Consider the following 113,329-nt stretch of genomic DNA (forward strand, 5'->3'; position numbering starts at 1 on the left):
TTGCGCCGATGATAGTGGACGGACGTCTGTGAAAGTAGGTCATCGTCAAGCTTTTATTCCGCAGAACCCCACAGGTAACCCCTGTGGGGTTTTGTCTTTGTGGCGCCGTCTTTGTGTTGCCATCTGCGTGTTGCCCCCTTTGTGTTGCGCCCTTTGTGTTGCGCGCCTTGCGCCGCGTTCTTTGTGACGCCGCGGTAAAGAAAAATCCCTCGCCGGAAGAGCCTGCGAGGGATTTTTGTTTGGGGCTTCTGCTGGAAAAGCTATTGCTGCGTGTATTGCTGCCGGTCTATGCCGTGGCGCTGCAGCTTGTCGTAAAAAGTCTTGCGTGGGATGCCAAGGGATTCCAGCGTGGCCTTGATGTCGCCCTGGTGTTCCTGGAGCGCGTCGCGGATGAGCTGCGCTTCGAAGCGTTCCATCCGCTCCGGCAGGCTCTCTGAGATGTCCGGCATGGCGGGAGTGGGCGGAGCTGGCAAGTTCAGCACGCCCAGCACGACGCGCTCGGCAAAGTGCGCAAGCTCGCGCACATTGCCGGGCCAATCGTGGGTCATGACATGCTGCTTGATGGACGCGGGCATTTCCGGAATCTCGCGTTGGAAACGGCGCGATGCATGCCCGAGATAGTGGGCAAAGAGCAGCGGAATGTCTTCCCGCCGTTCGCGCAAGGGCGGGATCCGGATGGTTACGACATTCAAGCGGTAGAACAGGTCCTCGCGGAATTTGTCGCGTATGGCCGGACTGCCCAGGTCTTCCTTGGTCGCGGCCACCACGCGCAAGTCCAGATTGCGCACTTCGTTGCTGCCCAGGGGGGTGATCTGACGCGACTCCAGTACGCGCAATAGCTTGACCTGGACGGCCAGGGGCATGCTTTCGATTTCGTCCAGGAACAAGGTGCCGCCGCTGGCATGCTCGATGCGGCCGATGCGTTTTTTCTGGGCGCCGGTGAACGCGCCAGGTTCGTGGCCGAAGAGTTCGCTCTCGATAACGCTTTCGGGCAGGGCGCCGCAATTGATCGCTACCAGCGCGCGATGCCGACGACGGCTAAGACGATGCAGAGCGGTAGCCACGACTTCCTTGCCGGTGCCTGTTTCGCCTTCGACCAGAACGTCTACGTCGGCGTCGGCGATGTGGCGCAGCGTTTGTTTGATCCGCTGCATGGCGGGGGTGGTGCCGATGAAGGGCACCTCGTCGGCTTCGACCGCAAAGGCGGCTTCACGCAGGCGGCGATTTTCCAGGATCAGATGGCGCTTTTCCGCGGCGTGCCTGATCGCCGTGATGAGCCTGTCCGCGGCATAGGGCTTGGCCAGGAAATCGTAGGCGCCGTCTTGCATGCACTGCACGGCGGTTGCGATGTCGCCATGCCCAGTGATGAGGATCACAGGAATGTCGGGATCGATATCGCGCATGCGTCGGAACAGCTGCAGGCCGTCCATGTCCGGCATGCGGATGTCGCTTACGACTACGCCGTCGAACTCACGCGTCAGCAACGGCAACGCGGCGCGCGCGCTGGCGTGCGTATCCACTTTGATGCCGTGCAGCTTGAGTGTTTGCGCGTTGGCGCGCAGCAGCTCCTCGTCGTCGTCGATGAACACCGCTCGCGGTGAAAACGGCTGCTGCAGGCTGCCGTCCAGGGAGGCTGGCGGGGGAGATGGGAGTTCAGTTGCTGGGGGCATGATGGAGGCTCGTAGCGTTGCCTTGGCCGGGTGCCTTGCGCAACGTCAGAATAAACATCGCACCGCTGCCTGGGCCATGCGGAGCGGGGAAAGTGGGGTCGGCCGGGCCTGCGGCGATCAGGTCGCCGCCGAATTCAGCGACGATGTCTCGGCAGATGACCAAGCCAAGTCCCAGGCCTTCCGGCTTAGTGGTGTGAAAAGGGGTAAACAGGTGGGCGCGAGTTTCCGGGGATAAGCCGGGGCCGTTGTCGCTGACGTAGACCTGCACCGTGGCTCCCAGGTCTTGCAAGGCGACGACGATGCGGCCGTCTGCCAGGCCTTCCAGGGCTTCCATGGCGTTCTGCAGCAGATTCACCAGCACCTGTTCCAGCCGCACGCGGTTGGCCTGCACCTGGTAGTTCTGGGCCTCGGGTGGCCGCTGCAATACGACGCCTTGCCTCCGCGCGCGCGGCGCGACCAGCAGCAGGGCGCCTTCCAGGCAGTCCTTCAAGCTGACCGGCCCCACCGAGGCCCCGGCCTTGCGCGAGAAAGCACGCAATTCACCGGTGATGTGGCCGATACGTTCGGTCAATGCAGCGATGGTGCCCAGGTTCTCTTGTGCGGCCCGATCATCCTGCCGCCGCAAGAACTCGGCGGCGTTGTCGGCGTAAGCGCGTATCGCGGCGACGGGTTGATTGATCTCGTGTGCCACGCCGGCGGCCACTTGGCCGAGCAAGGCAAGCTTGCTGGCCTGGACCAGTTCTTCCTGCATGGTGTGCAGGCGGGCCGCCGTGCGCTGGCGTTCGTCCATTTCATCGACCAGCTGTTCGTTCACCCTCAACAACTGCGACGTGCGTTCGTCGACTAGTGAGGCCAACTGTTCCTGGACGGCCGCCTGCTGTTCAGCGCGTTCGCGGTTGCGCTGCCGGCGAAAGAGGATGAAACCGACGATGGCGGCCAGCGCGCTCTGCGCCAGCAAAGCGCCGAGCTGCGCGTTGGCGGTCGCTTGGTTGATGGCCGCCTGCACCGGCGACAACAGGTGCAAAGTCCAGCCGGGCGATTCCACGATAGGCAGGGTCGTGTGCAGTAGCGGAGCGCCGGCGGGGATCTGCGGCAGGGTGGACTCCGTGCGGACGAGCTGGCCGTTGCTGACCGGGTGCAGCGGCGGTTTGAGCGGCAAGGGTTGGAACAGGGCATCGCCGAACTGCAGGCTGGTGCGCAACGTGCGCGCCAGGGGCGGGGCCAGCGGCGCCAGCACGTCGAAGCGCCAGTCGGAGATGCTGCCCAGCAACACCACACCATGTTCGTCGGTGACGAAAATGGGGGCATTGGACTGGCGCCAATCGGCTTCCAGGTCGCGGAAGTCCACTTTCAGTACGACCACGCCCAGCATGGCGCCATTGGCGCCGTCCACCCGCCTGGAAAGATACAGCCCGGCTTCATGGCTGATCGTGCCCAGGGCGAAATGCTCTGCCGAACCCCTGGAGACCGCGCCCTGGAAGTAGGGCCGAAATTGATAATCCACGCCAACGAAGGTGGCCGGTTCGCGCCAGTTGCTGGCAGCAATGGCGAGACCCTTCTTGTCCAGGACGTAGATAGCGGACGCGCCCACGCCGCGGCTGAGCGTATCGAGTTTTTCGTCCAGGGATTCGATCTGCGCGGGCGAGCTTTGCTGCAAGGCGGCACGCACATCGACGTCCCGGGTGAGGACGAATGGCAACGCCCGGAACTTGTCGAGATTGTTGCGCAGGAGGGCGGCATTGATCTGCGCGGCGCCCCGCGCCTGCGCCGATGCATTTTGCAGCGCGCCGTCGCGAGCCCAGAGCGTGGCGATATGCAGCACGCCAAAGACGATGCCTGTGCCCAAGAGCATGGCGGCGGCCCGCCAGGGCCACGACCATGCGGAAGCTGGGCGCGTGCGGGCAGGCCGAGTTTCGGAGTTCGGATTGGGCGCCGAGGCGGCGGAGGAAGGGCGGGTAGGCATGGGTTGTGCGGTTTTTCGCACATTCTACCTTGCTTGTGTGTGGAATTTCGCCTGAAAAGAGCGGTTGAATTTCCGTGGCGATGCGGATAACCGTTTTCAATCAATGACTTGCGCAAGTCAGACCACGCCAGGACGGTTGGCACGAGTCTTGCAATACCCAGCCCAAGTCTCGCGATTTCGCAGAGATGAAATCGGCTTGTGGTGACACCCGCAGGCCAGAAAACAGATAACGCCCCGTCGCCCGTGCCCAACCGCCCGGAGCAAGGGGCTTTGGTGGGGACAAATCCCAATGATCGACGTGGATCAAGTCGCGCCCGCGCGCAAGCTCAAGTTCTATCAAATCCTCTATGTGCAGGTGATTTTCGCCATCTTGGTGGGGGTGCTGCTGGGTGCATTCAAGCCGGAGCTCGGCCAGCAGATGCAACCGCTGGGGGACGCCTTTATCAAGCTGGTGAAGATGATCATCGCCCCGGTGATTTTCCTGACCGTGGCTACTGGCATCGCCGCGATGAGCGACCTGAAAAAGGTCGGTCGCGTGGCGGGCAAGGCCATGCTGTATTTCCTGGTGTTCTCAACGCTCGCGCTCATTGTGGGAATGATCGTCAGCCATATCGTCCAGCCGGGCGCCGGCATGCACATCGACCCCAAGACGCTGGATGAGAAGGCGGTGTCGGGTTATGTGGCCAAAGCGCATGATTCAACCATCACCGGCTTCCTGATGAACGTGATCCCGACCACGATCTTCAGCCCATTCGTGGGCGGCGATATTCTCCAGGTCCTGTTTGTGGCCGTGTTGTTTGGAATCTCGCTGGCCATGGTGGGGGAGCGCGGCAAGCCGATACTGAACTTCATGACTGCCCTGGCCCAGCCGGTTTTCAAGCTGGTCGCCATCTTGATGAAGGCCGCGCCCATCGGAGCCTTTGGTGCGATGGCCTTTACCATTGGCAAGTACGGCATCAAATCCGTCATCAATCTGGCGATGCTGGTTGGCACCTTCTACGCGACGTCGGTGCTGTTCGTGGTCTTGGTGCTGGGTCTGGTGGCCCGCTACAACGGTTTCTCGATCCTCAAGCTGGTGCGCTACATCCGCGAAGAACTGCTGCTGGTGCTTGGTACCAGTTCTTCCGAGGCCGCGCTGCCCACGCTGATGCAGAAGATGGAGCGCGCCGGATGTTCGAAATCGGTAGTGGGCCTGGTGGTGCCTACCGGTTATTCGTTCAACCTGGATGGCACCAATATCTACATGACGATGGCGGCGCTGTTTATTGCCCAGGCTTGCGACATTCCTCTGTCGCTGGGCGATCAGATCCTGCTGCTGCTGGTTGCGATGCTGAGTTCCAAAGGCGCGGCGGGTGTCACTGGCGCGGGCTTCATCACCTTGGCTGCCACGCTGTCAGTCGTGCCTTCCGTGCCGGTCGCTGGCATGGCGCTGATTCTTGGCGTGGACCGCTTCATGTCCGAATGCCGCGCGCTGACCAATCTGGTCGGCAATGCGACCGCAGCCGTGGTCGTCGCGCGTTGGGAAGGGGAGTTGGATCAGGAGCAGTTGCATGCAGCCCTTGAGGGCGACGTCCAGCCCGTGCCGGCTTCCGTCCCGGTCCAGGAGACGCCCTCCGCGGGCGTGGTGACGCTGGGCCGGCCGGTGCAGCACGGTTGAAGGGCGCTTGAAGAAAGACTGGATTGCGATGAAAAATCCCCCCGACTGCAAGGTCTCGGGGGATTTTTTTCGGGACGAGTGCCGCGTCTATCAGGGAATCTGGATGCCTGCCGCGCGCAACAGGTTTGCCGTTTCGAACAAGGGCAGACCCATGACACCGGTATAGCTGCCGGCGATATGGGAAATGAACGTGCCGGCCAGGCCCTGGATGCCGTAGGCGCCCGCTTTGCCAAAGGGCTCGCCGCTGTCGCAATAACGGCTGATTTCCGCGTCCGTCAGCTCCCGCATGTGGACTTCGGTGACGGAGACGGCTTCCTGCAATTGGTCTCCCGAGCAGACGGCGACGGCGGTGTGTACTTCGTGAGCCGAGCCCGACAGGGCACGCAGGATGCGGATCGCGTCGTCGCGGTCGACGGGTTTGCCGAGTACCTTGCCCGCCAGGATGACCGTCGTGTCGGCGCCCAGGAGCGGCAACTGAGACAGATGCTGGCTGCGCATCCAATCGCGGCCCCGCAGCGCCTTGTCTCTTGCGGTGCGCCGGACGTAGTCGGCGCCGCTTTCACCGGGATGCTGAGGTTCGTCCTCGCCCGGAGGAGCGGGCACGAGCAGGACTTCGTGTGCCACGCCGATCTGTGTCAGCAGTTCGCGCCGCCGGGGGCTGGCGGATGCAAGGTAGAGGCGCGTGGGGGTTACGGAGTTGGTCATGCGTCAGCGAGGTAGGCGCCCGCCCGGCCAGGGGTCAGGCGCGGTGATAGGGATGGTTGGTCATGATGGCCCAGGCTCGGTAGAGCTGCTCGGCCAGCACCACGCGCACCATGGGGTGGGGCAGCGTCAGCGAGGACAGGCGCAACTGTCCGGCGCAAGAGGCCTTCAGGCCGGCGTCCAGCCCGTCCGGACCGCCGACGAGAAACGCGACGTCCTGGCCGCCGGCGCGCCATTGCTCCAGCCTTTGCGACAACGCCATGGTGGTGAGGTCTCGTCCGCGTTCATCCAGCGCCAGGCGCAAGGCGCCGGCGGGCAGTGCGGCTTCGATCCGTTTGGCTTCCGCCGCCATCATCTGAGCGGGCGTTTTGCCGGTGGTGCGCGGCTCAGGCTTGATTTCGCGGAGTTCCAGCGCGCAGTCGGCTGGCAGGCGTTTGGCGTAGTCGTCCCAGGCGGTTTGCACCCAGTCCGGCATCCGTGTCCCCACGGCCACGACTATCAGCTTCACGGCGGACTCAGTATTCGCCGTCGTGAGCGCCGTCGGTGGCAACCGGCACTGCGCGGGTGGACTCGGGCAGGAGCTTTACGCGTACCGGCTTGCCGCCCCAGATTTCTTCCAGGTTGTAGTACTGACGGATTGCAGGCTGCATGATGTGCACGACCACGTCGCCGAGGTCGACGACGACCCATTCGCCCGTGTCTTCACCTTCGATGGTGATTCCGGAGAGATCGAGCGCGCGGCCGCGGTCCGCCACGCTGGAAGCGAGGGCGCGAGTTTGGCGGTTGGAGGTGGCGCTTGCAATCACGACGCGATCGAACAGGCTGGTCAGATGCGTGGTGTTGAAGACCTTGATGTCTTGCGCCTTGACGTCTTCGAGGGCGTCGATGACGGCGCGTTGGAGTTTTTGTATATCCATAGCAGCAAATATAACCCGCGCGCGGAAAGCGAATGCTGGTCCGGTGGCGTTTTCAGTGCCCGGCGGGTGTGGGTTTATCGGTAAAGATGGTGCGCCGCAATATAGGCGGCGACTGGTGCGGCAAGCATGCCGTCGGTGGATTCACCTTGCGCAAGGCGTCGGCGGATCTCCGAGGCCGATACCGGCATGGGGGTAAAAGGCAGTTCCAGGAGCTTGCGCCCCTGGCTGAGCAGATGTGCGGCCAGCGCAGGCGGAGCGCTGAGTTCGGTGCCCGGGCGGGTGGCGACGGCCAGATCCACCAGGCTCGCGATGTCCTGCCAGTTGCGCCAGGTGCAGAAATTTGCGAGTTGGTCGGTGCCCAGCAGCCAGACATAGCGAGCGTCCTGAGGCAGGGCGCGAAGCGTGTCGATGGTGTAGGTTGCGCCGCCACGTTCGATTTCGATGGGATTGACCACCAGGCCCGCATGGCCGGCAATGGCCAGCTGCAGCATGTCACGGCGTTGTTCGGCCGTGGCATGCAGCGCCGCGCGTTGCCAGGGATTGGCTGCGGGGATGAGTTGCACCTCGGCCAGGCCAAGGGACTGCAAGGCATTCTGCGCCAATGCGATATGCGCGAGGTGGACGGGGTCGAAACTGCCGCCCAGGAGGCCGATGCGTTTCAAACCCAATCCCGCGGTTTCAGGTAGGCAGCCAATTCCGCTTCGGGTGTGCCCGCCTCGGGTTGCCAGTCGTAGCGCCACTGCGCCAGGGGCGGCATGGACAGCAGGATCGATTCGGTGCGGCCGCCGGACTGCAGGCCGAACAGCGTGCCGCGGTCGAAGACCAGATTGAATTCCACGTAACGGCCCCGGCGGTAGGCCTGGAAGTCGCGTTCGCGTTCGCCGTAGTTATGGTCGCGGCGGCGTTCCAAGATCGGCATGTAGGCCGGGAGGAAGGCGTCTCCCACGGAGCGGGTCAGGGCGAACGAGGCGTCGAACCCGGGTGCATTCAGGTCGTCGTAGAAGATGCCGCCGACGCCGCGCGTTTCATTGCGGTGCTTCAGGAAGAAATACTCGTCGCACCAGCGTTTGTAGCGCGGGTAATAATCGGCGCCGTGAGCAGCCAGCGCGTCCCGGCAGGTGACGTGGAAATGGCGGGCGTCTTCCTCGAACGGATAGTAAGGCGTCAGGTCGATGCCACCGCCGAACCAGAAGACGTCAGCCTCGTCGTGCCCGGGGCGGGCGGCCGCCAGGAACATGCGCACGTTCATGTGCGTGGTGGGCACATAGGGATTGCGTGGGTGCAGCACCATGGACACGCCCATGGCTTCCCATGAACGGCCTGCCAGTTCGGGGCGGTGCGCGCTGGCCGAGGGGGGCAGCCTGGTGCCCTGGACGTGGCTGAACAGCACGCCGGCCCGTTCGAACAACGAGCCGCCTTCCAGCAGGCGCGATAGTCCGCCGCCGCCTTCGGGCCGCACCCATTCGTCGCTGCGGAAAGCCGCGCCTTCAGCGGCTTCCAGGGCGCCGACGATACGGGCCTGCAAGCCAGTGAGGTAGTCTCGGACGGAAGAGACGGGCAAGGCGTTCATCTACGGATCCAGCTAGACGTTGGGCTTGGACTTCTGCTGGGACGGCTTGAGCGCGCGCCAGCCGATGTCGCTGCGGTACTGACGGCCGTCGAAATGGATGCCGTCGATCGCTTCGTAGACGCGGTCGCGGGCCATCTTGACGGAGTCGCCGAGTGCCGTGACGCACAGCACGCGGCCGCCGGTGGTCTTGATTTCCTCGCCATCCAGCTTGGTGGCGGCGTGGAACACCATGCAGTCCTCGGCGTCGGCGGGCAGGCCGCGGATGACGTCGCCGGTGCGCGGCGTGTTGGGGTAGTTGTGCGCGGCCAGCACGGCGCCCAGCGCGGTGCGGCGGTCCCAGATGATGTCGGCCTGGTCGAGCGTGCCGTCCACGGCATGCTCCAGGGCGTCCAGCAGATCGCTCTTGACGCGCATCATGATGGGCTGGGTTTCCGGGTCGCCCATGCGGCAATTGAACTCCAGGGTCTTGATTTCGCGATCGGGGTCGTCACCCGGCGCGATCATGAGGCCTGCGTACAGGAAACCCGTATACGGGATGCCGTCACGCGTCATGCCCTGCACGGTCGGCAGGATGATTTCGCGCATGATGCGGTGGTGCAGTTCCGGAGTGACGATGGGGGCGGGCGAATAGGCGCCCATGCCGCCCGTGTTGGGACCCTGGTCGCCGTCCTGCAAGCGTTTGTGGTCCTGGCTGGTGGCCAGGGCGAGGACGTTGCGGCCATCGCACATGACGATGAAGCTGGCTTCTTCGCCCACCAGGCATTCTTCGATGACGACGCGCGCGCCTGCTGCGCCCATGGAACCGTCACCTAGCATGGCGTCCACGGCGGCATGTGCTTCCTCCAGCGTGGCGGCGACCACAACGCCCTTGCCGGCAGCCAGACCGTCGGCCTTGATCACGATGGGCGCGCCTTCCTGGTCGATGTAGGCGTGCGCCTTGGCCGGGTCGGTAAAGGTTTCGTAGCGGGCGGTCGGGATGTTGTGCCGGACCATGAAGGCCTTGGCGTAGTCTTTCGAGCTTTCCAGTTGGGCGGCGGCCTTGGTCGGCCCGAAGATCTTCAGGCCACGGGCGCGGAATACATCCACGACGCCGGCGGCCAGCGGGGCCTCGGGGCCGACGACGGTCAGGGCGACTCCTTCGCGTTGCACGAAATCGGCCAATTCCTCGGCATTGGTGAACGGAATGTTCTCGATCTGTTCGGCCCGTTGCGTGCCGCCGTTGCCGGGGGCAACGTACACCTTGTGGACGCGCGGGGAGCGGGCCAGACGCCAGGCGAGGGCATGTTCACGGCCGCCAGAGCCAATTACCAGGAGTTTCATGTTGCGTGGTTCTTAAGGTTGCCAGTCGAGCGCCGCAAGGCGCCAGCCCGTGGGAGTAGGCCAAGGAAGCCGGGCGGGCCCGGATCCGGTGACAGCGTGGCGCCGAGAAGGCGGGGCCTTCGCGTCGCCGGGGGTAAAGGGATTACTGCGCTTCGTCGAAAACGACGGTGGTATAGACTTCCTGCACGTCGTCCAGGCCTTCCAGGGCGTCGAGCAGTTTTTGCATCTTGATCGCGTCTTCGCCAGCGAGTTCGGTCTCGTTCAGGGCCTTCATGACGATGCCGTCCACCTCGGCCTTCAGGCCGGCGGCGTCGAAGGCGCTGCGCACGGCGGCGTAGTCGGCCGGCGCGCAGACCACTTCGATCACGCCTTCCTCGTCGGTTGTAACGTCTTCGGCGCCGGCCTCAAGGGCCGTTTCCATGACCTTGTCTTCCGACGTGCCGGGCGCAAACACGAATTGGCCGCAGTGTTTGAACATGAAGGCGACAGAGCCTTCCTGGCCCAGGTTGCCGCCGTTCTTGGCGAAGGCATGGCGCACTTCGGCGACCGTTCGGGTGCGATTGTCGGTCATGCAGTCGACGATCACGGCTGCGCCGCCGATGCCATAGCCTTCGTAGCGGACTTCTTCGTAGGCTTCGCCGTCCGCGCCGCCCGCGCCGCGCTGGATGGCGCGCTGGATGTTGTCCTTGGGCATGTTGGCGTCGGTGGCCTTGTCCCAGGCCATGCGCAGGCGCGGGTTGCTGTCCGGGTCAGGGCCGCCGGCACGCGCCGCCACGGTGATTTCACGAATGATCTTGGTCCAGAGCTTTCCGCGCTTGGCGTCTTGGCGCCCTTTACGGTGCTGAATATTGGCCCATTTGCTGTGTCCGGCCATGGCTTCCCAGGGTAAATAGTGTGCAAAGATGGCATTTTACCGTGCCGGCGCCCGGCGCGCCCGGGGGCAGACCGCATGTGTCCTTATTGCCACGCGCACAAGCGGTGCGGCAGGCTCTACACTTGGGCATCCATCTGATTCCTGGTTCGGAGAGCTGCACATGCCCAACCCCATTGTCATCGCCAAAAATGCACAGACCGAGTTGGCGCTGCTGCCCGCCCTGGCCAATCGCCACGGCTGCATCACCGGGGCCACGGGCACCGGCAAGACCGTCACCCTGCAAGTCCTGGCCGAGTCCTTCTCCCGCATCGGCACGCCTGTGTTCATGGCCGACGTCAAGGGTGACCTGACCGGCATTTCCCAGGCCGGCGCGGCCACTCCCAAGCTGCTGGAGCGCCTGAAGAACCTGGGCCTCAGCGAGCCCGCATGGGCGGCCAGCCCCGTGACGCTGTGGGACGTGTTCGGCGAGCAGGGCCTGCCGGTCCGCGCCACCGTTTCGGACATGGGGCCGCTGCTGCTGTCCCGCATCCTGGAATTGAACGACACGCAGGAAGGGGTGCTGACGCTGGTCTTCAAGGTGGCGGACGACGAAGGCCAGTTGCTGCTGGACCTGAAAGATTTGCGGGCAATGTTGCAGAACGTGGCGGATCGCGCCGCGGAACTCAAGACCCGCTATGGGAATGTTTCATCCGCCAGCGTGGGTGCGATCCAGCGCGGGTTGCTGGCCCTGGAATCGCAGGGGGCCGAGAAGTTCTTCGGCGAGCCCATGCTGGACGTGGGCGACCTGATGCGCACCGATGCGCAGGGGCGTGGCATCGTCAACGTCCTGGCCGCCGACAAGCTGATGCAAGCCCCCCGCCTGTACGCCATTTTCCTGCTGTGGCTGCTGGCCGACCTGTACGAGAAATTGCCTGAAGTGGGCGACATGGAGCAGCCCAAGCTGGTGTTTTTCTTCGATGAAGCTCATTTGCTGTTCAACGACGCGCCGCCGGCGCTGCTGAACAAGATCGAGCAGGTCGTGCGCCTGGTCCGGTCCAAAGGCGTGGGCGTCTATTTCGTGACTCAGAATCCGCTGGATATTCCCGACACCGTGCTCGGGCAATTGGGTAACCGCGTCCAGCATGCCCTGCGGGCGTTTACGCCGCGCGACCAGAAAGCCGTGAAATCGGCAGCCCAGACGATGCGTCCCAATCCCGGGCTGGACATCGAGGCGGCCATTACCGAGCTGGGCGTGGGCGAGGCGCTGGTATCACTGCTGGATCCGAAGGGACGGCCAATGCCCACCGAGCGCGCCTTTATCGTGCCGCCGGCAAGCCGGATCGGCCCGGCGACGGACGCCGAGCGGCAGAGCTTGCGCCAGGGAAGTCCGCTGGCATCGAAATATGAAAAGGCCATTGACCGGGAATCCGCCTATGAAGTCCTGGCTGGGCGCGCGGCCAAGCCGGCGGAGCCGGCAGGCAACGCGAAGAACGGCTCCGCGCAGCCTGATGAAGGCAGGGGCACGCAGGAGGAATCTGGGGGCGGCCTCATGGACAGCCTGAATGAAGTCCTGTTCGGGTCCACCGGCCCGCGTGGCGGCAAACGCGACGGTGTCGTGCAGACCATGGCCAAGAGCACGGCTCGCTCGATAGCACGTGAGCTGACCCGAGGCATCCTGGGCTCGTTGCTGGGCTCGAAAGGCCGCCGTTGAACCCCTGGGCGCGCTTCGCCAGGGATGGTATCGAGTAACATTCTCGTGCAATGATAAGGGGCTGCGCGTGGCCGTTGATTTCCGGGGTCGCGCGTGATGCACCCAAGGAAAACAAAGGAAGACGTGGTGGCAAAGAAACACAAGATTGCGGTGATTCCTGGAGACGGCATCGGCAAGGAAGTCGTGCCCGAGGGTTTGAAGGTGCTGGACGCGGTCGCAACGCGATTCGGCATCGATTTTCAGTGGGACCATTTCGACTGGAGCTGCGACTATTACGCCAAGCACGGCAAGATGATGCCGGACGACTGGCAAGCGCAGATCGGCCAGCACGAAGCGATTTTCTTCGGCTCCATCGGCTGGCCCGCCACGGTGCCTGACCATGAAGCGCTGTGGGGATCGCTTTTCAAGTTCCGCCGCGAGTTCGACCAGTACATCAACCTGCGTCCGGTCCGCCTGATGCCCGGCGTGCCTTCGCCGCTCAAGGACCGCCAGCCCGGCGAGATCGATTTCTTCATCGTTCGCGAGAACACGGAAGGCGAATACTCCAACAGCGGCGGCCGCCTGTTCGCGGGCACCGAGCGCGAAGTGGTCATCCAGGAAAGTGTGTTTACGCGCATCGGCGCCGATCGCGTCCTGAAGTTCGCCTTTGAACTGGCGCAGAAGCGCGGCAAGCATTTGACCGCAGCCACCAAATCCAACGGCATTTCCATTTCGATGCCGTGGTGGGACGAGCGCGTGGCCGAGATGGCAGGAAACTACCCCGATGTGCGTTGGGACAAGTACCACATCGACATCCTGTGCGCGCACTTCGTGCAGCATCCCGACTGGTTCGACGTGGTGGTGGCCTCCAACCTGTTTGGCGACATCCTGTCGGACCTGGGGCCGGCTTGCACGGGCACCATCGGCATCGCGCCTTCGGCCAACCTGAATCCGGAACGCAAGTTCCCGTCGCTGTTCGAACCGGTGCATGGTTCGGCGCCGGACATCTACGGCAAGGGCATCGCCAACCCGATCGGACAGATCTGGAGCGGTGCGTTGATGCTGGATTTCCTGGGTTATCCGGACGCTTCGGCCGCGGTCGTCAAGGCTATCGAGACCGTCCTGGCGGAGGGCCCGCGCACGCGCGACATGAAGGGTACGGCCTCCACCGCCGAGGTCGGCAGCGCGATCGCCACGCTGATCGCCGCCGGCTGAGGACCAGCCGGCAAGGCCCTCAGGCTAGTCAATGGACGAATCTGTCTTTTCCTCATCCGCCGCCCATGTGGGCGGCGGGCGCGCCGACCGTTTCGTACGCAAGCTGTTCCGCGTGCTGCGGTCGCGCAAGCAGAGGCATAACCAGCACTTGTGGCCTTTCGTCAGGATCTGGCGGGATAGGGGGGGCGCCATCTGCGGCTTTCGCGCATTTGGCAGGTCGCAGCCCGTTACCCCGCTGGCTCGCGGCTACGATCCCGCCGACCAGGAAGTGCACCTGATCCTGAGTGGTCCGTCCGTCACGCGGATCCCCTATGACCGGCTGGACATCCGTGCGGCGATGGGCGTGAACGGCGCCATCATGCTGGCGCGCAAGTTCGACCTGCCGTTCAAGTATTACTGCATCATCGACCAGAACTTCGCCCGGGAACGTATCGACCTGGTGCGCGAGATCGTGTCGCGCGACCTGACACTGTATGTCCTCCCCGAAGTCTTACGCTACATCATGCAGGGGCTGCCGCAGGAGTCGATCCGCTGCCGCATCTGCATCATTGAACTGATCTCCGAACCCGCGTACCAACGCATCTCCGCACCGGCCGTGCTGCAGCGAATGGCGGCGGCCTCTCCCGATGTGCAATTGCTGGATGCGAAGCGCGGGATGGGATTCAGCTTCAATGCCGGGCTGGGCGTGTTCGACGCGGACACGGTGGCCTATGCCGCTTTGCAGGTACTGGTGTCCAGCGGCGCCCGCAAAATCTATGCGCACGGACTGGACCTGACGTTGCAGAACGGGGTGCGCTTCTACGATGAAGGGCAGATTCCGCAACCCAGCAGGCTGGCGCGCAAATTTTCGCAGCTGATCGAGCCGTCGTTCCGCTTCGCGGCCGCGCAATGGCGTGCGCGCGGCATCTCGGTGTTCAACCTGTCTCCCATCAGTGCCCTGTCGGCCGACATCATCGAGCGCGCCGATTGGCAGGTCCTGCTGAAAGAATAAGACTTTGCGTGGCCGGCCCGGGACAGTAACGTCCGGGGCCGGCCACGCCGCGCGTCAGTGGGCGCCGGCCGCCGCTTCGGCCGCGCCGCCGCCGCCCGCCTTGGCGGACCGGGGGCGCGCGAACCAGACCAGGCCGGTCAGGGCCAGGAAGATGATGGCCGACGCATAGAACACGTCCACCGCCGACATGGTGAAGGCTTGCGTATTGATCAGGCCGTCTACCATCGTCAGGGCTTGCTGATGCGTCATGCCCAGCCCGTTCTGCAGCGCGTCCATGGTCCGGTCGAACGCCTGCTGGCCGGGCTTGGCCACTTCGGTCAGTTGCGAGTGGTGCATGGTTGCGCGGTTTTCCCACAGCGTTGTGGCGATGGACGTGCCGAACGCGCCGGCCGTGAGGCGCAGGAAATTCGACAGACCCGAGGCGGCAGGAATGCGCCATGGCTCGATGCCGGACAGCGTGATCGAGGTGAGCGGCACGAAGAACGTCGCCATGGCCGCGCCCTGGATGATGGTCGGCACCATGAGCGTGCGGACATCGGTCTGGGTGTTGAACCCCGAACGCATGAAACACACCAGCGCGAAGATCAGGAACGCCACGGTCGCTATCTGGCGCGGGTCGCGCGTGGCAAGCATCTTGCCGACGATGGGTGTCAGCAGGATCGCCAGGAGGCCCACCGGGGCGGTCACCAACCCGGCGTAGGTCGCCGTATAGCCCATATTGCTCTGCAGCCACAACGGCAGGAGCACCACGTTGCCGAAGAAGACGCCGTAGGCCACCGCCAGCGTCAGCGCGCCGACCGTGAAATTGCGGATCTTGAAGAGGCGCAGATCCACAACGGGATGGGCATCGGTCAGTTCCCAGATCAGGAAAAAGACGAAGGCGACGAAGGCGGTAGCAGCCAGCACGATGATGGTGGGGCTGGCGAACCAGTCCAGCTCCTTGCCTTTGTCCAGCATGATTTGCAGCGCGCCTACCCACACGACCAGCAGCGCCAGGCCGATCTTGTCGATCGGCAGCTTGCGCGTGACGGATTCCCGCTCGCCATAGATGCGCCAGCTGATCCAGGCGGCCAGCAGGCCCACCGGCACGTTGATGTAGAAGATCCAGGGCCAGGTGTAGTTGTCGGAAATCCACCCGCCCAGCAAGGGCCCCGCGACCGGGGCGACCAGCGTGGTCATGGACCATACCGCCAGCGCCATGCCCGCCTTGGACTTGGGGAAGCTCGCCAGCATCAGTGCTTGCGACAGGGGGATCATGGGGCCGGCGACCGCGCCTTGCAGCACGCGGAAGGCGATCAAGGCCTCCAGCGACGGCGCAAAGCCGCACAGCCATGACGCCAGCACGAACAGCAGCGTGGACGCCAGGAACAGCCGCACCTGGCCGAAGCGTTGCGTGAGCCAACCCGTGAGCGGCACGGTGATTGCGTTGGCGACGGCGAAGGAGGTGATGACCCAGGTGCCCTGGCTGGTGCTGACACCCAGGTCACCCGAGATGGTGGGGATGGACACGTTCGCGATCGACGTGTCCAGCACGTTCATGAACACCGCCGTGGACAGGGCGATCGACCCGATGATGCGGGTCGCGCCCTCTAGCGGCGGATAGGTGCCCGGCGGAGATGCCGCCGGGGCAGCGGGCTGCTGGGCGGCGCTCATGATGCGAGGTTGGCCTCGATGATCTTGCTGATCATGGTGTCGACTTCATCGTGGGCGGGTTCGAATGCTCGCGTCGACCACGCCGGCTCTTTGCGTTCGGCCTGCGTCAGCGGCTCGCCTTCCTGCTTGCCCACGTCTACTTCCACGTCCATCGACAGGCCTACCCGCAGGGGATGTTTCTTCAGGTCCTCGGGATCGAGCGCGATGCGCACCGGAACGCGCTGCACGACCTTGATCCAGTTGCCGGTGGCGTTTTGGGCGGGCAGCAGGGCAAAGGCGCTGCCGGTGCCGGCATCCAGCCCGGCAATGGTGCCGTGGTAGGTGACCGAGCTGCCGTACAGGTCGGCAACCATCTTGGCCGGCTGGCCGATGCGCATTTTGCGCAGCTGGCCTTCCTTGAAGTTGGCCTCGACCCATACCTGGTCCAGCGGCACGACCGTCATCAGGGCCGAGCCGGGCGAAACACGCTGGCCGACTTGCACGCTGCGCCGGGCTACCACGCCGCCCACTGGGGCGGGCAGCACGGTGCGCGATTGCGCCAGCCAGGCGTTGCGCAGGCCGGCCGCGGCCTCGCGCACGTCGGGATGGTCGGCGACGGTCGTGCCTTGGGTCAACGCCTGATTGGTGGCCAGTTTGGCGCGCGAGGCGGCCAGCGCGGCGCGAGCCTGCGCCAGGCCTGACTGGGCGGATTTCAGCGCGGCTTCGGCATGCAGGATTTCTTCACCGCTGACGCCGCCGGACTTGGCCAGTTGCTGGCGGCGATTTACGTCACTTTGCGCGCGGGTCAGTTCGGCCTGGGCGCGCAGGATGTCTGCGTTGCGCAGATCGACGTCGGCGGCCAGGGCATCGTTCTGGACATAGATGGTGCGGACCTGGCGCACCGTTTGCGCGAGCTTGGCCTGGGCTTGCTGCAGGGCCACGTCGGTGTCGGCCGGATCCAGGCGCACCAGCGGCTGGCCGGCGGCGACGGTCTCCGTGTCATCGGCCTCGATCGCCACGACCGTGCCGGGCACCTGCGGCGTGATCTGCACCAGGTTGCCATGTACGTAGGCGTCATCGGTGCTTTCGAAGTGAGCGCCGAATAGCGCCCACCAGATGCCATATGCGATCGCGATGAGGATGAAGGCCCCGGTCGCCAGCAGCAGCAGGCGTTTGCGGGCGGGGTTGGCGGCGGGAGTGGCTGCGGTCATGACGTCTGAATCCGGGGAGCGTTCAATGGGTGGGGTTCGTGGCGGGGGCGGACTCGGCCGGGGGGGCGTAGCCGCCGCCCAACGCATTGGCGAGGCTGGCGTCCAGCTGATAGGCGCGGATGCGCAGATCGGTATCCAGCCGCGCCTGGGTCAGTACGCCGGTTTGCGCGATGAGCACCGAGATGTAGTTGCCCATGCCGGCCTTGTAGCGCTTGACCGCGAGGTCGTAGGCGGCATCGATGGCTTCGCGGGCCTGGCGCTGCTGGGCCTTTTCCTGGTCCAGCAGGCGCAATCCGTCGAGAGCGTCGGCGACCTGATGCACGGCGTCCAGCACGGTCTGGTTGTAGTCCGATACCGCGAGGTCGGCGTCGGCGCGGCGGCCGGCCAGATTCGCATTCAGTTCGCCGCCATGGAAGATGGGCAGCGTGACCGCCGGCCCGAAGCCGGCCATGCGGGCATCCGCGCCCAGCAGGTTGCCGGTGCCCATGGCCTGGAAACCGACGAATGCCGCCAGGTTCACATTGGGATAAAACTCGGCCTTGGCGCTGTAGATGGCATGGCGCGCGGCTTCCGCCCGCCATTTTGCGGCGGTGACATCGGGCCGGTGTCCAAGCAGGTCCAGCGGCACGCTGGCCGGCACGCCACCGGCGGGCGCCGTCAACGCTACCGGTTGCAAGGACTGTCCGCGTTGCGGGCCGGCGCCAGCCAGGGCGGCGACCTGATTGCGCAATTGCGCCAGGGTGGTGTCGGTCTGCGTCAGTTCCACCTTGCCGGCGGCCAGCGAGGATTCCGCCTGTTTGACTTCCACCTGGGTGTCCAGCCCGGCCTTGTAACGGCCCTGGGTCAGTGACAACACTTCGGCGCGCTGGTCCAGCACGCGGTTGAGCACGTCGCGCTGGGCAAAAGCGTTTTGCAGGTTCAGGTAGGCGCGGACGGTGGCTCCGGCCAGCAGATTGCGTGCCGCTTGCGCGTCGGCTGCCGCGGCCGCCTGCTGTGACACGGCCGCCTGCAGACGCGAGCGGTTCTTGCCCCAGAAATCCAGTTCATAACTGAAGTCCAGGGCCAGCCGGTTGTCGCTGACGACCGAGCCCCCCATGGGGGCGGGATAGATGTAGTCCTTGGACAAATGCTCGCGGGTCAATGTGTAGTTCGCGTCCACGCGCGGCAGCAGCGGGGCGCGCGCGATGCCAACGGCGGCGTTGGCCTTTGCCAGGCGGGCCTGCGCGGCACTCATGGATGGATTGTTGGCCAGGGCCTCATCCAGCAAGGCATTGAGCTGCGGGTCGCCGTAGCGTTGCCACCACTGCGCGGAGGGCCAGGCCGTGTCCTGGCCGCTAATGCCCAGCCTTGCCTCGTCCAGTGCGGCGACGGGCTCGGAGCCGGACTCCATCAATGCGCAACCGCTCAGGGCCAGCACCAATACGGTAGTGAGAAGGCGTTTCATCCTGACTGTTTGCTGAAAGTAATTGATTAATCTGTATTTGCCTAGGCAATTATTATGCCAAATAAAACCCCAGGCATCTGGGGTAAGCGTGCTGGACGTCAGCGATCGGGCGGCGCAGACGCAGCCGAGCCGTTGGCGATCATCCGGCGCAGGAAGTGCATGAGCTGGGCGACTTCGTCGGAGGAGAAGCCGCGCAAATGGCAGTTGAGCGATCGAGCAATGTTGGCGGGAATCTGGCGTGCCTTGGCCTCACCGAGTTCGGTCAGTTCGATCTTGACCACGCGGCGGTCGTCCTGGCTGCGATTGCGGCGAAGCAGGCCTTTGGCTTCCAGGCGATCCAGCGCGCGCGTCATGGCGCCCGTGTCCATGCCGTTGAGGCGGGCCAGTTCCGCGGGAGTATCGGCGCGGCCCAGGAAGATCAAGGCAATGGGACGCCATTGCATGGCCGTGAGATCCAGGGGGGCCATTTCCTGATCCAGCATGCGGTTCAGGGAGTTGTAGACCTGCTTGATCAGGAAACCGGCGTTGTCCTCCATCATGCAGCGGGCGTCACCGCGGTAATGGACTGTGGTTTCAGGCGTAGAGGGGGGAGGCGCAGCATTCATGCGCCAAATTTTACTGCCTAGTCAGTTATTGTCAAGGCTGTATCTTCGCGGGAGCCTCGGACGCCGCGGCATTGGGGGTTTGCTTGCGCAGTCCCGACCAGACGATGGCGGCGACGATCAGGGCGGCGCCCGCCATCATGCGGGGTGTGGGTTGCTGGCTGAAGAGGATCCAGGCAAAGGCAATGGCGTACACCGGTTCCAGCGCGATGACCAAGCCGGCGCTGCGGGCGTTCAACCGCGTCAGGCTGGACACGAACAGGTAGTGGGACAAGCCCGTGCAGAAGATGCCCAGCAGCGCCAGCCAGAACCAGTCCAGCGCCGGCAGGACGGGCAATTGGGAGACGGCGAAGGGCAGCATCACGAGCGCCACCACCAGGTTTTGCCAGCAGGCGACTTGCATCGGGTCCATGCCCGAGGCCGAGCGGCGGTTGCTCAAGGCCAGGAGGGCGAAGCTCAAGCCCGATAACAGCCCCCACGCCAGGCCGATGGTGCCTTGGTCGGCCAGATTGAACGCGGGCGTCACCAGCACGAGACCCGCGGTCACCAAGCCCAGCAGCAGCCATTCGGTCGCGCGGATGCGCTCGCGAAAGAGCAGGCCCTCGAACAAGGTGATGAAGGCGGGAAAGCTGGCGAAACCCAGCGTGGCAATGGCGATGCCGCCGACTTTCACGGCGATGAAGAAGGTAACCCAGTGTCCTGCCAGCAAGGCGCCCGACACCACCAGGACGAACAATTGCGCGGGCGTGAGGGCGCCCAGCAGCGGCTTGCGGCGCATGCGGGCGAAGAGTCCGAGCGCGAGCACCGCAAAGATGGCCCGGCCTAGTGTGATGACGGCGGCGCTGGCCTGGATCAGCTCGCCGAATACGCCGGTCAGGCCGAACAGCACGGCGGCAATATGAATATAAGTAAGGGCGCGGTGTCGGGTCATGCGTAAGACGAAATTTGGCCGGAAAGCGTAGGCAGGGCGTGCGGTGTTTTTGCACTGAACATAAAATCATCGCATGAATCGCCTTGCCAAGTTTTCGCCGCCCTTCCGTCCTTCCAGCCGCGCGGCCGGCTTCTTCCTGGCGACCCTGGGGGCGGTCCTGTTCTCGGCCAAGGCGATTGTGGTGAAGTTCACGTACCGCTACGGCATTGACGCGGTCACCCTGATCGCGTTTCGCATGCTTTTTGCCATGCCGTTTTTTGCTGCCGTGGCCTGGTATCAGTCGCGCCGCGCGGCGCGCGGCGAGATTCCCGTCATGACGTCCAAAGAGCGCCTGCAGGTCTGCGTGCTGGGCCTGTTGGGCTACTACCTGTCCAGCTTCCTGGACTTTCTGGGACTGCGCTACATCACCGCCAGCCTGGAGCGTCTGATCCTGTTCCTGTCGCCCTCGCTGGTGGTGCTGCTGTCGGCGTTCTGGTTCAAGCGGCCGGTCGAACGCCGCCAATGGATGGCCATGGTGTTGTCCTACGCGGGCGTGGTGCTGGTGTTCGCCCACGACCTGTCCTTTGGCGGCGGCGAGGTGCTGTTAGGGTCTTTGTTCGTTTTCGGGTCGGCCGCAAGCTATTCTGTGTACCTGATCTGTTCCGGGGAGCTGGTCAAGCGGCTCGGCGCGACGCGTCTGGTCGCATATGCCATGTTGGTGTCTTGCGTGGCCTGCATCATCCAGTTCTTTGCCGTGCATCCGCCAGGCATGCTGATCCAGCCTGCCGGCGTCTACGGGTATTCGGTGATCCACGCCACGCTGAATACGGTAGTGCCGGTGTTCATGCTGATGTGGGCGGTGGCGCTGATCGGCGCGCCCACGGCGTCCTTGCTGGGCATGATCGGACCGGTATCGGTGCTGTTTCTGGCGTCGTGGTTCCTGCAAGAACCCATCACGGTGTGGCAGATGGCGGGGACTGCGTTGGTGCTGGCTGGCGTGTTCGTGCTGATGGGGGGCGGGGCCGGCAGGCTGTCGTCCGCCAGGCAGCGCGAGGCCCGGCCATCGCGTTGAATCTGGTTTTCTCGTTCAGGGGCCGCAAAAAGGCTCCCGTTAGCATTTTTTCCAATGAAAGGAGGCCAGCATGGCCAGCAATCTCGTCAAGGCAATTCGTATCGAGCAGCACGGTGGTCCTGAAGTCCTGAAGCTGGTCGAGGTGGAAGTTCCTCCGCCCGCCGCCAATGAAGTCACGATCGAGCAGCACGCCGCCGGCTTGAACTTCATCGATATCTATTACCGCACGGGCTTGTATCCCCACGCGCTCCCGCACGGCCTGGGCTTCGAGGCTGCCGGCGTCGTGACCGCAGTGGGCGCGGACGTCACGCATCTGAAGAAGGGCGACCGCGTCGCCTACGGCCAGAGCCCGATCGGCGCCTACGCGAAGGCGCGCAACGTGCCGGCCGCGCAGGTCGTCAAGGTGCCCAAGGGCATCGGTTTCGACGAGGCTGCCGCCCTGATGCTCAAGGGCCTGACGGTGCAATACCTGTTCCGCCAGACCTACCGTCTGCAAGGCGGCGAAACCATCCTCTTTCACGCGGCCGCCGGCGGCGTGGGCCTGATTGCGTGCCAATGGGCCAAGGCCCTGGGCGTGAAGCTGATCGGCACCGTTTCCAGCCCCGAGAAGGCCGAGCTGGCGCGCGCCAACGGCGCCTGGGAAACCATCGACTACTCGCGCGAAAACGTGGCCGAGCGCGTGCTCGAGCTGACCGGCGGCAAGAAAGTGCCGGTGGTGTACGACGGCGTGGGCAAGGACACCTGGGAGACCTCGCTGGATTGCATCGAGCCGCGCGGCCTGATGGTGAGCTTCGGCAACGCGTCCGGCCCGGTGTCGGGCGTCAACCTGGCGACACTGAACCAGAAGGGCTGCCTGTACGTGACGCGCCCGTCGCTGGGCTTGCACGTGAACACGCTGGCCAAGCTGCAGGCCGCTTCCGAGGAGCTGTTCGATTTGGTCCTGAAGAAGAAGATCAAGGTCCGTATCGACCAGCGCTATCCGTTGGAGCAAGCCGGCGAAGCGCAGACCGCATTGGCCGCGCGCAAGACCACCGGCGCCACGGTGCTGATGCTGGACTGATCCGGGCGAGCACAACGCGCGCGGCGGCTCTTGGGGCAGCCGCGCCAGGCCCGGCATTGCGCAGTGCGCGGTGCCGGGCTTTTTTTGGGCCTGGAAGCGTCTTGGGGAAGGCCTCGCAGGACACAGTGCGCCTAGGGTCGGGACGGTTGCCGCACGGCTTCGTGCGCAGAATGACAAATCGCCATGCACGGGCCGACAAGCCTTCCGCCTATGCCGTTGCTATTCTGGCTTCAACCATTTCGTTGGAGCTTCGAATGTCTTCAGCAAGCGCTAGCAGTGCCGGCCACGCCGGGTCGGACCGCCCTGAACTGGGCGCCATCCGGGAGTCCATGTTCATTGATGGCAAGCCTGTGCGCGAGGGGCTGGGCGCGCCCATTGCCGTCCATGACCCCGCTACCGGCGAGGTCATCGCCCACCAGCCCGACGCAGGCCCGCAGCAGGTGGACCAGGCCGTGCAGGCCGCGCGGCGTGCATTCGATGCCGGCCCGTGGCGCGACATGTTGCCTGCGGGACGTGAACGCCTTCTGCTGAAGCTGGCCGATCTGGTCGAGCAGCACGGCACGGAATTGGCCCGCCTGGAAACCCTGAACAACGGCAAGCTGCTGGGGGTGGCGCAAGGACTGGAAGTCGGGTCAGGTGCGCAGTGGCTGCGGTATATGGCGGGCTGGGCCACCAAGATCACCGGCGACACGCTGTCGTTGTCCATACCGTTTCCGCCCGGCGTCCGTTACAGCGCCTATACGCTGCCGCAGGCCGTGGGCGTGGTGGCTGCAATCATTCCGTGGAATTTCCCGCTGCTGATGGCGATCTGGAAGATCGCGCCCGCCCTGGCCGCGGGCTGCACCGTGGTGCTCAAGCCCGCCGAGGAAACGCCGTTGACCGCGCTGCGCCTGGCCGAGCTTGTGTTGGAGGCGGGTTTTCCGCCGGGAGTCGTCAACGTAGTGACGGGCCGGGGCGAGAGCGCTGGCGCTGCGCTGGTCGAACATCCCGGCGTCGACAAGATTGCGTTCACGGGCTCGACCGAAGTAGGCAAGCTGATCGGGCGCGCCGCGATGGACGACATGAAGCGGGTGTCGCTGGAACTGGGAGGCAAGTCTCCCGTGATCGTGCTGGACGATTGCGACCTCGACCGCGCCGTGCAGGGAGCCGCGGCCGCCATTTTCTTCAACCAGGGACAGGTGTGCACGGCGGGGTCTCGCCTGTATGTGCAAAAGCGCCTGTATCCCAAGGTTGTTGAGGGTTTGGCCGACCTGGCCGCCGGCATGAGGCTGGGGTCGGGGTTCGATCCGGCCACGCAGGTCGGCCCGTTGGTGTCGGCCCGCCATCAGAAGCGCGTCATGGACTACATCGGCATCGGACGGGGCGAGGGCGGGCGCATCCTGGCGGGGGGCGAGCGCGGCGGCGACGCTGGCTATTTCGTGCAGCCCACGGTGTTCGCCGATGTTCCCCAAGACGCCCGCATTGCCCGAGAGGAGATCTTCGGCCCCGTCTTGGTGGCGCAGCCTTTCGACACTCTGGACGATGCCGTGCGGCTGGCCAACGATAGCGCCTATGGCTTGGGCGCCAGCCTCTGGAGCAATGATCTCGCCCGCGTGCAAAGCCTGATCCCGCGCATCGCGGCGGGCACGCTTTGGGTGAACACCCACAACATGCTGGATCCCAACATGCCTTTCGGTGGGTTCAAGCAATCCGGCATCGGCCGCGAACATGGTCGCGCCGTGCTGGAGATGTACCTGGAACGGAAGTCCGTTTGCATCGCTTACTAGATCGATGATCGGGCGGCCCAAGCCGGGGAGATACCGGCGGCCGCGCCTTCATGACACCAAGGGGAAGACATGGCAGGCAGGACAGGCAGCCGGGCTCGCCGGCGGGCGGCGCTATTGCTGGCGTGCGCGGGCGTATCGCAGGCGGCATGGGCGGGAGACCCCAGCGCGCGCGACTGGATTCCCGCGCCGGTGGGCACCAACATCATCGCCGGGTATCTGGCGGGACTGAGGTCTTCGGGCTTGTACTCCGAAGGCCAGCGCGTGGACGGCGCGTCCGTCGATGTGAATGCGCTGGTCTACCGGCAGATGCACTACCGCGATTTCTACGGCAAGACGATGCAGCTTGAGTTCATCGTGCCCATGTACCGCACGTCGCTGGATCTGCCCGGCGCGCCAGGCGATCACCAGACGGGTATCGGCGATGTGACGCTCGGGTCGGCCATCTGGCTGTACAACAACGAACAGACCAAGACCTGGTTTGCCTGGGAACCGTTCGTTGTCGCGCCTGTAGGCCGCTACGACGGTTCGCGTCCCGATGTGTCGCCGGGCAAGAACCGCTGGTCCACCATCCAGGATTTCGCATTCGTCCAGGGCTTTGGCGAATCCACCTATCTGGAAGCGATCGCGGAAGTGGAGATATACGGCCGCAATACGGATTGGTACGGGCAGACGTTGAAGAAGGATCCCTCGTTCCGCTTCTTCGCCCTGGCTTCGACCAACCTGACCCCGGACACCTACACCGGCATCCGCTACCGCTATGAGACCGGCGGAAAGGAAACCTCGTCCGGCGAAACCGTCGCGACGCGGGCGCGCAATCACCAGTTGGCCGTTGAATTGACGCACCAGATCAACGACGCCAACCAGATTCAGATGCAGTACATCCACGACCTGAAGGTCGAGAACGGGCCGCGGATGCGTGGCGTGCAGTTGCGCTACGTCTACGCGTTCTAGGGGAAACGGATCATGAGACCAGGAGGATATCGATGAACGCGCTACGCGCCAGATCATGCGCATTGCGGGCCGGACGCTGGGCGCTGTATGCGGCCCTGGCCGCGTCGGCGGGCCTAGCCCGGGCGGACTTGCCCGTGGAAGAACTCAAGGGCGGCACACGGCTGCCGCCGGCCACCCCGCACCGGCTGTACGTGATGGATGCCGTCTTCAATCACCTGGTCGACAGCCGGGTGAATATCTATGATGGTGACACGATGAAGTTCCTGGGTTTGGTGCCCACGTCGTTCAATGGACACATGACCGTGTCCGCGGACGGCAAGGACATCTATGTCATGACCACCTACTACGAGCGCCTGAACCGCGGCAAGCGCACCGATGTGGTCGAGGCTTGGGACGCCGAAACCCTCACCCCCAAGTTCGAGGTGCCCATTCCGCAGAAACGCGCGCAGGCATTGAACTACCGCAACTATCTGAGGCAGAGCACGGACGGCGGCCTGTTGCTGGTGCAGAACGCGACGCCTGCGTCTTCCGTCACTGTGGTGGACCTGAAGACGCGGCAGTTCGCGGACGAAGTGACCGCGGCCGCGGGATGCTGGAGCATTATTGTCCTGCCCTCGCGTCCGCGCAGCTTCGCTAGCATTTGCGGCGACGGCGCGTTGCTCACCGTGGATCTGGACCAGGCCGGCAAGCCCATGGGCCAACAGCGCAGCCAGCCCATGTTCGAGCCGGAAAAGGATCCCATCTTCACGCACACCGAGAACCTGGGAAACACCTTCTACTTCGTGTCCTACAACGGCAACGTCTATAGCGCCGACTTCAGCGGCAAGGATGCCGTTTTCGGCAAGCCCTGGTCCTTGCTGGACGCATCGGGCAAGGACCAGGGCTGGCGCCCCGGGGGCTACAACCTGCTGGCTGTGAACCAGGCCAGCAAGCGGCTGTACGTGGGCATGCATCCGAATGGAGCGGAGGGCTCGCACAAGACGCCGGCCGCAGAGATCTGGGTCTACGACCTGGCCACGCGCAAGCGGGTGGCGCGCGTGCCGGGCAAGAACGCCCTGTCGATGTCGGTGTCGCAGGACGACCAGCCGCGCCTGTACACGCTGGATGGCGGCAACGTCAATATCTATGACGCCGCTCCCGCCGCGCCGGTCTTCAAGGGAACGATCCAGGCGGCGGGCGAAACCGCGCTGCAGGTGGAACCACAACCGCGAGGCACGCCATGAACGATCCCGTGCTGCTGTATGCCGCAAGCGCGGCGCTGGCTTGTGTATTGCTGCTGGGGGCGGTGGAAAAGCTGAAAGACATGGCGGGCTTTGCCGCGGTGGTGTCGGCCTACCGCATCCTGCCGGCCCGCTGGAGTCACGCATTTGCGTGGGGTTACGCGCTGGCCGAGGCGCTGGCCGGCACCCTGCTGCTCGTGCCATCGCGGCAGGCGGCGGGCGCGGAGCTGGCGCTGCTGGTGCTGGCGGCAGCCACGATGGCGCTGGTTTTCAACCTGCTGCGCGGCCATCGCGACATCGATTGCGGTTGCGGCGGCCCGGCGTCCACCGGACCGGGGCGCGGCGCGCAGCGCGCGGGGCTGTCGTGGTGGCTGGTATTGCGCAACGCGCTGCTGGGTTTGTGGACCGCTCCAGCGCTGCTTGCCGCAGGAGGCTTGTCCCGGGGGCTGCAGTGGACCGATTCCGCTGCCGTCTTCGGTTTGGCCATGGCCGCCGTAGGTCTGTACTTCACAGCCAACCACCTGTTGGCCTCCCATCTCAAGTTGCGCAATCTCTGAAGGAATACCTATGGATGCCTTGATCATTTCCAATTTCCTGCTGTGGGGCGTGGTGCTCTGCCTGGTGCTGGTCATCCTGGCGCTGTCGCGGCAGATCGGCGTGCTGTACGAGCGCGTGGCGCCGATGGGTGCCCTCACAATGGACAAGGGCCCCGGCGTGGGCGAGCCCGCGCCGCGCTTCGAACTGCCCGATCTGCTTGGCCGCCGTATCGTCATCGGCGAACGCGGGCAGCACAGTCAGCTGTTGTTCTTTCTTTCGCCCACCTGCCCGGTCTGCAAGAAGCTGCTGCCCATCCTGAAGTCGGTGGCCAGCACGGAGAGCGCCTGGTTGCGTATCGTCCTGGCCAGCGACGGCGAAATGCCCGAGCACCTGGCGTTCTACAAGCAGGCCGGCCTGGAACGCTTTCCGTATTTGCTGTCGACCGAATTGGGCATGAAGTTCCAGATCAGCAAACTGCCTTATGCCGTGCTGATCGATGAAACCGGAACCCTGCGCGCAAAGGGTTTGATCAACTCGCGTGAGCAGCTTGAAAGCCTGTTCACCGCGAAGGAGCTGGGCGTGGCGTCGGTGCAGGAGTTCCTCGCCGCCGGCGCATTGGAAGAAACTCGGATTTCCCGCAAGGAGAGCGGCAATGCACTGGCTGGATAAACTTGGAGAGCGCGCCGCGCGCTCGGTCGCGCACACCACTTCCCGGCGCAGCGTGCTCAACCGCATCGGCCGGGTGCTCGTGGGAACCGCATTCCTGATGCCCGTGCTACCGGTGGCGCGCTCGGCGCCGGCGGACAGCAAGAAGCCGCAGATGGATGATACGGCGTGCGACTACTGGCGCTATTGCGCGGTGGACGGCTTCCTGTGCTCCTGCTGCGGGGGAAGCATGACGTCTTGCCCGCCGGGCACCTCGCCGTCGGCGGTGTCGTGGGTTGGCACTTGCCACAACCCGCTGGACGGCAAGGACTACCTGATCAGCTATAACGATTGTTGCGGCAAGGCCGCTTGCGGCAAGTGCATGTGTGCGTCCGCCGAGCGTGAGCGGCCGGGCTATCAGATGTTCCTGCATAACGACGTGAACTGGTGCATGTCCAACGAGTCTTCTATTTTCCATTGCACCACGTCGGTGATCGTGGGCCTGGCCAAGCCTAAGCCGAAATCATGACGCCCGGTGCTCGACCGTCGCGGCAGGGATGGCGCCGGCATTGCGCCGCCGCCATCCTGCTGTGCGCGGGCCAGGCCGTCGCGGGGGATTCCTCGGGCGGCGCGCCGGCCACGGACGCTTCCGCGGCCGACAGGCTGCGTCAGTCCGTTCGCGCCGATTATGTGCTGCAATGCGCTGGCTGCCACCGCGTGGACGGCCGCGGCAGCGGCCGCCATGGCATCCCCGATTTCCGCAATTCGGTGGGCGCGTTCGCGCACCTGCCCGCGGGCCGGGAGTATCTGGTCCGCGTTCCTGGCGCGGCGCAATCGCAACTGAGCAATGCCGAACTTGCGGCGGTGCTTAACTGGGTGGTGGAAGAATTCAGCCCGGCGCAGCTTCCGGCGGATTTTCGCCCCTACACCGAAGAGGAGGTCGCGCAGGTTCGTCCGCGCCGCTATGAGGACGTGGTGCCGGTGCGGCACGAACTGGCGCAATCCCTGTCGGCACTCGGCTTCCAGTTGGCCGATTACTCATATGGCAGCGACAGAAAGCCCTAGCGGGCCAGCACCTTAGGGGTTGTCACCGATACTCCCTCCGGTTGACCGGTGCTAGAAAGAGGCAGCATTCCATTCAACGCTGTAGCTGTGCTGCCGGCCTCGCCGCGCCAGGCAAGAAGGCACGCCGTTTCGAGACACCGGAGTCGCCATGTCCCCATCTCTTTTGCGCAGCACGCCCAGGCATTTCCTGGACTGCGCAAGCTGGCAGGAAAGTGTCAGCGATACCTTTGTTCCGCTGGAAGTGTCCGCGATGTATCCGGCCCGCTTCCGCAACAGTGTGGCGGTGGATTCGCTGGGCTGGATGCAGGTCTGCGAATTGCGCAGCAGCGCCCAGCGCGTGCGCCGCAGCAAGCTGCTGGCTGATCGCTCTGAAGCGCCGGGCTACAAAGTGACGCTGCAGCTAGCCGGCCGCAGCGAGATTCGGCAGTCCGGGCGCAGTGCTCTGCTGGTGCCGGGCGAATGGAGCATCTACGACACCACGCGGCCGTACGAGGTCGATGTGGATGACGGCGCACATTTCCTCGTGATGCAAGTGCCAGGCAAGCATTTCGACGCCTGGCAATCGTTCATGCAGAACGCCGTGGCCCGCAGCTTCAGCGCTCGCCAGGGGTGCGGACGCATGGCCATGGATCTGTTGCGCGTGGCGTTGACCGAGCATGCGCACCTGTCCGAAAGCGCCTCGCGCGATGCGGCCAATGCCGTGTTGCAGATGATGGGGCTGGATATCAGCGAGCGCGCGGGAGTCCAGGCTGAACACGATCAGGCTGAACTGCGGCAAGCGCAGCTGCGCCGCGTGCAGCAGCACATATTGGAAAACCTGCACGATCCCGCGCTGTCGCCGGCCGCCGCTGCCGCGGCCTTCCGGATGTCGCGGCGCTATTTGTACAACCTGTTTGCGCAGGCGTCCACGACGCCGGCCGATTTCATCCTCAGCGCGCGGCTGGAACGTTGCCGGGACACGCTGTGCGACGCCGCGCAGGCGGCGCGGCCGATAGGCGATATTGCCTACCGATTCGGTTTTTCAGATGCGGCGAGGTTCAGCCACGCGTTCCGCAAGCGTTTCGGCGTATCGCCGTCGGAATACCGGCGGCTCGGGCGCCAACCCTGATCAGAGCTGCTCTTCGTTGATCAGGTCTTCTTTGCCGTAGAACTTCACGCCGATGTGGATGCGTTCGCGGCCCTGCGAACGGCGGTGGCGGTTGGTGTCGCGCAACGAGTAGACGCAGCCGCAATATTCCTGTTGATAGAAATTCTCGCGCTTGCTGATTTCGATCATGCGGGCGGAGCCGCCGCCCTTGCGCCAGTTGTAGGTCCAGTAGACCAGATCGTCATAGCGCGCCGCGGCGCGTTCGCCGCAGCCGTTGATCTGGTTCATGTCCTTCCAGCGAGAGATGCCCAGCGAACTGGTAATGGTGTCGAAACCATGTTCATGCGCGTATAGCGCAGTACGTTCGAAGCGCATGTCAAAGCAGGCCGTGCAGCGTTCGCCGCGCTCGGGGGCGTTTTCCATGCCCTTGACGCGTTCGAACCAGTTGTCCATGTCGTAGTCAGCGTCGATGAATTCGATGCCATGCTGCTCGGCGAAGCGGATGTTTTCCTGCTTGCGGATTTCGTACTCTTTGACCGGATGGATGTTCGGGTTGTAGAAGTAGATGGCGTAGTCGATGCCCGAGGCAGTCATCGCTTCCATGACTTCGCCAGAACAGGGCGCGCAGCACGAGTGCATCAGCACCTTGCGGCGGCCGGCGGGCAGGTCGAGTTTGGGGCGCACGAATTCAGACATGGCTTGCAGGCAAAGATAGCGGAAAACTCCTTATTTTACGCTGAGTTGCCGGGGGAGGGGGGATGCCCCGTCCCCTATGTCTTCAGCCCAGTACGGCATCCCAGAGTTCGCGCACGGCGGCGCGCTCTTCCTGCAGCTGATCCTGCGGCACGCGTGCTTTTTCCACGCCCTGCAGGCGCAACTGGTGCTGAACGCGGCGCAGGGTGCGATAGGCGTCGCCCGCGCGCGCGGCCAGCTCGCCAGAAATCAGGCCTGCCTCGCCGGACAGGCGCAGCAGCGCGATATTGCCCAGGTTGCGGACCAGAACCGGATGCGTGGCAGAGTGGCACAGCACCAAGTATTGCGTGACGAATTCCACGTCGACCATGCCGCCGCGATCATGCTTCAGGTCAAATAGCTGGCTGGTGTTGGGATGGCCCGCGTTGATTTTCTCGCGCATCGCCAGCACCTCTTCGCGCAGTTTGGCTGCGTCGCGGGGCAGCACCAGGATGTCTTCGCGAATCTGCTCGAAGCGGGCGCCGATGCTGGAGTCGCCCGCGGCGTAGCGCGCCCGGGTCAGCGCCTGGTGCTCCCAGGCCCAGGCATGCTTGTGCTGGTATTGCTCGAACGCTTCCACCGACACGGCCAGCAGCCCCGCGTCGCCGTCCGGCCGCAGGCGCAGGTCGACTTCGTACAGGCGGCCCGACGAGGTCATGGTCGAGAGCCACGACGTCATGCGCCGGCCCAGCTTGGCGTAGACCTCGGCGGCGTCTTCGCGCGCGTCGTCGAACAGGAAGACCAGGTCCAAGTCCGAGGCATAGCCCAGTTCCTTGCCGCCCAGCTTGCCGTAGGCGATGACGGCGAAGCGTGGTTCAGCGCCTTCGGCCTTGTTGACCAGCGGCCACGTGCGGCGGATGGTTTCGGTCAGCAACAGGTCGGCCAGCGCGGAGAGCTGGTCGGCCAGTTTCTCCACGGTGAGTTCGCCTTCCAGGTCCTGCGCCAGCAATTGGAAACTGGCCTGGCGCTGCATGTCGCGCATCAGGTTCATCTGGCGTTCGATGTCCGGATCGCCGTCAGGCAGGCGGCAGGCGTCCAGGTCGGCGGTCAGCTGGCGCGCGATCTGGGCGAAGTCCAGTGGTTCGAACAACGTGCGCCAGTCGATCAGGCTGTCCAGCAGCAAGGGGTGCTGCGTGAGGTACTGCGCGGCCCAGGGGCTGGCCGCAACCATGCGCGCTACGCGCGCCAGCGTGTCAGGGTATTCGGCCAGCAGTGCCAGGTAGGCGCTGCGCTGGACGATCTTTTCGATCAGGTCGAACAGCCGTACCGCGGCTTGCAGCGGCGCCGGCGTTTGCAGGGCGGCGCGCAGGGCGGCGGGCAGCAGGGCATCCATGCGTTTGCGGCTGCTTTCGGGCAGGCTGCGCACCCTGTGGCTGCCCAGCAGGGTCTCGGTACGGCGCAGCAGATCCTGCGCGTCGTCGCCGAAGGCCTGGCGGATCTGCTCGGCCAGTTCGCTGCTGCTGTCGGGCTCGTCCTGACCGGAGCCGGGGTCGCTGGCGCCAGGCGCGGGCGCCGGCACTTCGGCGTCGCCCATGCCCACAAGGCGGAACACGTTGCGGAAGGTCTGCGAGACGAATTGGCGGTGCGTGGCCAGCGTGCTTTCGAAGTCCGCGGGACTCATGCCCAGCGCCGCGGCCAGCGCGGCGCGCTGCTCAGGGTCGCCCGGCAGCAGATGGGTCTGGGCATCCTCGCGGTACTGCAGGGCATGTTCGGTGCGGCGCAGATAGCGGTAGGCCTCTTCCAGCCGGCGCGCGTCTTCCTCGGGCACCAGGCCGGCCGTGCATTCCGCGTGCAGCGCTTCCAGCAGGCCGCGCTTTTGCAGCGCGGGCATGCGGCCGCCCCGGATCAGTTGCGCCAACTGCACCACGAATTCGATTTCCCGGATACCGCCGTCGCCCAGCTTGATATTGTTGGCGCTGTCGATGCCGTTGCGCGCGCTGGCGCGTCGCTGCCAGTCCTGGCGGATGCGTTCGCGCAGGGCGCGCAGGGCCGAGAGCGCGTCGAAGTCGAAATACTTGCGGTAGACGAAGGGCACGCGCAGGCTTTCCAGCTGGCGCGCCTGGGCGGCGCTGTCGCTGCCTTCGAACGCCTGGGCCGGTATCAGCCGTGCCTTCAGCCAGGCATAGCGTTCCCATTCGCGGCCCTGGCCGATCAGGTAATGCTCCAGCGCGTCCAGGCTCCAGGCCAGGGGGCCGGAGTCGCCGTCGGGACGCAGCCGCAGATCGGTGCGGAACACCTGGCCGTTGGCGTCCACCTCGGAGAGCACGGGCATCATGCGCCGCGTCAGCCGGCCGTAGAACTCGTGATGGCTGATGCGGCGCGGACCGTCGGTCTCGCCTTCTTCGCCATACAGCATGATCAAGTCGATGTCGGACGAGACGTTCAGTTCGCAGCCGCCCAGCTTGCCCATGCCTACGATCAGCATTTCCTGAGGCTTGCCGGTGGCGGGATCCCGCGGCACGCCGTGCACCGCCGCCAGATCCGCGGCCACGCTGCGATACGCCGCCGCGACCGCGGTGTCGGCCAGCGTGGTCATGGCGCCCACCACTTCTTCCAGATCGGCCTGGCCCGTCAGGTCGCGGACGATGAGCACATTGAAGACCCGTTCACGCAGCTTGCGCAGCACCATGCGGCAGACATCCACGGGCAGGGCATCGTCGCCGGCTTGCGGTCCGGCCAGCTCGGATTGCCAGCGCGCGATCTGTTCGGGCGTGACCGGATCACGCACGGCATCGGCCAGCCAGGCGGCCAAGTCCGGGTGGGCATCAAGTCTGCGGCGCAGATGGCCGGACCAGGCGAGGGCGGGGGCAAGCGTAGAGGGCGTGGACATGGCAAAAGGGGCGGCGGAATGGGCGCGTTTCAGGTATAAGTGGGGACGATACCGCAAGACATATTCTCCTGCCCACCGATCCGTGTCTGTTTCAAAAAAAGTGCTCTGCTGGGTGTTCTGGGCCGTGCTGACCGTCTATGGCGTCGTGGCCCTCGGACTGCTGGGCGTTCGCTATTGGGTGCTGCCCCGCGTGGACCAATGGCGTCCCCAGATCGAAGCCTACGTCAGCCAGGCGCTGGGCTCCCGAGTGACCATTGGCTCCATCCAGGCGAACTGGCAAGGCCTCAACCCCAAGCTCGATCTAGCCTCCGTTCAAGTCTACGACGATGAGGCGGCCCCCGTGCTGTCCTTGCCCTCGGTTTCGGCCGTGCTGGGCTGGCGCAGCATCCTGGCCCTGTCGCCCAAGCTGCTGCGGTTGCAGCTCGAACGGCCCGAACTCATTCTGCGCCGTGACCGGTCCAACCATTTGTGGGTCGCGGGCCAGGACATCGATCTCAATGCCAGCGACCAGCGGTCCGATCTGGACCATCCGGCCTTGCGCTGGCTGGGCGCGCAGCGCGAACTGCGTATTCGCGGCGCCACCATCCGTTGGCAGGACGAATTGCGCGGCGCGCCCGAATTGACCCTGAGTGGCGTCAATTTTCTGGCGCGCAACGGCAGCCTCTCGCACCGCTTTGTGCTCAAGGCCGCGGCGGGCGACGCGTTGGCACGCAATGTGGAACTGCGCGGGGAATTCAATCGCAGCCTGTTCTCGGTAAACGCGGCCAACCCGGGCAACTGGGGCGGCCAGCTGTACGTTCAGCTGGACGACGCGGAGCCGCTGGCGTGGCGGCCGTGGCTGGATGTCCCGGCGGTGGCCGGACGCTTGAGCGGGCGGGCATGGTTGCAGCTGGAACGCGGCAAGTTCACCGATCTGACCGTGGACACCGCGGCGCGTGGCGTGCAATGGGCGCAGACCCCGCAAGGCGCGGAGGCCCCCGGTTTCAAGGTCGGCTACCTTCAGGCACGCCTCCAAGGCCTGCCGGGCGACTTCATGCAACTGGACAGCGTACCCCTGGCGCGCAGCCCGGGCGCACCGGCGGTATCGGTTAACGGCAAGGTCGAGCAGCTGGCACTGAGCCTGCCGGGCGTCTTCGAACAGCCCGACCTGGCGGTGCGCGAAGTGGCGCTGGAGGCCGCCATAAAGGGGCCGGACGCCGATCACTGGTTCGTGGACGTGGGCCAATTGCAACTGGTGAACGACGATCTCGATGTCCGCGTGCAAGGACAGTGGCGGCCCGAGGGCAAGACCGCGGCGGGCAGCGTTGACATGCACGGCGTGATGGCGCGCGGCTCCATGTCCGCCATCCACCGCTACCTGCCCCTGGAGGTCAACGCCGACGCCCGCGAGTGGCTGGCCGTCGGCTTGCCGGCCGGCGAAATGCAGTCCGCCTCCATCACGCTCAAGGGCGACCTCGACGAGTTTCCTTTTGGCGCGCCAGCATCCCAGGGCGAATTCGTGATTGCCGGTGCATTCAGCGGCGCCAAGGTCGATTACGCGCCTGCGCGAGAGCGCCGCAAGGGCTGGCCGATGCTGGAGAACCTGTCCGGCAATTTCCGCATCGACAAAGTCAGCCTGGCGCTGGACAGCGCGGGGGGCGCGGTCGCTCATACCGGGTCGGGGCATACCGTGACGCTGGGGGCGGTTGCCGCAAGCATTCCCAACATGGAAGAGAACTCCGAACTGCTGCTGACCGGCGAGACCACGGGTACCGTGCCGGCCTATCTGGCGCTGGCGGCCAACTCGCCCTTGGGCGAGCTGCTGGACGGCGCCCTGGATGAGGCGCGAGGCACCGGCGACTGGCGGGTGGGACTCAAGCTCAAGGTGCCCCTGCTGAATACCGATGACACTGAGGTGCAGGGGAATATCCTGTTCGCGGGCAATACATTCACCTTCATGCCGGAGATGCCGCTGCTCAGCCAGATGCATGGCGACCTGGCATTCTCGGAGAAGGGCGTCGAGGCCAAGGATCTGCGGGCCCAATTCCTGGGCGGCCCGGCGCGGATATTCGGGCGCCTGGCGCAGAGCACGGACGCGCTGCGCTTCGAGGGCACGCTGGCCGGGCCGGCGCTGACCCAACTGAGCAACACGCCATCCATGTCGCGCTTTACGGGCAAGGCTGCCTACAAGGGCAAGGTGGGTTACCAGCGTGGCGGCGCGGTGGATATCTCCGTCGAATCCGATCTGGTGGGCATGGCGATCGACATGCCCGCCCCGGTAGGCAAGGCGGCTCAGGCGTCGCAGCTGCTGAAAGTGGAATGGTCGCCCGCGCAGGACCGCGGCGCGCAGAATCGGCGTTGGCTTACCGCCAGCCTGGGCGATGGCGTCAATGCGCTGTTCGAGCGGGCGCCGTCCGAAGGCGGATCCTCGTATTTCGCGCGTGGCGCGCTGGGCATCAATCGGCCCGCAAGCCTGCCGGAACGCGGCTTCAGTCTGAATGCCAGCCTGCCTGAGCTGGATCTGGACGCCTGGGAAAACGTGTCCGACGGCTTCAGCGCGCCTGCTGGCAAGGGCCGTCCCGCGCCCAAGCCGATGCTGCCCGCCGCCGAGCGCATCAGCCTGGCAACCGGTGTCTTGCGAACCGGTGGCTTTACCCTGAACGACATGACGCTGTATGCGACCCGGCCGGGACCCGCGCAGTGGCGCGTGGATCTGCAGTCCAAGCAGGCCACGGGCTCGCTTGAATGGCGCGAGGCCTCGGGTGCCATCGCAGGCCAGATCACCGCGCGCCTGAAGCATCTGTCCCTGGGCGGCGAGGGCGACACCAACAAGGCCGACGAGGCGCTGTCCTCCGGCAGCGATCTATCCGACATTCCGGCGATCGACCTGCAGGCCAAGGAATTTCTGCTGTATGGCAAGAATGTGGGCGAACTCCAGGTGCTGGGCACGAATCTGCAGCGCGGCCGCCAATGGCGCCTGGATAAGCTGTCCATCGTCAACGAGGCGGCCTCGCTAAACGCCACCGGCAACTGGAACCTGGAAGGCCAGAACCGCGGCCTGACCGTGGACGCTTCGGCCAAGTTCGAGGACGTGGGCAAGTTCCTGGACCGCATCGGCTTCGAGAAGGTGGTATCGGGTGGCACCGGCACGATGCAAGGCAAGGCAACCTGGCGCAATTTGCCCTGGACCCATAAGATCGAAGACCTGACGGGCGAGGTCGACGTCAGCCTGGACAAGGGCCGCTTCATGCATGTGAACTCCCGCACGGCGCGGCTGCTGGAATTGCTGTCCCTGCAATCGCTGCAGAGGCTGGCGCGGCTGGACGTAAACCCGACCAATCTGCTGCGCGATGGATTCCCTTTCGACACCATCCGCGGCAAGGTCAAGCTGGCAGACGGCACGGCCTCGACCGAGGGCTACAAGATCAACGGACCGGTCGCCGCGATCGTGTTGGCGGGCGGCGTCAATATTATCCGCGAACGCTGGGACATGAAGGCCGTGGTCATTCCGAACCTGGACGCCAGCGGTGCGGCCATGGTGACGGCGCTGGCGGTCAACCCGTTGATCGGCCTGGGGGCGTTCGTGACGCAGTGGCTGCTGAAGCAGCCGTTGGCGCGCGCCATGACCATGGAATACGCCGTCACCGGCAGCTGGGACGATCCAAAGATCGAACCGATAGACGCGTCCGGCAAGCCTGCCGGCAACAAGCAGACCCCGCGTCCTGCGCCGCAGCCCGGCACGCTGGAGGAGTTCATGGGGGGACAGTGAGCCGCGCGGGCAGCGGCCTGTCCGGGCCATGAAAAACGCCCTGGAGCGCTTGCGCCCAGGGCGTTTTTCATGGCCGGGTCCAGGGCGCGCGCCCTGGACCGCAGGCCGTGACTGGGCTTACTTCTTCTTCATCATGTCGAAGAATTCGGCATTGGTCTTGGTGGCGCGCATCTTGTCCAGGATGAATTCCATCGATTGGACTTCGTCCATGTCGTGGATGAACTTGCGCAGGACCCAGACCTTCTGCAGCAGATCCGGAGCGATCAACAGTTCTTCGCGGCGGGTACCCGACTTGTTCAGGTTGATCGACGGGTAGACGCGCTTTTCAGCCAGGCGGCGCTCAAGGTGGACTTCGGAGTTGCCGGTGCCCTTGAATTCTTCGTAGATGACTTCGTCCATGCGGCTGCCGGTTTCGATCAGCGCCGTGCCCAGGATCGTCAGCGAACCGCCTTCTTCCAGGTTGCGGGCGGCGCCGAAGAAGCGCTTGGGCCGTTGCAGCGCATTGGCGTCCACGCCGCCGGTCAGCACCTTGCCGGAAGCCGGCACCACGGTGTTGTAGGCGCGGGCCAGACGGGTGATCGAGTCCAGCAGGATCACGACGTCCTTCTTCATTTCGACCAGGCGCTTGGCCTTTTCGATGACCATTTCCGCGACCTGCACGTGACGGGTGGCGGGTTCGTCGAAGGTCGAAGCCACGACTTCGCCGCGCACCGTGCGCTGCATTTCGGTCACTTCCTCGGGGCGCTCGTCCACCAGCAGGACGATCATGACGGCGTCGGGGTAGTTGGTAGTTATGGCGTGCGCGATGTGCTGCATCATCACCGTCTTACCGGACTTGGGGCTGGCCACGATCAGGCCGCGTTGACCCATGCCGATGGGGGCGAAGACGTCAAGAATGCGGCCCGTGAGGTTCTCTTCGCTCTTGATGTCCCGTTCCAGGCGGATGGTGCGGTTCGGGTGCAGCGGCGTCAGGTTTTCGAACATGATGCGATGCTTGATCGCTTCCGGCGCCACACCGTTGACCTTGTCCACCTTCACCAGGGCGAAATAGCGCTCGCCGTCCTTGGGCGTGCGTACTTCGCCTTCGATCGAATCGCCGGTGTGCAAGTTGAAACGGCGGATCTGCGAGGGCGAGATGTAGATGTCGTCCGTGCTGGCCAGGTAGGAGGTCTCGGGCGAGCGCAGGAATCCGAAGCCGTCGGGCAGGACCTCCAGGACGCCGTCGCCAAAGATCTGCTCGCCTTGCTTGGCGCGCCGCTTCATGATGGCGAACATCAGTTCCTGCTTGCGCAGGCGGTTGGCGTTCTCGATTTCCAGGCCGGCGGCCATTTCCAGCAGCTGCGAGACATGCAGCGCCTTCAGTTCGTTGAGGTGCATCGCGGTGGGTGTTTGGGGGAAAGTGAAGGAGAGTTCTGGCGGCGCGCCACGGACGGGCACACGCGGTATTGAATGAGCGCCGCCCCGAGGGCGGCGCCTTCGTTCACGGCACGCGGCTTACAGCGCGCCGTCCAGGAATGCGGTCAGTTGCGACTTCGACAGCGCGCCAACTTTGGTGGCGGCGGCTTGGCCGTCTTTAAAGAGCATAAGGGTGGGAATGCCGCGGATGCCGTACTTCGTGGCGGTGCCCTGGTTTTCGTCAACGTTCAGCTTGGCGATCGTCAGGCGGCCAGCGTACTCGGTGGCCACTTCTTCCAGGATCGGGGCAATCATCTTGCAGGGGCCACACCAGGCAGCCCAGTAGTCCACCAGCACCGGCTGGCCGGATTTCAACACATCGGCATCGAAGCTCGCGTCACTGACGTTCTTGATTTGGTCGCTCATGATGGTGATTCTCGGTTCGGCAGCAAAAGGCGCGTAAAAAGGGACGCGCCTCGCCGTTGTTCTTGTTTGTGGAATGGACTCAAGCATACCACTGTCAATAACAACAGGCATACCACTGTTAATAACAACAGGAGTTGCTGGATTTGTGTAGGATGTTGCGGCGCAGTTGTCGCGATCCGGGCTGTATGGGCTCCGGTGCGCTGGCTGTGACTGTCATCATCCTACCGAATTCGGAGCTGCTCAGGTCGTGCTCATCCCACTGGGAGCCGCGCAGAATCTAGGCTTATCCGTAAAATGTCGGTTTTTTTCCACAGATGTTGGGGATAACTTGGCCACTCCACGTTACACCGAGGCGTCCATTCGCGTCCTGAAGGGACTGGAGCCCGTGCGCCAGCGCCCGGGCATGTACACCCGAACCGAAAACCCTCTGCACGTCGTGCAGGAGGTCATTGATAACGCCGCAGACGAGGCATTGGCCGGCTACGGCAAGCAGATCCAGGTCACGCTGCACGTCGACGGCAGCGTTTCCGTCGAGGACGACGGGCGCGGTATTCCCGTCGGCCTGCATCCTGAAGAGAACGCTCCCGTGGTGGAGCTGGTGTTTACGCGCCTGCATGCCGGCGGCAAATTCGACAAGGCAGGCGGCGGCGCCTACGCCTTTTCCGGCGGCCTGCACGGCGTGGGCGTTTCCGTCACCAACGCCCTGGCCACGCGCCTTGAAGTCGTGGTGTGGCGCGACGGCGCCGTCAATCGCCTGGTCTTCAAGGGCGGGGACGTGGCCGAGCCGCTGGCGCCCTACGACCAGGGCGGGCGCAAGAAGTCCGGCACCCGCGTGCGCGTCTGGCCGGATGCCAAGTATTTCGACAGCCCCAATATTCCGTTGGGCGAACTGACGCACCTGCTGCGCAGCAAGGCCGTGCTGCTGCCCGGGATCAAGGTTTCCCTGGTCAACGAGAAGACCGGGGACACCAAGACCTGGCAGTATCAGGATGGCCTGCGCGGCTACCTGTCCGAGGCGCTGGCCGGCGCGGAACTGATGGTTCCCTTCTTTGAAGGCGAGCAGTACGCCGGGGCAGATCACGAAAACTTCGCCGAAGGCGAGGGCGCCCAGTGGGTGGTGGCCTGGACCGAGGACGGCAACGCCGTGCGCGAGTCCTACGTGAACCTGATCCCCACGCCTGCCGGCGGCACCCACGAATCGGGGCTGCGCGAAGGCCTGTTCGGCGCGGTCAAGGGTTTCGCCGAGCTGCACAGCCTGTTGCCCAAAGGGGTCAAGCTGCTACCCGAGGACGTGTTTGCGCGCGCCAGTTTCGTGCTTTCGGCCAAAGTGCTGGACCCGCAGTTCCAGGGGCAGATCAAGGAACGCCTGAACAGCCGCGACGCAGTGCGCCTGGTCGGCGGCTTTTCCAAGAGCGCGCTGGATCTGTGGCTGCACAGCAACGTTGAATACGGCAAGAAGCTGGCCGAGCTGGCCATCCGCCAGGCCCAGGCGCGCCAGCGCTCCGCCCAAAAGGTGGAAAAGCGCAAGAGTTCGGGCGTGGCCGTGCTGCCGGGCAAGCTGACCGACTGCGAGTCCAGCGATTCCACCCGCACCGAAGTCTTCCTGGTCGAGGGCGACTCGGCGGGCGGTTCGGCCAAGATGGGGCGCGACAAGGAGTTCCAGGCCATCCTGCCGCTACGCGGCAAGGTGCTCAATTCCTGGGAGGTCGATCGCGACAGGCTCTTCGCCAACAACGAAATCCATGACATTTCCGTCGCCATCGGCGTGGATCCCCACGGTCCTGGCGATACGCCGGACCTGTCGGGGCTGCGCTACGGCCGCATCTGCATCCTGTCCGACGCCGACGTCGACGGCTCGCACATCCAGGTGCTGTTGCTGACGCTGTTCTACAAGCACTTCCCCAAGCTGGTCGAAGCCGGCAATGTGTTCGTGGCCCGGCCGCCGCTGTTCCGCCTGGACGTGCCGGCGCAGGGCAAGCGTCCGGCGCGCAAGATCTATTGCCTGGACGAGGGCGAGCTCGAGGCCGCGCAGGACAAGTTGCGCAAGGAAGGCGTGCGCGAAGGCGCATGGGCCGTCAGCCGCTTCAAGGGCCTGGGCGAAATGAATCCGGAACAGCTCTGGGAAACCACCATGAATCCGGACACGCGCCGGCTGCTGCCCGTGGGCTATGGTGACCAGACCCCCGAAGACACCACTCGCATGTTCGACATGCTGATGGGCAAGGGCGAGTCCTCGCAGCGCCGCGCCTGGATCGAAGAGAAGGGCAACCTGGCGGAGCTGGACATCTGATGGCCGCTTCCGCGCCCGGCTCCGCCCGCATGGACGTCCAGATGACGGCCGACGACTATGCGGACTTCGCCGTCTATGTGTACAAGCGGCCGGAGCTGCGCCGGCGCCGCTACCGGTCCCACCTGCGTTTCGCGGTCCTGATGATCGTGGCCTTGCTGGCCTACCTGATCTGGCAGACTTGGGACGGCAAGGGACCGAACTGGGCGCAGATCCTGCCCGTGTACTTCGAGGGACTGGCCGTGGGCCTGGGCATCCTGGCGCTGCTGGCGCTGGCCTACGAGTTCGTGCTGCCCTCGCTGGTCAGGATGAACACACGCCGCATGCTGAAAAGGCAGCCCGACGAGCTTTTCCTGGGCCGTCATCAGCTGGACTTCGGTCCCGAGGGCATTACGGATACCACCGCCACCGCCTCGGGGCGGATGGACTGGTCCGATGTGCGGCGGGTCGAGGAAACTCCGGAACACCTTTATGTCATTCTCGGCACTTTGCAGGGCGTGATCATCCCCAAGCGCGGTCAGGACGCCGCCACGCTGGACAGGGTGCGCAGCGAATTGCGCGCGCATGTCGCCGATACACAGCTGATGCCGTCCGCGCAGGCGCTTTGACGCCGTTTCGATGAAATTGTCTACCTGAATACATCATGACCGACAGCAATCAACCCGGCTTGTTCGATTCCAACCCGCCCGGCGGCGATGGCGACGGCGACGCCGCCATCACCCTGGCGCGCTACGCGGAACAGGCCTATCTGGACTACGCCGTATCCGTGGTGCGCGGCCGAGCCCTGCCGGACGTCGGCGACGGGCAGAAGCCCGTGCAGCGCCGTATCCTCTACGCCATGCAGGCGATGGGGCTGGCCGCCGGCGCCAAGCCCGTGAAGTCCGCGCGCGTCGTCGGCGACGTGCTGGGCAAGTACCATCCGCACGGCGATCAGGCCGCCTATGACGCCATGGTGCGCATGGCGCAGGATTTCTCGCTGCGTTATCCGCTCATCGACGGCCAGGGCAATTTTGGTTCGCGCGATGGCGACAACGCCGCCGCCATGCGATACACAGAAGCCCGCCTGACGCCCATCGCCAAGCTGTTGCTTGACGAGCTGGACGAGGGCACCGTGGACTTCGTGCCCAACTACGATGGCAGCCAGCAAGAGCCGCAAATGTTGCCGGCGCGCCTGCCCGTGATGTTGCTCAATGGCGCCTCGGGCATCGCGGTCGGCATGGCCACCGAAATTCCGCCGCACAACCTGCGCGAAGTGGCGCAGGCCTGCGTGGCTCTCCTCAAGCATCCCCAGTTGCCGGACACGGAGCTGCACGCCCTGATTCCCGGCCCGGACTTCGCGGGCGGCGGACAGATCATCACGCCCGCCGAGGACATCGCCCAGATCTACGCTGGGGGCCGCGGGTCGCTCAAGGTGCGGGCGCGCTGGCAGTTCGAGGAAATGGCGCGCGGCCAGTGGCAGCTGGTGGTCAACGAGCTGCCGCCCGGCACCTCGTGCCAGAAGGTGCTGGAAGAGATCGAGGAGATCACCAATCCCAAGGTCAAGACCGGCAAGAAGAGCCTGACGCCCGAGCAGACCCAGGCCAAGGCCGTGATGCTGAACCTGCTGGACGCGGTGCGGGACGAGTCGGGCAAGGATGCCGCGGTGCGCCTGGTCTTCGAACCCAAGACCTCGCGCGTGGACCGCGACGAATTCGTCAACACGCTGTTGGCCCAGACCAGCATGGAAAGCAGCGCGTCCATCAACCTCGTGTGCATCGGCACCGACGGCCGGCCGCGCCAGAAGGGCCTGCGCGACATCCTGGTCGAGTGGCTGGCGTTCCGCACCAATACCGTGGTGCGCCGCACGCGCTTCCGCCTGGACAAGGTCATCGACCGCATCCACGTGCTGGAAGGCCGCATGGTCGTCTACCTGAACGTGGACGAAGTGATCCAGACGATCCGCGAATCCGACGAGCCGCGCGCCGCGCTGATGGAGCGCTTCAAACTGTCGGAACGGCAGGCCGAGGACATCCTCGAAATGCGCTTGCGCCAATTGGCCCGCCTGGAAGGCTTCAAGATCGAACAGGAACTGGCGGACAAGCGCGATGAGCAGGTGCGTCTGCAGGAACTGCTGGACAACCCCGCTGCGCTCAAGCGCCTGTTGATCAAGGAAATCGAGGCCGACGCCAAGCAGTACGGCGACGATCGCCGCACGCTGATCGAGACCGCAGAGCGCGCTGTGCTCGAAACCAAGGTGCTGGACGAGCCCGTCACCGTGATCGTCTCGCAAAAGGGCTGGCTGCGCGCCCGTCAGGGCCACGGCCACGATGCCAGCCAATTCGGCTTCAAGCAGGGCGACGACCTGTACGGCGCCTTCGAATGCCGCACGACCGATACGTTGATCGCCGTGGGCGACAACGGGCGTGTCTATTCGGTGCCCGTGGCCGGGCTGCCTTCCGCCCGGGGCGACGGCCAGCCGGTTACCACTATGATCGACCTCGGCAGCGGCACGCGCATCGTCCATACGATTGCAGCGTCCGCCGACAGCCGCTGGCTGCTGGCGACGCGCGGCGGCTACGGCTTTGCCGCCAAGCTGTCCGACATGGTCAGCCGCCAGCGCGCGGGCAAGCAGTTCATTACCCTGGAAGCGGACGACGAACTCTTGCGTCCGGTGCCGCTATTCGAAGGTGCCACGCAATTGGCGCTGCTGTCCCACAAGGGCAAATTCCTGGTCTTCGGCCTGGACGAAGTCAAGACACTGTCTGGCGGCGGTCGCGGCACCATCCTGATGGGATTGGACGGAACGGACAAGCTGGACCAGACCGTGCCTATCGGCGTGGGCGGCCTGCGTGCGTCCGGCATCTACCGCAACAAGCACACCGAGGACATCCTGGCTGGCGACGCGCTTGCTCCGTACGTCGGCAAGCGTGCCCGCAAGGGCAGGGCGCTGGATGTGCGGCCCAAGCAGCCGGTATTGTCGCCGGTGCTGGGCTAGGCGCCCGCGGCTACGCAGGGTAATGGCGGGCTGCGGCCCGCCATTTTTTTCGCTTGTTGACCGGTATTGCGATCTTGATATTTAATAGATAGACCAATTGATCTATTAATAAAATGCGCAAGATCGACCCCATCAAACAGCAGGAGCGGCGAAGCCACATACTGGCCGCGGCGGCGGATTGTTTTGCCGAACAGGGTTTTCATTCGACTTCCACGGCGCAGATTTGCGCCCGCGCCGGGATGAGCCCCGGCAATCTGTTCCATTACTACGGCAGCAAGGCCGAGATCATCGAAGCGCTGATCGCCGCGGACACTGAGTCCGCGCGCGCCCAGATGCAGGCGGCGTGCGCGGCGCCAGACGCCAGGCAGGCGCTGACCGACTGGGTCGCCGCGCAGCTCGCGTTGCATCAGGATCCGACCTACGTCAGGCTGGGCATGGAGATCCTGGCCGAGGCCGTGCGCAACCCGCGCGTGCATGCATTGGTGATGGAAAACGAGGCGGCCCGCAAGGCCGGTCTGGTGTTGTTGCTGGAGACGGTCTGGCGGCAGCGGGTCCCGCCTCAGCCTGCGGCTGAGATGGCCGACACGCTGTTGCTGTTGCTGGACGGCGTCTACAGCCGTTCGGTGGTTGATCCCGCTTTCGGCGCGGCGGCGGGAGGGCGCCTCCTGGAGCAGGCATTGCTGCGATGCCTGCCCACCCGCGCGGAGCGGAACACCGCAGGGAGGCATGCATGAGCTCGGCGGCAAATCCTGGGCGCCTGGAGCAGGTGGACGCGCTGCGCGGTTTTGCGTTGTTCGGCATTCTCGTGGTCAACATTGGCGTGTTCTCGTCGCCGTTTTACGGCGCAGGCGTGGCGGATCCGGCGTTTTCGCAACCGTTGGACCTGACCGTGCGCTGGCTGATCGCCTGGCTGTTCGAGACCAAGTTCTACCTGTTGTTTTCGTTCCTGTTCGGCTATAGCTTCACCTTGCAGATGGCTGCGGCCGAGCGCAGCCAGGCTGCTTTCGCGCCGCGCTTCCTGCGCCGTCTTGCGGGCTTGGCGGTGCTGGGGGCGGCGCACGCCGTGCTGTTCTACCAAGGCGACATACTCCTGACCTATGCGCTGCTGGGGCTGGCGCTGCTGCTATGCCGCCGGATGGAGCCCAGGCGGGCGCTGCGCATCTCGCTGTGGCTTATCGTGCTGACGGCATCGTTGTGGGCCATCCTGGGCGCATTGAGCTACCTGGACCCGGTGCCGCCCGGATACGAGGCGCAGTACCACGCGGACGCCTTGGCGGCTATCGACGCGTATCGGGGCACTATCGGCACCACGATTGCGCAGCACGTAAAGGAACTCACTGAAGGCGTGTGGTTCACCGTCCTGTTCGTGCAGGGACCGTTTGTGTTCGCGATGTTCCTGACCGGTTACGCACTGGGGCGCCGTCATGCGCTGGCGGATCCATGGCGTCAGCCGCGCGCCCTGTGGCTGCTGTGCGCGCTGGGCCTGGCGCCCGGCCTGGCCGGATCCGCCGTGTATGCCTTTACCTCCATGCCCGCGGCCGGCGCGGCCTGGGAACTGCCTGGGCTGGCGGCAGACCTCCTGACCGCGCCGCTATTAAGCATGTCATATGCGGCGGCCTTGCTGCTGGCCATGCGCACGCGCCCTGGAGCGCGCTTCGCGGGCTGGCTGGCGCCCGCAGGGCGGATGGCCCTGAGCAACTACCTGATGCAGTCGATCATCTGCGCATTCCTGTTCACCGCCTGGGGCCTGCGCCTGTTCGCCTCGGTCTCGCCGCTGGCGGCGTTCTGCATTGCCGTGGCCATCTTCGCGGCGCAGCTGCCGCTATCCGCATGGTGGTTGCGACGCCACGCCTATGGTCCGGTGGAGTGGTTTTTGCGCGCGCTCACCATCGGCGCATGGCCGGCCTGGCGGCGCGCGCGGACGGGCTGATCAGACCGGCTTGGCGTGGAGCCGGCCCACGGCGGCGCCGCCATCGCGACGGCCTTGGCGCGCCCACATGCCTGCCAGCAACAGCAGCGCGGGCACGTACACCCAGAAGTCGGACCAGCGCTGCGGGTTGGGCGCCTTCACTTCGAGCACGTCCCAGCCTTGTTCCCAGCCGGCGCGCTGGGCGCGGCTGCCAAAGCGCACGCCGCCGATCTGCGTCTGGTCGCCCAGGCTCATCAGCGTCAGCCCCGCTTCGGCCAGCCGCTTGCGTCCCGCGTCTTGTCCGCCTGCGTCGTCCGTCAATTCGGGCAGGGCGACCGCCACGGTCTTGGTCAGTTCATCGCCTTCCAGATTGATTCCCCGCAGCACCACGGTGAGCCGCCCGTTGTCGGGCAGAGCCGCGGCGATGGCCTGCATCTCGGACGCCGGCCGGCTTTCGTGGCGCGGCGCGAAATGGTCCATGAACCAGTCCGGGCGGAAAAGCATGAATGTCACCAGCAGCAGCACGCCCACTTCGGCCAGCGTGCAGCGCACGCGGAACCAGCGCATGGTGGCGGCGGCGAAAGTCAGCGAGGCCAGTGTGGCGCCGGTCACGACCAGCGCCAGCTCCCAGCCATAGGTGACGTCGATCAGCAGCAACATGGGGTTGAACACGAACATGAACGGCAGGATGGCCGTGCGTGCCGCGTACGTCACGCCCTGAATGCCTGTCTTGATCGGGTCCTCCCCGGAAATGGCTGCGGCCGCGAACGTGGCCAGGCCCACGGGCGGCGTAATGTCGGCCATGATGCCGTAATAGAAAACGAACATGTGCACGGCGATCAGCGGAATCACCAGGCCGCTCTGGGCGCCCAGTTCCACCACCACGGGCGCCATCAGCGTCGCCATCAGGATGTAGTTGGCCGTGGTTGGCATGCCCAGCCCAAGGATCAGGCACACGATGGCCGTGAAGATCAGCATCAGCAGCACATTGCCCATCGACACCAGCTCGACGAAGGCCGTCATGCGCAGGCCCAGGCCGGTCAGCGTGATGGCGCCGACGATCAGTCCCGCGGTGCCGCAGGCGATGGCAATGCCTATCATGTTGCGGGCGCCGTCCTCCAGGCCGCCGATGGCATCGCGCCAGCCTTGGCGCCAGGGCCCGGACAGCGGCTGTTTGCGGAACCAGGCAATCAGCGGACGCTGCGTCACCATCTGGAACAGCATGGCCATCGCGGCCCAGAATGCCGACAACCCGGCCGACAGCTCTTCCACGCTCAGGCACCAGACCAGGATGCCGATGGGAATCAGGAAGTACAGTCCGGCGCGTACGGTCGGCCACGGCTGCGGGCGCACGGGATGGTTGATGTCGATGTCCTGCGGCAGGTCCGGGTGGCGCGCCGCGACGCGCAGCAGCCACACGTACAGCGCCGCAAGCATGCCCAGCAGCACCCAGATGGCCGCGGCGCCGGCCACGGCCTGCACGCCGGTGCCTATCCAGTAGACCGCGCCCATCACCACCAAGGTGCCGCTGATGCCCATGCCCCAACCCGCCAGCTTCTGCAACGGTGTGCGGGCGGGGCCCGACGCCATCATGGGCTGGATGCCAAGCTTCAGCGCTTCCAGGTGGACGATGTAGAAAAGCGCAATGTACGAGATCGCGGCCGGCAGGATCGCGTGGCGGATGATGTCGGTATAAGGGATGCCGACGTATTCGATCATCAGGAACGCGGCCGCGCCCATGACGGGCGGCATGATCTGGCCGTTGACGGACGACGCGGTTTCGATCGCTCCGGCGCGCACGCCGCCGTAGCCGGCCTTTTTCATGAGCGGAATCGTGAAGATGCCGCCAGTCACCACGTTGGCCACGGAAGAGGCCGACACCAGGCCGTTGACGGCCGAGGACACCACGGCCACCTTGGCCGGCCCCCCGCGCAGATGGCCCAGCAAAGCGAACGACACCTGCATCATGTAGTTGCCGGCGCCGCATTTGTCCAGCATGGAGCCCAGCAGAACGAAAATGAAGATATACGACACCGACACACCCAGCGCCACGCCGTACACGCCTTCCGTGGTCAGCCACATATGCGACATCAATCGTTCCAGCGACGCGCCGCGATGCGCCAGCACGTCGGGCAGCCATGGGCCGGCGAGCGCATAGGCGACGAACACCAGGCCCAGCACGGTCATGGGCAGGCCCAGGGCCCGGCGCGTCACTTCCAGCAGCAACGCCAGGCCGATAACGGCGGTGGCCACGTCCATGGTCGTGGGTTGCCCCGGCCGGCCCGCCAGCTCGTTATAGAAGAGGTACAGATAGCTGCCGCAGAAGCCGGCCATCAGGGCCAGCGCCCAGTCGTACCAGGGCATGCGGTCGCGCGCCGAGCGCTTGCTGGCGGGGTAGGCAAGGTAGCCCAGGAACATGGCGATGCCCAGGTGCAGGGCGCGGGCCTCGGTGTCGTTGAAGATGCCCCAGTTGAGCGAGAACGGCAGCGGCGAGGCATACCAGAGCTGAAACACGGACCAGATCAGCGCGCCCGCCGCCAGCGTCGCGCCTGCCAGGCCGCGGACGTTGCGGCCTCCGCGGTCGGCGTCGGCGACCAGTTGTTCGAGGTCCGGGGCCGGCGTGTGCGGCTCTTTATTCATGAATTTCCCCTACGTGTCATGGCGCGCGCCGACGGCGCGGCGCGCGTTGTGTCCCTGCGCGCGGTAACGGTGCGCAAGGCCCGGCCGCCTGTGTGGCCGGGCCAGGGCTCGGCCACACAGGCATGCCGTTTCAGCGGCCCTGGGGCCAGGCCTCAGAGCAGGCCCTTTTCCTTGAAGTACTTCTCGGCGCCCGGATGCAGCGGCGCCGACAGTCCGTTCTTCACCATGTCCGCCGCCTTCAGGTTGGCGAACGCAGGATGCAGCTTCTTGAAGTCGTCGAAGTTGTCGAAGACTGCCTTGACCACGGTGTAGACCGTGGCGTCGGGCACATCTGCAGAGGTGACGAAGGTGGCCGTGACCCCATACGTCTTGGTCTCGGAAGGGTTGTTCGGATACAGCCCGGCCGGAATCGTGGCGTGAGCGTAGTAGGGATACTTTTCGACCAGTTTGTCCACGGAGGGGCCCGTCAGCGACACGAGCTTGGCGCCGCAGCTGGTGGTGGGATCCTGGATGTTGGCGGAAGGGTGGCCCACGCCATAGAAGAAGCCGTCGATCTTGCCGTCGCACAGAGCCGAGCCGTGTTCATCAGGGCGCAGTTCCGAGGCCAGCGAAAAATCCTTCAGGGTCCAGCCCATGGTGCTCAGCAATTCCTCCATCGAGGCGCGTGTTCCCGAGCCGGGGTTGCCGACGTTGAAGCGCTTGCCCTTCAGGTCTTCGAAACTCTTGACGTTCGCTTCCTTGCGCGTCACTACGGTGAAGGGCTCGGGGTGGATGGAAAACACGGAGCGCAGCTTGGTGAACGGCCCGGCCTGCTTGAATTGGCCTTCGCCCTTGTAGGCGTTGAAGCCTACGTCGGATTGCACGACGCCCAGGTCCAGTTCGCCTGCCTTGATGGTGTTGGCGTTGAAGACCGAGCCGCCGGTCGATTCGACCGAGCAGCGGATGCCGTGGCTGGAACGGTCCTTGTTGACGAGGCGGCAGATGGCGCCGCCGGCGGCATAGTAGACGCCGGTGACGCCGCCCGTGCCGATACTGACGAACTTCTGTTGTGCGGCGGCGGGCGCCGACGCCGTGGACATCAATGCCGTAGCGATGCCTGCGGCTGCGAGCGCCCAGGCGTTGCGATGGCCCAAGGGGTGTTTGACGGACGTGGTCATGCAAACTCCTTTTGGGGTTTTTCCCCGTGATATTGCCGGTCTTTGCCGGCGGTTGGCGCGCCCCGCGAGCCGCGGAACGCCCTGTGCGTATCATCACGAGCCCGCGCAAGGCGGGCGGCGCGGCGGCGTTTCCCGTCGCCGCGCTTGCAGGCGGCTAGGCGCGCGCCTGCGAAATGGCGGCGTCGATGGCGCCGCGCAGACGTTCGGTCAGTTGATCCAGCTCATCGTCGGAGATGATGAAGGGCGGGGCGAGCAGCACGTGATCGCCCTGGCGCCCGTCGATGGTGCCGCCCATCGGATAGACCATCAAGCCGCGCGCCATGGCCTCGCGCTTGATGCGGGCGTGCAGCGTAAGGGCGGGGTCGAAAGTCTGCTTGCTGCCCCGGTCCTGCACCAGCTCGACGCCCATGAAGAGGCCGCGGCCGCGAATGTCGCCGACGTGGGGATGCGCGCCCAGCGCGCTTTCCAGGCGCTGGCGCAGGCCTTCGCCCTGGGCGCGTACGCGCGCCAGCAGCTGGTCGCGCCGGATGACGTCCTGCACGGCGAGCGAAGCCGCGCAGGCGATCGCATGGCCCAGGTAGGTGTGGCCGTGCTGGAAGAAACCGCTGCCTTGCTGCATGGCGTCCACGATGCGCTGTTGCACCATGACCGCGCCTATGGGCTGATAGCCTCCGCCCAGGCCCTTGGCGATGGTGATCAGGTCGGGCGTGACGTCTTCCTGCTCCACCGCGTACAAGGTGCCGGTACGGCCCATGCCGCACATGACTTCGTCGGCGATCAGCAGCACGCCGTGGCGGTCGCAGACTTCGCGGATGCGACGGAAATAGCCAGGCACGGCCGTCACGGCGCCGGCGGTGGCGCCCACCACGGGTTCTGCCACGAACGCCATGACCGTGCCGGCGCCCAGGCGCTCGAAGGTCTGTTCCAGTTCCCGTGCCAGGCGCTCGCCGTATTGTTCGGGACTTTCGCCTTCGCGCTGGTCGCGGTAGGCGTAGCAGGGCGAGACATGCTCGACTTCGATCAGCAGCGGCGCGAACTGTGCGCGGCGCCACGCGTTGCCGCCCACTGCCAGCGCACCCAGCGTGTTGCCGTGATAGCTCTGCCGGCGCGCGACGATGTGGCGGCGTTCAGGTTGGCCGATTTCCACGAAGTACTGCCGCGCCATCTTCAGAGCGGCTTCCACGGCCTCCGAGCCGCCCGACACGAAATAGGCGTGCGAAATGCCTTGCGGGGCGTCAGCTACCAGCCGCTCGGCCAGCCGCTCGGCTACCTCGGTCGTGAAGAAGCTGGTGTGGGCATAGGCCAGCGCGTCGATCTGCGCATGCATGGCCGCCTGGATGTCAGGATGATTGTGCCCCAGGCAGGAGACCGCGGCGCCGCCGGAGCCGTCGAGATAGGAACGGCCGGCGTTGTCGTAGACCCATACGCCCTGGCCGCGGACGGCGACGGGGGGCGTCTGGCGCAATGAACGATGCATGACGTGGGTGTGGCTCATGGAGGCAATTCCGCAGTGCAGGGGTTAAAGGCGAATCCGGGTGTCAGGCGGGGCGGCGCGGTTGGGCGGCGCTCCAGTAAACGTTGTCGTTGAGCAGGCGTTGTTCGACTTCGGTGAGGCGGTTTAGGACCTCGTCGCCGCCGCGCGCGGTCAGGCGCGCGATCAGGTGCTCTGCCAGGCCCAGCAGGCCTGCCGTGGTGTGGAAGAACGAGCCGGGCCCCTGGCGCGCCGGACGGGCGCGAACACCCTCGCGGTCCGGTGGGGCGAAGCGCAAGGTATGGCGGGCTTCGACGGCCAGCGGGGACAGCGGGTCGTCGGTCAGCGCGATGAGCGCCACGCCGCGTTGCGCGGCCTGGCGGGCCAGTTGCACGGTGGCGGTGGGATAGGGCGCCTGGGAAATGACGATTAGCGCATCGCCTGGGCCCAGGTTGTCGGCCTGTTCGGCTGGCGCGCCGCCCAGCCCGTCGATCAGCACGCTGTTACGGCGGACCAATTGGTAGGCGTAGCGCATCTGGAAGGCAATGCCGAAGGCGGAGCGCGTGCCCAGAAACCCGACCTGCCGGGCTTCCAGCAGGGTCTGCACCGCGGCGTCGAAGGTAGACGGCGGATTCAACGCGCAGACTGAACTCATGGCGTGGATCTGATAGTCGGTCAGGACGTCGTGTCCGGGCGCGGCGGATTCACCCGCGGCGGCCTGCAGGGCGGCGGCGCGGTCCCGCAGGCCCGGCGTGCCTTGCCCTGCCAACGCCTGCTGGAATGGCAGGCGGAAGTCTTCGTAACTGGAAAAGCCGACTGCCCGGGCCAATCGCAACATGGTTGCCGGTGCAACGCCCAGGGTTTGGGCCTGGCGCCGCATGGACCACAGGCCGACTTCAGCGGGATGCGCCACGACCCAGTGCGCGGCCCGTTGCAATTCGGGTGGCAGTTGCTCCAGTTTTTCCTGGAGAGTCAGGAGGAGGTCGGACGGCAGGGACATGTACGGCAGAACGGGGCATAAAAAACATATGATAAATCTGTGTTTAATAAAAAAACATATGTTTTTATAAGGATTTCCCCCTATGGAGCGGATGCGTGTCGTCCCAGGCCTGCGCTGACAAATTCCGGAATTCTGCTGCCATCCTCTGCAAATCTGTGTTCATTTAATTACATCGTGCGCGGGCGTTTTTGTTTGACGGGAATGAATCGTGCGCATATCATTTGTGTAGAAATGATTTGACCGAACATTCTTTTTCCCATGACTGACGCCGTGACATCCGATCCTTCGCAGCAATACGATTTGCGCATCTTGCGGGCGCTGCGCCGCATCACGCGTTCCATCGCTTTGCACTCGCGCCAGCTGTCCGCCGTCAGCCACATCACGGCGCCTCAGTTGATGTGCCTGCGCACCGTGATCGCCAACGGCCCGATGACGGCGACTGCCATCAGCCGTGAAATGCACGTCAGTCCCAGCACTGTGGTCGGGATTCTGGATCGCCTGGAGGACAAGGGCTTGATCCGCCGCGAACGCGGCCGCGAAGACCGCCGCATCGTATTCGTCACGGCCACCGACGCCGGCCGTGACCTGGCGCAAGGCGCGCCGTCGCCGTTGCAGAAGCACCTGGCCGACGCGCTCAATGCCTTGCCAGAGCTTGAACAGGCCACCATCACACTGTCTCTGGAGCGCATCGTGGCGCTCATGGAGCAGGATGGCCAGGCCGCCGTCGAGACGCATGGCGATGTGTCGTCGCCCATCCTTGAAGTGCCCACGGGCGGGGCACCCCCTGAATCGGGAATCGTTGCATGAAGAAAAACGAACTGGATACCCCAACCCTCTCAAGTGCCGTGGCGCCGGCGGTCAGCGCGCAGACCCATACCATGCGTCTGCCCGACCGCAAAGACGGCGCCGCCATCCACCGCCTCATTTCCGAGTGCCCGCCACTCGACCTGAATTCCCTCTACGCGTACCTGCTCCTGGCTGAGCACTTTCGCGACACCTGCGTCCTGGCCGAAAGTGCCGGCGGACGCATCGACGGTTTTATCTCCGCATATGTGATCCCGGACCGGCCCGACACCTTGTTTGTCTGGCAGGTTGCGGTGCACACCCGCGCACGCGGCCATCGACTGGGCCGCGCCATGCTTCGCGAGCTCTTGCGCCGCAAGGGTCTCGAGCATGTCCGCTATCTCGAAACCACGGTGGGGCCTGACAACCAGGCATCGCGCCGCAGCTTTGCCGGCCTGGCCGGCGAACTGGGCGCCCACGTCTCCGAGCAGCCGTTCTTCGACCGGCAGCTCTTCGGCGGCGCGGACCATGACGACGAGATGTTGTTGAGGATAGGTCCGTTCGCCTTGCCGGCCCCCTAGGGGCGGCGCAAGCCCAGCGGTCTTATCGAATACCGGGATGGTTGGCCGATCCGGATGCGCTTGCGCACCCGGAAGGGCTCAGGCCGTCCGTCCACTTATGAGATGAAAGGGAGGATTAATCATGGACTTGAAAATCTTTGACCGGATGGAGTCGGAGGTGCGGGGCTACATCCGGTCGTTCCCCGTGATATTCAGCCAGGCCCGGGGCTCGACCCTGATCGATGAGGAAGGCACCGAATACATCGATTTCTTCAGCGGCGCCGGCACGCTGAACTACGGCCACAACAATCCTGTTCTCAAGGAAAAGCTGCTGGAGTACGTCCAGTCGGACGGCGTGGTTCATGGCCTGGACATGGCCACCAGCGCGAAGAAGCGTTTCCTGGAGACGGTGGACCGCGTGCTGCTCAAGCCGCGCAACTGGCAATACACCTTGCAGTTCACCGGCCCGACCGGCACCAACGCGGTGGAAGCCGCGCTGAAGATCGCGCGCCAGGTCAAGGGGCGTCCCAACGTCATCTCCTTTACCCATGGCTTTCACGGCGTGAGCGGCGGTTCGCTTGCCGTGACGGCCAACATGAAGTTCCGCGACGCGTCCGGTTACGCGCTGGGCAACACCACGTTCATGCCCTACGACGGATACTTCGGTCCGGACGTGGATACCATGGCCTACCTGGAGCGCATGCTCGAGGATCCCAGCAGCGGCATGGACAAGCCGGCCGCCGTCATTGTGGAAACGGTGCAAGGCGAGGGCGGCGTCAACGTGGCGACGCTGCGCTGGCTGAAAGAGCTGGAAAAGCTGTGCAAGCGCCATGACATGCTGCTGATCGTGGACGACATCCAGGTCGGTTGCGGACGCACCGGCACGTTCTTCAGTTTCGAGGCCGCGGGCATACGTCCCGACATCATCACGCTGTCGAAGTCGCTGTCGGGTTTCGGCCTGCCGATGTCGCTGGTGCTGATGAAGCCCGAGCTGGATATCTGGAAGCCCGGCGCCCACAGCGGCACGTTCCGCGGCAACAACCTGGCTTTCGTCACGGCGGCACAGGCGCTGGAAACCTATTGGGCCAACACCGCCTTCGCCACCGAAATCCAGCGCAAGGAGCGCCAGGTGCGCGACTGGCTGGAGAACCTGGTTCACAGCTATCCGAACGCCGGCCTGTCGGCGCGCGGCCGCGGTTTGATCCAGGGCCTGGTGTGCAACGCCACGCCTGCGCTGGCCAACCGCATCGCGCAGAACGCCTTCAAGAAGGGCGTGGTGATTGAAACGTCTGGCGCGCACGACGAAGTGCTGAAGTTGCTGCCCGCCCTGACCATCGAAGAAGAGCTGCTGAGCAAAGGCCTGGACGTGATCGAAGCCAGTGTCGCGGAAGCGCTCGCCGAAGAAGGGCAGTCCGCCCGCATTCTGAAATTTGGAGGAAAACGTCAATGATCGTACGCAATGTCAAAGATGTGATCGGCACCGCCGACGAAGTCCGCACCGATACCTGGGTCAGCCGCCGCGTGCTGCTGAAAAAGGACGGCATGGGCTTCTCCTTTCACGAAACCACCATCTTTCCGGGCGGCCGTACCCATATCCACTACAAGAACCATCTTGAAGCGGTGTGGTGCATCGAAGGCGACGGCTCCATCGAGACCATCGCGGACGGCAAGAAGTACGAACTGGGCCCCGGCGTGGTCTACGCCCTGAACGAACATGACGAGCACTGGCTGTGCGGCGGCAAGGAGCCGCTGCGCGTCATCTGCGTCTTCAACCCGCCGCTGACCGGCCAGGAAGTGCACGACAAAGAAGGCGTCTACGCCTTGCCTGAGCCCGAAGCCCAAGCGGCCTGACATACAAGGAGGTTCGCATGATCTCACCTGCACAGGATCCGTACGCCTCCCGTACGGATCGAAGTTCCGCCATCATCGCCCGCCAGGATCCGGTGGTCTATGAAAACGGCCAGTACGCCAGCGCCCTGAACGCCGGCCAGGTCGAGCAATACGAGCGCGACGGTTTCATCCTGCTGGAGAATCTGTTCTCGGAGGACGAAGTCCGCGCGCTGTCTGGGGAAGTCGAGCGCATGACGCGCGATCCTTCGATCGTCCGCCGCGAAGAAGCCATTACGGAGCCAGGCAGCAATGCGGTGCGTTCCATCTTCATGGTGCACGTGCTCAATCCCGTCCTGTCGCGTCTGGTGCGCGACCCCAGGCTGGTCAACGTGGCGCGGCAGATCCTCGGTTCCGAGGTGTACATCCATCAGTCGCGCGCCAACATGAAGCCGGGCTTCAAGGGCAAGGAGTTCTATTGGCACTCCGACTTCGAGACCTGGCACGTCGAAGACGGCATGCCCGCCATGCGCGCCCTGAGCTGCTCGGTGCTGTTGACCGACAACAATGAGTGCAACGGCCCCTTGATGCTGGTGCCGGGATCGCATCGCCAGTTCATCTCGTGCGTGGGCGAGACGCCGAACGAGCACTACAAGCAGTCGCTGAAGAAACAGGAATACGGCGTGCCGGATCCGGTCAGCCTGCAGCTGCTGGTGGAGCAGGGCGGCATCCGTACCATGACGGCCAAGGCCGGCTCGGTGGTGTTCTTCGACTGCAACACGATGCACGGCTCCAATAGCAATATCTCGCCTTGGCCGCGCGCCAATGTGTTCATGGTCTATAACAGCATGGACAACACCTTGAACCCGCCCAAGTACGGGCTGACGCCGCGTCCCGAGCACATCGCGACGCGCAAGGGATTCAAGGCGGTTACGCCGCTGGATGCCTTGAAGCTGGTCGGAGGCTGAGCCTCCCATGAAAAAGCCCAGGCGGCGCCTGGGCTTTTTCCTTTTGGCGTCTGCTATTCTCTGCGCACTTCGCCCTCTTGAGACACCGCACGCCATGTCCGCCCGCATTCTCAGTCTGCATATCTACCCGGTGAAATCCTGCGCAGGCATCGCCCTGAACGAATCGCCCATCGACCGCGCCGGGTTGGCCCACGACCGTCGTTGGATGCTGATCGGCGCCGACGGCCAATTCATGACGCAGCGGCAATGGCCCGCGATGGCGCTGATCCGCACCGCGCTCACCGCCGATGCGCTGCGCCTGTCCGCGCCGGGCATGTCCGACCTGGATATTGCCTTGGACGGGTCGGGGCTGGAGCCGGGGGCGCAATCCGTGGGCGTATGGAGCGATACCATTTCGGCCCGGCGCGAGAGCACCGCGGCTGGACAGTGGTTTTCCGAATTCCTGAACACGCCGTGCCGGCTGTACAAGGTGGATGCGGCGGCGCAACGCAATGCCAAGCCGGACTGGGTTTCGCGCTGGGTGGATGCGCATCCCGATCTGGCCGAATCGTTCGCCGGCGCGCATTGCTTCGGCTTTGCCGACGGTTTTCCCCTGCTGGTGGCCAATCAGGCTTCACTGGACGATCTGAATGCCCGGCTAAGCGCCAAAGGCGTGGCCCCGGTGCCGATGGACCGGTTTCGTCCCAACATTGTCGTACAGGGTGACTGGGAAGCCTTCGAGGAAGACCACACCGCCATGATCGAGGCCGGGGGCGTGAAAATGGCGTTCGTCAAGCCTTGCACCCGTTGTTCGATTCCCGATATCGACCAAAGCACAGCCCGGCAGTATGAAGAGCCCGGCCGCACCCTGGCGGGATACCGGAATCTGGAAATCGGCGTGGTGTTCGGCCAGAACGCCATCCTGGACGCGCCCGCGGGGGCGCGCCTGAAGGTGGGCGACGAGGTCGGAATCGAACTGGATTTCTGATCAGCAGCCCCGGCGCCCTCCGCCGGTGGCTCAGGACGAGGACAACTTCAGGCCCACAAGGCCCAGCACAATGAGGATGACGCTTGCAATGCGCATCCAGCTGGTCGACTCGCCGAAGAGCACGATGCCGGCCACGAAGGCGCCGATCGTGCCTATGCCCACCCAAACCGCATAGGCGGTGCCCAGGGGCAGGGACTTCATTGCCAAGGCCAGCAGCCAGAAGCTGATGATCATGCCCCCGGCGGTGATGACCGACGGCCAGAGGCGGGTGAATCCATGGGTGTACTTCAGGCCCACGGCCCAGACGATTTCAAACAGGCCTGCGAGTACCAGGATGATCCAGGTCATGACGACTCCTACGCTTATGCTGCCGGCATGACGCCGGCGCGAGGGGCCGTCCCCAGAAACAGACACACCGGCCATCCGGCCGCATGCGGCAACGGGCCGTCCCGCTGCGGCAAAAATTATAGAATACCGGCTTCCGACGGCAAAACCGGGTGCCGGGCATCACTCTAGCAACACTTCGCGTTCCGGGCCGCGAAACCAGGATATTTATCATGCAACGCATCATGCTGCGGGCAAAGCTGCACCGCGTCACGGTCACCGAAGCCGACCTGCATTACGAAGGGTCTTGTGGCATCGACGAAGACTTGCTGGACGCTGCCGGCATGCGCGAGTTCGAACGCATCGAACTCTACAACGTCACCAACGGCGAACGTTTCGACACTTACATCATCAAGGCGGCCCGCGGCAGCGGCGCCATTTCCTTGAATGGCGCGGCCGCGCGCCGGGCCCAGGTTGGCGATCTGCTGATCATCTGCACCTACGGCCCGATGTCGGAAGCCGATTCGGCGACGCACAAGCCCCAGGTGGTCCTGGTGGACGACGCCAACCGCGTCAAGGAAATCCGCAAGTTCCCGGCCTGAGGCCGGCCCGCACGGAGCGCATCTTTCCGCGAGGCGCTCCGTCAAAACCCTGAATCGTTTCATCATGAGCTTCCAGGTCATCATCCAACCCAGCCAGCACCAATTCCCGGTCGAACCCGGCCAGACCGTGCTCGATGCCGCGCTGGCCGCCGGCATCGTCTTGCCGTACAGCTGTCGCAACGGCGCCTGCTCCACCTGCAAGGGCCGCGTGGTTTCCGGGGAGTACGACGCCGGACAATATCCGGCGCAGATTCTTTCGCCCGAAGAGCTGGCGGATGGCTATACGCTGTTCTGCCAGGCCCGGCCTGAATCCGACATGGTGGTCGAATCGACCGAAGTCCGCCTTGCCAGCGACATCCAGATCCGCAAGCTGCCGTCGCGCGTGCAGACGCTGGAGCGTGTGGCCCCGGACGTTACGGTAATCAAGCTGCAGCTGCCCGCTTCCGAGCAGTTCCGCTATTACGCCGGCCAGTACATCGAGGTCATCCTGAAGGACGGTCGCCGGCGCAGCTATTCGATGGCTGGCGCGCCACACACGGGCAGCCCCCTCGAATTGCATATCCGCCACATGCCCGGCGGCGTGTTTACCGACCACGTGTTCGGCGCGGGCGACACGCAGATGAAAGAGCGCGAGATCCTGCGCCTGGAAGGCCCCTTCGGCTCCTTCTTCCTGCGCGAAGACAGCGACAAGCCCGTCGTGCTGCTGGCTAGCGGCACGGGCTTCGCCCCGGTCAAGGCCATCGTCGAGCACATGATCCACAAGAACATCAAGCGTCCGGTGGCGTTGTATTGGGGCGGACGCCGTCCGCGCGACCTCTACATGGATGCCCTGGCGCAGTCGTGGGCCGGCATGCTGCCCGATTTCCGTTATGTCCCCGTGGTGTCCAACGCCTTGCAGGAAGACGGCTGGACGGGGCGCACCGGTTTCGTCCATGAAGCCGTCATGCAGGACATCGCCGACCTGTCGGGCCATCAGGTCTATGCCTGCGGCACGCCGCTGATGGTGGACGCCGCCAGGCGCGAATTCAGCGCCCAGAACGGGCTGCCGCCCGAAGAGTTCTACGCGGACGCCTTTACGTCGGAAGCCGATCTGGCCAAGGCCGCCGCCCAGTCTTGAGTAACAGGGCATGAGCGAAAGGGGTGGAACGAGCGGGCCTGGAAAGGTTTGTGACTTCCGCCCCTTTTTATTCCATAGGCGCGGGCAAAGCGCCAGGGTAAACTGCCGTGGCAGCAGCTTGCCATGGATCGCGGACATCGGGTCGGCGAACCGAGCTGGCACGCAAGGAGCAATGCGGGCATGAAAGTAGCGGTATTGGGTGGCGGCATCATCGGAATTTCCAGCGCCTGGTGGCTGAACCAGGCCGGACATGACGTCGTGGTCATAGATCGCTGCACCGGTCCCGCCCAGGAAACCAGCCTGGCCAACGGCGCCCAGATCTCGGTTTCCTATGCCGAACCCTGGGCCAATCCCCAGGCACCGCTCAAGCTGCTCAAGTGGATGTTCCAGGATGACGCTCCGCTGCTGTTCCGCCCGCAGCTGGACTGGCGGCAATGGATGTGGGGGCTGTCGTTCCTGCGCGAGTGCCTGCCTGGCCGTCTCGCGCCCAATATCCGTGCCATGGTCCGCATGGCGGAGTACAGCCGCGCCACGCTGCGCGGCATGCGCGCAGAGCTGGGCATCCAGTACGACCACCTCGAGCGCGGTATCCTGAATTTCTATCGCGATCCCCACGAATTCGAAAACTCGCAGCGCGCCGCAGGTCTCATGCGCGATTTCGGCGTGGAACGCCGCGTGGTCTCGGCTGATGAAGTCATCGCCATCGAGCCCGCGCTGGCGCCGCACCGCCAGACCATCGTCGGCGGCGACTACACGCCCGAAGACGAGAGCGGCGACGTGCATCTGTTCACCGTGGCCCTGGCCGAGCGCTGCGCCCGGGCGGGGGTCGAATTCCGCTACAGCACGCGCGCCACGCGGCTGCTGACCGCCGGCGGCACGGTGCAAAGCATCGAGATCATCGAACCCGACGGCCGTTATGGCACCGTGTCGGCGGACGCCTACGTGGTGGCAATGGGCAGTTTCAGCCCCTATTTGTTGCGGCCGCTGGGCGTGCCGTGCAATGTCTATCCGGCCAAGGGCTATTCCGCGACTTTTCCGGTGCTCAAGCCGGAGGCCACGCCCACGGTCAGCCTGACGGACAGCAGCCACAAGGTTGTTTTTTCGCGCCTGGGCGACCGGCTGCGCATGGCCGGAACCGCGGAGCTGTCGGGATATTCCCGCAGCTTGAACACCGGACGCTGTGAAGCCATGACCCGCCTGGCGCGCGAACTCTTTCCCGACGCGCTCGATTTCGAGCGCGTCAGTTACTGGTCGGGCTTGCGCCCGTCCACTCCCTCTAACGTGCCCATTATCGGCCGCTGCCGTATCCCCAATCTGTACGTCAATACAGGACACGGTACGCTCGGTTGGACAATGGGCGTTGGCTCGGGCCGGGCATTGGCCGATCTGCTTAGCGGAAGGCGGCCGGAACCGGAATTCCCTTTTCTTGGTCTGTGAACCTATGAAGAATCTGCAATTGGCGGGCGTTGCCCGCGCGATGTTCGCCAGCCGGCGCGCATGGTTGTTCGGCGCCGCCATGGCGATGGCCGGTGCGGCGAATGCCGCGGCGGTCGAAATCCAGGTATGGCATACGCTGACCGACGCAAACAAGGCCGAGTTCGAAAAGCTCGCCAAGCAATACAACAAGGAGCAGGACCAGGTCCGCGTGACGCTGCGCGGCTTCGCCTCGCCCAGCGCGCTGGAGCAGGAAGCCGTCTCGGCGGTCAAGGCCAAGAAGGGGCCCAACCTGCTGCAACTGACCGACAACCATTCGCCCGAAGTCGTCGCCCAGCACAAGGCTGTGCTGCCCCTGTACGAGCTGCTGGCCAAGTACCCGATCAAGGACCTGAACTGGTTCGTGCCCGCCACGAGCAGCTTCACCCGCGATAGCAAGGGCCGCTTGTTGGCTTTCCCCTGGATGGCCGAAGTGCCGGTGATGTTCTACAACACCGCCGCCTACAAGAAAGCTGGTCTGGACCCCAACAAGCCCGCGCGCACCTGGGTCGGCCTGCAAGGCGAGCTGTTGAAGCTGCGCGACGTGGCCGACATCGACTGCCCCTACGCCTCGAGCGACCAGGTTACGGTCCACCTGGAGAACCTGGCGCCCGTCAACAACCAGCAGTTCACCAGCAATAACAATGGCCTGGACGCGGTCACCAAGAAGTCGGCCGCGCCCGCCATGCAGTTCGACACGCTGTACATGCGCCATATCTCGCTGATGGTCAGCTGGAAGCGTTCGCTGTTGTTCACGGCGCATTCTGCCGACAATGCCAGCGACAAGTTGTTCGCCAAGGGCGAATGCGCTGTGTTGACGGCCAACACCGGTGCGTTCGGCCAGTTCATCAACACCAAGTCGCTGTCCTTCGGCGTGGCGCCGCTGCCTTACTACGACCAAGTCACCAAGGACGGCGGCAAGCCGTTCGTGAGCGGTTCGGCGCTGTGGGTGCTGGAAGGCCATCCCCAGGCCGAAGAAAAGGCCACCGCGCAGTTCCTGGCCTGGCTGTCCAAGCCCGTCATCGCGGCGGAATGGCACCAGCGCACCGGCTACCTGCCGCTGACGGAAGCCGCATTCCGCGCTTCGGACGTGTCGTTCTATGACCGCATTCCGGGCGTCCAGGCGCTGATCGCGTCCATGCGCACCCAGCCGACGACCAACAGCCGCGGCTTCCGCATGGCCAACTACACGCGCATCGAGCCGGTGTTGAACCAGCAGCTCAACGATGCCTTCGAAGGCAAAGTGCCGCCGGTTGCGGCGCTGAACAACGCCGCGTCGCAAGCGCGCAGCATCGCCGCGCAACGCTGATCCAGGCAGGCGGCGCAAACGCCGCCACCCTGGCCCGAACCCGGTCTCTGGACCGGGTTTTTTTTCTGAGCCGTACGCGACCAAACCATCCATGCGTACATGCCAGTCTGGTGACGCGCTGGCCGCTCGTCCACCATGCCTCTCATGCGTATCGATCCCGGTGCGCCTTTTGTTCGCGGTGAGGCATGGTTCGTTTCTTCTTCCTGGCGGCAGGGCTGTCCTGCCTGGGGGCCTGCACAGGGGTCGGCAAGAGTCCGGCCGCAGCTACATGGGAGGCCTCGCGCCAGGCTTCCCAAGGCTTCCGCTTCGACTGGCAGTTGTCCGGCGATCCGGCCGTGGCGCCCATGCAGGTGTTCGACGACGGCAAGGAGACCTGGCTGCAGTTCGCGCCTGGCCAGGCGCTGCCCGCGATCTTCGGCGTCGGCAGCGATGGCGAGCGCGCCTTGCCGTACTTGAGGCGCGACCCTTATGTCGTGCTGGCAGGAGGCTGGAGCGGCCTGCTGTTTCGCGGCGGGCGCCTGACCGCTAGGGCTCAGCGCCTGCAGGCGGTCGCCGAAGCCAAGCCTGGGCACGAATCGGCATCATCGACGGCGGATGCGGTTGCGGAGCCCGTCGGTCCGACCCGGCCGGTCGAGCCAGCTGCGCCCGCTATCGGAACCCTGCAAGCCGCCGGCCCCTTGGCGCTGGCGTCGTCCAGCACCGCAGCGTCGGCGCCGGCGTCGGCGTCGGCGTCGCAGCCGGTCTATCGCGCAGCGCCTCCGGACGCCACGTTGCGCGCTGTCCTCGCGCGCTGGGCCAGCCTCTCAGGTTGGACCTTCCAAGCTCAGCATTGGGCCGTGGACGTCGACATTCCCTTGTCAGCGGCCGCCGAGTTCTCCGGTGACTTCAAATCCGCCGTACGCGAACTGCTGGGAGCTACCGAACTCGCTGAAAAGCCGCTGCAGCCGTGCTTCTACGGCAACCGCGTATTGCGCGTGGTGCCTTTGGCGCAATCCTGCACGCGCATGGCCGCGCCAGGAGGGGCCTCGGCATGATGCGCATCGTCTGTCTGGGTATCGTCGTTTCCGGAGTGTTGGGCGGTTGCGCCGCGTCGCAACAGGTTGCCGACCAGCGCCGCGCGGCGCACGCGCGTCAAACCAAGTTGGCCGCCAGCCATCAGGCCTTTGCTGATGGACTGTCCGATCGCGCCGCGCGCCTGGCGGCCCAGGATGTCACCGCGCCATGGCTCGCAGGTAAGCCGCAACCCTTGGCGCGCGAGGTGCTGCTTCCGCCTGCCTTGCGAGAAAACGTCCGGACGACGTTGATGCTGGCTGACGACGCCGATCTTCCCGTCCTGGCCCAGCGTCTGACTGCCGCCACCGGCATTCCGGTCCGGGTGCGGCCAGATGCCTTGCTGCCCCTGGAATTGTTCTTGCCCCGACTGGCTGTCAACGGCGCGCTGTCCGTCCCGGTGCCTGCCAGCTTCGAGGTCCGCGCTGGCGGGCTGCCGCTGGCAGATTTGCTGGACGCGCTGGCCGCGCGTTTTTCGGTGCATTGGCGCTACGAGCACAATGCGCTCGAGTTCTACCGAACCGAAACCCGCGTGTTCGATTTGCGTGCCTTGTCGCTGGCCAGCAAAGTAGATGTCCGGCTTGGCCGTCAGGGCAGCGCCGAAGGTGAGGGCTTTGAGAGCACCTCCAATACATCCTTGTCGGCCGGACAGCACGACGCGCTGGCGATCCTGCGCGCCAATATTGCGCCATTCCTGACGCGTTCCGGCGTCGTCGCTGAAGCGGTCGAAGGCGCTACTTCGATCGTCGTCACGGACACGCCGGAAGCCTTGGAGCGTGTCGCGCGCTATCTCGAACGCGAGAACAAGGCGCTGACCCGCCGAATCCGCTTGATGTTCGAGGAAATCACGGTCGTCGCCGATGACGCCACGTCGGGCGGTATCGACTGGAGCATCGTCTACGCCGCAGCGGGAACGGCCGCGCGCTTGGCGCTGCCCGGGGCCGGAGCGCCAACCAGCAACGCGGAGGCGGCCATGTCCAGTGGGCCGTTCCAGGGCACGCAAGCCATTGTTTCCGCGCTCAGCACCATGGGCGCCATCGTGCGGCATAACAAGGTCCCCATCCTGACCTTGAACCGCCGCCCAGTCACCCACGCGGTAAGGACCACGTTCAGCTACATCGACCGGGTGCAGAGCACGGCCGTCCCCGGCGCCACAGCGAGCGGTGCCAACGGATCCCTGCCTGCGGTATCCATCAGCCAGAAAGAGGAGACGATCGGCTCGTTCCTGACGCTGCTGCCCGACATCCAGGAGGACGGGCAGATACTCCTTTCGCTCGCCTATGACAACGCGGTCGCTCAGCCCTTGAAAACCATCACGTTCGGAGAGCGCGGCAATCAGATCCAGGTCCAGCAGGTGACGATCGACGGCAACGGCACGGTGCAGCAGATCGAGCTGCGCCCCGGCCAGCCCATCATTGTTTCCGGTTTCGACCGCAACCAGGAGCAGCACCACCGCCAACGGCTGGCGCCCGGATTGCCGCTTATCGCGGGCGGCCGGGATAGCGCCGCCTCGGAACGCATGACGACTCTGGTGCTGGTGACGGCGCAGGTCGAGGAAGGTTACTAAGGATGGAACGCATCCCTCCTTCGCTGCTGCTCGAGGTGCCCGGCACCGGCCGGACGTTGGCTTTCGGCCTGCGCTGGTTTGCCCTGATCGGCTCCAACGTTCCCGCGCTGGCCCGCTCGCGCGGCCGCCGTTTGCGCGCTAGCCACTATGTCGTGGGCGGCGCGCCGGCCATGGTGGCCGGCTATGGCCGCATGCGCCCCACGTGGCGCAACGGTCTGCGCACCCAGCTGCGTCGCGACGCGCAGGTGCAGGCCGCCGCGCAGCTGTACGCCCTGTTGTACCCCGACGGAGGACACAGCCTGATCCGTTTGCCGGACGGCGGGCATTGGTTGGTGGCAGCTCAGCGCGGCACGGTGCTGTCGCAGACCGACAAAGTGTTCGCAACGCTTGACGAAGCCCTGCGCGAGCAAACGCTTTTGCTCGCACAGCGGCCCGCATTGCCAGCGCAAGCACCCGATGAGGCTTGGGCACTGCTGATGCAGGCAGCGGATCCGGCCGCTCGCCTGGACGCTTTGTCCTCCCGCTGGGCCGAGTTGCCGCTTGTGTTCCGTCTGTTCCTGGCCTGCGCGGGGCTTGCCGCTGTCGGCCCGTCGCTATGGAATGCCTTGATCGGCCCGCTGTCCGGCCGCGCTGCGACCGGGCATGTCGACCCGTCGGATCTCCCTTCGCAGGAAGATCCCTCCCTGACCGCGTTGCGGAGTGCTCCGGTCCACTCTCCCTCCGAGGTCGCCCGATTGATGGACAGCGTCGGCAAGTTGCCCATCCAGGTAAGCGGCTGGGCGTTGACCCATGCGCGCTGCCTCGCCGGCGATCAGGCTTGGACTTGTTCCGCAGTCTATGTGCGGGCCCATCCTCATGCCGCCAATGACCTGCTGCATGGGTTGCGGCCAGCCGGTTGGCAGGTGACATTCCAACCGCTGGAGGAAGCCACCCTGTCTTGGAGCCTGGCTTCGTCGCCGGGAAGGCTGGCCGACCTTGTCCTGCCGACCGCACTGCAGGTCGATACGGGCCTGGTCGCCGAACTGCAGCGCATGCGGGCCGCGTTCACGTCCGTTGTCCTGGCGCCAGCCTCGCCGCTGCTTCTTCCGATGTCTGCTCGTACTGCATCAGACCATGCCGGCGCCAGCTATCCGGGCTCGCCCGCCGTCCGCAGCAGGACCCTCACATTGCGCGGGCCGTTGCGTTCTTTCACGTTGTTGGACGGCGCCGTTGCCGCGGCCAGATGGTCCCGTCTGTCTCTGGACGTCCAGGCGCAACCTCAGCCCGCCCTGGCCGCCAGCATGCTGGTCGCCGAACTGCAGGGAGAAATCTATGAACAGGAATAGGGTGGGCGCAGCAGGCTTCATCTTGGGGCTGGCATTGTCGGCCATGCCGGGGGCTGCGGCATACGGCCAGTCGTCTGCGCCGGCCGTCCCGGATCCGCGGCCATGGCCAGAGGCCCAGACGGTGCGCGCCTTGTTGCGCGCGGACGCGGCGGCGGCGCTGGCGGACTGCCGCGTGCCCGGCCTATGCCGCTCGGGCCCGGAGCCAGCCGTCCCGGTGATGCAGCCGGTCAAGGCATCCGACGATATCCGGGTAAGGGCGATTTTCGGAACCGCTCGGCGCCTGAGCGCCGACATCATCTTCAACGGCGCGATGCTTCGCTACCAAGCGGGTCGGGGAGAGCCGGTTGCGGGGACCCCCACTGCGCGCACTTATCAGTTGCTTGCCATCGACGAGGGCTGCGTAAGGCTACGCCGCGACGATATCGAGCGCACGGCCTGCCTCGATGCAGGCACGGCACGGCCATGAGCGCGCACGCTCTACAGCCCGCTGCGGCGGCCGGGACTCCGCCCCAACTTCAGACACCCGAAGACATCGCTCGTCTGAAACCCGCATTCGCGCGGGCGTTGGGACACGAATTCGATCTTGCCGCGCTTGCCGGGAGGCTTTGCCCCGTGTTGCTCGAAAGCGGCGAGGTCGCCGTGTTTGCCGTAAAGGATTACATGCTGGGAGACCAGATCGACGAAGTCGAGCGCATGGTGCAGGCTGCCGGTCATCGGCTGGCACAAGTGCCGCGCTATCAGTTGCCCGCACCGCTGCTGCTGATGATCTCCCGCGGGCAATTGGCGGCGCGTGGGCTGGCAACACGTGGCAAGGAGCGGCAGCAGGAGCGCGCTTCGGCGCTGGCCTCACTGTTCCTGGACATCGTGCGCTGGGGGGTAGCGCAAGGGGCGAGCGACGTGCACATCAACGTCAATCGGCGGCGCGAGGCCGGCGAGATCCGCTACACCATCAATGGCGAATATATCGGCACGGAGCGCTTCGCCGGTTTGTCCAGCGCGACGCTGCTGGAGGTTCTGGCGGTGGCCTGGATGGAAGTCAGGGGCGGCAATGGCGCGGTTTTCGATCCGGCGCTCGAACAGCAGGGCCGCATCGCGCTTGATATCGACAGCGTGCCTATCGTGTTGCGCTGGGCGTCCCTGGCGACCGATGCAGGCCCTTCGGTCTGCCTGCGCATATTGCGCCTGGACGCGACGGCCCACTCCGACCTGCTTGCGTTGGGCTACCTGCCTGGGCAGGTCGAGACGTTGACGCGGGCACGCGAGCGCGAAGGCGGGGCCATCGTGCTGGCTGGCGTGGTCGGTTCCGGCAAGTCGACCACCATCGCAACGTTAATGCGCGGTATCGCGCCCACGCGCAAGGCCATCACGCTGGAGGATCCGGTCGAATACCTCATCGACAACGCATTACAGAACACACTGGGCGGCGCCCTGGCCGAGTCGGCGTGGCCTGCATTCGACGCCAAGCTGAAGACCATCAAACGTTCGGCGATGAACGATTTGCTCATTGGCGAGATCCGCGACATCGATACCGGCCGTGCGTTCATGGACCTGGCCAGTTCTGGCGTCAGCCTCTACACCACGACCCACGCGGCTGGCGCCGTGCTGATTCCCGAACGCCTGGCATCGGATGCGATAGGCGTGTCGCGTGATTTTCTGGCGACCCCCGGCATCCTCAAGCTGCTGGTCTATCAGACTTTGCTGCCACGCCTGTGTGCCCATTGTGCGCTGCCGGCCGACAGTCTCTGGTCCGCATCCGCCGATACCGCAAGGGCCGATTGGCACGGGTGGCTGCAACGGATGCAGCAGGATTTCCTGCTGGATCTTGCCCCGCTACGGGTCAGGAACGCGGCAGGTTGCAACGCTTGCAGGCGACCGCAACTGCCCCAGCTGAACGGGCTATCGGGCCGCAGCGTGGTGGCCGAGATGGTGGAGCCTGAGCGCATCGGGGGCTTCCTGGAGCTCGTGCGCGCACGCGACAACGTCGGGCTGAAGCGGCTGGTCCAGGGGGGCGGTCCGGCCTCCTGGCGCAGCGCGGCCACGCATGGCGGGCCGGCGCGGGATTGCGCCCTGTACAAGGTCAGCCGTGGAGAGGTAGATCCGCGCTCTCTGGTGCGCCGCTTCGACGTTCCGGCGGTCGTGCCGGCGTACCACGTTCCACCTTGCGGGGCCGGTCATGGCTAGGCGGCTCCTGCTACGTCCTTTCCGCAAACGCATCGCCGGCCGCGGGCTGCTGTTGCGCCTGGACGCCTGGCGCTTTCGCCCAGGGCGTGCAGACTACTACGAGTATCTGGCGGATCTGATTGAAGGAACGCAAGGACGCAAGAGCCTGCGTGACGTATTCGAGGACGATGCGCGCCGTTACGGTGTAGATACCGTGCGGGGGCGCTTGTCGCGACATTGGGCGGGCAGGTACCTGGAAGCGGGAGGAGACTTGGGCGCTGCCTGGGCGCACACGCTGGCCGCGAGCGAATGCCTGCTGCTCAGTTGTGTACAGGAGGAGGGCGGCGATCTGCCGGCGGCGTTGCGGGACGTCGCGCACGCCGCTCGACTGGCGTCGGCCGCCTGGCGGGCGCTGGTCTCTGCCGCAGCGGCGGGCATCGTGGCGGCGATGGTCGCTTTTGCTCTGCTTTGCGCCATTCCTTTTTTCAGCGTCCCGCGCTTGCAGCAGGTGTTCCAGGCCGTTCCCGCCGAGGACTACGGAAAGCTGACCCGCGCGCTATTCACCCTGGCTCAGGTGCTCAGGCAATGGCTCGCTTTGTGGTTGGTGCTGTTGCTGGGCCTGGTGTCCATGAGCTTGTGGTCGCTGCCGCATTTCACCGGCGCCATGCGCGCCTGGCTGGATCGCTGGCTGCTTTGGCGGCTTTACCGGGATTTTCACGCCATCCGGTTCTTGGCGCTGCTGGCCGTGCTGGTCAGGCAGCACGGCGCGGCCGACACCCGTTTGCGGCGCGCCCTGGCCGTTCAGGCCCGCGATGCCGGGCCCTGGCTGCATGCGCATCTGCTGCACATGCTGGAGCGGATAGAGGGCGGCCAGACGGGACCCGAGATCTTCGGCACTGGCCTGCTGGACCCAGAAACGTGGTGGTACATGGCCGACATGATGGATGCCCTGGGCATGGAGGCCGGGCTGGCGCAGGTGCGGATGCGCATTGAATCGCGCCTGCTGGCGCGGGTGCGTTGGCAGGCCTTCGCATTGCGCTGGTCGTTGCTACTGACCTCGTTGGCGGCCGTGCTGGGCATCACGCTTTGGCATTACGGCGTAGTCGACGAACTGCGCCAGAACCTGACCAACTTCTATGCCAGTCAATAGGCCGCGCCCGGCACGCGGCGCATTTCGCCCGCGTGCTTCATTTACAAGGAAAGCAACCATGCACGACCTCCAAGCATTCCAGTTTCATGCACCCCTGTGCCGCATGCCCCGCCAGCGTGGTTTTTCGCTGATGGAGGTGTCCATCGTCACCGCCATCGTGCTGATGATCGCCATCGTGGGTATTCCGGCTATCGGCTCTTACGTCGTTGAAAACAAGGTGCCCAAGGTGGGCGAGGAACTGCAGCGCTTCATCGCCAGCATGAAGACCAACGCGCAAGGCGGCGGCCTCACGCCCTACGCGGGTTTGGATACCGGGGCCATGGCCAATGCCTTGCGGGAATCCAGTGTCCTGACCGTCGAGGGCTTCGGCAGCGCGGCGCGCATCGCTCACGGCCTGGGCGGCAGCGGCGTGGGCGGCAACGGAGTGGTCGAAGTCGCTGCAGCGTCCTTCGGCAGCGCTGGGCTGGGATCCGCGTTCTCTATCAAGCTGACCAACGTCAGCCAAGCCGCGTGTCCGTCGCTGGCTTCGGTATTGCAGCGGATGTCCGAAACCATCTCGATCAGCGGAGGAGGGGGCCTGAAGGTCGTGAAGGATGCGTTCGCGACGCCCAGTGTGCCGTATCGCGCAGCCGTGGCGCAGGCCCAGTGCCGCCAAGGTGACGTCAACACCTTTGTGTTCGTCGCAAAATGAGTCCGCACGGCCACCTCGTGCGCACTCGATTGCCGGCCGCTATGCAGCGCCCGCGCCAGCATCAGCGCCAGCGCGGCTTCTCGTTGCCGGGCCTGGTGGTGACCTTGGCCTTGAGCACCATGGCCGCGATCTGGGCTTCAGGCCAAGTGGTGCAGCGAATCGAGGACTCCGCTGCGCGAGCCGCCGGGGTATGGCTGACTCAGATCCGCCAGGCGGTCGCCGATGTGCTGGCGCGGCACTTCGCCGTGCTTGCCAAAGGGGAGGGGCCGCGCAATGAGCAGGGGGTTCCACTGTTTGCGGATCCGCTTGCGCCCACCATGGACGAGCTGCGCGGCCTGGGCATGTTGCCCGCCGATTTTCCCGACCGTTCCGCTTTGGGTTTTTCGGCGCAAATCCGGATCGCCAGGGCGCCTTCGTGTCCGGGCGAACGCTGTCGCCTGGACGGGCTGGTCTATAGTGCCGCTCCGCTGCTCAAATCAGGGACGCAAGCCCCGGACCTGATTGGCATTTCGACGGCAATCGATGCTGCCCGCGGATACGGCGGAGCCATATGGCCGGGAAAGCCGGGCCTGGTGCGTGGCGCGGCATTCAGCTTCCCCAATCCGTTGATGCCGGGCTTGCCGGTCCACCCGCCGGGCACCCTGGCCCTATGGGCCGGGGTCGGCGCCGGCGGACCGGACGTGGACCGCTATGTCAGGCTGCGGGATACGCGCGACCCGCAGTTGCAGGGAAATCTGTCGGTGGCTTCCTCGGCGCAGATCGGTTCCTATCTCGCCGTGGGCGCGCGCGCTGGCGCGGGCCAAGCTTGCCGCCTGCCCTCGGGCACGATGGCCAACTCCGAGCAAGGAGAGCTCCTGACCTGCCAATCGGGGACCTGGGAGCCTGCAAGCGGGGGCTTCGGCGGGGCCTACAGCTTCAACCATCCGCTGGGTTGTTACCACTACACAGGCGTGTCCACCGCCAATCCCCGCACCGGAACTTGCTCGTGTCCGGCCGGCTACAAGGCGGTGATCGTCTCCGCAGGCGGCAAATGGACCCAGACCGAGGGCTGGACTACGGGTTACGTTTGCGTCCGCTGAATCCCGGCAAGCCCTCTTTCCCGGGGAGCCCGCCAACCCTCTATAATGAAAAATTCGCCTAAATTCTGCTTCATCCACGATGAAATCCTCTGAGATTCGCCAGCAGTTTCTGCAATTCTTCAAGTCCAAGGGACACACCATTGTTCCTTCGTCGTCGCTCGTCCCCGGCAACGACCCGACCTTGCTCTTCACCAATTCGGGCATGGTCCAGTTCAAGGACGTCTTCACGGGCAAGGAATCGCGGTCCTATACGCGTGCTACCTCGTCGCAGCGCAGCGTGCGCGCCGGCGGCAAGCACAATGACCTGGAGAACGTGGGCTATACCGCCCGCCACCATACGTTCTTCGAAATGCTGGGCAATTTCAGCTTTGGCGACTACTTCAAGCGCGATGCGATCCAGTACGCCTGGGAGCTGCTGACCCAGGTCTACAAACTGCCCGCCGAAAAGCTCTGGGTCACGGTCTACCAGGAAGACGACGAGGCCTACGACATCTGGGCCAAGGAAGTCGGGGTGCCCGCCGAACGCATCATCCGCATCGGCGACAACAAGGGCGCGCGTTACGCGTCGGACAACTTCTGGCAGATGGCGGACACGGGTCCTTGCGGCCCTTGCTCCGAGATCTTCTATGACCACGGTCCCGAAATCTGGGGCGGCCCCCCGGGATCGCCCGAGGAAGACGGCGATCGCTACATCGAGATCTGGAACCTGGTGTTCATGCAGTTCGAACGAGATGCCGCCGGTAACATGCCGCGTCTCCCGCGTCCCTGTGTCGATACCGGCATGGGTCTGGAGCGCATCGCCGCCGTGCTGCAGGGCGTGCACTCCAACTACGAAATCGATCTGTTCCAGCATTTGATCGCGGCCGCCGCGCGCGAAACCGGCATCAAGAATCTGGAGGACAACTCGCTCAAGGTCATCGCCGACCATATCCGCGCCTGCTCCTTCCTGATCGTCGACGGCGTCATTCCCAGCAACGAAGGCCGCGGCTATGTGCTGCGCCGCATTGTTCGCCGCGCGCTGCGCCACGGCTACAAGCTCGGCCAGACCAAGCCGTTCTTCCATCGCCTGGTTCCGGACCTGGTCGCCGAAATGGGCGATGCCTATCCGGAACTCGCCGCCACGGCCGAGCGCGTCGCACAGGTGCTCAAGCAGGAAGAAGAGCGCTTCGGTGAAACGCTGGAGCACGGCATGCGCATCCTCGATTCCGCCCTGGCCAATGTGCCCAAGGGCGGCCAGCTGGATGGCACGACGCTGTTCACGCTGTACGACACCTACGGCTTCCCGGTGGACCTGACCGCCGACATCTGCCGCGAACGCGAAGTCGACGTGGACATGGCCGGCTTCGAAGTCGCCATGGAGCGCCAGCGCGACCAGGCTCGCGCCGCCGGCAAGTTCAAGATGGCCGAAGGCCTGAGCTACGAAGGTGCCGATACCCGCTTTGAAGGCTACGAAAAGCTGGAGCTCGACAACGTCAAGGTTACGGCCCTGTACGTCGATGGCACGCAGGTCCAGCAGGTCAAGGCTGGCCAAAACGCCGTCGTCGTCCTGGACGCGACCCCGTTCTATGCGGAGTCGGGCGGCCAGGTCGGCGATACCGGATTGCTCGAGGCCGATGGCGTGCGTTTTGCCGTGGCCGATACCTTGAAGATTCAGGCCGGCGTTTTCGGTCACCATGGCGAACTGGAATCCGGCACGCTGTCCGTGGGCGATACGCTGCTTGCGCGGGTGGACGCGGTGCGCCGCGCCCGCACGGTGCGCAATCACTCGGCCACTCACCTGATGCACAAGGCGCTGCGCCAGGTGCTGGGCGCGCACGTGCAGCAGCGTGGCTCGCTGGTGGATCCCGACAAGACCCGCTTCGACTTCGCCCAGGACGCGCCGCTGACCGCCGAGCAGATCGCGCGGGTCGAAGCCATCGTCAATGCCGAGATCCTGGCCAACCAGCCCACCGTGGCGCAGGTCATGGCTTATGACGACGCCGTCAAGGGCGGCGCCATGGCGCTGTTCGGCGAAAAATACGGCGATACGGTCCGAGTGCTGGACATCGGCTTCTCGCGCGAGCTCTGCGGCGGGACCCACGTCAGCCGCACGGGCGACATCGGCCTGTTCAAGATCGTTTCCGAAGGCGGCGTGGCCGCGGGCGTGCGCCGCGTCGAAGCCATCACCGGCGACAACGCGCTGGCCTGGGTGCAGAACCAGAACGCTTTGTTGACCCAGGTTGCCGGCATGCTGCGCAGCACGCCGGCCGACTTGCCGGCGCGCATTGCGCAAGTGCAGGAGCAGGTCAAGACCCTGGAGAAGGAGCTGGAGCAGTCCCGCAACAAGCTTGCCGCCAGCGCAGGCAATGACTTGGCGACCAGCGCTGCTGTCGACGTCAAGGGCATCAAGGTCCTGGCAGCCAGCATCGGCGACGTGGATCCCAAGGCATTGCGTGGCATGGTCGACAACCTGAAAGACCGCTTGAAGCCCGCGGTCGTGCTGTTGGCCACGGGTTCGGCCGACGGCAAGATCAGTGTGGTCGGCGGAGTTACCGCCGACCTGACTAGCCGCGTCAAGGCAGGCGACCTGGTCGGCTTCGTTGCCGCGCAGGTTGGCGGCAAGGGCGGCGGTCGTCCCGACATGGCCATGGGGGGCGGCACCGATCTCGCGGCCCTGCCTACGGCGGTCGCCAGCGTGCAGAAATGGGTGGAAGAGCGTCTGTGATGAGCGGGGCGGATGTCAGTCTTGATGGCGGCGCGCACGCGCCTTCCTTCGAGCAGGAAGTCGATGCCAGCGGCTTGACCTGCCCGCTGCCGATCTTGCGCGCCAAGAAGGCCCTGGCGCAGATGGCCAGTGGCGAAGTATTGCGCGTCATCACTACGGACCGCAATGCCATCCGCGACTTCCAGGCGTTTGCCCGCCAGACCGGCAATGTGCTGGTGGCTCAGCAGGAAGTCGATGGCCGCGGGGTGCATTTCCTGCGGCGGCGCTGACCAGCTTCCCGTCACGCGTGAAATACAAAGGGGCCCGCCGTAAAGCGGGCCCCTTTGCATTGGCTTGGTGCTTGCCTACTTGCGAATGGCGGCGGCGACTGCCCGGGTGATGGTGAAATCCACAAGATCGCCTTCCTTCAACTGCTGCAGGCGCGCCTGCAGGGCGGGGTCCTGTACCTGGATGGTGCGCATGCCGCCTTGCGGCCCCTTCAGCGTAACCAGATTGGCGCTCTTGTTTATGTGCCAGATCTCAGCCGTGATCGTAGTCTGGCGTCCCGCCGCGCCGGCGGGCATGGCGCCCTTGGCGCTGCGCGTCGCCGCGGTTTCGGTCTTGACCTCCGGGATGCCGGATCCGGCTGGGCGCACATCCACCGCCACCGACTCGTAGTAGTCGAGCGTGAGCGTGTCGCCGGGCTTGATCTGCTGGAAGTTGCGGATATTGGGGCCAGCCTGGATGTCCACGCTATTACCATTTTCGCCCTGTAGCGTGATAGTCCGACTGGCCGGGTCTACCGCAGTGACCTTGCCGGTGGCTGTCGTCAGGGCGGCTCCGATCACTCGGGCCGACGCGGCAAGCGGCATGGCCAAGGTGCCCGCCAGCAAGCCCGCCAGGGCCAGGCGCGCGACAGGAGTGAAGACTGATTTGTGGTTCTTCATGGTGGTGCACCCTCCGGTTAGAGGAAGTTGGGGGGAAAGCGCTGGAAAATGGGGGCGGCGACTAGCGGCGAATGCCGCGGGTCAGGATGAGGGCTTGATGCCAGTGCGATGGCGGCGCCGTGGCGAGGCGGCAGGGGGGATCGAAGCGCGGGGTCTTGCGTAGGTCGACATAAAACCGATCTCCTGAATCGGGTTATTTCTTCACACGCACTGAGGTCTGACGCACTAAGACAGGCAGGAACGAGGCGGGGCGGCTACACTTCGAATTGCGGCGCGGGCCCCGGCCCGTATTTGTAGAATACCCGGATGTGGTGTTTTAGGATACAAATCACGCCGCTACGCACAATTCGGCACCGTCATTTGCCAGCAGGCTTGTTTAAGTGCTAGAATTTCCCGTTTTTCACAACTAATTCAAGGGATTACCTATGGTGGTGATTCGCCTGGCCCGCGGTGGGTCCAAGAAGCGTCCGTTTTACAACCTGGTGGCCACCGATTCGCGTAACCGTCGCGACGGCCGTTTCATCGAGCGCGTGGGTTTCTACAACCCCGTAGCCAGCGAAGGCACGGAAAGCCTGCGCATTGCGCTGGATCGCGTGCAACACTGGACCAGCAACGGCGCCCAACTGTCGCCCGCTGTCGAGCGTCTGGTCAAAGAGTACTCGGCCAAGGTTTCCGCCGCGGCTTAATTGCCCGCGTCGCATACCCGAGCCCTGAGCTTTACTGCGCTTTCAAAAGCTGCCATTCATAGCTGCTTCATAGTTACCAAGAGCACGATACATGCCTGATGCCGCAACCTCCAACGCGGCGCCGACGGATTTGATCGAGCTGGGCCGCATCAGTGCAGCCTACGGTGTGAAAGGCTGGGTCAAGGTGCAGCCACATTCGGCCAATGCCGAAGTGCTGCTCTCAGCATCTCAATGGTGGTTGACTCGCCCTGTGCCTGAATTGGCGCGGGGCGTTGTCGCGTCTGCGCCTGTCGCATACAAGGTCGTGCAAGCCCGTTCGCAAGGGGCCACCGTGGTGGCTCAGCTGGCGGGCATTGCGGATCGCGATCAGGCCGAGGCCTTGCGCGGTTGTTCCGTGCAGGCTCCGCGGGGATCCTTTCCCGCGCCTGAGGAAGACGAATACTACTGGGTCGATCTCATCGGTTGCGCGCTGTACACCAGTGCCAACGGCGAGCCTGAGCTGCTGGGCGTGGTCGACGAGGTCCTCGACAATGGTGCCCATGCCGTTTTGAGGGTCTTGCGCCAAAGGGTGGGGGCCGAAGGTCCGGAGCCCATCCTGAACGCCAAGGGCCGACACGCCGAAATGCTTGTTCCGTTCGTGCGCGCGCACATACACGCCGTCGATCTGGCTGCTCGCCGCATAGACAGCGACTGGCCGGCGGATCTTTGATGCGCATCGACGTTGTTACGCTCTTTCCCGAAATGTTCGGGGTAGTGCGGGACCTGGGTGTCACCGGCCGGGCGCATGCCCAGGGCCGGTGGTCCCTGCATGCCTGGAATCCCCGTGATTTCACGCACGACGTGCATCGCACCGTGGACGACCGCCCCTATGGCGGCGGTCCCGGAATGGTGATGATGGCGGGGCCTCTGGAAGCCGCCGTCAACGCCGCCCAGGACGCGCGCGCAGCGCTTGGCCTGGGCCGCGCCCCTGTTGCGCTGCTGGCCCCGGTCGGTCGGCGCTACGATCAGGCGGGCGCTGAATCTCTGGCGGCAAGCGAGGGGATCATCCTCATTTGCGGCCGTTACGAGGGCGTGGACCAGCGCTTTATCGCGCGTTGCGTCACGCACGAAATCTCGCTGGGCGATTTTGTGCTGTCGGGTGGGGAGATCGCCGCGCTCGCTGTGATCGACGCCGCCGTGCGGCTGCTGCCCGGCGTGCTCAATGACGGCGAGTCCGCGCTCCAGGATTCGTTCAACGATGCCTTGTCCGGCCTGCTCGACAGTCCGCATTACACGCGTCCCGAAGTCTACGAGGGTGAGCCCGTGCCCGCGCCTCTGCTTAGCGGGCATCACGCCAACATTGCCCGCTGGCGGCGCGAGCGTTCGCTGGAGCTGACCACGGCCCGGCGTCCCGAGCTGATCGATGCTGCGCGCGAAAAAGGGGTGCTGACCCAGGCTGATGAGCGCTTTCTGGCCGCGCTGGCGGGCACGCCTTTGCCTGAGCCTGCCAAGCGGCGCCGCTCGTCCCGTCCCAAGTCGCCCAAGGCCTCCTGAGGCTGTTTGCTTTCTCGCTTCCGCGTTTTGCTTGCTGGCGACGGACAAAGAAAAACCCCGGATCACGTCCGGGGTTTTTGCTTTCAGCGATGGGTGGGCCTAGTTGCCCAGCTTGGCGCGCTGCTCACGCACCTTTTGCAAGGTCTCGCCAAATTGCGCGGCGCGTGCCTTTTCCTGCTCGACCACCGCGGCCGGTGCGCGTTCGACGAAGCTGGCGTTGGACAGTTTGCCGTTGGCCTTGGCAATTTCGCCTTCCAGGCGCGCGATTTCCTTATCCAGGCGCACGCGTTCAGCCGCAACGTCGATTTCAACATGCAGCATCAGGCGGCTGCCGCCCACGACCTGTACCGGTGCGCCAGCGTCGGGCAAGGCGTCAAGCACGTCGACCTGGCTAAGCTTCGCCAGCGCGGCCAGGTACGGCGCGTTGCGGGTGAGCGTGGGGGCGTCGCCTTGGGCGCACAGCGGCACCTTCTGGGCGGGCGACAGGTTCATTTCACCGCGTAGGGCTCGCACGGCTTCGACCTGGGCTTTCAGCTCGGCGACGTCGGCTTCGGCGGCCGTGTCCACCGCAGCAGGGTTGGCTTGGGGATACGGTTGTACGCTGACGCTGTCCGATACGCCTTCCTTGCGCTTGCCGGCCACCAACGACACCTTTTGCCAGAGCTCTTCCGTGATGAACGGAATGATCGGGTGCGCCAGGCGCAGCACGCATTCCAGTACGCGGATCAGCGTGCGGCGCGTGCCTAGCTGTTGGGCCGGCGTGCCCGTCTGGATTTGCACCTTGGCCAGTTCCAGGTACCAGTCGCAGTACTCGTCCCACACATAGCGGTAGAGCGAGTTGGCGATGTTGTCGAAGCGGTAATCGGCAAAGCCGCGCGCGACGTCCGCTTCCAGTGCCTGCATCTGGCTCACGATCCAGCGGTCCACGAAGGACAACTCGCCAGCGTCCGGGCCGGTCAGGTCGTGGCCTTCCGTGTTCATCAGCACGAAGCGCGTGGCGTTCCACAGCTTATTGCAGAAGTTGCGGTAGCCTTCGCAGCGCTTCAGATCGAAGTTGATATTCCGGCCCAGCGTGGCGTAGGCGGCCATCGTGAAGCGCAGCGCGTCTGTGCCGAAGGCCGGGATGCCGTCCGGATATTGGCGGCGCGTGGCTTTCTCGATGGCGCCGGCCTGCTTCGGGTTCATCAGGCCGTAGGTGCGCTTGGTCACCAGTCCGTCCAGATCGATGCCGTCGATCAGGTCCACCGGATCCAGCGTGTTGCCCTTGGACTTGCTCATCTTCTGGCCGTCCGCGTCGCGGATCAGGCCGTGCACGTAGACATGCTTGAACGGGATGTGGCCGGTCAGGTGGGTGGTCAGCATGACCATGCGAGCCACCCAGAAGAAAATGATGTCGAAACCGGTGACCAGCACGCTGGACGGCAGGTAGCGCTGCAGGTCCGGCGTGTTTTCAGGCCAGCCCAGCGTGGTGAAGGGCACCAGACCCGACGAGAACCAGGTGTCCAGCACGTCCGGATCGCGCTTGAGTTCGCCGGTCACCCCGGCTGCGCGGGCCTGCGCCGTGGCTTCGGCTTCGTCGTGTGCCACGAAGACCTGGCCATCCTCGGAATACCAGGCGGGGATCTGATGGCCCCACCACAGTTGGCGGGAAATACACCAGTCCTGGATGTTGTTGAGCCACTGGTTGTAGATGGTGGTCCAGTTGTCCGGGTAAAACTGGATGCGGCCATCGGCCACCACTTCCAGTGCGACCTCGGTAATGCTCTTGCCAGGATTCAGCGTGCCTTCGGGCGCGGGCTTGCTCATCGCCACGAACCATTGGTCCGTCAGCATCGGTTCCAGCACGACGCCGGTGCGGTCGCCCTTGGGCTGCATCATCTTGTGCGGCTCGACCTTGACCAGATAGCCTTCAGCTTCCAGCTGTGCCACCACGGCCTTGCGGGCCTCATAGCGCTCCATGCCCTGGAACTGTTTCGGGCCGTTTTCGTTGATGTGCGCGTCCAGCGTGAAAATCACGATCATGGGCAGATCGTGGCGTATCGCGCAGGCGTAGTCGTTGAAGTCGTGGGCGCCGGTGATCTTCACGCAGCCCGTGCCGAATTCGGGGTCGACGAAATCATCCGCGATGATGGGAATGTTGCGGTCGCACAGCGGCAGCTCCACTTCCTTGCCGACCAGGTGCTTGTAGCGCGGATCTTCGGGATGCACGCAGAGCGCGCCGTCCGCCAGCATCGTTTCCGGGCGGGTCGTCGCGATGGTCAGGCCGCGCAGCGTAACCGTCTGGCCTTCCTTGTCGACTATGGTTTGCGGGCCGTCGACGAAGGGATAGAGGATGTGCCACATGTGGCCGTCGGTTTCCTCGGACACCACTTCCAGGTCGGATACGGCCGTCAGCAGCTTCGGATCCCAGTTGACCAGGCGCTTGCCGCGGTAGATCAGTCCCTGTTTGTGCAAGCGCACGAAGGTTTCCACCACGCCGCGCGACATGCGGTCGTCCATGGTGAAGTATTCGCGCGGCCAGTCGGCCGAGGCGCCCAGGCGGCGGACCTGGCTGGTAATGGCATTGCCGGACTTTTCCTTCCATTCCCACACTTTTTCCACGAATTTCTCGCGGCCCAGGTCGTGGCGGGAAACCTTCTGGGCGTCCAGTTGTCTCTCAACCACGATCTGCGTGGCAATGCCTGCGTGGTCGGTGCCGGGGATGAACACCGTGTCGTCGCCCAGCATGCGGTGGTAGCGGATCAGTCCGTCCATGATGGTCTGGTTGAAGGCGTGGCCCATGTGCAGCGTGCCCGTCACGTTGGGCGGCGGGAACTGAATGACATAGGGCTGGCTATCGGTCCCCGTTTTTACATGCTGGCCCGCCTGGAAGTACCCGCGCTTATCCCACTCGGCGTACCAGCGGGATTCCAGCTCGGAGGGTTCGAAGCTCTTGGAGAGTTCCTGGGTGTCGCTCGCGGTATTCGCGGCGTTCGGGGGAGCAGCTTGAGTCATTGCAGGGTTCCGGCAAACAGGGGCGCCCGGGCTAGGGAGACGGGCGGCAAACCGCACATTTTAAGATGTAATACGGTCTTCTCAGCGTGTTAGAATACCGGGTTACTGTAAACCTTTTAGAAGTCCCTGAATTCATTGAGGATTCCGGGCTAGTCCGACAGGTAGGCAGTGTCGAATCCCTGCCTTGGACCAGTGGTTCGGGACGGCCCGAGACAAGCATTCGTTTCGGACCGCCCGTGCGCCAACAGCGCGATGACGCTTCAAGGGTGACACCGACAAGCGCAGAGCCACGCCAGGCAATTCATCAGAAACCAAGTCAGAAATCAGTTTTCGGAGTTCTTTATGTCCATTCAACGCACCCTCTCGATCATCAAGCCCGACGCCGTCGCCAAGAACGTCATCGGCCAGATCGTCGGCCGTTTCGAGCAAGCCGGCCTGAAGGTCATCGCCGCCCGCCTGGCCCAGCTGTCGCGCACCGACGCCGAGCGTTTCTACGCCGTGCACAAGGAACGCCCCTTCTTCAAGGACCTGGTTGACTTCATGGTTTCGGGCCCCGTGTTCGTGCAAGTGCTGGAAGGCGAAGACGCCATCCAGAAGAACCGCGACCTGATGGGCGCCACGGACCCCAAGAAGGCTGCTCCCGGCACCATCCGCGCCGACTTCGCCGACAGCATCGACGCCAACGCCGTGCACGGCTCGGACGCTCCGGAAACGGCCGCTGTCGAAGTCGCCTTCTTCTTCCCCGAAATCAACATCCACAGCCGTTGATTTTCGCGGAACACCTGTTCTAGCTTTTTGGTTTTACCCTGGTCATGGAATCCGTCGAACGAATCAATCTGCTGGGGCTTGACGGCTCCGCCCTCTCCGAACTGGTCGGAAAGTGGGGCGGCAAGCCGTTTCGGGCTCGCCAGTTGCAGCGCTGGATGCACCAGCGCGGCGCCGATTCGTTCGACGCCATGACCGACCTGGCTCGCGATTTCCGCAGCCAGCTTGCGACGCATTGCCGCATCGAGGCATTGCCCGTCAACATCGAGCAGCGCTCGACCGACGGCACCCGCAAGTGGCTGTTCGACGTGGGGCAGGGCAATGCCATCGAAACCGTCTTCATCCCCGAAGACGACCGCGGCACGCTATGCATTTCCAGCCAGGCCGGATGCGTCGTGAACTGCCGTTTCTGCTCGACCGGGCACCAAGGCTTCAACCGCAACCTGAAGACCAGCGAGATCATCGGCCAGCTATGGTGGGCCAAGCGTGTCCTGGAAGCCGACGTCGGCACCGCGCGCCTGGAAGGCGCCCGCGCCACCGAAGATACGCGTGTCATCAGCAATGTGGTCATGATGGGCATGGGCGAGCCCTTGCTCAATTACGATCAGGTCGTGCCTGCCTTGCGCCTGATGCTGGACGACAACGCCTACGGCCTGTCGCGCCGCCGTGTCACCGTGTCCACCTCCGGCGTGGTCCCCATGATGGACCGGCTGTCGCAGGACTGTCCCGTGGCGCTGGCCGTGTCCCTGCACGCGCCGAACGACGCGCTGCGCGACGAATTGGTGCCGCTGAACAAGAAGTACCCCTTGAAGGAGCTGCTGGCTGCCTGCGAACGCTACCTGGCGTTCGCCCCGCGCGACTTCATCACCTTTGAATACTGCATGCTGGACGGCATCAACGACACCGACCAGCACGCCAAGGAACTGATCCAAATTGCACGCCAGCTGCGCTGCAAGCTCAATCTGATCCCGTTCAACCCCTTCCCCGAGTCCGGCCTGAAACGCTCGAACTCGGCGCGGGTGAAGGTGTTTGCCCAGCGCCTGATGGACGCCGGCATCATCACCACCGTCCGCAAGACCCGGGGCGACGATATCGATGCGGCCTGTGGTCAACTGGCCGGAGAAGTGCGCGACCGTACCCGGATCACCGAACGGAACGCGGCACAGCGCCAGACCATACCAATTAAACAGGTGCATGCATGACGCAGGATTTCGCTTCTGCAGTTTCAGAAACGCCCGCAGGCGCTGCGGGCAGCGTCGGCTCGGCATTGCGCGCGCTGCGCCAGTCCAAGGGCTGGTCGCTCGACGAAGTGTCCAGCCGCATCAAGTTTTCCACGAAGCAAATCGAAGCCCTGGAAAACGAGCAGTGGGGCAATCTGCCCACTGGCGTTTCGCTGCGCGGCCTGGTGCGCAATTACGCGCGCCTGTTGGGCGCGGATTCGCAAGCCATCGTCGACTCGCTGGATCCCAAGGCGCGCGTCACCGGCCCGGTGAAGCTCAGCCCGGGCGCCCTGCATTCGGCGCATTCCATTCCTCAGTCCAGCGCCGACGACGATCGTTCGTCCTCGACCTCCTGGGGCTGGCTCATCGCCATCGTGCTGGTGCTGGCTGCCGGCGTGGCGTATGCCTTCTGGCAAGGCTGGTTGCCGCAGCACTGGCTGCCTTCCGACTGGCTGCCGAAGTCGACCAAGTAAACCGGTTCCACCGATGCAAGAATCTTCTCTGCCTTGCCAGGATGCCCCGCCTCCCTCCGTGGGGGCGGCCGAGCGCCGCGCCACGCGCTCGGTGGCGGTGAAGTGGGGCGATCGTGTCGTGAAGATCGGCGGCGATGCCCCGGTCGTGGTCCAGTCCATGACCAACACCGACACGGCGGACGCGATCGCCACCGCGATTCAGGTCAAGGAGCTGGCTCAGGCCGGCTCCGAGCTTGTCCGGATCACGGTGAATACTCCCGAAGCCGCTCGCGAAGTCGTTGCCATCCGTGAACAGCTCGACCGCATGGGCGTGAATGTGCCGCTGGTCGGCGACTTTCACTACAACGGCCACAAGCTGTTGACGCAGTTCCCCGAATGCGCGCAAGCATTGTCCAAGTACCGGATCAACCCGGGCAATATGGGCGGCGGCAAGCGGCGCGACGACAACTTCGCGCAGATGATCGAAGTGGCTTGCCGCTACGACAAGCCGGTGCGCATAGGCGTGAACTGGGGCAGCCTGGACCACGAGCTGATGGCGCGCAAGATGGACGAAAACAACCAGCGCGCGCAGCCCTGGGAAGCCCAGGCCGTGATGCGCGACGCCCTGGTCGTGTCCGCCATCAGCAATGCGCGGCGCGCCGAAGAACTGGGCCTGCGGCGAGACGCCATCATCCTGTCGTGCAAGGTCAGCCATGTGCAAGACCTGATCGCCGTCTACCGCGATCTATCCGCGCGTTGCGACTACCCGCTGCATCTGGGCCTGACCGAAGCCGGCATGGGCAGCAAGGGCATTGTCGCGTCCACCGCCGCCCTGGCTGTGCTGCTGCAGCAAGGCATAGGCGACACCATACGCATTTCGCTTACGCCCGAACCTGGTGGCGACCGCAGCCGCGAGGCCGTCGTGGCGCAGGAAATCCTGCAGACCATGGGCTTGCGCGCATTCACGCCCATGGTTGTTGCCTGCCCCGGCTGCGGGCGCACCAGCAGCACGTTCTTCCAGGAACTGGCCGACAGCATCCAGACCTTCCTGCGCCGCCAGATGCCGGTCTGGCGCGCCCAGTATCCCGGCGTCGAAAGCATGAACGTTGCCGTCATGGGCTGTGTGGTCAATGGGCCGGGCGAAAGCCGCCACGCCGATATCGGCATCAGCCTGCCGGGCACCGGCGAAGTGCCGGCAGCGCCGGTATTCGTCGACGGCGAACGCACGGTCACGCTCAAGGGTGACCATATTGCCGAAGAGTTCCAGGCCATCGTCGAAGACTACGTCGCGCGTCGCTACGGCGCGCTCGCCTCTCATTAAAGTAAGGGTGTAGCCGCTAGCGCGCTTGCCGGCGCGCGATGCGGCATGATCAAGATGACTCAAGCTTTCCAGAAAGTCGCCGCCATACGCGGCATGAATGATCTGTTGCCGGGGGCAAGCGCCCGCTGGGAGCAATTCGAGGAAATCGTGCGCGGCTGGCTGCGCGGCTACGGCTATCGCAATGTGCGTACGCCCGTGCTTGAGCATACGCGCCTGTTCGCGCGCGGCATCGGCGAAGTGACCGACATCGTCGAAAAAGAGATGTATACGTTCACCGACGCCCTCAATGGCGAGTCGCTGACCATGCGTCCTGAAATGACCGCCGGCATCGTGCGCGCCTCCATCGAGCACAATCTGCTGTACGACCGTCCGCAGCGGGTTTATTCCATCGGTCCGGTATTCCGCCACGAGCGTCCGCAGCGCGGCCGCTATCGCCAGTTCCACCAGATCGACGTCGAAGCGCTTGGCTTCGCCGGTCCCGATGTGGATGCCGAGCTGATCGTCATGTTGGCTCGCTTGTGGAAGCTGCTGGGCCTGACCGACGTGCGCCTGGAACTGAACTCGCTGGGCCAGCCGGCCGAACGCGCTGCTCACCGCGCCGCGCTGATCGAGCACCTGGAAAAGCACCGCGACATCCTGGACGAAGACGGTCAGCGCCGCATGTACAGCAATCCGCTGCGAGTCCTGGATACCAAGAACCCCGCCATGCAGGAAATGGCCGACAGCGCGCCGCGCCTGTTCGATTTCCTGGGCGAGGAATCGCGCGCGCACTTCGATGGCGTTTGCCAGCGCCTGGCCGACGCCGGCATCGAATACCGCCTGAATCCGCGTCTGGTGCGTGGGCTGGATTACTACAACCTCACGGTGTTCGAGTGGGTCACCGATCGCCTTGGCTCGCAGGGCACGGTATGCGGCGGCGGCCGCTATGACGGCCTGATCGAACTTTTGGGCGGCAAGCCTGCGCCCGCCGTGGGCTTTGCGATCGGCATGGAGCGCCTGCTGGACCTCTGGGAACAGAGCGTGCAGGTCGAACAGCCGGCCGAGTGCGACGTCTACGTCGTGCACCAGGGCGAAGAGGCCCAGCGCCTGGCTGCGCGGGTTGGCGAAGACCTGCGCGATGCCGGCCTGTCGGTCATCGTCCATGCTGGTTCTGCGAGCTTCAAGTCGCAATTCAAGCGCGCCGATGCCAGCGGCGCCCGGGTTGCGGTTATTCTTGGCGCCGACGAGGTGGCTGCGCAGACGGCCAGCGTCAAGTTCCTGCGCGCCGACGCGCAGGGCGAGGCCGCCCAGCAGCAAGTCCCGTTGGCGGGATTGGCCGACGTATTGAATAACAAGGGTTAATGCATGGCATACGATCTGGAAGAACAGGAAAAACTCGACGCGATCAAGGCTTGGTGGGCGCGCTACGGTACCCTGGTGGTGACGCTGGTGGCCGCGGTTGCGCTGGCCTGGGGCGGATGGTGGGGCTGGAAGGCCTACCAGTCGCACCGAGCCAACCAGGCCATGGGTTACTTCGAAGCGCTGGAAGATGCGGCCCGTCTGGGCGGCGCGGATTCCTCGGTGCGCATCAAGACGGCTGCGGCCACGCTGCGCGAGCAGTATCCTTCCACGGGCTACGCCGCGCGCGGCGCCCTGGTGGCAGCCCAGGCGCTGCAGGCCCAGAAGGACGATGCCGGCGCCCGTGAACAGCTGGAATGGCTGGCCGCGCAAAGCAAGAACCCGTCGATGCAGTCCGTGGCGCGCCTGCGCCTGGCCGGCATGATGCTGGACCAGAAGCAATACGATGCCGCCTTGGCCCAACTGAACAATCCGCCGGCCGCCTTTGCCGCCTTGTTCGCGGACCGCCGCGGCGATATCCTCGCCGCGCAGGGCAAGCGCGAGGAAGCGCGCGCGGCCTGGCAAAGCGCCATCGATGGCCTGGGCGCCGGAAATCCCCTGACCCAGGTTGTGCAACTGAAACTGGATGCCCTGAGCGGAGCGTGACTGTAATGCGTAAATTTGCACCTGGTCGTATGTGGCGTGGCGCCGTTTGCCTGGCGGGCTTGCTCGCCCTGGGCGGATGCGGCATGTTTTCCCATGATGACGGCCGCTACGATCCCGCGCCCCTGACCGAATACAAGGCCGGCATGTCCGTGCGCCAGGTCTGGAGCGTGTCCGTCGGCAGCGGTTCGGGCCTGGGCTTTGCGCCTACGGTGCTGGGCGACGCCATCTACGCCGCCACTCCTGACGGCTCGGTCGGCAAGTATGACCTGCAAAGCGGCCGCGCCATCTGGACGGCCAAGACCGACGGCAAGTTGTCCGCCGGCGCTGGCAGCGATGGCACCACCACGGCGGTCGCCTCGCCGAATGGCGACGTCATCGCCTTCGACGACACCGGCAAGGTGAAGTGGAAGGTCCGCGCCACCAGCGACGTCACCATCCCGCCCGTCGTGGGCTATGGCATCGTCGTCGTGCGCAGCGGCGACTACCGCATCCAGGCCTTCGACGCCAACAATGGCGAACGCGTCTGGAACGTGCAGCGTCCCGGCCCCTCGCTGGCCCTGCGCAGCGTGTCGCAGATGGTGCTGGCCGAAGGTCTGGTCATTACGGGCCTGCCGGGCGGCAAGCTCCTGGCCATCGCCTCCAATAGTGGTAACGTGCAATGGGAAGGCACGGTGGCAACGCCGCGCGGCGCGAGCGACCTGGAGCGCCTGACCGACGTGGTCGGCGCGCCTCGCATCGCGGGCAACCTGTTGTGCGGCGTGGCCTACCAGGGACGCATCGTCTGCTTCGACGTCACGGCCGGCGGCCGTCCGCTGTGGGCCAAGGACTTCTCCAGCGTCAGCGGTCTCTCTCTGGACGAGCGCTTCGCCTATGCAGCGGACCAGAACAGCGTGATCAACGCATTTGCGCTGGATAATGGCGGCAACGTCTGGAAGCAGGCAGCATTGAAGAACCGCCAAGTCACCGCGCCCGCCATGCTGGGCGGAGCGTTGGCGGTGGGCGATCTGGACGGCTACGTGCATTTCCTGTCGCGCAGCGACGGCAGCCTGATGGCGCGCCTGTCGGTGGGCGGTGGCCCTGTGGTTTCGCCGCCGCAGACCACTTCCCAGGGAGTGCTGATCCAGACGGGCAATGGCAACCTCGTCCTGATCGGCGCCAACTAAAACCTATAGAACAAAGCCTTACACCGTGTCTTTCAAGCCTGTCGTCGCCCTGGTCGGCCGTCCCAATGTCGGGAAGTCGACCCTATTCAACCGCCTGACGCGATCGCGCGCCGCGCTGGTGGCCGATTATTCCGGCCTGACCCGCGATCGCCATTACGGCGAGGGCAGGGTAGGCGAGATCCCCTTCATCGTCATCGATACCGGTGGTTTCGAGCCCGTCGCCAAAGACGGCATCCTGCTGGAGATGGCGCGCCAGACCCGGCAGGCTATTGCCGAGGCCGATGTCGTCGTGTTCCTGGTCGATGCCCGCGCGGGCATCAATGCCCATGACCACGAAATCGCCCAGTTGCTGCGTAAATCCGGCCAGCAGCGTGTGCTGCTGGCGGTGAACAAGGCGGAAGGCATGGGCGCGGGCTCGGCCATTTCGGAATTCCACGAACTCGGACTGGGGCAGCCCTATCCGATTTCGGCGGCGCATGGCGACGGCATTGTCGACCTGATCGAGCTGGCCCTGCAGGATCTGGCCGAGCCGCCCGCCGAAGAGGAAGTGCCCGAGGAAGGCGAGCACGATCACCGTATCAAGCTGGCCATCGTGGGCCGTCCCAACGTGGGCAAATCCACGCTCATCAACACCTTGATGGGCGAAGAACGCGTGATTGCGTTCGACATGCCGGGCACGACCCGGGATGCCATCGAGATCGACTTCGAGCGTGATGGCCGCCGTTACACGCTCATCGACACCGCAGGCTTGCGCAAGCGCGGCAAGGTTTTCGAAGCGGTCGAGAAGTTCTCGGTCATCAAGACGCTGCAAGCCATCGAAGCCAGCAACGTCGTGCTCCTGATGCTGGATGCGCAGACCGAAATCTCCGAACAGGACGCCCATATCGCAGGCTTCGTTCTGGAAACCGGGCGCGCCGTGGTCGTGGCCATCAACAAGTGGGACGGTCTGGACGGCGAAGCCAAGGAACGCATCGAACGCGAATTCCAGCGCAAGCTGCGCTTCCTGTCGTTTGCGCGTATGCACACGATCTCGGCGTTGCGCGGGCAGGGCGTCAAGCCCTTGCTCAAATCCATCAACGCGGCGCACGCTGCTGCGTTTGCCAAGCTGTCCACGCCCAAGCTGACGCGTGAACTGCAGGCCGCGGTCGAGCAGCAGCCGCCTCCCCGCAAGGGTATTTTCCGCCCCAAGATGCGCTATGCGCACCAGGGCGGGCAGAATCCTCCGCTGGTCGTCATTCACGGCAACGCGCTGGACGCCATTCCGGATTCCTATCGCCGCTACCTGGAAACGCGTTTCCGCAACGCGTTTGACTTGGCTGGCACGCCGCTGCGCATCGAATTCAAGTCTTCGCACAACCCCTACACGCAGGAAAGCTGATCCATGAGCCGTTTCTGGAGTCCCGTGGTCGGGACGCTCAGTCCGTATGTTCCGGGCGAGCAGCCCAAGCTTCAGAACCTGGTCAAGTTGAACACCAACGAGCATCCCTATGGCCCGTCGCCACGGGTGCTCGACGCGATCCGCTCGGCCTGCGACGATACGCTGAAGTTGTATCCCGATCCCTCGTCCGACCGCCTGCGGCAAACCATCGCTGGCACGGTCGGCGTGCAACCGGGGCAGGTCTTCGTCGGCAATGGTTCCGACGAGGTGTTGGCGCATGTTTTCCTGGCGCTGCTCAAACATGAACGTCCGCTGCGTTTTCCGGATATCACCTACAGCTTCTATCCGGTCTATTGCGGCCTGTACGGCATCGAATACGAAACGGTGCCGCTGACGCCCGATTTCAGGATCGACGTCGAGGACTATCTGCCCGGTCGCCAGGGGCCGGCCGGCGCCATCATTTTCCCCAACCCCAATGCGCCCACCGGCTGCGCCCTCAGCGCGGCGGAGGTTGAACGCATCGTGGCCGGCAATCCGGACGCGGTCGTCGTGGTGGATGAGGCCTACGTGGATTTTGGCGGAGAATCCGTCATTCCTTTGGTTGACCGCTATGACAACCTGCTGGTCGTGCAGACGCTGTCCAAGTCGCGCTCCCTCGCCGGTTTGCGCGTCGGTTTCGCCGTGGGCAGCGCCCAGCTCATCGACGGGCTGGACCGTGTAAAGAACAGTTTCAACTCCTATCCCATCGACCGCCTGGCATCCGCCGGCGCGGTAGCGGCCCTGGAAGACGTGGAGTACTTTGAGCGTACGCGCCAAGCCGTGATTCAGACCCGGTCGCGGATGACGGCGGGGCTTGAGTCGCTGGGCTTTGAGGTGCTGCCTTCGGCCGCGAACTTCGTGTTCGCTCGGCACGCTTCCAAGGATGCCGCAGGCCTGGCTGCCGCCCTGCGTGAACGCAGCATCATCGTGCGGCATTTCCGGCATGAACGCATCGATCAGTTCTTGCGTATCACCGTGGGCACCGATGAGCAGTGCGAACTGCTGTTGCAGGCGCTTGCGGAGGTCCTGCAGGGCTAAGCAGTCCGGGCTTTCCAGTTGGAAAACTCTGGTGTCACTTTTGCTTCCCGGCCAAGTAGCACGGGCCGGGAAAACCCTGTAGAGTACAAGTTTCGGCGTACCCCACCAGTACAAAAAGTACGCCACCACTCAATAACAAACAAATGGAGCCTGGCCAATGAGCAATAAAGGGCAAACTCTGCAAGATCCGTTCCTGAACACGCTGCGCAAGGACCATGTGCCCGTGTCGATCTACTTGGTGAACGGCATCAAGCTTCAAGGGCAAATCGAATCCTTCGACCAATACGTGGTGCTGTTGCGCAATACGGTTACCCAAATGGTCTACAAGCACGCCATCTCCACAGTCGTTCCCGCGCGTGCCGTGAATTTCCAGGTGGAAGTCCCTGCTGAGTAATCTCGCTCCAGCTTTACCTTTTATTGCCCGCCGGACGGTCCTCGTCGGCGGGCATTTTCGCTTTGGCTCCAATATGGTGCATGTATGCGCGCTCTGATCATCAGCGTGGATCTGGGAGATCCCGACTTCGCGGCCCATGCCGAGGAATTCGCCATGCTGGCCAAGGGTGCGGGCGCGGAAATCGTCGGTACCTTGACGGCTCGGCGGGATCGGCCCGACGCCAAATTCTTCATCGGTTCGGGCAAGGCCGATGAAGGCGTGGCGATGGCTCAGGCCTTGCTGGCCGACATCGTTCTTTTCGACCAGCCGCTTTCCCCCGCCCAGCAACGCAACCTCGAACGCGCCTTCAACCTGCGCGTGGTGGATCGCGTCGCGCTTATCCTCGACATCTTCGCGCTGCGCGCGAAAAGCCATGAAGGCAAGATGCAGGTCGAACTGGCTCAGCTGCAGCATCTTGCGACGCGCCTGACTCGCTTGTGGAGCCACTTGGAACGCCAGCGTGGCGGTATCGGCATGCGCGGGCCGGGTGAGTCGCAGCTCGAAATGGACCGCCGGATGATCGGCGCCAAGGTCAAGGTGCTGCGCGAGCGCCTGGACAAGGTCGAGCGCCAGCGCGTAACCCAGCGGCGGGCGCGCGCCCGTGGCGGCGCGTTGTCGGTGTCGCTGGTCGGCTATACCAACGCCGGCAAGTCCACCTTGTTCAATGCCCTGACGCGCGCCGACAGCTACGCCGCCGACCAGTTGTTCGCTACGCTGGATACGACCACGCGCCGCATCTGGATAGAAGGGGCGGGCTCGGTGGTGTTGTCGGACACGGTCGGGTTCATCCGCGACCTGCCGCACGGCCTCATCGCGGCGTTCCGCGCGACCCTGGAAGAAACCGTGCATGCCGACCTGCTGCTGCACGTGGTCGATGCCGCCAGTCCGCAGCGCGACGAGCAGATATTCGAGGTCAACAAGGTTCTGGCCGAAATCGGCGCAGCCTCGATTCCCACCATTCTCGTATACAACAAGATAGATCGTGCCGGATTGGAACCGCGGGTGGAGCGCGATGCACATGGTACGATTGCGCGAGTATTTGTAAGCGCCACCGAGCGCGCCGGTTTGGATGCGTTGCGCGGGGCAATTGCGGAAACCGGACAGATTGTGGGAAACAATGCCTCGAATTATCAAACTCTTCAATCTGAATGACCCCGGCTGGGGTCGTGGGAATAACAATGGCTCCGAGCCTCCGCCCAAGCGGCCTCAAGGCAACGGAGACGGCCCACCCGACCTGGACGAGGTCTGGCGCGATTTCAATAATCGCATCGGATCCCTGTTCGGGCGCAAGGGCGGGGGCGGCAATAACCGCCCTGGCAACCGGGGCGGCATGACGCCGCCCTCGCCACGCGGTGCGCGCATCGGCCTGGGGGTGATCGCCCTGGTCGCAGCCGGCATCTGGCTCGCCAGCGGCTTCTACATCGTGCAGGAAGGCCAGGTCGCGGTTGTGACACAGTTCGGCAAATACAAGTCGACGTCGCAAGCCGGTTTCCAATGGCGCCTGCCGTATCCCATCCAGAGCCACGAGATGGTCAACGTGTCGCAGTTGCGCACGTTCGAGGTCGGTTTCCGTGGCGGCGCGCGCAACAAGGTTCTGCCCGAAGCGCTGATGCTCACGACGGACGAGAACATCGTCGATATGCAGTTCGTCGTCCAGTATCGCCTGCGCGCCGACGGTGCGCCCGATTACCTCTTCATGACGCGCGATCCGGACGAGTCCGTCCGCCAGGCCTCTGAAACGGCCATGCGCGAAGTCGTGGGTAAGCAGTCGATGGACTTCGTGCTGTACGAAGGCCGTACGACGGTGGCCACGCAAGTGCAGACGCTGATGCAGCAGATCCTGGACCGCTACCAGACGGGCGTGCAGGTCAGCACCGTCGCCATCCAGAACGTGCAGCCGCCCGAGCAGGTGCAGGCCGCGTTCGACGACGCCGTCAAGGCTGGCCAGGATCGCGAGCGCCAAATCAACGAAGGCCAGGCCTATGCCAACCAGGTCGTGCCACTGGCCAGCGGCCAGGCGTCCCGCATGACCGAGCAGGCCGAAGGCTACAAGGCCAAGGTCGTCGGCGATGCCCAGGGTAATACCTCGCGCTTCACCAGCATCCTCGGCGAATACGAGAAGGCGCCGCAGGTCATGCGCCAGCGCATGTATCTGGAAAGCATGCAGGAGATCTTCACGCGCGCCAGCAAGGTCATGGTCGACACCAAGAGCAACAACAATATGTTGTATCTGCCCCTGGACAAGATCATGCATCTGGCTGCTCAGGACGCCAGCAAGTCCGGTGTCGCCGGTTCGGGTTCCTCCACCCTGGCCAGCCCGCCCGCCCAGGCGCCGTCGCGTGGCAGCGCCGCGCCGGTGCCTCAGTCTTCCGGCAGCAGCAATAGCAACACGCTGCCCCGCGACCGTACGTCGCGCTAACCCGGAGGAGTCCTGATCATGCAACGTCTCATGCCTGTCCTGGTCGGCCTGCTCATCGTGCTGGCTGCCCTTTCTTCTTGCGTCTTCGTCGTGCGCGAGCGCGACTATGCCCTGGTGTTCTCGCTGGGTGAAGTGCGCAAGACCATTAACGAACCCGGCCTTTACTTCAAGGCGCCGCCTCCGTTCCAGAATGTGGTGACGCTCGACAAGCGCATTCTGACCATTGAAACCAACGAAGCCGAACGCATCCAGACTTCCGAAAAGAAGAACCTGCTGATCGATTCGTACGTCAAGTGGCGCATCCTGGATCCTCGCCAGTACTACGTGTCTACCGGCGGCAACGAGCGCGTGGCGCAGGAGCGCCTGCAAGCGCTGATCCGTGACGCGCTGAACGCCTCGGTCAACGTGCGCACCGTACGCGACGTGGTTTCGACTGAACGCGACAAGATCATGGCCGAGATCCTGACCAACGTCGCCAAGCGTGCCGAGCCCCTGGGCGTGCAGATCGTCGACGTGCGTCTGCGCCGCATCGAGTTCGCGCCGGAGATTTCGGAGTCGGTGTATCGCCGCATGGAAGCGGAGCGTACGCGCGTCGCCAACGAGCTGCGTTCCATCGGCGCCGCCGAAGGCGAAAAAATCCGCGCCGAGGCAGACCGCCAACGCGAGGTGATCGTTGCCCAGGCCTACGCCAAGGCCCAAGGCATCATGGGTGAGGGCGATGCCGCGGCTGCTGCGATCTACTCGCAGGCTTACGGCAAGAACCCGCAGTTCTACACGTACTACAAGAGTCTGGAAGCCTATCGTGCTTCGTTCTCGAAGCCGGGCGACGTGCTGGTTGTCGATCCCAGCTCCAGCTTCTTCCAGTTCATGAAGGACCCCACCGGCGACGCGCTGGCGCCGGTCACCGTGCCCTCCAAGTGATAATGCGGCGGTAACGCGGAACGAAAAGCCCCTTGGTATTCCAAGGGGCTTTTTGATTGTTGGCGGGCGGGCTGGCCTGCGTTGCTGCAATCGGGGACGGTTGCTTGCGCGGGCAATCCCGGCTGGCGCTCGCCGCTGAACCATGTACAATACCGCGTAAGCTAGAAAACATTCCGCAGCGGCTGAGCGGGCTTACGCCCCCTCAGCCGCTTTTTCGTTTGGGCGACGCCCACGCATCTCTTGGCGTTATTCAGGTAAACATTCATGGGTAACTGGTTGCTGCCCGAGAGCCTTGCCGACGTACTTCCGGCAGAGGCCCGGCGCATCGAGGAATTGCGCCGCGAACTTCTCGATCTGTACCGCACTTACGGATTCGAGCTGGTCGCGCCGCCCCTGGTCGAATACATCGATTCATTGCTGTCCGGCACCGGCAGCGATCTGGATCTGCGCACGTGCAAGCTGGTCGACCAGCTGTCGGGCCGCACGCTGGGCGTGCGCGCGGACATGACTCCTCAGGTCACGCGCATCGATGCGCACTTGTTGAACCGCGCGGGCGTTACCCGCCTGTGCTATTGCGGTAACGTGCTGCATGCCCGCCCGGCGGACCTCCTGTCCAGCCGCGAGCTGCTGCAGATTGGTGCCGAGATCTACGGCCATGCCGGTTTCGAGGCGGACCTGGAGATCATCCAACTGGTGCTGGAAACGGTGGCCATTGCCGGCGTACGCAACCCTCGGCTGGATCTGTGCCACCCGGGCGTGCTGCGTGCTCTCCTGGAATCCGACCCGGCCGCGGCGGCCCTGTCGCAAGACGTAATTCTGCTGATGCGCGAGAAGGACGTTCCGGGATTGGGCGAACTCGCAACGCGGGCTCCTGGCCTGCGCAGCGAGACCCTGAAGGCGCTGCAATTGCTGCCCAAGCTGTATGGCGGGCCGGAAGTGCTGAAGGAAGCGCGTCGCGAACTACCATTGCTGCCCGGTGTCGTGGCGGCGCTGGATGCGTTGCAACTGGTGGTCGACGCTATGCCCAATGTTGCGTTCGGCGTGGACCTGGCCGACGTTGGGGGCTATGGCTATCATTCCGGCGTGAAGTTCGCGCTGTACGCGGAAGGCTGGCGCGACGCGCTGGTCAGCGGCGGCCGCTATGACGATGTCAGCCGTGCGTTCGGTCGGGCCCGTCCCGCCACCGGCTTCAGTCTTGATTTACGCAAGCTGGCGGCGGGTTTGCCGCCGGCGGAAAGGGCGCGTGCGGTTCGCGCGCCTTGGGGGCAAGCCCCCGCTCTGACCGAGGCAGTGCGCCGCCTGCGCCGGTCGGGGGAAATTGTCGTTCAGGTATTGCCCGGTCACGAGCAGGATCAGGACGAATTCGTTTGCGATCGCGAGCTGGCGCTGCAGGATGGCGCCTGGACGGTCAGAACGCTGTGACTAACTCCCTCTCGGTAACGAGAGGGCCGCGGGGAGATTTCCGGATTTCCCGAGAAACTCGATATTGATTCGTAACATGAGCAAGAACGTAGTCGTAATCGGCACCCAATGGGGTGACGAGGGCAAGGGCAAGATCGTCGACTGGCTGGCGGAATCCGTCCAGGGCGTGGTCCGCTTCCAAGGCGGTCACAATGCCGGCCATACGCTGTGGATCAACGGCAAGAAGACGATTCTTCGCCTGATCCCGTCGGGCATCATGCATCCCGGCGTCACCTGCTTCATCGGCAACGGCGTCGTGCTGTCCCCGGAAGCCCTGCTCAAGGAAATCGAAGAGCTTGAGGTCGCTGGCCTGGACGTGCGTTCGCGCCTGCAGATTTCCGAAATCTGCCCGCTGATCCTGCCGTACCACGTCGCCATCGACAAGGCGCGCGAAGCGCGCAAGGGCGACGGCAAGATCGGCACGACCGGTCGCGGCATCGGCCCCGCGTACGAAGACAAGGTCGCCCGCCGCGCACTGCGCGTGCAGGACCTGTTCAATCCCGCGCTGTTCGACGAAAAGCTCGCCGAAGTGCTGGATTACCACAACTTCGTGCTGACCAAGTACCTGGGCGCCGAGGCGGTTTCCGCCAACGAAGTGCGCGATCAGGCCATGGCGCTGGCACCGGCTATCGCCCCGATGGTCAAGGACGTGTCCAGCAACTTGTACGCCATGCAACAGGAAGGCAAGCGCCTGCTGTTCGAGGGTGCGCAGGGCGCTTTGCTGGACGTCGATCACGGCACCTATCCCTTCGTCACCAGCAGCAACTGCGTTGCTGGCGCGGCGTCGGCCGGCGCTGGTGTCGGTCCGCAACAGCTGGACTACGTCCTGGGCATCACCAAGGCCTACACGACCCGTGTCGGTTCTGGTCCGTTCCCCACGGAGCTGGTCGACGAGATCGGCACCCGCCTGGCCACCATCGGCAAGGAATTCGGTTCCGTCACGGGCCGTCCGCGCCGTTGCGGCTGGTTCGATGGCGCGGCGCTCAAGCGTTCGGTCCGTCTGAACGGTATTACCGGCCTGTGCATTACCAAGCTGGACGTGCTGGATGGTCTGGAAACCATTCAACTGGGCGTCGGCTATCGCGTGAACGGCGAATTCCGCGATGTGCTGCCTTACGGCGCGCACGCTGTGGCGCAGGCGCAACCGGTGTTGGAAGAGCTGCCCGGCTGGAGCGAATCCACTGTCGGCATCACCGAGTACGACAAGCTGCCTCAGGCGGCCCGTCGCTACCTGGAGCGCGTGGCCGAGGTCTGCGGTGTGCCTATCGACCTCGTGTCGACCGGCCCGGACCGCAACGAAACCATTGTGTTGCGTCATCCCCTGAAGGGCTGACATCGGGTTATTATTCGCAAGGCCGCCGCCGGTCTCATACCGGCGGCGGCCTTTTCGTATTTATTAAGCAGGAGATGCTTGCCTATGAGCACGCCGACCAATGATGACAGCCATCTGTGGGTGACGTGGGACGACTACAACCGCCTGATCGAGCGCCTTACCTTGCAGGTGCATCAATCGGGTTGGAAGTTCGACAAGATTCTTTGCCTGGCGCGCGGCGGTATGCGCGTCGGTGACGTTATGTCCCGTATTTTTGATGTGCCGCTGGGCATCCTGGCCACAAGCAGCTATCGCGAAGCGGCCGGCACCAAGCAAGGCGACATGGATATCGCCCAGTTCATCACCATCACGCGCGGCACATTGTCCGGGCGGGTGTTGCTGGTGGACGACATGGTCGATACCGGCAAGACCTTCAGCAAAGTCTACGATCACCTGAAGAGCCAGTTTGCCGACATCACCGAGTTGCGTAGTGCGGTGCTTTGGTGGAAGGGCCATTCCCAGGCGACGCCGGATTATTACGTCGACAAGCTGCCGACCAATCCCTGGATTCACCAGCCTTTCGAAGATTACGACAGTCTGCGTCCCCATCAGCTCGAAGCCTGGATCCGCAAGGGTTCCAAGAGCTGAGCATGGCGTGCCGGCGGGAGAGGGCATTCTGGTCGCCCAAGGCGCCAGGCTGCCCCTCCAGTAGTCAAAACAGCCATGACCATGCTAGAATCGCTGGTTATCGCTAAACCGAACTTGGCTTGTTACTCTTTGGGTAGTCTTTGGGTAACGGAAACAGCCAGCGGAAATCCGGGATGGATCCGTGGTTCAGGGCTGCCAAGCAGTACTGAAACCGGCATCCGGCGCCGGGATTGCGCTTTCAAGGTTCCCAGTTCGCGGTACCTGCCTCTGTTGGTATGATTTTGGTATCGACGAGGCCGTTTACGCGTACCTGGACCCGCGCAGCGTTGCTGGTAAGCAAGCCAGGTTTGTCATCAACTTTTGTTACCCTACAAGCAGGCCAATCACTTTATGCCTATCGTTCGACTGAAGGAAAACGAACCGTTTGAAGCCGCTCTGCGTCGCTTCAAGCGCACCATCGAAAAGACCGGTTTGCTCACCGAGCTGCGTTCGCGCGAGTTCTATGAGAAGCCCACGGCTGAGCGCAAGCGCAAGCATGCCGCCGCTGTGAAGCGCCACTACAAGCGCATCCGTAGCCAACAACTGCCCCCGCGCCTGTATTGATCTTTTGATTCCCGAATCTATTGATTCCAGAATCATTCATCCAGGATTTGCTCGCCCGAGTCGACGTCGTCGACGTAGTCGGGCGATACGTGCAGTTGAGAAAGGGCGGGGCCAACTTGCTTGGCCTGTGCCCTTTTCATAACGAAAAAAGTCCCTCGTTCACTGTCAGCCCCACCAAGCAGTTCTATCACTGCTTCGGTTGCGGTGCGCATGGCAGTGCCATCACTTTCCTGATGGAACACACGGGCGCCAGTTTCCCCGATGCCGTGCGTACTCTCGCGGCGTCGGCGGGAATGACGGTCCCCGAAGAAAACCGCAGTCCGCGCCAGCAGCAGGAATCCGCGCGCCGCAAGGCCGAGGAATCCCGCCACACGCAGGTGCTGGATGCCGCCCAAGCGCATTATCTGAAGCAACTGCGGGCATCGCCTGCGGCGATACGCTATTTGAAGCAACGCGGCCTGACGGGCGAAATTGCCGCGCATTTCGGTTTGGGATGGTCGGGAACCGATCGCCACGGCCTTTCGCAAGTCTTCCCGAACTACGAGGACCCGACGCTGGTCGAGTCCGGGCTGGTTATCGAATCCGAAGATGGGCGTCGCTACGATCGTTTCCGGGAACGCATCATGTTCCCGATCCGCAACGCGCGAGGCAGTCTCATTGGATTCGGCGGCCGTATTATCGGCAAGGGCGAACCCAAGTACCTGAATTCTCCCGAAACCCCGCTGTTTTCCAAGGGGCATGAGCTCTACGGATTGTGGGAAGCGCGCCAGGCCATACGCCAGGAAGGCCAGGTCATTGTGGTCGAAGGCTACATGGATGTGGTCGGCCTGGCGCAGCAAGGCATCGCCAACGCGGTGGCCACGCTGGGTACGGCTACCACGCCAGACCATGTGAAGAAGCTGCTGCGCGCCAGCGACAAGGTGATTTTCAGTTTCGACGGCGACGGGGCGGGCCGGCGCGCCGCGTGGCGCGCCTTGCAGGCTTGTCTGCCGGTGCTGCGCGACGATATCGCGATCCGCTTCTTGTTCCTGCCATCCGAACACGATCCCGATTCATACGTGCGTGAATTGGGCGCCGAAGCCTTCCGGGCGTGCCTGGGTGAAGCGGTGGCGCTCTCTCGCTTCCTGCTGGATGAGCTGGCGTCGCGGCACAACATGACCGAGGCCGAAGGACGGGCCAGTTGCCTGCACGAGGCCAAGCCTCTGCTGGCCGCCATCCCCGAATGCGCGCTGCGCGTGCAGATCGAACGCGAAATGGCCAAGCTGGTGCAACTGACGCCAGAGGAAATGACCCAGGTCCTGGCCCAGCAGCCGGCCAAGCCATTCGCGCCTGCGGCCAAGCCGGGCGTTGCTGCGGGCGATGCCGCGGCGACTGGAGCGCCGATCCGGGAGTCCGAGGCCGGCCATCCGGACATGGGCTACGACTTTGCCGGGCACGATTTCCACGACATTCCGGCCGACGAGCCCGATTACGCGGATTACGTCCAACTGCCTGCCCAAGGTTCCGATTTTGGCGGCGGGAGCGGTCAGCGCAGCGGCGGCAAGCAGGAATGGAAAGGCAAGGGCGACTGGAAGGCCAAGGGCGACTGGAAGGGTGGCAAAGGCAACTGGAAGGGCAAGCGCGATAACGACGTGGGCGGATTTGAAGGGCGCCGCACGATGCCGTCGCTGGCCAAGCGATTGCTGGGCTTGCTGCTGGCGCATCCAGAGCTGGTCGACTCCATGGGAGACCAGCAGCTTGAAGTCATCGACCATGGTCCCCATCTAGGTCTTGTAAGAGACTTGATCATGCTGGCGCAGTCCAGCGGCGCGCGCCATGTCGGCGCCTTGTTGGAGGCCGCGGATCCCGATTCGGACCTGGCCACAGTGCTGAAAGGCCTGCGCGCCGACATCCTGTCCCAGGAAGACCTGCCGGATCCGCAAACGGAATGGGACGATGCCTTGAGACGAATCGAATTTGACTCGGCCAAGCTGGAGATCGCCAAGCTCGCGGCGGCGGGGCTGGCTACGGAGGAGGCGCGCAAGCGCTATCTGGAGCTTTCCAGCCGGATGGCCGTGCTGAAGGGTGCCGGCGTGCGCTAAATGCGCTAAAATCAAAGGTTGTCCCGCTGGCGGAGGCTGATCTTTGCCTTAGGGATGATCGAGTTGGGCGGTAGCAGTAAGAGATCAGGTAAGAAATCAGGTAAGAAATCAAGGCAAGGGCCGCCGAATCAAGGGCCCCGCTTATGGATTGTAGCGTTTACAGTTGATTTTGCTGAATTCCGACTGAATTTGGTGGTAATCCTGGCGCTGCGATACATAGGCAACAAGAAATGCCTCTGGTGGGTGGAATCTATTCTGGCCGCTGGAATCTAATGGATGTATAGGGTTTGACGCGGGACCTGCGATCCGGACGTTGTGGGTGTTCCAGAAAATGGAATATCGCCACGGAACGGCAGAAATAAAAGCGGATGCGCGCGTCAAATTTGTTACATAGTTAATTAATATAGCTGAGCGGTGAATTACGCAGTTCGGCGGCGGTCATCTCCGCGTAGCGTTAGTGGTTTGGGTGCTGTGTCTACTCAGCTGCTTGGGGCAAAGGCCCGATAAGCAAGCAACGCCTATTTATAGGCAGGCAGCCCCCCCAACGCCCGGGAGCCCCCACTGGATGAGGTCATGCACGCAAGACGCAAGTACGGTACTGCACCGGAACGGCGTCGAGCGGGCTCGCAAGAGCCGGTGCTGCGAACAACGCAGCCGTGTGAACTCCGCTGATTCACCAGATTTACCCGTATAACCGCCGCGTTGGGCTGCCGTCCAAGGCGGCCTCATGCGGTGCAACATGCCCAAACGGGTTGCGACGACCACGGAAGCGACTATGACCAAATCCACCGGCAAATCCTCCTCTGCAATTGATGCGGCCGAAACCAAGGCCACGGCGGCCAAGCGCGTCGTAAGCATGGCAGCGGAAAAGGCGCCCGCCAAGACGGCGGTGAAGGTCGCCAAAACGGCTGCCAAGAAGGCGACCAAGGCTGCCGCGGCTGACAAGCCAGAGAAGGTGACGAAGGCGCGCGCCAAGAAGGCCGAAGACAAGCTCGCCGACCTGGTTGGCAGCGCGCGCCCCGCGCCCAGCGGTCGCCGCCCGGGCCGTCCCGCCAAGAACGCAAATAACGATTCCGACGGCTTCGACGATACGATGGACGGCGATGGCGAAGTCCTGCCCGATCTGAAGCCGCCGAAGCGCGGCGGCAAGCGTGGCAAGGCCGATCCCAAGGATCTGATCGCCCGCGGCCCCGTCACGCCCGAAGAATATGAAGCGCGCCGCAACCGCCTGAAGCAGCTGATCAAGCTGGGCAAGGACCGCGGCTACCTGACCTACGGCGAAATCAACGACCATCTGCCTGATGACCTGGTGGACGCGGAAGCCATCGACGGCATCATCAGCACGTTCAGCGACATGGGCATCGCGGTCTACGACCAGGCACCCGACGCCGAAACGCTGCTGATGAGCGAAAACGCGCCGGTCGCGTCCAACGACGACGACGTCGAAGACGAAGCCGAAGCCGCGCTGACCACGGTGGACTCCGATTTCGGCCGCACCACGGACCCCGTGCGTATGTACATGCGCGAAATGGGCTCGGTGGAGCTGCTGACTCGCGAAGGCGAAATCGAAATCGCCAAGCGCATCGAAGACGGCCTGAAGCACATGGTCATGGCCATCTCGGCCTGCCCGACCACGATCAACGAGATCCTGGCCCACATCCTGCGCGTGCGTGAAGGCCAAGCCCAGATCGACGAAGTGGTCGATGGCCTGGTCGATCCGGAAGACGGCGAAGAGTACGCCGGCGCTGGCGTCTCGGCCGAGGAAGACGAGGGCGACGACGGTCCCGCCGGTGGCATGTCCAGCAAGCAGCTGGAAGACCTGCGCGTCAAGGCACTGGCAAAGTTCGACGAAGTCGGCAAGCAATTCGAAAAGATGCGCCATTCGTACGAGAAGGACGGCTACAAGTCCGACGTCTACGTGCGCGCCCAGGAATCCATCCAGAACGAACTGATGGGCATCCGCTTCACGGCCAAGATGGTCGAGAAGCTCGCGGATACGCTGCGCCAGCAGGTCGAGGAAGTGCGCCAGCTCGAACGCGCCGTCCTGCACACGTGTGTGGACCGTGCCGGCATGCCGCGCACGCACTTCATCAAGGTGTTCCCGGGCAACGAAACCAACATGCAGTGGGTCGTCGATGAAGTGGCCGCCGGCCACCCGTACGCCGAAACGCTGGAGCGCCAGATCCCCGCCGTGCAGGAACTGCAGCAGAAGCTCATCGACCTGCAAACGCGAGTCGTCCTGCCGCTGAAGGACCTGAAGGACGTCAACAAGCGCATGGCCACCGGCGAAGCCAAGGCCCGCAAGGCCAAGCGCGAAATGACCGAGGCCAACCTGCGCCTGGTGATTTCCATCGCCAAGAAGTACACGAACCGCGGCCTGCAGTTCCTGGATCTGATCCAGGAAGGCAACATCGGCCTGATGAAGGCCGTGGACAAGTTCGAGTACCGCCGCGGCTACAAGTTCTCGACCTACGCGACCTGGTGGATCCGCCAGGCCATTACACGTTCCATCGCCGACCAGGCCCGCACCATCCGTATTCCGGTTCACATGATCGAAACGATCAACAAGATGAACCGCATCAGCCGCCAGATTCTGCAGGAAACCGGCGCCGAGCCGGATCCCGCGACCCTGGCGCAGAAGATGGATATGCCCGAGGACAAGATCCGCAAGATCCTGAAGATCGCCAAGGAGCCGATCTCCATGGAAACGCCTATCGGTGACGACGACGATTCGCACCTGGGCGATTTCATCGAAGATACGTCCACGCTGGCGCCTTCCGATGCGGCTTTGCACGGTTCCATGCGCGATGTGGTCAAGGAAGTGCTAGACTCTCTCACCCCGCGTGAAGCCAAGGTTCTGCGCATGCGTTTCGGCATCGAAATGAGCACGGACCAGACCCTGGAAGAAGTGGGCAAGCAGTTCGACGTCACACGCGAGCGCATTCGCCAAATAGAGGCTAAAGCGCTGCGCAAGCTGCGTCATCCCAGCCGGGCCGACAAGCTCAAGAGCTTCCTGGAAGGGCAGTAATCTTTTTTCGGGCCTCTAGCTCATGCCTGGTTAGAGCAGCGGACTCATAATCCGTTGGTGCCGAGTTCGACTCTCGGGGGGCCTACCAAGTATTGACGCGGGTTTGCATGAGGTTCATGCAACCCGCGTTTTCTTTTGTGTGTGGGATTTTTTGCCAATCTGGCCGCGCGCCGTTTTGATGGCGTTGGTCGCCCGGTGTGCGTCGGGCTGCTCCAGAGTTCATTGGACCGCAAGTCCTCGGGAACAGGGAATGGCGGTTGGTCTGCAGCCGATAAATGGCTAGGGTATATTGGCCGCGCACCGATCTGAAGGAGAAAGGATGATGCGTACGGGGTTCGCCGCCTTGCTGTTGACCGTTATTGCCGGATGCGCGTCGTCTCCGGCAGATGTCGCCACCGCCCCGAGGGCAAAGGCGTCCGCTGTTCTCGATCCCGCGCTGCTTGTGGAGGGGGCGGAAAAGGGAACCATCCGGATAGTCAGAGACCGTGGCGTGTTTGGCTCCGCAAGGAATGCATTGATATACATCGACGGGCGCCATGTGGCGAACGTCGACGCGAATCGTGTCCTTGAGCTGCAAGTACCGGAGGGAGTGATACGGCTGGGCTTGCAGATGGACAACGTGACCGAGCCCATTCAGTACCAACAGGTATCGGTCAAACCCAACGTCACGTATGACTACCGTGTCAGCATGACTGGCAACGGTCTTACCACGGACTGGCGATTGGATCGTCTGAACTAGGGCGCTCTCTGCCATGCGGGTGGCGATATTTGCCCCGGACGATGCGGTCATAGGGGCCTCCCCTTGCGCATCCAGGCAAATGCCGCTGTGCGGAGAAGAGATGGCGCCCGCGACGCGGGACGATCCTGCGAAATACTTATGCCGCGGGCGGCCGATGGGCTACGGCCACCGCGATTGACCCATCGGGCAGGCGGTACTTTCCATCGCCCAGCCATACAACAGGCTCCCCGGTTGGTAGTGAACAGTGATATTCGGGCTTTGGCGGATCCGTCGTCCCGCGCTTTATCACCAATCGGCGTTGGATCCGACAGGTAGATCGATCCGGCAGTTTGACGATGACATCTGCGAGCCGTGTCCCGGTGGCCATTGGCTTTCCCCTAGAGTCGGCGCCTGCATTCGGGTAGTTGTGCCAGCAGGCGCAATCCCGTGGCGCTATACCTGTAGCAGTTGCCAAGGCCGGGGGGCATCGGCCAATTGGGGTTGCGGGAGCAGTCCGCCAGTTGCAAACACAAAGTCTTCAATGGAAAAGCGCCCCTGTATTTGGGGCGCTTTCCATGTATCACACTCGGCGTTCGCGAGAGAGCGTAGTTCGCTTCGGCGGCCTCGTCAGGTTCCTTTCACGCATCCATCCGGCCTCCCAAGCGTCGACCTTTGCCTGCCATGCTGCTGGTGACTCTCCTGTGTGCCCCGGCATCGCCTGGGCTTTAAGGTAGGGACAATCCCATAGGGTCAATCCTTGGCGGGCGGCCAGCGCTCCTTGCTTTCGGATGTCCTCATGCATTTCGGCACTCCTCCAAAAGTAGATGAACGGAGGGCCAGTATGTAGTGAATTGAGGGGGCGCCGCAATAGTGTTTCTACACCGGACGCCTTGGCGCGACGCCATCTCATTTCCGCACGTAGCGACCATGGGCCCCCAAATAGTTCGCCGAGTGCGTCATTACCCCACGCTGCATCTAGCGCTTGCGGTCTGATTCTGCTTAATCAGAGTCGCGGAGGAGTTTTCGCCGCTTAAGCTCGGCGAGTCGGGCCTCAGTCTCTTCTCGCCAGCCGGTCTCCCAGGCTGTCAGCTTGGCATTCCAATGCTGCGGCGGTGCGCCTGCATGGCCTGACATATTGGGGGCTTTCATGAATGGGCACGCCGAGAGCGGGACACCGTGTCTGGCTGCTTCTCGACCTGCGAGGCGTACAGAGTCATCCATTACGCACCTCCTCACGTTGGCATTGGCCTAGGTAAAACGATGGACGCGATAACGCCGGATGTCGACCGACGTTACCGACGGAAATAGAGGAGGGATGGCCCGCATAAAAAATTCGGACTTGACCAGCGCGAAGCGGTAAAGTGCAAGCAAACCTTGCAAACGGGGCCGCAGCAATCGGTGGGTGCCTACCGCCCGAATTCGTTGGTTTTGTGTCCGCCGCTACCCGCCCGGCCCCCGGGCAATGTGCCCTCTGGCGCGGGATTGGCGCGTGACCCCTCAACGGTACCCTGGCCTCGCACGGGCTGAGGCGTCTGCTCTCCTGGGGCGCCGGGTGTGGCGGAGGCCGCGTTCGTGGGCGTTTTTTCGGAGACAGGTGCGACGTCCTCAGTTGAATTGGTGGGTTTCTGTTCGGAGGCCGTGGCGGGTTCCTTGCTGACTTTGTCGCGGGGTTGCTGTACCTGTGCCTGGCCCTGGGCGTAAAGCTTGGCGGGCTGTACGTGAGTGCCTGCGACGAGCAAGACAATGGTTAAAAGTGCGTGAGTTGGCTTCATGACTATCCTCCTGGAGGCGCTGGTCGTGGAGCAAATACCGTTCCTTCATTCCCGCCAACGAAAAGCTGTCCGCGCGTAAGGGCGCAAAAGGCGTGCTTGGCTGAAAACACAATGTATTGCCGCCGCGGATCATTGCGGCCGGCGTGCCAAACGCCACTCCGGGAACGAGAATTGCGGGCTTCATTTCGCTTCATTTTTCAGGGCTCCCGAAGAGGGACGGCCCCGCAAGAGGACTAAGATCTAAGCGCGACCAGGCCCGCAGCGGTCCGAGAAAAGCGCTGTAGCCACACGCTCTATGTGACGTTGCATTTCTTTGGCGAGAGTAAACCCATGGACAGCGAAGAATTGTTGGCGCTAATGATCTCGATGCCCGCGCCTGCGCCGAGCCCTGGCAATTGGGATAGCGTTCTCATGATCTATTCGCGCCACCTGGAGCGGTTGGCGCCGAAGCTTGATGAGCAGGACCTCGGCGCGCTTATCGCCAGCGGCGCGATGTTCTACCGGACGCTGTGCGTGGTCGACGCTGCCAGGATCCAGGCGGTGGAGAGATGGGATGGAACGCCTCCGAGCGAGCCGAAATGAACGTTGTCGGTCGCTGTCCCGGACGCGTCGCCGGGGCGGGGCGGCTTCGATTCTCGGCGTTGACGGAGAGCGCCGATTCACCAGATTCATCTGAACCCCATCAAAAAGAGGATATGACCGCGCCCCAATGCTTGCTAGATTGACTTGAATAAACAACGCTGACGGCCAGGCGCCCGTGCTTCGGGGCGTGGCACAGGAGCTCTTGGCATGACCTGGTGGCAGATCATCCTGATCGTTCTGGTCATCATCTTGCTGGCCGTCATGTTGGCTATAGGGGCGAAGGCGCAAGCGTACCGCCGCGACGCCGAAGAGCATGGGGATCTGGACGGGTAGCTCCGGGGCGGCCCTAATGGCTTTATCCGGGAAGATAATCACCCATCGCATTTGCGCAAGTCAGTCTATTTACGACGTCGTGGTCGCAGCTTTGCGCCAGTCAGAACTGATAGGTATAAGTGACTTGCACCGTGTCCAGGCCCGGATTCGGCCGCTTGATGCCGGCATTCGAGAAATGCGAGTACCGCAGGCCGATGCGGTTGTTTGGCGTTAGCAGAAAGCCTGCGCCAATGTGGTCGCCGAATTGGAATGCGGAGCCGATGTTCTTGTCCGCAAAGCGGGTGCGCGTGAAAACGGTGGCTCCAATGCCAGCCTCGATATAGAACCGTTCGCTGGTCCACCAGCGGAACATGGGAATGGCGCTGAATTGCCAGACATTGCCGGGCGAGCGGGATCCGTCCGCCGTCCAATAGGATGCGCCGAGCTCCGGAGTCAGGTCCAGTCGGCCCCAACTGCCGCTGAACTCCGTGCTCCAGAGCGGCGAAGTTTCATAGTTCAGCGTGTAGCGCTTGTAATGTTCGCCTACGCCATAGTGCAGGCTGACGCCGCCTTTCGTGCCGACGGAGTTGGCCGCCGCCTCGGCTCCCGCGCCTGCCAATACCAGGCTGAGCAAGGCTGGGACGAGTATCTTGCGCTGGAGCTTTCTCTGCGTGAGTTTGTCTTTGTTGGTGTTCATCTGGAAATCCCGTTTCCGGGCGGAGTTGCTTAATGGCGGGCTAACTCTATCAATCGTCCAGACGAAAAATATGAAGTAGTGTGAAGTTTTAAGCGGGTATTGGCACCGTCAAGCTGCGAATTGCTGGGTGCCAATATATGAGTGTGAGCGGGAAATCCGGTGTCAGATAGTCATTTCGGGATCGAACGGATATATCGGACGGCGTAGATTGTTGAAGGGGAACTGTTCCAGATCGGCGCTCGCCACTCCCGGTCCCGCGACGAGTATGACCTCCTTGGCGATGGGTTCAAAGCTAGCCCTGAAGTGCTGGCGAGATTTGATCAGTACATACTTGTGTCGGGCCGGGTCGATGCCGGCATGCGTGAACACCCCGGTATCAAATGGCTCCTGTGGTTTTTCGCTGATGACCACAAGCGCACTGCCTGTATCGAGCACGGCCGTGCGGCCCAGAGTGACGAGCATGCCTGTGTGCATGGGACCGAAGACCCGGTGTTGTCCGTCCGTGATGCACCGCACGCGCCCCGTCAAACGCAGAGGCTGGCCGCTGATGCCCAGCGCGGGCACATCTGTCTTGCCGCCCACATCGACCGTGATTGAACTGCCCACACCCGCGTCGACCATTGCGGCTACGGCGGCGGGGTCCCAGAATGGGCCAGCTACCACGTCCTGCAATCCTTGGTGCAAAACCTCGCGCAAGACAGTCATGTCGTCCGTTGATCCGCCTGCACCGCAATTGTCGCCATGGTCCGCCATCACAATCGGGCCTGCTTTGGCCGAGAGCGCTCGAGCAATCGATTTTTCCATGGGTTCCGCATGGAACCTGAAATCGGCGCGGCGCGCCCAGGCTTCGGAACAGAGCTCATCGAGAACCCGTTGGGCTGCGTTCAGGTGATTGGTGTCGGCCACCACGACAACCGTGAGGCCGGCATGAGCCGTGTCGCCGTATGGGAAGCCGCCAAATACCGAAGCATTGAGAATTTCGCCGTCGCTTTCCGCTTGCCGCGCGCGGTCCATGATGTCTTTCATGGGTTGCGCCAGTGGAGTTTGACGCAGGGTATGCGTCAGCATGGGAAGGCTGCGCCAGATCATCGCAGGCGTAACCTCGCCACGAAGCGCAGCCATGAGCGTGCGGGCGGCGCGCTCGCCCGTCTCGTAAATGTCGATGTGAGGGTACGTGCGATAGCCCGTAACGACGGTCGCGTTTTCGATCAGCGCCGAGCTGAAATTGGCATGAAAATCGAGTGCGACCGCAATAGGGACGTCCGGCGCCACGGCCCGGATCCGCTTTAACAATTCTCCTTCGGCGTCGGAGTAGTGGTCGGAAATCATGGCGCCGTGCAGATCCAGCAATACCGCATCGCAGCCTTGCCGGACGGAATCGACGATGGCCGTGGCGATGTGTTCGAATGCTGCGCTTGTCACCAGGCCGCTAGGCATGGCGTATGCCATCAAGGGCATGACGAATTCGTGTCCTTGCGCCCTGGCCAGATCGATGAATGCGGCCGCCGCGCTATTGGTTCCTTGGCATGCCTGGATTGCGTCGTTGCCGTATAGCGGCCCCGAACTCCCGCCGCCCCGGTTGAACGACGAGAGCGGGGTGGGATTGGGAGAGAATGAGTTGGTTTCATGGCGTACCAGCGCAATGACGAAACGCATGGATAGGGCTCCAGTGGAACGGTTTAGCGGGTTTGGGGTCAGTTGCCGTCGAGGTCGATGTTCTTGGCGATGCTCCCGTAGCGGGCGGTTTCGGCCTGGATGCGTTGGCGGCTTTCTTCCGGTGGCGTCAGGACCGGCAGGTATGTGAAAACCTTCAGCCGATTCAGAAAATCCGGTTCCAGTACGCTGGCGCGTACTTCCTGGTATAGCCGGTCGACGATGGCAGGGGGTGTGCCAGCCTTTACCGCCAGCGATATGTGCGCGCGTACCGTTAACGCGGCTGCGCTGTTCGGCTCTTGAGCCGGGATGCCGGGAAACGCCGGAATGGGCGTGTCCTGCAGAATGGCGAGCGGCTTGACCTTGCCTTCTTCTGCCAGATTACGGGATGCCCCGATGGGGTCGACCTTGGCGTCAAGACGTCCGCCGATCAGGTCCACCGTACCTTGCTCGGGCGCCCGATAAGGGACGATCGCGAAATCCAGTTCGTTGCGACGCCGCCAGTCCGCGAGCCCCAGATGGGCAGCACCGCCCACCACATTTACGCCGATGGAGACCTTGCCAGGATGGCTTTTGATGTACGCCTTCAAGTCCTCGAGATTGCCAAGATCCTTCCGCTCGGGCCGGGTGATGATCCAGTGAGGCTGCGTGCTGACCACGGTGACGAGAGTCAAGTCACGCTCGGGATCGTAGGTAAGGTCTTTGATTACGTGGGGATTGATGCTGAGCGCCGTGTCGCTGGCCAGCAAAAGTGAATAGCCGTCTGCCGCGCCAGACAACACACTCTTCACAGCAGGGACATTCGCACCGCCGGCAATGTTCTCTACGACGAGTTTCTGGCCTAGTCTGGTTCCGAGTTTTTCAGCCAATGCCCGGCCTATCGCGTCGACGGACCCGCCACTGGTGTAAGGAACGATGATGCGCAACGGCGCCTTGGGCCAATCGGTACCCGCAGCCACGCAGGCTGTCGTCAATGCAGCGCACGCCAAGATGCCGCAGGCATATTTCAGAAAGGGAATCGCGTTCGCCATCGCTCGAACTCCTTGGTGTCGCAGACTGGGACTGCGTCGGAAATGAATGTGTCGTGATGGCACTATAGAAGCGAAGAATGGAAACAAATAGCGAATTAAAAGAAGTTAATATTTACCTGATGGTTAATATAAAAAGCGCTATGACGCAGTGCTCTAAGTAGTGGACATGCCAGACCCTCATTCCCCAAGCGGGCAAGAATCCGCGCACCTGATACTGTCGCGCCTGAAGCTGCGCCACTTGCGCATCATTGGAGCCTTGGGCGAAGTGCAAACGGCTGCGGCGGTGGCCAGGCGTTTCCATGTCAGTCCTGCCGCCATCTCGAAGTCCCTGGCCGAGATCGAGGCCATTGTGGACGCGCCATTATGGGAAGGCCGGGGCCGCCGAGGCCTGGCGCTGACCGATCTCGGCCGCGAGATGGCGAACCATGCGACCGTGTTGCTGGTGCAGCTGGAGCGCCTGGCAGAGTCCATGAGCGCAATCCAGAAAGGGGGCAAAGGGGAACTGCGTTTGGCGAGCCGGACCCTGTCCGTGCATCCGCTGCTGTGCCATGCGCTTGCCACCTTCAATACGGACAGGCCGGGGGTGACGGTACGCATGGTGGAGGGGGGCATCGTCGAACTGATCGAGCAGCTCGTCGATGGCTCGCTGGACATTTTGTTTACCTATGCAGACCCGCGTTTGGACCTGGCCAGCCTGTCCACGGTGCGCATCTTGCCGGCACAGAAGGTTGTCGTCATTGCCAGCAGAGATCACCCGCTGCTGGCTCGCCGGAGAATCACGGCCGATATGCTTGCAAGGCAGCGGTGGTGCATCCCGAACGCAGGATCCCGCATCTTCCATCTGCTGCAGACCGCGCTGCACCATTTGGGCGTTGCGCTACCTTCGGAGGGCGTGCACACCAGCGATGTATCCGTCACGGCCAGCTTGCTGCAGGCGGGCGACTATCTGGCGGTCTTCCCGGAGGGCATTGCCGAGCAGCTGTGCACCGCGAAGGTTGCGAGGCGGGTGCGTTTCGACCTGGGCGGCCAAGTTGAACCGGTGGTCGCGGTTTGGAACAAGCAAGTCACCGCTCGTCCTGCGGCACAGTTGTTTCGACAATTGGTGGTCGATTGCGCCAATTCCGGGTCCGAATTTCTCAAGGCGCCCCTGCTGGGCGCCCGCGCGGTTACAGCGCCCCGTCAAAAAAGGTAGGATTGCAACTCCCATTTGGACGGCTCCGGGCTGCCTGGAGCATTAACAAGAAGCAAGAATGGAGCGCCACATGCCTGATCTGTTTTCGAAGTTGCGCCGGCCCGGCGTTGCCGCCGCCGTGCTTAGCGTAGCTAGCCTGATGTTCTCAGGTTGCACCACCACCACCGCCCAATCCTCGGCCACGGCCGCGGAAAAGAAACAGGAGCTGGATGCTGCGGCGGACGCCACCTTGTCCAAGCTCTATCAATCCTCGTCGCAGGCCAAGCAACTGGTGGAGCGCGCGCGCGGGGTGCTGGTGTTTCCGGGTGTGTTGAGCGCGAGTTTCATCGTGGGGGCGCAGCATGGCACTGGCGTGCTGCGGGTGGGCGGGTCGGATACCGGCTACTACAGCATCACCGGCGGCTCCATCGGCCTGCAGGCCGGCGCGCAGTCCAAAGCGATGGTGGTGTTGTTCATGACCGATGGCGCGCTGGCCAAGTTCCGGGCCAGCAGCGGCTGGACGGTGGGCGCGGACGCGACTGTCGCGGTGGCCAACGTGGGCGTGAACGGCAGCATCGATACTTACACTGCCCAGCAGCCCATCGTGGGTTTCGTCCTGAACAATGGAGGCCTCATGGCCGGGGTATCGGTGGACGGGAGCAAGATCTCGCCGCTGCTGCTGTAAGCGGCGAACGCCGCCTCACAGGCCCATGGCCTTTTCCCAGGGCAAATGGGGCGGCAGGGCCTCGCTCATCGCATCCACGAAGGCACGGATGCGCGGCGACAGGTGCCGGTTCGGCAGATAGACCAACTGGACCGGCGTCCCAGGCGCCATCCAGTCGGTCAGTATCAGTTTGAGGCGTCCGTCCTGCACGGCGGACTCCGCGATGAAGCTGGCCATGCGGGCAACGCCCGCGCCGGCCACCACGGCGTCCAGGATGGCCTCCGGATGGTTCACGTTCAAGTTGCCCGCGGGCGTGATCGTGTAGCGTTCGTCGTCTTTCTGAAAATCCCATTCGTGATATCGCCCGGTCTGCCACTGGACATAGGCCAGGCAATTGTGTCGTTCCAGCTCGGCGGGCGTGGCTGGCGTGCCGTGGGCCGCGAGATAGGCAGGGCTGGCGCACGTGACGTAGCGCAGCCGGGACAAGGTCTTGGCAATAACGCGCGAATCCGCCGTGACGCCGATCCGTATGGTGGCGTCCAGCCCTTCTTCGGCCAGGTTGGGTACGCGGTCGCTGAAATCTGCGTTGATCGATAGCTCTGGATAGCGGGCGGTCAGCGACAGCAGCGCGGGCATGATGACTTTCCTGCCCAGTCCTACCGGCGCATGCACGCGCAGTTTGCCGCGGGGGATTACGCTGGCTCCGGTTACCTCGGCCTCGGCGGCTTCCACTTCCAGAAGGATGTGCCGGCAACGCTTAAGCAGCAATTCTCCATCGTCAGTCAGCGAGAGGTTGCGAGTGGTCCGGTTGAGCAGCTTTACGCCCAGCTTGGCCTCAAGCAGCGTGACGCTCTTGCTCACCGACGCCGTTGAAATGTCGAGCCGGTGCGCTGCGGCCGTGAAGCTGCCGCTATCCGCGACCCGCACGAAATTCAGGACATGTTTTAGATGGTCTATCAGGATGTACATGGCGATCGGGCTGATGGGGCCACGCCATCTTAGCCATTCCTTCGCGCAAAGTTAAAGATGATTTTCCCTCTGGCCCGTTTATCCCTCGCATGCCGGTCCCTACACTGAATCGCAATGTTGGCAGGTTCAGAAGACGACACGACAGGAGGCATGGGTGGAGATCCAGAACAGCGCGCAGATAGTGGGCGGGCCTGAGCAGGTATATATCAATGGCTTGGCGGGTGGGCGGTTCCAGATGCAACGCTGCGCCGATTGCAGCCAGGCAGTGTTTTATCCCCGCTGTGTGTGCCCCCATTGCGGCGGTGCGGCATTGGAATGGTTTACGCCCACGGGCGAAGGCGTGGTGTACGCCACCACCACCGTGTATCGCGACGCGGAGCAGGGCGGCGACTACAACGTCTGTCTGGTGGACCTGCAGGAAGGCGCGCGGATGATGAGCCGGGTCGCGGAGATCTCGCCCCGGCACGTGCGTATAGGCATGCGCGTCAGCGCCCGTATCGTCGGCGAGGGCGAGGCAGCGCAAGTGGTCTTCGTGCCGTCGGGAGTAGCGGCATGACCCTGCGCGATTTGAGAGGCAAGACCGCCGTGGTCGGCGTGGGCCAGGCAGGACTGGGACAGGCCCGCGGCTATACCGAGCAGGAAGTGTTGGCGCAGGCCGCCATGGCTGCGATTTCGGATGCCGGCCTGCGCCTCAAGGACATAGACGGCATTACGACCTGCAGTTCATTGTCGACCATGTGGGCGATGTCCGTCGTCGAGTATCTCGGCATACGCCCGACCTTTCTGGACAGCACAATGATCGGCGGTTCCAGTTACGTGGCGCATCTGCTGCCGGCGATGCACGCGCTGGCGTCCGGGCAATGCAATGCGGTCCTGGTCTGCTACGGCAGCACCCAACGCACCGCAAAATTCAACCGCGCCGACCTGACGCGGGTGCGGAAATTTCTCGATCCGCAGCCGTACGAGACCCCATACGACCCGCCCTTGCCGGTGGCGGCCTACGCGTTGGCCGCGAATCGTCACATGCACCAGTACGGCACTACGCGCAAGCAATTGTCGGAAGTCGCCGTGGCCGCACGGAAATGGGCGCAATTGAATCCTGACGCCACCATGCGCGAGCCGCTGTCTCTGGAGCAGGTCGAGGGGGCGCGTCCCGTGTGCGAGCCCTTTACGGTTCGTGACTGCTGCATGGTCAGCGACGGCGCCGGCGCCTTCGTGCTGACGCGCTCGGACCGGGCCCGCGACTGTGCCAAGAAGCCGATATACGTGATGGGCAACGCGACCGCGGTGTGGAACCGGCAGGTTTCGTCCATGCACGACCTGACGGTGACAGCGGCACTGGAATCGGGGAAGCGTTGCTATGAGATGGCCGGCGTATCCG

The 113,329-nt window shown here is 64.1% G+C and carries 101 protein-coding genes, 1 tRNA gene and 1 pseudogene (1 of these 103 cut by a window edge); 71 read left to right on the forward strand and 32 right to left on the reverse strand.

Annotated elements, in window-relative coordinates; all coding sequences use genetic code 11:
* Positions 1-260: 260 nt before the first annotated feature.
* A complete protein-coding gene (locus tag VCS63_RS28145; protein ID WP_323881683.1) occupies positions 261-1,670 on the reverse strand; it encodes a sigma-54 dependent transcriptional regulator in 1,410 nt (469 codons plus the stop codon).
* Positions 1,654-3,522 (reverse strand): sensor histidine kinase, encoded by a 1,869-nt coding sequence (locus VCS63_RS28150; protein ID WP_323881685.1) that lies wholly within the window; start codon positions 3,520-3,522, stop codon positions 1,654-1,656. Before VCS63_RS28150 ends, VCS63_RS28145 begins: the two co-directional genes overlap by 17 nt.
* Before the next feature lie 400 nt (positions 3,523-3,922).
* On the opposite strand from VCS63_RS28150, the gene VCS63_RS28155 reads away from it, so the two are divergent.
* Positions 3,923-5,290, forward strand: coding sequence for a dicarboxylate/amino acid:cation symporter (locus tag VCS63_RS28155; protein WP_063639694.1), 1,368 nt, complete (start codon positions 3,923-3,925; stop codon positions 5,288-5,290).
* Positions 5,291-5,380: 90 nt separating this feature from the next.
* Here the strand turns inward: VCS63_RS28155 and VCS63_RS28160 are convergent, their stop codons facing one another.
* From VCS63_RS28160 to VCS63_RS28190, 7 genes are all read right to left on the reverse strand, one after another.
* Entirely contained in the window at positions 5,381-5,995 is a 615-nt protein-coding gene (locus tag VCS63_RS28160) for a nucleoside triphosphate pyrophosphatase (protein WP_323881687.1), read from the reverse strand.
* Between the two features lie 34 nt (positions 5,996-6,029).
* Positions 6,030-6,500 carry a 23S rRNA (pseudouridine(1915)-N(3))-methyltransferase RlmH gene (gene rlmH / locus VCS63_RS28165; protein WP_042792797.1) on the reverse strand — a complete coding sequence of 157 codons (471 nt, stop codon included), beginning with the start codon at positions 6,498-6,500 and terminating at the stop codon, positions 6,030-6,032.
* A 7-nt stretch (positions 6,501-6,507) separates the two neighbouring features.
* On the reverse strand, positions 6,508-6,909 hold the full coding sequence (gene rsfS, locus VCS63_RS28170) for a ribosome silencing factor (protein ID WP_042792798.1): 402 nt from the start codon (positions 6,907-6,909) through the stop codon (positions 6,508-6,510).
* Between the two features lie 74 nt (positions 6,910-6,983).
* Complete coding sequence (gene nadD, locus VCS63_RS28175) at positions 6,984-7,571, reverse strand: nicotinate (nicotinamide) nucleotide adenylyltransferase (RefSeq protein WP_042792799.1); 588 nt, start codon at positions 7,569-7,571, stop codon at positions 6,984-6,986.
* Complete coding sequence (gene hemF, locus VCS63_RS28180) at positions 7,568-8,479, reverse strand: oxygen-dependent coproporphyrinogen oxidase (protein ID WP_063962464.1); 912 nt, start codon at positions 8,477-8,479, stop codon at positions 7,568-7,570. Before hemF ends, nadD begins: the two co-directional genes overlap by 4 nt.
* A 12-nt stretch (positions 8,480-8,491) precedes the next feature.
* Positions 8,492-9,799 carry a phosphoribosylamine--glycine ligase gene (purD, locus tag VCS63_RS28185; RefSeq protein ID WP_063639690.1) on the reverse strand — a complete coding sequence of 436 codons (1,308 nt, stop codon included), beginning with the start codon at positions 9,797-9,799 and terminating at the stop codon, positions 8,492-8,494.
* A 142-nt stretch (positions 9,800-9,941) separates the two neighbouring features.
* Positions 9,942-10,673: a YebC/PmpR family DNA-binding transcriptional regulator gene (locus tag VCS63_RS28190; RefSeq protein ID WP_042792801.1), complete on the reverse strand. Its 732-nt coding sequence runs from the start codon at positions 10,671-10,673 to the stop codon at positions 9,942-9,944.
* 160 nt (positions 10,674-10,833) lie between these two features.
* Here VCS63_RS28190 and VCS63_RS28195 point away from each other — a divergent pair, with 160 nt between their 5' ends.
* The 3 genes from VCS63_RS28195 to VCS63_RS28205 all read left to right on the forward strand — a co-directional run bounded on the left by VCS63_RS28195 (position 10,834) and on the right by VCS63_RS28205 (position 14,548).
* The gene (locus VCS63_RS28195; RefSeq protein ID WP_323881691.1) at positions 10,834-12,363 is read left to right on the forward strand and encodes a DUF853 domain-containing protein; all 1,530 of its coding nucleotides are present in this window, start codon (positions 10,834-10,836) and stop codon (positions 12,361-12,363) included.
* A 126-nt stretch (positions 12,364-12,489) separates the two neighbouring features.
* Positions 12,490-13,557: a tartrate dehydrogenase gene (locus VCS63_RS28200; RefSeq protein ID WP_042796889.1), complete on the forward strand. Its 1,068-nt coding sequence runs from the start codon at positions 12,490-12,492 to the stop codon at positions 13,555-13,557.
* A 31-nt stretch (positions 13,558-13,588) separates the two neighbouring features.
* Complete coding sequence (locus VCS63_RS28205) at positions 13,589-14,548, forward strand: hypothetical protein (RefSeq protein ID WP_063639688.1); 960 nt, start codon at positions 13,589-13,591, stop codon at positions 14,546-14,548.
* Between the two features lie 54 nt (positions 14,549-14,602).
* Here VCS63_RS28205 and VCS63_RS28210 read toward each other — a convergent pair whose 3' ends face one another.
* The 5 genes from VCS63_RS28210 to VCS63_RS28230 form a co-directional block, all read right to left on the reverse strand.
* On the reverse strand, positions 14,603-16,201 hold the full coding sequence (locus VCS63_RS28210; protein WP_063639687.1) for a DHA2 family efflux MFS transporter permease subunit: 1,599 nt from the start codon (positions 16,199-16,201) through the stop codon (positions 14,603-14,605).
* On the reverse strand, positions 16,198-17,391 hold the full coding sequence (locus VCS63_RS28215; protein ID WP_042792802.1) for an efflux RND transporter periplasmic adaptor subunit: 1,194 nt from the start codon (positions 17,389-17,391) through the stop codon (positions 16,198-16,200). Before VCS63_RS28215 ends, VCS63_RS28210 begins: the two co-directional genes overlap by 4 nt.
* 22 nt (positions 17,392-17,413) lie before the next feature.
* Entirely contained in the window at positions 17,414-18,835 is a 1,422-nt protein-coding gene (locus VCS63_RS28220) for an efflux transporter outer membrane subunit (RefSeq protein WP_323881692.1), read from the reverse strand.
* Between the two features lie 98 nt (positions 18,836-18,933).
* Complete coding sequence (locus VCS63_RS28225) at positions 18,934-19,440, reverse strand: MarR family winged helix-turn-helix transcriptional regulator (RefSeq protein ID WP_063639685.1); 507 nt, start codon at positions 19,438-19,440, stop codon at positions 18,934-18,936.
* A 31-nt stretch (positions 19,441-19,471) separates the two neighbouring features.
* Positions 19,472-20,368 (reverse strand): DMT family transporter, encoded by an 897-nt coding sequence (locus VCS63_RS28230; RefSeq protein WP_323881694.1) that lies wholly within the window; start codon positions 20,366-20,368, stop codon positions 19,472-19,474.
* Between the two features lie 73 nt (positions 20,369-20,441).
* On the opposite strand from VCS63_RS28230, the gene VCS63_RS28235 reads away from it, so the two are divergent.
* The 10 genes from VCS63_RS28235 (at position 20,442) to VCS63_RS28280 (ending at position 29,771) form a co-directional block, all read left to right on the forward strand.
* Complete coding sequence (locus VCS63_RS28235; RefSeq protein ID WP_063639684.1) at positions 20,442-21,419, forward strand: DMT family transporter; 978 nt, start codon at positions 20,442-20,444, stop codon at positions 21,417-21,419.
* A 70-nt stretch (positions 21,420-21,489) separates the two neighbouring features.
* Complete coding sequence (locus VCS63_RS28240) at positions 21,490-22,479, forward strand: quinone oxidoreductase family protein (protein ID WP_042792806.1); 990 nt, start codon at positions 21,490-21,492, stop codon at positions 22,477-22,479.
* A gap of 254 nt (positions 22,480-22,733) precedes the next feature.
* Positions 22,734-24,245 carry a phenylacetaldehyde dehydrogenase StyD gene (gene styD / locus VCS63_RS28245; protein ID WP_323881696.1) on the forward strand — a complete coding sequence of 504 codons (1,512 nt, stop codon included), beginning with the start codon at positions 22,734-22,736 and terminating at the stop codon, positions 24,243-24,245.
* A 69-nt stretch (positions 24,246-24,314) separates the two neighbouring features.
* Positions 24,315-25,196: a transporter gene (locus tag VCS63_RS28250; RefSeq protein WP_042792807.1), complete on the forward strand. Its 882-nt coding sequence runs from the start codon at positions 24,315-24,317 to the stop codon at positions 25,194-25,196.
* 32 nt (positions 25,197-25,228) lie between these two features.
* Positions 25,229-26,419, forward strand: a complete 1,191-nt coding sequence (locus VCS63_RS28255) for an amine dehydrogenase large subunit (RefSeq protein WP_063639682.1) — start codon at positions 25,229-25,231, stop codon at positions 26,417-26,419.
* A complete protein-coding gene (locus VCS63_RS28260; protein WP_149064910.1) occupies positions 26,416-26,973 on the forward strand; it encodes a MauE/DoxX family redox-associated membrane protein in 558 nt (185 codons plus the stop codon). Before VCS63_RS28255 ends, VCS63_RS28260 begins: the two co-directional genes overlap by 4 nt.
* Before the next feature lie 10 nt (positions 26,974-26,983).
* A complete protein-coding gene (gene mauD, locus VCS63_RS28265) occupies positions 26,984-27,622 on the forward strand; it encodes a methylamine dehydrogenase accessory protein MauD (protein WP_042792810.1) in 639 nt (212 codons plus the stop codon).
* The gene (locus tag VCS63_RS28270; RefSeq protein WP_042792811.1) at positions 27,606-28,127 is read left to right on the forward strand and encodes a methylamine dehydrogenase light chain; all 522 of its coding nucleotides are present in this window, start codon (positions 27,606-27,608) and stop codon (positions 28,125-28,127) included. Before mauD ends, VCS63_RS28270 begins: the two co-directional genes overlap by 17 nt.
* On the forward strand, positions 28,124-28,663 hold the full coding sequence (locus tag VCS63_RS28275; protein WP_042792812.1) for a cytochrome c: 540 nt from the start codon (positions 28,124-28,126) through the stop codon (positions 28,661-28,663). Before VCS63_RS28270 ends, VCS63_RS28275 begins: the two co-directional genes overlap by 4 nt.
* Before the next feature lie 148 nt (positions 28,664-28,811).
* Positions 28,812-29,771 carry a helix-turn-helix domain-containing protein gene (locus VCS63_RS28280; RefSeq protein WP_063639680.1) on the forward strand — a complete coding sequence of 320 codons (960 nt, stop codon included), beginning with the start codon at positions 28,812-28,814 and terminating at the stop codon, positions 29,769-29,771.
* Here the strand turns inward: VCS63_RS28280 and VCS63_RS28285 are convergent, their stop codons facing one another.
* Positions 29,772-30,446, reverse strand: coding sequence for an epoxyqueuosine reductase QueH (locus tag VCS63_RS28285; protein ID WP_042792815.1), 675 nt, complete (start codon positions 30,444-30,446; stop codon positions 29,772-29,774). It lies immediately after the preceding gene.
* Positions 30,447-30,528: 82 nt separating this feature from the next.
* Positions 30,529-33,312 carry a bifunctional [glutamate--ammonia ligase]-adenylyl-L-tyrosine phosphorylase/[glutamate--ammonia-ligase] adenylyltransferase gene (gene glnE / locus VCS63_RS28290; protein WP_149064907.1) on the reverse strand — a complete coding sequence of 928 codons (2,784 nt, stop codon included), beginning with the start codon at positions 33,310-33,312 and terminating at the stop codon, positions 30,529-30,531.
* 82 nt (positions 33,313-33,394) lie between these two features.
* Here glnE and VCS63_RS28295 point away from each other — a divergent pair, with 82 nt between their 5' ends.
* Positions 33,395-37,060 (forward strand): YhdP family protein, encoded by a 3,666-nt coding sequence (locus VCS63_RS28295; protein ID WP_323881699.1) that lies wholly within the window; start codon positions 33,395-33,397, stop codon positions 37,058-37,060.
* A gap of 117 nt (positions 37,061-37,177) precedes the next feature.
* On the opposite strand, the gene rho is transcribed toward VCS63_RS28295, so the two are convergent.
* Entirely contained in the window at positions 37,178-38,437 is a 1,260-nt protein-coding gene (gene rho / locus VCS63_RS28300) for a transcription termination factor Rho (protein ID WP_042792818.1), read from the reverse strand.
* Between the two features lie 117 nt (positions 38,438-38,554).
* Positions 38,555-38,881 carry a thioredoxin TrxA gene (gene trxA, locus VCS63_RS28305; protein ID WP_006218534.1) on the reverse strand — a complete coding sequence of 109 codons (327 nt, stop codon included), beginning with the start codon at positions 38,879-38,881 and terminating at the stop codon, positions 38,555-38,557.
* 328 nt (positions 38,882-39,209) lie between these two features.
* Between trxA and VCS63_RS28310 the strand changes: the two genes are divergently transcribed.
* The 3 genes from VCS63_RS28310 to parC are packed head-to-tail and all read left to right on the forward strand — an operon-like array spanning position 39,210 to position 44,142.
* Positions 39,210-41,171 (forward strand): DNA topoisomerase IV subunit B, encoded by a 1,962-nt coding sequence (locus tag VCS63_RS28310; protein WP_323881701.1) that lies wholly within the window; start codon positions 39,210-39,212, stop codon positions 41,169-41,171.
* Entirely contained in the window at positions 41,171-41,776 is a 606-nt protein-coding gene (locus VCS63_RS28315; protein ID WP_076812323.1) for a YcxB family protein, read from the forward strand. The genes VCS63_RS28310 and VCS63_RS28315 overlap by 1 nt, the downstream gene beginning before the upstream one ends.
* Before the next feature lie 35 nt (positions 41,777-41,811).
* Positions 41,812-44,142: a DNA topoisomerase IV subunit A gene (gene parC, locus VCS63_RS28320; RefSeq protein ID WP_323881702.1), complete on the forward strand. Its 2,331-nt coding sequence runs from the start codon at positions 41,812-41,814 to the stop codon at positions 44,140-44,142.
* Here the strand turns inward: parC and VCS63_RS28325 are convergent.
* On the reverse strand, positions 44,139-44,345 hold the full coding sequence (locus VCS63_RS28325) for a hypothetical protein (protein WP_162726337.1): 207 nt from the start codon (positions 44,343-44,345) through the stop codon (positions 44,139-44,141). The genes parC and VCS63_RS28325 overlap by 4 nt on opposite strands.
* On the opposite strand from VCS63_RS28325, the gene VCS63_RS28330 reads away from it, so the two are divergent.
* Positions 44,256-44,876 (forward strand): TetR/AcrR family transcriptional regulator, encoded by a 621-nt coding sequence (locus tag VCS63_RS28330; protein ID WP_063962038.1) that lies wholly within the window; start codon positions 44,256-44,258, stop codon positions 44,874-44,876. The genes VCS63_RS28325 and VCS63_RS28330 overlap by 90 nt on opposite strands.
* Positions 44,873-46,072 (forward strand): DUF418 domain-containing protein, encoded by a 1,200-nt coding sequence (locus VCS63_RS28335; RefSeq protein ID WP_063639672.1) that lies wholly within the window; start codon positions 44,873-44,875, stop codon positions 46,070-46,072. The genes VCS63_RS28330 and VCS63_RS28335 overlap by 4 nt, the downstream gene beginning before the upstream one ends.
* Here the strand turns inward: VCS63_RS28335 and VCS63_RS28340 are convergent, their stop codons facing one another.
* From VCS63_RS28340 to VCS63_RS28355, 4 genes are all read right to left on the reverse strand, one after another.
* A complete protein-coding gene (locus VCS63_RS28340) occupies positions 46,073-48,691 on the reverse strand; it encodes a TRAP transporter permease (protein ID WP_042792823.1) in 2,619 nt (872 codons plus the stop codon).
* A gap of 152 nt (positions 48,692-48,843) precedes the next feature.
* A complete protein-coding gene (locus tag VCS63_RS28345) occupies positions 48,844-49,848 on the reverse strand; it encodes a TAXI family TRAP transporter solute-binding subunit (RefSeq protein WP_076812332.1) in 1,005 nt (334 codons plus the stop codon).
* 154 nt (positions 49,849-50,002) lie between these two features.
* Positions 50,003-51,343, reverse strand: coding sequence for an aspartate aminotransferase family protein (locus VCS63_RS28350; RefSeq protein ID WP_323881704.1), 1,341 nt, complete (start codon positions 51,341-51,343; stop codon positions 50,003-50,005).
* 43 nt (positions 51,344-51,386) lie between these two features.
* Positions 51,387-52,319, reverse strand: coding sequence for a MurR/RpiR family transcriptional regulator (locus VCS63_RS28355; protein ID WP_112965240.1), 933 nt, complete (start codon positions 52,317-52,319; stop codon positions 51,387-51,389).
* 258 nt (positions 52,320-52,577) lie between these two features.
* On the opposite strand from VCS63_RS28355, the gene VCS63_RS28360 reads away from it, so the two are divergent.
* The 6 genes from VCS63_RS28360 to VCS63_RS28385 all read left to right on the forward strand — a co-directional run bounded on the left by VCS63_RS28360 (position 52,578) and on the right by VCS63_RS28385 (position 57,424).
* A complete protein-coding gene (locus VCS63_RS28360; protein ID WP_042792827.1) occupies positions 52,578-53,126 on the forward strand; it encodes a MarR family winged helix-turn-helix transcriptional regulator in 549 nt (182 codons plus the stop codon).
* Positions 53,123-53,683 carry a diaminobutyrate acetyltransferase gene (gene ectA / locus VCS63_RS28365; protein WP_042792828.1) on the forward strand — a complete coding sequence of 187 codons (561 nt, stop codon included), beginning with the start codon at positions 53,123-53,125 and terminating at the stop codon, positions 53,681-53,683. Before VCS63_RS28360 ends, ectA begins: the two co-directional genes overlap by 4 nt.
* 121 nt (positions 53,684-53,804) lie before the next feature.
* Positions 53,805-55,112: a diaminobutyrate--2-oxoglutarate transaminase gene (gene ectB, locus VCS63_RS28370; RefSeq protein WP_042792829.1), complete on the forward strand. Its 1,308-nt coding sequence runs from the start codon at positions 53,805-53,807 to the stop codon at positions 55,110-55,112.
* A complete protein-coding gene (locus VCS63_RS28375) occupies positions 55,109-55,513 on the forward strand; it encodes an ectoine synthase (protein WP_042792830.1) in 405 nt (134 codons plus the stop codon). The genes ectB and VCS63_RS28375 overlap by 4 nt, the downstream gene beginning before the upstream one ends.
* A gap of 17 nt (positions 55,514-55,530) precedes the next feature.
* Positions 55,531-56,457: an ectoine hydroxylase gene (thpD, locus tag VCS63_RS28380; RefSeq protein WP_063962042.1), complete on the forward strand. Its 927-nt coding sequence runs from the start codon at positions 55,531-55,533 to the stop codon at positions 56,455-56,457.
* A gap of 94 nt (positions 56,458-56,551) precedes the next feature.
* Positions 56,552-57,424: an MOSC domain-containing protein gene (locus tag VCS63_RS28385; RefSeq protein ID WP_149064903.1), complete on the forward strand. Its 873-nt coding sequence runs from the start codon at positions 56,552-56,554 to the stop codon at positions 57,422-57,424.
* A 30-nt stretch (positions 57,425-57,454) separates the two neighbouring features.
* On the opposite strand, the gene sugE is transcribed toward VCS63_RS28385, so the two are convergent.
* Entirely contained in the window at positions 57,455-57,772 is a 318-nt protein-coding gene (gene sugE / locus VCS63_RS28390) for a quaternary ammonium compound efflux SMR transporter SugE (RefSeq protein WP_149064902.1), read from the reverse strand.
* A gap of 209 nt (positions 57,773-57,981) precedes the next feature.
* On the opposite strand from sugE, the gene panD reads away from it, so the two are divergent.
* The 14 genes from panD to VCS63_RS28460 all read left to right on the forward strand — a co-directional run bounded on the left by panD (position 57,982) and on the right by VCS63_RS28460 (position 74,244).
* Entirely contained in the window at positions 57,982-58,350 is a 369-nt protein-coding gene (gene panD, locus VCS63_RS28395) for an aspartate 1-decarboxylase (RefSeq protein WP_006224022.1), read from the forward strand.
* A gap of 64 nt (positions 58,351-58,414) precedes the next feature.
* Positions 58,415-59,467 carry a CDP-6-deoxy-delta-3,4-glucoseen reductase gene (locus VCS63_RS28400; protein WP_042792833.1) on the forward strand — a complete coding sequence of 351 codons (1,053 nt, stop codon included), beginning with the start codon at positions 58,415-58,417 and terminating at the stop codon, positions 59,465-59,467.
* Between the two features lie 180 nt (positions 59,468-59,647).
* Complete coding sequence (locus VCS63_RS28405) at positions 59,648-60,904, forward strand: D-amino acid dehydrogenase (RefSeq protein WP_042792834.1); 1,257 nt, start codon at positions 59,648-59,650, stop codon at positions 60,902-60,904.
* Positions 60,905-60,908: 4 nt separating this feature from the next.
* Positions 60,909-62,249: an extracellular solute-binding protein gene (locus VCS63_RS28410; protein ID WP_042792835.1), complete on the forward strand. Its 1,341-nt coding sequence runs from the start codon at positions 60,909-60,911 to the stop codon at positions 62,247-62,249.
* A 185-nt stretch (positions 62,250-62,434) separates the two neighbouring features.
* Entirely contained in the window at positions 62,435-63,283 is an 849-nt protein-coding gene (locus tag VCS63_RS28415; RefSeq protein WP_042792836.1) for a TcpQ domain-containing protein, read from the forward strand.
* Positions 63,280-64,866: a hypothetical protein gene (locus VCS63_RS28420; RefSeq protein ID WP_323881705.1), complete on the forward strand. Its 1,587-nt coding sequence runs from the start codon at positions 63,280-63,282 to the stop codon at positions 64,864-64,866. The genes VCS63_RS28415 and VCS63_RS28420 overlap by 4 nt, the downstream gene beginning before the upstream one ends.
* Positions 64,867-64,868: 2 nt before the next feature.
* Complete coding sequence (locus VCS63_RS28425; RefSeq protein WP_323881706.1) at positions 64,869-66,191, forward strand: hypothetical protein; 1,323 nt, start codon at positions 64,869-64,871, stop codon at positions 66,189-66,191.
* On the forward strand, positions 66,178-66,657 hold the full coding sequence (locus VCS63_RS28430) for a hypothetical protein (RefSeq protein ID WP_323881708.1): 480 nt from the start codon (positions 66,178-66,180) through the stop codon (positions 66,655-66,657). The genes VCS63_RS28425 and VCS63_RS28430 overlap by 14 nt, the downstream gene beginning before the upstream one ends.
* Positions 66,654-68,372 (forward strand): ATPase, T2SS/T4P/T4SS family, encoded by a 1,719-nt coding sequence (locus VCS63_RS28435; protein ID WP_323881710.1) that lies wholly within the window; start codon positions 66,654-66,656, stop codon positions 68,370-68,372. Before VCS63_RS28430 ends, VCS63_RS28435 begins: the two co-directional genes overlap by 4 nt.
* A complete protein-coding gene (locus VCS63_RS28440) occupies positions 68,365-69,501 on the forward strand; it encodes a hypothetical protein (RefSeq protein WP_063962048.1) in 1,137 nt (378 codons plus the stop codon). Before VCS63_RS28435 ends, VCS63_RS28440 begins: the two co-directional genes overlap by 8 nt.
* Before the next feature lie 58 nt (positions 69,502-69,559).
* Entirely contained in the window at positions 69,560-70,192 is a 633-nt protein-coding gene (locus tag VCS63_RS28445) for a type 4 pilus major pilin (protein ID WP_082900685.1), read from the forward strand.
* A gap of 17 nt (positions 70,193-70,209) precedes the next feature.
* Positions 70,210-71,271, forward strand: coding sequence for a prepilin (locus VCS63_RS28450; protein ID WP_323881712.1), 1,062 nt, complete (start codon positions 70,210-70,212; stop codon positions 71,269-71,271).
* A gap of 79 nt (positions 71,272-71,350) precedes the next feature.
* Entirely contained in the window at positions 71,351-73,975 is a 2,625-nt protein-coding gene (gene alaS, locus VCS63_RS28455; RefSeq protein WP_063962050.1) for an alanine--tRNA ligase, read from the forward strand.
* A complete protein-coding gene (locus VCS63_RS28460; protein ID WP_063639656.1) occupies positions 73,975-74,244 on the forward strand; it encodes a sulfurtransferase TusA family protein in 270 nt (89 codons plus the stop codon). Before alaS ends, VCS63_RS28460 begins: the two co-directional genes overlap by 1 nt.
* Before the next feature lie 75 nt (positions 74,245-74,319).
* On the opposite strand, the gene VCS63_RS28465 is transcribed toward VCS63_RS28460, so the two are convergent.
* Positions 74,320-74,901, reverse strand: a complete 582-nt coding sequence (locus tag VCS63_RS28465) for a hypothetical protein (protein WP_042792842.1) — start codon at positions 74,899-74,901, stop codon at positions 74,320-74,322.
* Between the two features lie 425 nt (positions 74,902-75,326).
* Between VCS63_RS28465 and rpsP the strand changes: the two genes are divergently transcribed.
* The 3 genes from rpsP (at position 75,327) to trmD (ending at position 77,120) form a co-directional block, all read left to right on the forward strand.
* On the forward strand, positions 75,327-75,587 hold the full coding sequence (gene rpsP, locus VCS63_RS28470) for a 30S ribosomal protein S16 (protein WP_042792843.1): 261 nt from the start codon (positions 75,327-75,329) through the stop codon (positions 75,585-75,587).
* A gap of 91 nt (positions 75,588-75,678) precedes the next feature.
* On the forward strand, positions 75,679-76,296 hold the full coding sequence (gene rimM, locus VCS63_RS28475) for a ribosome maturation factor RimM (RefSeq protein ID WP_063639655.1): 618 nt from the start codon (positions 75,679-75,681) through the stop codon (positions 76,294-76,296).
* Positions 76,296-77,120, forward strand: a complete 825-nt coding sequence (trmD, locus tag VCS63_RS28480; RefSeq protein WP_323881713.1) for a tRNA (guanosine(37)-N1)-methyltransferase TrmD — start codon at positions 76,296-76,298, stop codon at positions 77,118-77,120. The genes rimM and trmD overlap by 1 nt, the downstream gene beginning before the upstream one ends.
* A gap of 99 nt (positions 77,121-77,219) precedes the next feature.
* Here the strand turns inward: trmD and VCS63_RS28485 are convergent, their stop codons facing one another.
* Positions 77,220-80,114, reverse strand: a complete 2,895-nt coding sequence (locus VCS63_RS28485; protein WP_323881715.1) for a valine--tRNA ligase — start codon at positions 80,112-80,114, stop codon at positions 77,220-77,222.
* A gap of 342 nt (positions 80,115-80,456) precedes the next feature.
* On the opposite strand from VCS63_RS28485, the gene ndk reads away from it, so the two are divergent.
* The 21 genes from ndk (at position 80,457) to VCS63_RS28590 (ending at position 103,118) form a co-directional block, all read left to right on the forward strand.
* Entirely contained in the window at positions 80,457-80,882 is a 426-nt protein-coding gene (gene ndk, locus VCS63_RS28490) for a nucleoside-diphosphate kinase (RefSeq protein ID WP_042792848.1), read from the forward strand.
* Positions 80,883-80,926: 44 nt separating this feature from the next.
* Positions 80,927-82,081: a 23S rRNA (adenine(2503)-C(2))-methyltransferase RlmN gene (gene rlmN / locus VCS63_RS28495; protein ID WP_112965250.1), complete on the forward strand. Its 1,155-nt coding sequence runs from the start codon at positions 80,927-80,929 to the stop codon at positions 82,079-82,081.
* Positions 82,078-82,572 (forward strand): helix-turn-helix domain-containing protein, encoded by a 495-nt coding sequence (locus VCS63_RS28500; RefSeq protein ID WP_042792850.1) that lies wholly within the window; start codon positions 82,078-82,080, stop codon positions 82,570-82,572. The genes rlmN and VCS63_RS28500 overlap by 4 nt, the downstream gene beginning before the upstream one ends.
* Before the next feature lie 13 nt (positions 82,573-82,585).
* Positions 82,586-83,872 (forward strand): flavodoxin-dependent (E)-4-hydroxy-3-methylbut-2-enyl-diphosphate synthase, encoded by a 1,287-nt coding sequence (gene ispG / locus VCS63_RS28505; RefSeq protein ID WP_063639653.1) that lies wholly within the window; start codon positions 82,586-82,588, stop codon positions 83,870-83,872.
* A gap of 54 nt (positions 83,873-83,926) precedes the next feature.
* The gene (gene hisS / locus VCS63_RS28510; protein ID WP_112967056.1) at positions 83,927-85,213 is read left to right on the forward strand and encodes a histidine--tRNA ligase; all 1,287 of its coding nucleotides are present in this window, start codon (positions 83,927-83,929) and stop codon (positions 85,211-85,213) included.
* 3 nt (positions 85,214-85,216) lie between these two features.
* Complete coding sequence (locus VCS63_RS28515; protein ID WP_042792852.1) at positions 85,217-85,855, forward strand: YfgM family protein; 639 nt, start codon at positions 85,217-85,219, stop codon at positions 85,853-85,855.
* A 5-nt stretch (positions 85,856-85,860) separates the two neighbouring features.
* Positions 85,861-87,018 (forward strand): outer membrane protein assembly factor BamB, encoded by a 1,158-nt coding sequence (gene bamB, locus VCS63_RS28520; protein WP_063639651.1) that lies wholly within the window; start codon positions 85,861-85,863, stop codon positions 87,016-87,018.
* Between the two features lie 25 nt (positions 87,019-87,043).
* The gene (gene der, locus VCS63_RS28525) at positions 87,044-88,396 is read left to right on the forward strand and encodes a ribosome biogenesis GTPase Der (protein WP_042792854.1); all 1,353 of its coding nucleotides are present in this window, start codon (positions 87,044-87,046) and stop codon (positions 88,394-88,396) included.
* Positions 88,397-88,399: 3 nt separating this feature from the next.
* Positions 88,400-89,473 (forward strand): histidinol-phosphate transaminase, encoded by a 1,074-nt coding sequence (gene hisC / locus VCS63_RS28530; RefSeq protein ID WP_280134486.1) that lies wholly within the window; start codon positions 88,400-88,402, stop codon positions 89,471-89,473.
* Positions 89,474-89,630: 157 nt separating this feature from the next.
* Positions 89,631-89,867: an RNA chaperone Hfq gene (gene hfq, locus VCS63_RS28535; protein WP_006218585.1), complete on the forward strand. Its 237-nt coding sequence runs from the start codon at positions 89,631-89,633 to the stop codon at positions 89,865-89,867.
* Between the two features lie 84 nt (positions 89,868-89,951).
* Positions 89,952-91,058, forward strand: a complete 1,107-nt coding sequence (gene hflX, locus VCS63_RS28540) for a GTPase HflX (protein WP_063639648.1) — start codon at positions 89,952-89,954, stop codon at positions 91,056-91,058.
* Positions 91,024-92,325 (forward strand): FtsH protease activity modulator HflK, encoded by a 1,302-nt coding sequence (gene hflK, locus VCS63_RS28545; RefSeq protein WP_042792857.1) that lies wholly within the window; start codon positions 91,024-91,026, stop codon positions 92,323-92,325. The genes hflX and hflK overlap by 35 nt, the downstream gene beginning before the upstream one ends.
* Before the next feature lie 18 nt (positions 92,326-92,343).
* Positions 92,344-93,246 carry a protease modulator HflC gene (hflC, locus tag VCS63_RS28550; protein ID WP_042792858.1) on the forward strand — a complete coding sequence of 301 codons (903 nt, stop codon included), beginning with the start codon at positions 92,344-92,346 and terminating at the stop codon, positions 93,244-93,246.
* Between the two features lie 264 nt (positions 93,247-93,510).
* Positions 93,511-94,668, forward strand: coding sequence for an ATP phosphoribosyltransferase regulatory subunit (locus tag VCS63_RS28555; RefSeq protein ID WP_112965253.1), 1,158 nt, complete (start codon positions 93,511-93,513; stop codon positions 94,666-94,668).
* Between the two features lie 76 nt (positions 94,669-94,744).
* Positions 94,745-96,040 (forward strand): adenylosuccinate synthase, encoded by a 1,296-nt coding sequence (locus VCS63_RS28560; RefSeq protein WP_323881719.1) that lies wholly within the window; start codon positions 94,745-94,747, stop codon positions 96,038-96,040.
* 84 nt (positions 96,041-96,124) lie between these two features.
* Positions 96,125-96,667: a phosphoribosyltransferase gene (locus VCS63_RS28565; protein ID WP_042792860.1), complete on the forward strand. Its 543-nt coding sequence runs from the start codon at positions 96,125-96,127 to the stop codon at positions 96,665-96,667.
* A 390-nt stretch (positions 96,668-97,057) separates the two neighbouring features.
* Positions 97,058-97,270 (forward strand): 30S ribosomal protein S21, encoded by a 213-nt coding sequence (gene rpsU, locus VCS63_RS28570; protein WP_006218592.1) that lies wholly within the window; start codon positions 97,058-97,060, stop codon positions 97,268-97,270.
* A 20-nt stretch (positions 97,271-97,290) separates the two neighbouring features.
* Positions 97,291-99,351, forward strand: coding sequence for a DNA primase (gene dnaG / locus VCS63_RS28575; protein WP_323881784.1), 2,061 nt, complete (start codon positions 97,291-97,293; stop codon positions 99,349-99,351).
* Positions 99,352-100,126: 775 nt separating this feature from the next.
* A complete protein-coding gene (rpoD, locus tag VCS63_RS28580) occupies positions 100,127-102,379 on the forward strand; it encodes an RNA polymerase sigma factor RpoD (protein ID WP_042792862.1) in 2,253 nt (750 codons plus the stop codon).
* A gap of 9 nt (positions 102,380-102,388) precedes the next feature.
* Positions 102,389-102,467, forward strand: a tRNA-Ile gene (locus VCS63_RS28585).
* A gap of 231 nt (positions 102,468-102,698) precedes the next feature.
* Complete coding sequence (locus tag VCS63_RS28590) at positions 102,699-103,118, forward strand: hypothetical protein (RefSeq protein WP_063639645.1); 420 nt, start codon at positions 102,699-102,701, stop codon at positions 103,116-103,118.
* A 559-nt stretch (positions 103,119-103,677) separates the two neighbouring features.
* Here VCS63_RS28590 and VCS63_RS28595 read toward each other — a convergent pair.
* Together VCS63_RS28595 and VCS63_RS29785 are read right to left on the reverse strand one after the other, a co-directional pair.
* A complete protein-coding gene (locus VCS63_RS28595) occupies positions 103,678-104,007 on the reverse strand; it encodes a CrpP-related protein (protein WP_313378096.1) in 330 nt (109 codons plus the stop codon).
* Positions 104,008-104,096: 89 nt separating this feature from the next.
* Positions 104,097-104,318, reverse strand: coding sequence for a CrpP-related protein (locus VCS63_RS29785; RefSeq protein ID WP_076812378.1), 222 nt, complete (start codon positions 104,316-104,318; stop codon positions 104,097-104,099).
* 881 nt (positions 104,319-105,199) lie between these two features.
* Here VCS63_RS29785 and VCS63_RS28600 point away from each other — a divergent pair.
* A complete protein-coding gene (locus VCS63_RS28600; protein ID WP_063962061.1) occupies positions 105,200-105,451 on the forward strand; it encodes a hypothetical protein in 252 nt (83 codons plus the stop codon).
* Positions 105,452-105,658: 207 nt separating this feature from the next.
* A complete protein-coding gene (locus VCS63_RS28605; RefSeq protein WP_275300956.1) occupies positions 105,659-105,784 on the forward strand; it encodes a hypothetical protein in 126 nt (41 codons plus the stop codon).
* A 100-nt stretch (positions 105,785-105,884) separates the two neighbouring features.
* Here the strand turns inward: VCS63_RS28605 and VCS63_RS28610 are convergent, their stop codons facing one another.
* From VCS63_RS28610 to VCS63_RS28620, 3 genes are all read right to left on the reverse strand, one after another.
* On the reverse strand, positions 105,885-106,460 hold the full coding sequence (locus tag VCS63_RS28610; RefSeq protein ID WP_323881786.1) for an acyloxyacyl hydrolase: 576 nt from the start codon (positions 106,458-106,460) through the stop codon (positions 105,885-105,887).
* Positions 106,461-106,622: 162 nt separating this feature from the next.
* The gene (locus VCS63_RS28615; RefSeq protein WP_323881787.1) at positions 106,623-108,116 is read right to left on the reverse strand and encodes a M81 family metallopeptidase; all 1,494 of its coding nucleotides are present in this window, start codon (positions 108,114-108,116) and stop codon (positions 106,623-106,625) included.
* 38 nt (positions 108,117-108,154) lie between these two features.
* Positions 108,155-109,144 (reverse strand): Bug family tripartite tricarboxylate transporter substrate binding protein, encoded by a 990-nt coding sequence (locus tag VCS63_RS28620; RefSeq protein WP_042792866.1) that lies wholly within the window; start codon positions 109,142-109,144, stop codon positions 108,155-108,157.
* A 166-nt stretch (positions 109,145-109,310) separates the two neighbouring features.
* Here VCS63_RS28620 and VCS63_RS28625 point away from each other — a divergent pair, with 166 nt between their 5' ends.
* Together VCS63_RS28625 and VCS63_RS28630 are read left to right on the forward strand one after the other, a co-directional pair.
* Entirely contained in the window at positions 109,311-110,336 is a 1,026-nt protein-coding gene (locus tag VCS63_RS28625) for a LysR family transcriptional regulator (RefSeq protein WP_323881790.1), read from the forward strand.
* A gap of 70 nt (positions 110,337-110,406) precedes the next feature.
* Positions 110,407-111,000 (forward strand): YSC84-related protein, encoded by a 594-nt coding sequence (locus VCS63_RS28630; protein WP_063639640.1) that lies wholly within the window; start codon positions 110,407-110,409, stop codon positions 110,998-111,000.
* Between the two features lie 15 nt (positions 111,001-111,015).
* Here VCS63_RS28630 and VCS63_RS28635 read toward each other — a convergent pair whose 3' ends face one another.
* Positions 111,016-111,948 carry a LysR family transcriptional regulator gene (locus tag VCS63_RS28635; protein WP_164794964.1) on the reverse strand — a complete coding sequence of 311 codons (933 nt, stop codon included), beginning with the start codon at positions 111,946-111,948 and terminating at the stop codon, positions 111,016-111,018.
* 181 nt (positions 111,949-112,129) lie between these two features.
* On the opposite strand from VCS63_RS28635, the pseudogene VCS63_RS28640 reads away from it, so the two are divergent.
* The 3 genes and pseudogenes from VCS63_RS28640 to VCS63_RS28650 form a co-directional block, all read left to right on the forward strand.
* Positions 112,130-112,252 (forward strand): annotated as a pseudogene (locus tag VCS63_RS28640) (zinc ribbon domain-containing protein); the annotation flags it as partial.
* A 6-nt stretch (positions 112,253-112,258) separates the two neighbouring features.
* Positions 112,259-112,504: a Zn-ribbon domain-containing OB-fold protein gene (locus tag VCS63_RS28645; protein WP_313378168.1), complete on the forward strand. Its 246-nt coding sequence runs from the start codon at positions 112,259-112,261 to the stop codon at positions 112,502-112,504.
* A protein-coding gene (locus VCS63_RS28650; protein WP_164794966.1) for a thiolase crosses the window boundary here: on the forward strand, positions 112,501-113,329 show its 5' portion. Its footprint extends 344 nt past the window's final position; the window shows 829 of its 1,173 coding nt (coding positions 1-829); its start codon is at positions 112,501-112,503; its stop codon lies off the right edge, out of view. The genes VCS63_RS28645 and VCS63_RS28650 overlap by 4 nt, the downstream gene beginning before the upstream one ends.

Origin of the sequence: Achromobacter sp. D10 (genome assembly GCF_035282245.1) — a bacterium.
In the GTDB taxonomy this organism is placed as follows: Bacteria; Pseudomonadota; Gammaproteobacteria; order Burkholderiales; family Burkholderiaceae_B; genus Achromobacter; species Achromobacter insolitus.

Excerpts from the sequence above, each read along its gene's own strand:
- VCS63_RS28145 (WP_323881683.1), bottom strand. The coding sequence starts at position 1,670 with ATGCCCCCAGCAACTGAACTCCCATCTCCCCCGCCAGCCTCCCTGGAC.
- VCS63_RS28150 (WP_323881685.1), bottom strand. The coding sequence starts at position 3,522 with ATGCTCTTGGGCACAGGCATCGTCTTTGGCGTGCTGCATATCGCCACG.
- VCS63_RS28155 (WP_063639694.1), top strand. The coding sequence starts at position 3,923 with ATGATCGACGTGGATCAAGTCGCGCCCGCGCGCAAGCTCAAGTTCTAT.
- VCS63_RS28160 (WP_323881687.1), bottom strand. The coding sequence starts at position 5,995 with ATGACCAACTCCGTAACCCCCACGCGCCTCTACCTTGCATCCGCCAGC.
- rsfS (WP_042792798.1), bottom strand. The coding sequence starts at position 6,909 with ATGGATATACAAAAACTCCAACGCGCCGTCATCGACGCCCTCGAAGAC.
- hemF (WP_063962464.1), bottom strand. The coding sequence starts at position 8,479 with ATGAACGCCTTGCCCGTCTCTTCCGTCCGAGACTACCTCACTGGCTTG.
- purD (WP_063639690.1), bottom strand. The coding sequence starts at position 9,799 with ATGAAACTCCTGGTAATTGGCTCTGGCGGCCGTGAACATGCCCTCGCC.
- VCS63_RS28190 (WP_042792801.1), bottom strand. The coding sequence starts at position 10,673 with ATGGCCGGACACAGCAAATGGGCCAATATTCAGCACCGTAAAGGGCGC.
- VCS63_RS28195 (WP_323881691.1), top strand. The coding sequence starts at position 10,834 with ATGCCCAACCCCATTGTCATCGCCAAAAATGCACAGACCGAGTTGGCG.
- VCS63_RS28205 (WP_063639688.1), top strand. The coding sequence starts at position 13,589 with ATGGACGAATCTGTCTTTTCCTCATCCGCCGCCCATGTGGGCGGCGGG.
- VCS63_RS28210 (WP_063639687.1), bottom strand. The coding sequence starts at position 16,201 with ATGAGCGCCGCCCAGCAGCCCGCTGCCCCGGCGGCATCTCCGCCGGGC.
- VCS63_RS28215 (WP_042792802.1), bottom strand. The coding sequence starts at position 17,391 with ATGACCGCAGCCACTCCCGCCGCCAACCCCGCCCGCAAACGCCTGCTG.
- VCS63_RS28220 (WP_323881692.1), bottom strand. The coding sequence starts at position 18,835 with ATGAAACGCCTTCTCACTACCGTATTGGTGCTGGCCCTGAGCGGTTGC.
- VCS63_RS28225 (WP_063639685.1), bottom strand. The coding sequence starts at position 19,440 with ATGAATGCTGCGCCTCCCCCCTCTACGCCTGAAACCACAGTCCATTAC.
- VCS63_RS28230 (WP_323881694.1), bottom strand. The coding sequence starts at position 20,368 with ATGACCCGACACCGCGCCCTTACTTATATTCATATTGCCGCCGTGCTG.
- VCS63_RS28235 (WP_063639684.1), top strand. The coding sequence starts at position 20,442 with ATGAATCGCCTTGCCAAGTTTTCGCCGCCCTTCCGTCCTTCCAGCCGC.
- VCS63_RS28240 (WP_042792806.1), top strand. The coding sequence starts at position 21,490 with ATGGCCAGCAATCTCGTCAAGGCAATTCGTATCGAGCAGCACGGTGGT.
- styD (WP_323881696.1), top strand. The coding sequence starts at position 22,734 with ATGTCTTCAGCAAGCGCTAGCAGTGCCGGCCACGCCGGGTCGGACCGC.
- VCS63_RS28250 (WP_042792807.1), top strand. The coding sequence starts at position 24,315 with ATGGCAGGCAGGACAGGCAGCCGGGCTCGCCGGCGGGCGGCGCTATTG.
- VCS63_RS28255 (WP_063639682.1), top strand. The coding sequence starts at position 25,229 with ATGAACGCGCTACGCGCCAGATCATGCGCATTGCGGGCCGGACGCTGG.
- VCS63_RS28260 (WP_149064910.1), top strand. The coding sequence starts at position 26,416 with ATGAACGATCCCGTGCTGCTGTATGCCGCAAGCGCGGCGCTGGCTTGT.
- mauD (WP_042792810.1), top strand. The coding sequence starts at position 26,984 with ATGGATGCCTTGATCATTTCCAATTTCCTGCTGTGGGGCGTGGTGCTC.
- VCS63_RS28270 (WP_042792811.1), top strand. The coding sequence starts at position 27,606 with ATGCACTGGCTGGATAAACTTGGAGAGCGCGCCGCGCGCTCGGTCGCG.
- VCS63_RS28275 (WP_042792812.1), top strand. The coding sequence starts at position 28,124 with ATGACGCCCGGTGCTCGACCGTCGCGGCAGGGATGGCGCCGGCATTGC.
- VCS63_RS28280 (WP_063639680.1), top strand. The coding sequence starts at position 28,812 with ATGTCCCCATCTCTTTTGCGCAGCACGCCCAGGCATTTCCTGGACTGC.
- VCS63_RS28285 (WP_042792815.1), bottom strand. The coding sequence starts at position 30,446 with ATGTCTGAATTCGTGCGCCCCAAACTCGACCTGCCCGCCGGCCGCCGC.
- glnE (WP_149064907.1), bottom strand. The coding sequence starts at position 33,312 with ATGTCCACGCCCTCTACGCTTGCCCCCGCCCTCGCCTGGTCCGGCCAT.
- rho (WP_042792818.1), bottom strand. The coding sequence starts at position 38,437 with ATGCACCTCAACGAACTGAAGGCGCTGCATGTCTCGCAGCTGCTGGAA.
- trxA (WP_006218534.1), bottom strand. The coding sequence starts at position 38,881 with ATGAGCGACCAAATCAAGAACGTCAGTGACGCGAGCTTCGATGCCGAT.
- VCS63_RS28315 (WP_076812323.1), top strand. The coding sequence starts at position 41,171 with ATGGCCGCTTCCGCGCCCGGCTCCGCCCGCATGGACGTCCAGATGACG.
- parC (WP_323881702.1), top strand. The coding sequence starts at position 41,812 with ATGACCGACAGCAATCAACCCGGCTTGTTCGATTCCAACCCGCCCGGC.
- VCS63_RS28330 (WP_063962038.1), top strand. The coding sequence starts at position 44,256 with ATGCGCAAGATCGACCCCATCAAACAGCAGGAGCGGCGAAGCCACATA.
- VCS63_RS28325 (WP_162726337.1), bottom strand. The coding sequence starts at position 44,345 with ATGAAAACCCTGTTCGGCAAAACAATCCGCCGCCGCGGCCAGTATGTG.
- VCS63_RS28335 (WP_063639672.1), top strand. The coding sequence starts at position 44,873 with ATGAGCTCGGCGGCAAATCCTGGGCGCCTGGAGCAGGTGGACGCGCTG.
- VCS63_RS28340 (WP_042792823.1), bottom strand. The coding sequence starts at position 48,691 with ATGAATAAAGAGCCGCACACGCCGGCCCCGGACCTCGAACAACTGGTC.
- VCS63_RS28345 (WP_076812332.1), bottom strand. The coding sequence starts at position 49,848 with ATGACCACGTCCGTCAAACACCCCTTGGGCCATCGCAACGCCTGGGCG.
- VCS63_RS28350 (WP_323881704.1), bottom strand. The coding sequence starts at position 51,343 with ATGAGCCACACCCACGTCATGCATCGTTCATTGCGCCAGACGCCCCCC.
- VCS63_RS28355 (WP_112965240.1), bottom strand. The coding sequence starts at position 52,319 with ATGTCCCTGCCGTCCGACCTCCTCCTGACTCTCCAGGAAAAACTGGAG.
- VCS63_RS28360 (WP_042792827.1), top strand. The coding sequence starts at position 52,578 with ATGACTGACGCCGTGACATCCGATCCTTCGCAGCAATACGATTTGCGC.
- ectA (WP_042792828.1), top strand. The coding sequence starts at position 53,123 with ATGAAGAAAAACGAACTGGATACCCCAACCCTCTCAAGTGCCGTGGCG.
- ectB (WP_042792829.1), top strand. The coding sequence starts at position 53,805 with ATGGACTTGAAAATCTTTGACCGGATGGAGTCGGAGGTGCGGGGCTAC.
- VCS63_RS28375 (WP_042792830.1), top strand. The coding sequence starts at position 55,109 with ATGATCGTACGCAATGTCAAAGATGTGATCGGCACCGCCGACGAAGTC.
- thpD (WP_063962042.1), top strand. The coding sequence starts at position 55,531 with ATGATCTCACCTGCACAGGATCCGTACGCCTCCCGTACGGATCGAAGT.
- VCS63_RS28385 (WP_149064903.1), top strand. The coding sequence starts at position 56,552 with ATGTCCGCCCGCATTCTCAGTCTGCATATCTACCCGGTGAAATCCTGC.
- sugE (WP_149064902.1), bottom strand. The coding sequence starts at position 57,772 with ATGACCTGGATCATCCTGGTACTCGCAGGCCTGTTTGAAATCGTCTGG.
- panD (WP_006224022.1), top strand. The coding sequence starts at position 57,982 with ATGCAACGCATCATGCTGCGGGCAAAGCTGCACCGCGTCACGGTCACC.
- VCS63_RS28400 (WP_042792833.1), top strand. The coding sequence starts at position 58,415 with ATGAGCTTCCAGGTCATCATCCAACCCAGCCAGCACCAATTCCCGGTC.
- VCS63_RS28405 (WP_042792834.1), top strand. The coding sequence starts at position 59,648 with ATGAAAGTAGCGGTATTGGGTGGCGGCATCATCGGAATTTCCAGCGCC.
- VCS63_RS28410 (WP_042792835.1), top strand. The coding sequence starts at position 60,909 with ATGAAGAATCTGCAATTGGCGGGCGTTGCCCGCGCGATGTTCGCCAGC.
- VCS63_RS28415 (WP_042792836.1), top strand. The coding sequence starts at position 62,435 with ATGGTTCGTTTCTTCTTCCTGGCGGCAGGGCTGTCCTGCCTGGGGGCC.
- VCS63_RS28420 (WP_323881705.1), top strand. The coding sequence starts at position 63,280 with ATGATGCGCATCGTCTGTCTGGGTATCGTCGTTTCCGGAGTGTTGGGC.
- VCS63_RS28425 (WP_323881706.1), top strand. The coding sequence starts at position 64,869 with ATGGAACGCATCCCTCCTTCGCTGCTGCTCGAGGTGCCCGGCACCGGC.
- VCS63_RS28430 (WP_323881708.1), top strand. The coding sequence starts at position 66,178 with ATGAACAGGAATAGGGTGGGCGCAGCAGGCTTCATCTTGGGGCTGGCA.
- VCS63_RS28435 (WP_323881710.1), top strand. The coding sequence starts at position 66,654 with ATGAGCGCGCACGCTCTACAGCCCGCTGCGGCGGCCGGGACTCCGCCC.
- VCS63_RS28440 (WP_063962048.1), top strand. The coding sequence starts at position 68,365 with ATGGCTAGGCGGCTCCTGCTACGTCCTTTCCGCAAACGCATCGCCGGC.
- VCS63_RS28445 (WP_082900685.1), top strand. The coding sequence starts at position 69,560 with ATGCACGACCTCCAAGCATTCCAGTTTCATGCACCCCTGTGCCGCATG.
- alaS (WP_063962050.1), top strand. The coding sequence starts at position 71,351 with ATGAAATCCTCTGAGATTCGCCAGCAGTTTCTGCAATTCTTCAAGTCC.
- VCS63_RS28460 (WP_063639656.1), top strand. The coding sequence starts at position 73,975 with ATGAGCGGGGCGGATGTCAGTCTTGATGGCGGCGCGCACGCGCCTTCC.
- VCS63_RS28465 (WP_042792842.1), bottom strand. The coding sequence starts at position 74,901 with ATGAAGAACCACAAATCAGTCTTCACTCCTGTCGCGCGCCTGGCCCTG.
- rpsP (WP_042792843.1), top strand. The coding sequence starts at position 75,327 with ATGGTGGTGATTCGCCTGGCCCGCGGTGGGTCCAAGAAGCGTCCGTTT.
- rimM (WP_063639655.1), top strand. The coding sequence starts at position 75,679 with ATGCCTGATGCCGCAACCTCCAACGCGGCGCCGACGGATTTGATCGAG.
- trmD (WP_323881713.1), top strand. The coding sequence starts at position 76,296 with ATGCGCATCGACGTTGTTACGCTCTTTCCCGAAATGTTCGGGGTAGTG.
- VCS63_RS28485 (WP_323881715.1), bottom strand. The coding sequence starts at position 80,114 with ATGACTCAAGCTGCTCCCCCGAACGCCGCGAATACCGCGAGCGACACC.
- ndk (WP_042792848.1), top strand. The coding sequence starts at position 80,457 with ATGTCCATTCAACGCACCCTCTCGATCATCAAGCCCGACGCCGTCGCC.
- rlmN (WP_112965250.1), top strand. The coding sequence starts at position 80,927 with ATGGAATCCGTCGAACGAATCAATCTGCTGGGGCTTGACGGCTCCGCC.
- VCS63_RS28500 (WP_042792850.1), top strand. The coding sequence starts at position 82,078 with ATGACGCAGGATTTCGCTTCTGCAGTTTCAGAAACGCCCGCAGGCGCT.
- ispG (WP_063639653.1), top strand. The coding sequence starts at position 82,586 with ATGCAAGAATCTTCTCTGCCTTGCCAGGATGCCCCGCCTCCCTCCGTG.
- hisS (WP_112967056.1), top strand. The coding sequence starts at position 83,927 with ATGACTCAAGCTTTCCAGAAAGTCGCCGCCATACGCGGCATGAATGAT.
- VCS63_RS28515 (WP_042792852.1), top strand. The coding sequence starts at position 85,217 with ATGGCATACGATCTGGAAGAACAGGAAAAACTCGACGCGATCAAGGCT.
- bamB (WP_063639651.1), top strand. The coding sequence starts at position 85,861 with ATGCGTAAATTTGCACCTGGTCGTATGTGGCGTGGCGCCGTTTGCCTG.
- hisC (WP_280134486.1), top strand. The coding sequence starts at position 88,400 with ATGAGCCGTTTCTGGAGTCCCGTGGTCGGGACGCTCAGTCCGTATGTT.
- hfq (WP_006218585.1), top strand. The coding sequence starts at position 89,631 with ATGAGCAATAAAGGGCAAACTCTGCAAGATCCGTTCCTGAACACGCTG.
- hflX (WP_063639648.1), top strand. The coding sequence starts at position 89,952 with ATGCGCGCTCTGATCATCAGCGTGGATCTGGGAGATCCCGACTTCGCG.
- hflK (WP_042792857.1), top strand. The coding sequence starts at position 91,024 with ATGCCTCGAATTATCAAACTCTTCAATCTGAATGACCCCGGCTGGGGT.
- hflC (WP_042792858.1), top strand. The coding sequence starts at position 92,344 with ATGCAACGTCTCATGCCTGTCCTGGTCGGCCTGCTCATCGTGCTGGCT.
- VCS63_RS28555 (WP_112965253.1), top strand. The coding sequence starts at position 93,511 with ATGGGTAACTGGTTGCTGCCCGAGAGCCTTGCCGACGTACTTCCGGCA.
- VCS63_RS28560 (WP_323881719.1), top strand. The coding sequence starts at position 94,745 with ATGAGCAAGAACGTAGTCGTAATCGGCACCCAATGGGGTGACGAGGGC.
- VCS63_RS28565 (WP_042792860.1), top strand. The coding sequence starts at position 96,125 with ATGAGCACGCCGACCAATGATGACAGCCATCTGTGGGTGACGTGGGAC.
- rpsU (WP_006218592.1), top strand. The coding sequence starts at position 97,058 with ATGCCTATCGTTCGACTGAAGGAAAACGAACCGTTTGAAGCCGCTCTG.
- rpoD (WP_042792862.1), top strand. The coding sequence starts at position 100,127 with ATGACCAAATCCACCGGCAAATCCTCCTCTGCAATTGATGCGGCCGAA.
- VCS63_RS28590 (WP_063639645.1), top strand. The coding sequence starts at position 102,699 with ATGATGCGTACGGGGTTCGCCGCCTTGCTGTTGACCGTTATTGCCGGA.
- VCS63_RS28595 (WP_313378096.1), bottom strand. The coding sequence starts at position 104,007 with ATGAGATGGCGTCGCGCCAAGGCGTCCGGTGTAGAAACACTATTGCGG.
- VCS63_RS29785 (WP_076812378.1), bottom strand. The coding sequence starts at position 104,318 with ATGGATGACTCTGTACGCCTCGCAGGTCGAGAAGCAGCCAGACACGGT.
- VCS63_RS28600 (WP_063962061.1), top strand. The coding sequence starts at position 105,200 with ATGGACAGCGAAGAATTGTTGGCGCTAATGATCTCGATGCCCGCGCCT.
- VCS63_RS28605 (WP_275300956.1), top strand. The coding sequence starts at position 105,659 with ATGACCTGGTGGCAGATCATCCTGATCGTTCTGGTCATCATCTTGCTG.
- VCS63_RS28610 (WP_323881786.1), bottom strand. The coding sequence starts at position 106,460 with ATGAACACCAACAAAGACAAACTCACGCAGAGAAAGCTCCAGCGCAAG.
- VCS63_RS28615 (WP_323881787.1), bottom strand. The coding sequence starts at position 108,116 with ATGCGTTTCGTCATTGCGCTGGTACGCCATGAAACCAACTCATTCTCT.
- VCS63_RS28620 (WP_042792866.1), bottom strand. The coding sequence starts at position 109,144 with ATGGCGAACGCGATTCCCTTTCTGAAATATGCCTGCGGCATCTTGGCG.
- VCS63_RS28625 (WP_323881790.1), top strand. The coding sequence starts at position 109,311 with ATGCCAGACCCTCATTCCCCAAGCGGGCAAGAATCCGCGCACCTGATA.
- VCS63_RS28630 (WP_063639640.1), top strand. The coding sequence starts at position 110,407 with ATGCCTGATCTGTTTTCGAAGTTGCGCCGGCCCGGCGTTGCCGCCGCC.
- VCS63_RS28635 (WP_164794964.1), bottom strand. The coding sequence starts at position 111,948 with ATGTACATCCTGATAGACCATCTAAAACATGTCCTGAATTTCGTGCGG.